This window comes from Clostridium cavendishii DSM 21758, assembly GCF_900141845.1.
GTDB classification, from domain to species: domain Bacteria; phylum Bacillota; class Clostridia; order Clostridiales; family Clostridiaceae; genus Clostridium_AG; species Clostridium_AG cavendishii.
The window spans coordinates 1-115,343 of sequence record NZ_FQZB01000015.1; the positions used below are offsets into that span (position 1 = coordinate 1).

Below are 115,343 nucleotides of genomic sequence, written 5' to 3' on the forward strand. Positions count from 1 at the left end.
CTAGTAAGATCCCTTGAAGAACACAAGGTTGATAGGTGAGGGGTGTAAGCATGGTAACATGTTCAGCTGACTCATACTAATAGATCGAGGGCTTGACCAAAATAAAAGGTAATTAACAAAAACTAAGATTTATATATGCAATTTTCAGAGAACAAACTCTGAAAAAGGAAACTCAAAAGCTTTGGCTAATGAGTATTATTTCAAAATGAAATCTAAGATTTCTGTGAAATAACATCTGGTAATGATGCGTAATTTGGTAACACCCGTACCCATTCCGAACACGACGGTTAAGCAAATTACGGCTGATGGTACTGCACGGGAGACTGTGTGGGAGAGTAAGTGGTTGCCAGGTAACCTCTATAGATATAGAGGTTTACAATATTCCGCGATAGCTCAATGGTGGAGCACTCGGCTGTTAACCGATAGGTTGAAGGTTCGAATCCTTTTCGCGGAGCCATTTGAATGAATTGCATTATGACTACTAATAAGTGGTTGTAATGCTTTTTTTATATATTGAATTTGACACTTAAATATAAGAAGGAAATTATGAAATATTTATTTTCATAATTTCCTTTTTACTATATAATGCTTTAGAAATTATATAGTAAAAGCAATATTTCTTACAAATTATCTAAAAATATTAAAGATAGTCAAAATAAATGCTTCTTAATTAGGGCTTTATTTTAACAAAATAGCAATTGTAAACGTTTGGCTAAGATTTAAAAATAATAAATGATAATTAAAAATAAAAACTATGCTTAATGATTTAATACATAGAGGTAATTTTAGAATTATGAATATAATTTTAATAAATGATGAACTATGCTAATATATAGACTCTAATAGGCAGAAAATGTGAATTGATAGATATTTTAAATATATTATAATTACATTCAGATTAAATAAGTGTTTTTGGTAGAAAGGGGAAACAGATGGGAGTACTTATTGTTATCGTAATGTTATTATTTGTTTATTTATTTTATGCGTTATTTAAGCCAGAAAAATTTTAGATTGAGAATATTTAAGGAGTAGAAATAATATGAAATACGGGGATTTTATTTTATTAATGGTGTTATTTATTTTATGTGTAATACCATTAGGTTCACACCTTCATAAAGTTATAACAAAAGAGGATGGGTTATTTGATGCTTTTTTTAATAAAGTAGATAATTTCATATACAAGATATCAGGGATTGATAAAGATGAAGAAATGCCACTTAAAGGATATATCAAGGCATTATTGATAACTAATTTAGTAATGTTTTTATTTGTATTTATAATATTGAAGGCTCAGGGAATACTTAGTGTATTTAATCCTAATGATGTTTCTGCTATGGAAACTAGCCAAGCTTTTAATACGGCATCATCTTTTATTACGAATACAAATTGGCAAAGCTATGCAGGTGAAAATACACTTTCATATTTAAGTCAAATGACATGTATAATATTTTTAATGTTTACATCAGCAGCTACAGGTTGCTCAGTTGCAGCAGCTATAATAAGAACTGTAGCTGGAAAGAAAAAATCTTTGGGTAATTTTTATGTTGATGTAGTTAGATTTACAACAAGAGTCTTTTTACCTTTAGCATTTATAGTTAGTATATTACTTATAGCTTGTGGAGTGCCTCAAAATCTTCAAGCAAATCAAATAGTAAAGACAATAGAGGGAACTTATCAAACTATAGCTATGGGACCGGTAGCGGCTCTAGAATCAATAAAACATTTAGGAACTAATGGAGGAGGTTTCTTTAATGCAAATTCATCTCATCCATTCGAAAATCCAAATGGGATAACTAATATAATAGAAATGTTATCAATGATGGTTATTCCAGGAGGTCTTATTATTTCTTTCGGATTAACACTTAAAAATAAGAAGCAAGGTTGGGTATTTTTTATATCTGCTGCAATATTATTTTTAGTTTCATTAACAGTAGTCTATTTTGCAGAGAGTAAAGGAAATCCTATATTATCAAGTTTAGGACTTGATAATAAACTAGGAAATTTAGAGGGAAAAGAAACTAGATTTGGAGTATTAGGTTCATCATTGTTTACTACAGTTACTACATCTTTTACAACAGGTAGCGTAAATAATATGCATGATTCACTTACGCCTTTAGCTGGATTTGGAGCAATGTGGGGTATGATGTTAAATGTTGTATTTGGTGGAGATGGTGTAGGATTTATGGGACTTATAATGTATGCTATCTTAACTGTATTTATTTGTGGATTAATGGTTGGTAGAACACCAGAATTCTTAGGTAAAAAGGTAGAAGGAAAAGAGATAAAATTAATAGCATTTACTATATTAGTTCATCCTATATTAATATTAATGCCATCGGCAGTATCATTAGTATCAGGTGTAGGTAAAGATTCTATATCAAATTCAGGATTTCACGGGTTATCTCAAATTTTATATGCATTTACGTCAACAGCAGCAAATAATGGTTCTGCATTTGGTGGGTTAAATGCAAATACTGCATATTATAATAGCTTTACTGGAGTTATTATGTTATTAGGTAGATATTTATCTATAATGTTATTATTAGCAGTAGCATCTTCCTTAGCAAGCAAAAGAACAGTACCTGAAACAGTTGGTACATTTAGAACTGATAATGCAATGTTTGTAATGATGCTTGTATTCATAGTGCTAGTAGTTGGTGCATTAACTTTCTTACCAGCATTAGCTTTAGGACCAATATCTGAATACTTAACATTTATATAAAGATGTAGGAGAGAATTGAATATGAGTAAAAAAGATGAAAAAAAATTAATGAATAAAGAAATGGTTATAGATGCCATAAAGGATTCGTTTAAAAAATTGAATCCAAAATATATGATGAAAAATCCAGTAATGTTTGTAGTTGAAGTTGGATTTATAATAACTTTATTTCTAAGCTTTTTTCCTACAGCATTTGGAGATAATGGAACAGGACTTAGAACCTATAATGTTATAGTTACTATAATATTATTTATAACTGTTTTATTTGCTAACTTTGCTGAGGCAATAGCTGAAGGTAGAGGTAAAGCTCAAGCAGATACTTTGAAGAAAACTAGAAAAGATACCCAAGCCAAACTTTTAGGCTCAGATGGAAAAGTTAAAGTTATTAGTGCTTCTGAATTAAAAAAAGGAGATATAGTTTTAATTGAAGTTGGAGACTTAATACCGAATGATGGTGAGGTTATAGAAGGAATAGCATCTGTAGATGAATCTGCGATAACAGGAGAATCAGCACCAGTAATAAAAGAAGCTGGTGGAGATTTTGCATCAGTTACTGGTGGTACTAAGGTTGTATCAGACTGGATTAAAGTTGAAATTACAGTAAGCCCGGGAGAATCATTCTTGGATAAGATGATAAGTATGGTTGAAGGAGCAGAAAGGCAAAAAACACCTAATGAAATAGCATTAAATACTTTACTTGTTTCTTTAACATTGATATTTCTAATAGTTATAGTTACTCTTTATCCAATGGCTCAATATACAAAGGTAGAAATCAAGGTTGCTACTTTAGTTGCATTACTTGTTTGTTTAATACCTACTACTATAGGTGGATTATTATCTGCGATAGGTATAGCAGGTATGGATAGAGTTACAAGATTTAATGTTATAGCTATGTCTGGTAAAGCTGTAGAAGCTTGTGGAGATGTAGATACTATGATATTGGATAAAACAGGGACCATAACATTTGGTAACAGAATGGCTGCAGAATTTATGCCTGTCAAAGGACAAACTGTAGAAGAACTTACTAAGTATGCATTAATGTCATCACTAAAAGATAATACTCCAGAAGGTAAGTCAATAGTTGAACTTGCTGAAAAAAGAGGAATAACAGATGATGTCAATAAATATAATTCATGTGAGTTTATGGAGTTTACTGCACAAACTAAAATGAGCGGAATGGATTTACCAGAAGGAATTAAAATAAGAAAAGGTGCAGGTCAAGCTGTTAAGAATTTTGTTACGAATCAAGGTGGAATTATTCCAGATGACCTAGATGAAATAGTTAATGGAATTTCAAAATTAGGAGGAACACCATTAGTTGTTTCAGTAGATAATGTTATATACGGAGCAATTTACTTAAAAGATACTGTAAAGCCTGGCTTAGTTGAGAGATTTGAAAGATTAAGAGAAATGGGTATAAAAACTATAATGTGTACAGGCGATAACCCACTAACTGCAGCTACAATAGCGAAAGAAGCTGGTGTAGATGGCTTCTTAGCAGAATGTAAGCCAGAAGATAAAATAGATGCTATAAAGAAAGAACAAGCAGAAGGTAAGATAGTTGCGATGACTGGTGACGGAACTAATGATGCTCCAGCATTGGCACAAGCAGATGTAGGATTAGCTATGAACTCAGGAACTACATCAGCTAAAGAAGCAGCCAATATGGTTGATTTAGATTCAGATCCAACTAAGATATTAGAAGTTGTAGAAATAGGTAAACAATTATTAATAACTAGGGGCGCATTAACAACCTTTTCAATTTGTAATGATGTAGCTAAGTATTTCGCTATAATACCAGCAATGTTTACTTTAGCTATACCTCAAATGAATAAACTTAATGTAATGGGACTTAGTTCACCAACTACAGCAATACTATCAGCATTAATATTCAATGCAATAATAATACCATTATTAATTCCTATAGCTATGAAAGGTGTTAAATATAAACCTATGAGAGCTGAATTATTATTACTTAAAAATGTAACTATATATGGGTTTGGAGGAATAATAGCTCCATTTATAGGAATAAAAATTATAGATATTATTATTACACCAATAGTAAAAGCTTTAGGAATAATGTAGGAGGGCAAAATAATGAAAGATTTAAAAAGAGCCTTAAAGGTTAGTTTGGTACTTATGGTTATATGTGGACTTATTTACCCTCTATTATTAACAGGTGTGGGTCAAACTTTATTTTCACATAAAGCCAATGGAAGTATGATAGAAGTGAATGGAAAAGTTGTTGGTTCAGAGTTAATAGGTCAAAAATTTGAAGATGATAGATTCTTTCATGGAAGGGTTTCTGCAGTAGATTATAATACTACTAAAGGGCAGAAGGATAAGAAAGATGTTAACTCTGGAGGATCTAATTTAGCTGTATCAAATGAAGAGTTAAAGAAAAGGGTTGAAAAAGATATTGAAGAATTCTTAAAAAAGAATCCTACAGTTAAGAAAGACAATCTTCCACAAGATTTATTTACTAGCTCGGCATCAGGGTTAGATCCAGACATTTCAGTGGAGTCTGCTAAAATTCAAGTAGAAAGAATAGCAAAAGTAACTGGAATTAAGAAAGATGATATAGAAACTATTATTAAGAATAATACTCAAGGAAAAGATGCTGGTATAGTTGGTGAGGAAAGAGTTAATGTTTTAAAAATGAATCTTGAAATAGCAAAGTTAATTAAAGTTATATAGGCTATAAATATATTAAAATAAATTAATAAAGGGGCTGCATAGTGTCAGCCCCTTAGTTGTATTATATGAGTCTTATGTTACCAACGTGCATGATAACCTCTTACATCAACATGAGTAAAATTGCTGTATTTACCAACTCCACCATTTGCAAATATTTCATTAGCTACGCTGTAAACTGTACTTGCAGGAACTCCAGAAACTTGTATATCTGCTGCTGTTCCATAAAGGTGTTGTGAATTTGAAGCACCATTAACTGCAGCATTATGCGCTGGACATCTGTAACCACTTGTGATAATTATAGGATGATTACCTAGTCTAGTTCTTAAAGTTTCTAATTTGTTCATAAGATCTTGACTAATTCCTCCTGGTGGTAACTTACCACAATGGGTGCATTTGAATTCACTAGACTTAAAATGTGTTGTATCCGCCTTTGCTTGTACAGGTGATAGTAATAGCCCGAATAATAAGAATGTGGCTAAAAATGATGAAAGTTTTTTCATAAAGATCCCCCCTTTTTTTAGTGTCTGTTAACAGTACAGTGTAATAATTCTTTAAAAAAATGAGGATTCCTTCCTTATTATAACAAATTAACAATAATTTAACAAAAGAGGCGATAAAAATAAATTAATTATCAATAGTAAGTTTCATAATAAAATACGAACAAACTGAATTGAGTAACCTTTATTTAATTTAAATAAAGTCCTCTAAACTAATTGTTAAAAATTTCTATTAGGGGAACTTATTAAAGAGGACCTATTTTTGAATAATTTTATAATTTAAAAATACTAAAAACATAAAAAGCTTTAAGAGTCAAGAAAAGGAACCATCGTGAACGGATTTTAAATCCGCTAATGCGACAGTTCCTTTTAATTTTTAATATTTTAGACTTTTGCAGAAAAATATAATTATACATGTTGCAATTTTAAATTTACATTTATACTAATATATAGTATCACATGGAATTATCCTAATTTCTATATCTTTTGCATCTTCAAGTATTTTATTTATAGTAGAACCTCTAAAAAAGGTTTCAATAGAACTTCGTCTACTATGCCCAAGAACTAATTGGGTTATATGTCTTTCATGACAAAATTTAAGTATTTCTGAGGAAATAGAACGTCCCTTTAAAGAAATAGTTTCTGCACCAAGTTTTTCGGCAAGTGTTTTATGTGCAGCTATAGAGTTTCTATCCTTATCAGTAAGTTTTCTTGACATTGGGTGAGTACATTCTACATCAATAACATAAAACTCACATTTATATCGTTTAGCTATTCTAGCACCATGACGAAGTAGTTTTATTGCATTTGGACTACTACTTATACAAACAAGAACCCTCTCAACTACTTTCCAATTGTCTTCAATACCCTTCTGTTTCATGTAAGATTCTAAGTCTTCATCTACTTCATCAGCCGTTTGTCTTAGTGCAAGTTCCCTAAGTGCTGTAAGATTTCCTTTTCTGAAGAAATTTTTTAATGAACGTTGAATATTTTCACGTCTGTAGATATTCCCCCTTTTTAATCTATTAATGAGAGCATCAGGAGTTATGTCTACAACGACTACTTCATCGGCATCTTCGATAATCTTATCTGGTATAGTTTCCCTTACTGTTACAGTTGTTATATGTTCAACAACATCATTTAGACTTTCAAGGTGTTGTATATTAACAGTTGTAAGAACATTAATACCATGATTAAGTATTTCTAAAACATCTTCATAACGTTTTTTATGTTTAGATCCAGGAACATTGGTATGTGCTAATTCATCTACTATAACAAGTTCAGGCTTTCTTGATATAATTGCATCTACATCCATTTCTTCAAGTGTTCTGCCTTTATAGTCTATTTTCTGTTTAGGTATGAAACTTAGATTTCCAACTTGTTCAATAGTTTCTTCACGACCATGATCTTCTAAATAGCCTATTACAACATCTTGTCCTCTTTTAAGACGTCTATTAGCTTCATTAAGCATAGAAAATGTTTTACCAACTCCAGGTGCATAGCCTAAAAAAACCTTTAATACGCCTCTATTTTGTTTATAGTATTCTTCTAAGGCTTCAGATGGGGTTTTACGTTCTTTTTCCATATAAATCTCCTTAAAATTTAAATAATTATATATATAAATTATATACTAACAATTTACAAAGTAAATTATGTACACAAGGCTTTAATATGAGGAATAGTAATAAAAAATCTATAATTTAAGAATATTTAAATTAAATGAAAGTAAATAAGTTATAAAATCATAAAAATAGTGAAATATCATTAATTTTCAAAACAAGTAGGGATAAGAAAAGCTTATTAAAACGCAAACATCTGAAAAATTTTAAAATTATAGGATATAAAAATAGATTTTATAGAGTAGATAAAATTATAATATTATTTAATTAATTTGAATAGAAATATTAATAAGAAGTTAACCTGGGGATTAAAAATTTTACTTTCTTCTTAAGGCGTAGACTGAAATATAAAGTGATATCTTAAAGAAAGGTGGGTGAATATCGCAATCTATCTTATGTAAACATTTAGATTGCGAAGAGGTATGAAAGAATATAGTATTAAAAATCTAAGAAATGTAGGTATTATAGGACATAGTGATGCTGGGAAAACTGCTCTTACAGAAGCATTGCTTTATTACACAAAAGCTATAGATAGATTAGGTTCAAATGCTGATGGAACAACAACTAGTGATTATGATTTAGAAGAAAAGAAGAGGAAAATTTCACTTTTAACATCTATAGCACCTCTTGAATGGAAAAATACTAAGATAAATATAATAGATACACCTGGATATTTTGACTTTATAGGAGAAGTAATAGAAGGAATGAGAGCTTCAGATGTAGCAATGATTGTTGTATGTGCTGTAGCAGGAGTTCAAGTAGGAACAGAAAAAGCATGGAATTATTGTAATAAAATTAAATTACCAAGATCATTTTTTATAAATAAATTAGATAGAGAGAATTCAAATTATGATAAAGTTTTAGAGGATTTGAAGAGTAAATTTGGTATTAGTGTAGTTCCGATTCAATATCCGATAGGTAGCGAAGCAGATTTTAATGGAGTTATAAATGTAATTTCTAGAAAGGCTAGAATATATAACAAAAAGACTAATTCCATGGAAAGCTGTGATATTCCAAACAGTCTAGTTGATAAGATTAATGAATGCAAACAAATGATAATGGAAGCTGTAGCGGAAACTGATGAAGTCCTTTTGGAGAAGTATTTTAATGAAGGAGAATTAAGTGATGAGGAAATATACACTGGACTCATAAAAGGTTGTGCAAGTGGAGATATAGCACCTGTTATGTGTGGTAGTGCAACATCAGTTATAGGTATGGAGAATCTTCTTGAAGATATAGTAGAATGTTTTCCAAGTCCAGAATTTTCATTACCTCAGAAAGCTCTGAATTTAGGCAATAATGAAGAGATAATGGTGGAAATAGATGATAATAAACCTTTCTCGGCATTTGTATTTAAGACTATAGCCGATCCATTTGTGGGTAAACTTTCAATGTTTAGAGTTATAACTGGAAGTGTGACCTCTGATAAGGAAGTTATAAATTCCAATAAAGAAAAAATTGAGAAATTAGGAACTCTTTATTTTATGAAGGGTAAAAATCAAATGATATCTAAAAGAATAATAGCTGGAGATATTGGAGCAGTAGCAAAATTACAATCAACGGCAACAGGAGATACATTATGCGATCCAAGTTTTAAGATTAAGTATGATAATATGAATTTCCCTAAGCCAGTTATATCTATGGCGGCCATACCAAGGACTAAGGGAGATGAAGATAAAATATCATCAGGGCTTAGTAAGCTTGTAGAAGAAGATCCTACTTTTATTATAGAAAGGGATTTAGAAAATGCAGAAACTATAATATCAGGAGTTGGAGAAACTCATTTAGAGGTAATAGCAAGTAAACTTAAGAATAAGTTTAGTATAGAGATTGCACTTCAGTCTCCTAAAATTCCTTACAGAGAAACTATTAAAGGTATTGCTGATGTTCAAGGGAAGCATAAGAAACAATCAGGAGGGCACGGACAATATGGGGATGTTAAGGTTAAATTTGAACCTAGGGATGATGGAAAGGATGAGTTAGAATTTATAGATAAGGTTGTTGGAGGTGTAGTTCCTAGAAATTTCATACCTGCAGTAGAAAAGGGATTGAAGGAGTGCACTAGACATGGAGTTTTAGCTGGATATCCAGTTATCAGATTAAGAGCGACATTGCATGATGGTTCATATCATCCAGTTGATTCATCTGAGATGGCATTTAAGATAGCATCTTCTATAGCTTATAAGAAGGGTTTAGAGCAAGCAAAACCTATAATATTAGAACCTATAGCTCATGTTGAGATTGTAGTGCCGGAGGAATATATGGGAGATATTATAGGTGATATTAACAAAAAAAGAGGCAGAGTTTTAGGTATGGAGATAGAAGAAGGTGGGCAAAGAATAGTAGCAGAAGTACCAATGGCTGAAATGTTCAAGTATGCTACTGATTTAAGAAGTATTACTCAAGCAAGAGGATGTTTTAATATGGAATTTGAAAGATATGAAGAGGCTCCATCAACAGAAATGGATAAAATTGTAAATGAGGCTAAAAAACTAAAAGAATTAAAAAATGAAGCTTAATCATTTTAATAAGTAATAACAATCAGGAATAGACAATAGTAAGTTTATTCCTGGTTTACCAAAAGTAAATTTTTTTATATTAAAAATCAGAGTATATATATTAGGCCCTTTGGAAAAATTATTTTTAGAAATATATTTAAAGTTAGAAATAATTTTAGACATTAGAGCATATAGGTAGTATTGACTAAAAATATATGCAATGTTAGGAGGTACTAAAATATGTCAGACTACAGGATGGATATTAAAGGTAATATAGGGTTAAGTGATTATAGTAATATTTATGACTATATAGGTGTGGTAGATAAACAAGATAATTTTACTATAACAATTGACGATACGAAACAAGGCAACATCAATATTATTTCATCTATGTTATCAGATAATAAATTTGTAATATGTAAGCAAGGATATGATGAGAATGGAAGATATTTTATAAATGCTCATAAAAATACATACTGATTTTTGTGTGTTATACCAATTATTTAGTGTATAATATATATGTTATAATTACTAATATAACATTAAATAATGTGGGGGAATTTTTATGAAAAATTACGTTATTGGTATAGATTTAGGCGGAACTAAAATTAGTTGTGCTATATCAGATTTAGAAGGTCAGGTTATAAGTCAAAATACAGTTCCTACAAATGCACATGAAGGTGATGTTCCTGTTTTAAATAGAATAATAGGTTCAGTGGAAACGGTTTTAAGAGATGGAAACATATCTATTGATATGGTTAAAGCTATAGGAATAGGGTCACCAGGACCATTAGATGCAAAAACAGGAATTATAATAACTACTCCAAATCTTCCTTTTAAGAATTTTGATATAGTGAAACCGTTAGAAGAAAAATTTAACGTTCCTGTATATTTAGATAATGATGCAAATGTGGCTGCTATTGGAGAATTTATGTTTGGTGCTGCAAAAGGTACAGAAAACATGGTTTATTTCACAGTAAGCACTGGCGTTGGTGGTGGAGCTGTAGTAAATGGTAAAGTATATAGAGGAAATACTTCTAACGCTTTAGAAATAGGTCATATAACAGTACTTCCAGATGGCCCAAGATGTGGGTGTGGAAACCTAGGATGTTTAGAGGCAGTAGCTTCTGGTACAGCTATAGGTAAAAGAGGTAAAGAAGCTGTAGAGAGTAAAGTAGAAACAACTCTTAAAAACTATGAAAATGTAACTTCTTATGAAGTATTTAAAGAAGCAGCGGCTGGAGATGCAGTTTCAATAGAAATAATAGATAGTTGTTTAAATTACTTAGGAATAGGAGTAGCTAATGCAATAGCTATATTCGATCCTGAAATGATAGTAATTGGTGGTGGAGTATCTAAGGCTGGAAAGGTTGTATTTGATAAAGTACAGCAAGTCATTGATAAAAGATGTTTTAAAACAATGGCTGAATCTTGTAAGGTAGTACCAGCTGGACTTGGAACGGATGCTGGAGTTATAGGTGCTGTAGCACTTGCTATACTAGAAAGTAAATAATAAATTTAAAATTCCTTCATTATATTTTATGAAGGAATTTTTTTGTTGTGTAGTAAATTGTGAAATTGTTTAAGTAAGAGGTTAATATAAGCCCACTTTTTTATATTTCATAGTATAATTAATATATAAATTATTATGAGGTGCAAGTAGATGAAAATATATTTAACAAGACACGGACAAACAGTATGGAATATAGATAAAAGATTACAAGGATGCAAGAATTCAGATTTAACAGAACTTGGAATAAAGCAAGCTAAACTTTTAAGTGAGAAAATGAAAGATGAGAAAATAGATTATATATATTCAAGTCCTATAGAACGTGCTTATAAAACTGCTGAGATAATAAAAGGAACTAGAAATTTACAAATTGAAACTATAGATGCATTAAAAGAAATTGCTTTTGGAGAATGGGAAGGATTGACGTTAGATGAAGTAGCTGCTAATCCAATCTATAATAAAGAGCTTGAAAACTTATTTCAAAATCCAGAAAAATATAGACCATTTGGAGGAGAGACTCCATTTGAACTTTTGGATAGAAGTCATAAAGCGTTAAAATCTATAATTGATAAGCATAAAAATAAAGATGAAAATATTTTAATAGTTACTCATGGTATGACATTAAAAATGATTATATCTTATTTTAAACAAAGTTTGACATCTATGGAAATTATGCAATTACCTGTTTATGGACAAACATCTATAACTGAAATAGAATTTAATGGTGATGAATTTAATATAATTAGAGAAAATGACATTAGTCATTACGAGGAAGGATTTGAAATAAAAGGTTGGTAATTTTGAAGGTTAAAATGATAAATGTAGGGTGAATTTTCTAGGCATATTTAAATTTTTATTACATACATTATTAATGTAAGATGAGTGTAATCTGCTAAAAAGAACAGGAGATGAGTATATGCCTAAAGATAGCCAAATAGATAATAAACTTAAAAGAAAATTAAAGTCAAATTGGGATACTACATTGACCAATGAAGAGGCTAAAAATAGTACTAGAAATGCTAAAAAGCAATCTATAAAGTCTCATACAGGTCAATAAATTCTTTACCTCATACATATACTTCTATACTAGTTAATTTTAATAATTTTAAATATTAAGCTTTAGTTTGTATTCCTTCCTCATATACAAATTAGGGGAAGTTAGTATAGAAAGTTGAGGATGAAGGATTTTTAACATACTGCCTACTATTAAAAAATATTAATAGTAGGCAATTTTAATTTATAATATAATTACATTATATGGTATAATTTAATTATTGTTGAAGAAAGGAAGTAATTTTATGAATGTAGAGATATTAGGTGTAGGAACTGAATTGCTTTTAGGTGATATAGCAAATACTAACGCTCAATTTTTATCTAAGGAATTAGCTAGATTAGGAATAGGTGTTTATAAACATACAGTAGTTGGAGACAATGAGGAAAGGCTAACGAAAGCTTTTGATGATGCTTTTAAAAGCTGTGATACTGTAATAACTACTGGAGGACTTGGACCTACCAATGATGATTTGACTAAGGAAGTTGCTGCTAAATATTTTAATAAAGAATTAGTAATTCATGAAGAGTCCTTAAAAGAGATAGAAAAATACTTTAATAAACAAGGAAAAGAGCTAAAAGGTAGTAATAAGAAACAAGCATATTTTCCAAAGGATGCAATAATATTTTCAAATAGTTGTGGAACTGCACCAGGAGCAGTTATAAAAGGTGATGAAAATAGAACGATAATAATATTACCCGGACCACCAAGAGAAATGCAAGTTATGTTTAAGGATCATGTTATTCCATATTTATCTCAATTCACTTCAGAAGTCCTTGTATCAAAAGTATTAAGGATCTTTGGTATAGGTGAAGGATATATGGCAGAACAAATAGGTGACATAATAGATAAACAGACAAATCCAACGGTTGCACCTTATGCCAAAGATATAGATTGCATATTAAGAATAACTGCTAAGGGAAAAGATGAAAATGAAGCCAATAGTTTAATAAAGCCAACAGAAGATGAGATAAGACAACGATTAGGTGATAATATATACGGAGAGGGTGAAACTTCTTTAGAAGAGGTTGTAGCAAAAATCCTGATAGATAAAAAGTTTACTATAGCTACAGCAGAATCTTGTACTGGAGGTTTATTAGCAGGAACACTTATAAATTATCCAGGAATATCAGAAGTGTTTTTAGAAGGAGCAGTTACGTATTCAAATGAAGCTAAAATGAGAGCTTTAGGTGTTAAAAAAGAAACATTAGATAAATATGGGGCTGTAAGTGAAGAAACTGCTAAGGAAATGGCACAGGGAATAGCACGTATAGCAGGAACTAATATAGGAATATCTACTACTGGAATAGCTGGGCCTGGAGGTGGAACAGAAGAAAAACCTGTAGGATTAGTTTATGTTGGAATTTGTATAAATGGTGAGGTAAAGGTAAAGAAATATAATTTTCAAGGAACTAGAGAAAAGGTTAGACAAAGAACTGTTATGAATGCATTAGACTGGTTAAGAAGAGAACTAAAATAAAGTATGGAGGGAAAAAAATGAGGGGGACTTTTTTAAAAAGGTTTTTGATTTTAAGTATAATATCTATTACAGCAATATCAGCAACTACATTAATTGGATGTAAAAGTAAGGATTTAGCTTTAAAAACCTTTAATGAATATAAAGATAATTGGAAGAAGAAGGACTATAAGGCTATGTATGCTTTATTAGATGATAAGTCAAAAGAGTATATTAGCGAAAAAGATTTTGTAGATAAGTATACTAAAATTTATGATAGTATAGATGCTGATAAAATAGAATTAAAAGATGTAGATGTTAAAAATGTAAAGGACAATAAAGAGGGAAATGCAAAAGGCAAAATTTCTCTGAGCATGGACTCTACTTTAGGGAAAATAGACATAGAAGGTTATGAAATAAATTTAATAGAAAGTAAGGATAAAAAAAGTTGGCAAGTTGAATGGAATGAAAAACTTATTTTTCCTCAATTAGAGAAGGGAGAAAAGATTAAATTTCAACGTGATAAAGCAGTAAGAGGAGAATTAAAGGATAGAAATGGTGTTAATTTAGCTGTGAATGGTAAAGTAGCAACTGTTGGAATACATCCTAAAAAGTTTGGAGATAATCAGCAGGGGATAGCAGATATAGCTAAAATATTAGATATAAATAGTAAAGTGATACAAGATAAATTAGCTGCAGCTAAGGATAAACCAGATGAGTTAGTGACACTAGTTGATGTTTCTTTAAATGAGCAGGCAAAGTTAGATGAACTTATAAAGATACCTGGTGTAAAGTATGTTTACAAACCTTCAAGAGTTTATAACGGCGGAGAAGCAATAGGGGCATTAGTTGGATATGTTGCACCTATAACTGCTGAAGAACTTGAAAAAAATAAAGGTAAAGGTTATGGTACAAGTAGCTTAATTGGAAAGACTGGACTAGAGTATGTATTTGAAACTAGGCTTAAGGGAGAAGATGGTGGAAAGATATTTACTACTAGAAAGGTTGAGGGAAAAGAAAAGGAAATTGTAATAGTAGATAAAAAGAGTAAAAAAGGAGAAGATATTAAGCTTACAGTTGATTTAGAGTTACAAAAGAAAATATACAGTGAAATGGCTGGTCAAAAAGGTTCAGCTACAGCTATAAATCCTAAGGATGGTCATACGTTGGCATTAGTAAGTTCACCATCTTATGATCCAAATATTTTTACTACTTATAAAACTGATACTATAAAAAGTAAGTGGGATACAGCTTGGAATGATATATCAGTAAATAGATTTAATAAGGCATCTTCACCAGGATCAACTTTTAAATTGGTAACAGCAGCAATTGGATTAGAAAATGGAATTATAAAACCTGAAGAGCAATTAGATATAAAGGGAACTGATTGGAAAAAGGATAGCTCTTGGGGAGGGCAGACTGTTACTAGAATGGTTAACTCTGATAAGCCTATAGATTTAAAAAATGCATTTATAAACTCTGATAATATATATTTTGCAATGCAAACTTTAAAGATAGGAAAGGATAAGTTTATTGAAGGCAGTAAAAAGTTTGGAATAGGAGAGGAAATGCCATATCAATATCCTATGGCGAAAACTCAAATAGCAAATAATAATACTATAGGTAGTGAAATGCTTCTAGCTGACACTGGATATGGGCAAGGAGAAGTATTAGTTACACCAATACAAATGGTATTAGCATATAGTTCAGTTGTTAATAATGGGAGTATAATGGAGCCAGTTTTAGAGATAAGTGATAATGTTAAAACCAAAGTGTGGAAAGAGAATATAATATCAAAGGATAATGTAAATATTTTAAAAGAAGATTTGTTAGCAGTAGTAAATAGTGAAACTGCTACTGCGGGGCTTGCTAAAATAAACGGAATGTCTATAGCCGGAAAGACCGGAACTGCAGAATTAAAAAAGAATAGAGAGGATAAAAATCCTGTAGAAAATGCTTGGTTCATAGGAATGAATACAGAGAATCCATCAATAGTAATAGGGATGATGATGGAGGATGCTAAGTCAATTGGTGGAACTAAATTTGTTGTGCCAAAAGCAAAAAACTGTCTAGAATATTATTTAAAGAAATAGTATGGATAAACCTCTAATATAAGTTACTTGAACTTAGTAATAATATAAATTAAAATAAATATAATTAATAAAAAACAATTCCTCTTAAAATATATATAAAATATACTTTAAGAGGAAATGTTTATATATAAATAAAATAGGGGAGAGGCGATTATATAAGGGTTAAGGTTATAACTTCATTATTAATTCTTTCCTAAAGTGAAAAATAATATACTAAAAACTTAAAAGTCTTAAGGAGAATTTTATGCAATCAAAAGAATCTATGTATAAGGCAAATTTAAAAAAGCCGAAAGGGCCTATATTTAAGGCAAATGTATATTTTTTAATTATAATACTAATTCAAGTATTCGGTGGGCAATTATTAGGTCCTATTTTAAAAAAAACAGGTTTTAATAATGGTATAAACCTTAGTATAGCGCATTTTATATTTTTTATAATACCTGCGATAATTTATATAATTGTCACTAAACAATCTGCTAAGAAAGTATTTAGATTTAATAAACCAAGAATACAAGATATATTATGGGCGTTTTTAATAGGATTAATAGCACAACCTGTTATGGTATTTTTTGCAGTATTATCTTCATTTTTCTTTAAAAATGATATAGCACAGTTTATGCAAAGCTTAGACGCATTACCATACTGGATGATGCTTCTTATAATGGCGGTCACTCCAGCTATAACAGAGGAAATAACAATTAGGGGTATAGTATTATCAGGATATAATCAAAAAAATAAGCATATAGCAGCAATAATGTCTGGAATATTATTCGGAATATTCCACTTAAATGCACAGCAGTTTTTATATGCAACTGCTCTAGGAATATTGTTTGGGTATATGGTTAGAGTGACTAATAGTATATTTGTAACTATGGTAACCCATTTTACAGTAAATGGATTGCAAGTAAGTATGCAAAAATTTTTAGTGCCTGTTATACAAAAAGTTTCACCAGAAAAAGTTGATGCTACAAAGGAATTAACTTTCAATATGAAGATAGCAGCTCTAAGTAGTTATGGTGTATTAGCTATTATATTTGGGACTTTATTAGTACTTATAATTATGAAGATGGAAAAAGAGAATAGAAAAATAGGTATTATTCAACCAAATGAAACTAAAGTTTCAAGAGGAGAATATGAGGCTTCGTTTAATGATGGAATTATTGAACTTAATGGAAATGAAAATTCATATTTAGAGTATGAGAATGAAAAAATATTAAATATACCATTAGTTTTAATAATAATAGTGTACATTATTATTATGGTTTTACTAAAATAAAAAAGTTCAAGTAACTTTACAATAAGTTACTTGAACTTTTTTTTATAAATAATATTAAAATGTAAATATTATTTAGGTTTATTATTAATAATACTATTATAAAACTAATGATAGGAGAATACTTATGAAGAACTTAAAGAACTATATTTTAGGAAAACCATTAAAATCATCAGATATACATCATGAAAAATTTAGTGTTTTTAGGGGCTTACCAGTCTTGTCATCAGATGCAATATCATCAGTAGCATATGCTTGTGAAGAAATATTGTGGGTTTTTGTACCTGTTTTAGGTATTGCATCATTTACATATTTATCTTGGGTTACATTATCAATAATAGGCTTATTAGCTATATTGATATTTTCGTATAGGCAAACAATCGATAGTTATCCTAAAGGTGGAGGGTCGTATATAGTTTCTAGGGAAAATCTAGGCGAGATACCTAGTTTAGTAGCTGGAGCATCTCTTACTATAGACTATATACTTACTGTTGCTGTTAGTACTACAGCTGGAGTTGCAGCTATAACTTCAGCTTTTGAGTTTTTGCTACCTTATAAGGTTGAAATAACTCTTTTTATAATATTAATAATAGCTATTGGAAATTTAAGAGGGATAAGTGAATCTGCAAAATTGTTTAGTTTTCCAACATATATTTTTATATTAAGCTCTGTAATTATGATAGTTTTTGGGTTAATTAAATATTTTGTATATGGTGTTGAACCTATTTCTAATCCTAATATTCCTAGACAGGTTCACGATTTAACAATTTTATTATTTCTAAAGGGTTTCTCAGCAGGATGTACAGCATTAACAGGTGTTGAAGCTATAAGTGATGGTGTAGCAAATTTTAAAGAACCTGCTACTAAAAATGCAAAGAGAGTTTTATATTTACTATTTATTATAGTAATAGTAATGTTTTCTGGTATATCATATTTAGCAACAATATATACTGCCGTTCCAACTTTGGATAGGACAGTAATATCTCAAATAGCCAGTCAAGTTTTTGGTGATAATAGTATAATGTTTTATATAATGCAATTTGCAACTACCTTAATACTTACTATGGCAGCAAATACAGCATATTCAGATTTTCCACTGTTATTATCATTCATAGCAAGAGATGGATATGCTCCAAGACAATTTGCAAAAAGAGGAGATAGATTAAGTTATTCTAATGGAATAATATTCTTGTCAGTAGCAGCAGGAATTTTAGTAGGTGTATTTAAAGGTGAAAATCATTATTTATTACCACTTTATGCGGTAGGTGTTTTTATTTCCTTTACATTATCCCAAAGTGGTATGGTCATGAGATGGTACAAAACAAAAGGAAAAGGTTGGAAACATAAAGCTTTTATAAATGGTGTAGGTGCGATTATAACATTTATTACAGCTATAATAATAGCTATAAATAAATTTATGCATGGAGCATGGCTTGTATTAGTTTTAGTACCATTAGCTATTATAGTAATGAAAAGAGTTAATAGACATTATAAACGAGTAGCGGCTCAATTGAGTTTAGAAAATAATTATTTTCCTAAATTTAGTGAAAGTCAGGCTAAAAGGTTTATAATACCTGTTGCATCTTTAAATGAATCTGTTGTTAAAACTATAAATTATGCAAAGTGCTTATCAAATGACATAACAGCATTTCATATTTCAGTGGATGATGCTGAAACAGAGAAATTAAAAATGAAGTGGAAAAAATACAGTATAGATATCCCTTTAGTAGTAAAAAAACATGAGTATAGAGAAGTTGTCAATCCATTAGTAAAATATGTTACGTCTGATGAATTTACAGGAGGCAATAAAGATGATATGATTACTGTAGTTATTCCTCAATTTATAACAAAGAAATGGTGGGGGAATATACTTCACAATCAAACAGCTTTATTTTTAAAGAGAATATTACTTCAACATAGAAATATAGCAGTAATATCAGTACCATTTATTATAGAAAAATATGAAGATTGAAATAAGGTGTTGCATATGCAACACCTTATTTATGTTAAGCTAAATTTTCTTTAAAGAATATACTATAAATTATATTTTCAATTACTGCAAAGGCTGCAGATGTAATAAGATATATACCTATTGCAATAGGTGTTTTTATAGTGAAAAGAATAGAAATAACAATAGTCACTATAACATTTGATTTTGATATAGGTTGTATTGTTGAATTCTTAATTACTTTTAAATAAGAAATTAAATTAGGCATACACATAAGTGAAGAATACACTAATGGAATGATATGGTAATTATCGGCTAGCTTTAGGCTTGTTACCCAAGGGATTATGGATGTACTTGCTTCTATAGGAAGCTTTAAAACCACATTATATAAAGTCATTATTATAGGTAACTGAATAAAGGTAATCATACAGCCAAACATATGCTTTTTATTACTATCATAATGTTTTTGCAATTCCATTTCTAACTTCTTCTTGTTATTTTTAAAAGTCTTTTTTAATTCCTCCACTTTTAAAGACAATTCTTGTTGCTTTTTAAGAGAAGATTTCTGCTTTAATGAAAATGGCATTAAAATAAGTTTTACAATTACAGTTAATAAAACTATAGCCATTCCCCAATCTCCTGTTAAATCAAATAAATATCTAAGTATATCATTGAAAATATTGAATATGATGTTCATAATTACACTCCTTTTTAATAATTTTTGAAATTAGGAAACATCATATTAATTAAAAGTGGACAGTAAATCTCCAAACTTGGAGTTTCTCATAAGAGATATAATCCTCTTTTTTTATAAGGGTTGAGAAGTTTAATGCTCTCTTACTTAAAACTTTAATAACTAAACTAGAATAATTATTATATAATGCTTTTCTATTAGAATTAATAGAATACTTTACATAATAAATTATACTAAATAAGAAGGTAGAAATAAGAAACAATTGAAACAATGTTAATGAATCAAATTGCATCTGAAAAATCTCCTTTCATATTATTGTTAATATTATATAATAAAAATAATGAGTTAATCACGAAAAATCAATATAAATTGAAATAAATAAAATAGTTTTACATAAAAGAGGCGGTGATATATTAAATGAAAATTGATAGATTGATTTCTATAATAATGATTTTAAGTAATAGAAAAAGGGTAAGTGCAAAGGAGCTAGCTGAAAAATTTGAGGTTTCTGTTAAAACAATACAAAGGGATATTGATGCTATAAATATGGCTGGAATACCTATTGTAGCTTATAAGGGTTATGATGGTGGATATGAGATAATGGAAAATTATAAGATAAATAAGAGTGTTGTTAATGAAAAAGAGCATTCTATGGTATTTAATCTATTAGAAGGCTTAAGTAAGGTCTATGAAGATAAGACTATAGAGAATTTAAAGGAAAAATTTAAGTGTGCAAATTCTTCTATGAATTTAATAGAAGAGGGAAATATAGTTTTTGATTTTTCTTCTTGGGGGAATGCAGATAATACAAGAGAAAAATTAAATATAATAAGTGAAGCTTTAAAGTTAAGAAAAACTATAGAATTCACATATATTACTTTTGATGGGAATAGTACAAAAAGGGAACTAGAACCTTTGAAAATTATATTTAAAGGGCTTAATTTTTATATTTGTGGTTTTTGTAGATTAAGAGAGGACATAAGATTATTTAAGCTTACAAGAATAAAGGGATTAAATAGATTAGATAATGATTTTGTACCTAGGATTGTAGATATAAATGAGTTTTTTAAACCTAGGGAGGATAATCTAATAACTTTAAAGTTAAAATTTAATAAGAGTGCTTTAAATAAACTTGATGATTACTTTGATGCTTATGTTATTGAGTTTAATGAAAAAGGAGATGCAATAGTTGAAGTTGAATATCCCGAGAATAGTTGGATTTACAGCATGTTATTAAGCTTTGGTTCAGATATTGAGGTAATTGAGCCAATTCATATCAGAGAGATTATAAGAAAAAATGCCGAAAAAATAATTAAATTATACAAATAGGACATATAGATGTCTTATTTGTACTCTTAAAATTTAGATATAAAGTTTTAGGAGGAATGAATATGAGTGAAAAGCTTGATTTAAAAAAGCAATTAAAGGATTTGTATGGAGTAAAACAAGGTGAGTTTAAGGCTGTAAAATTGCCAAAGATAAAGTATATAGCTATAGATGGGAAAGGTAATCCAAATGAGTCAAAAGACTACAAACTATGTTTAGAAGCACTTTACAAAATAGCATATAGTATAAAATTCACTTTTAAAAATAGAGATTTAGATTTTGTTGTACCTAGTTTAAGTGGATTATGGTATATGGAGAATAATGAATTCTTTAATGAAGAAAATAAAGATAAGTGGCAATGGACTATGATGGTTGCTATGCCTGATTATGTACAAAAAGAGGATTTTGAAGAGGCAAAGAAGGCTACAATTAATAAACACGATAATTCAAGGCTTAAAGATATAAAATTCATAGAATATGATGAAGGGCTGGTTATGGCAACTTTATATGTGGGATCATATTCGGAAGAAAGAGAAACTTTAGAAAAGATGTATGGCTTAATAGAAGAAAAAGGGTACAAGTTTAATGGAAAACATCATGAAATATACTTAAGTGACCCAAGAAGAGTAGAAGAAAGTAGACTAAAAACTATATTGATACAGCCAATAATATAATAATAGAGTATTTTTAAAATCAGAAATAGGTGATAAATTTTCATTTAATGTTGAATTTCAAAAATATTTTAAAAATAATACAAGGAAAAAAATTTGCTTAATTTTCAATAAATAAAACTTAATATTACTGTACACAATATTAAAGTAAAAACAAATAAAACCTAAAGGAAGTTCCTTTAGGTTTTATTTGTAAAGAACTTAAGAGAAGAGGTGCCTAATGAAACGATTAGTTTATGCAATTATAGCTCTAATTTTAACTAACAATATATGCGGTGCAACACCAATGGAGGCTAAAGAAGAAACTAACAATAATGCTGCTTATGAAATTACGATGAAACAAGACATTTTAGTATTTATGATGGCTTATCCAGAGTATGTTGTTAATGCTCAAAAGGGTGAAGGTGGGAAGGTTTATTTAATTATGAAGTCAGGGAAAAAGATACTTTATGACGACATGAAAAAAAAATCTCAGGATGAAAAATTCTATAATGCTGACTTACAAGATGTATTAGAACAGGTGTATCCATTAAATCATGATGGTGGACTAATGGATATAAATTATGATCCAGGTAGAGTTAGAAATTATCAACTTTTAAATGAGGTTTATGGGTATTCTAATGAAGGTATAAGTAAAAATTTAGTTAATGTAAGTGGCGGTGGAGGAAATCATAGATTTAATAAAAATAATGGAGCAGCGGATAGCCTAAAAAAAGCTTTAAAGGAGTTAGCAGCAAAAGATGTTCAAAAAAGTACAGCTCAAGGAGATTATTTGTTTCCTATAAATGGAACATTCAATTATAGACAAATATCTGGTACAGGGTTATTAAGTCCTCATGCTTATGGTATAGCTTTAGATTTAAGTAGTAACAGTAAGGATTATTGGAAATGGGCAAATAGACAAGAAGGCGAAAAAAGAATGAAAGCCTATCCAAAAGCAACAGTTAATATTTTTGAAAATAATAATTTTGTATGGGGTGGAAAATGGGGACATTTTGATATATTACATTTTGAATATAGACCAGAAATAATAATTAAAGCTAAATATTTTGGAGATAATAAGGAGCGAAAAGTCTGGTATGAGGGTGTTCCAATAGATGAAAATATAAAAGGATACATTAATAACATAGAAAATTCACTGAAATAGATTAGAAAAAGAGGTGAGGCTAGTGAAAAAACATATAACCTTTAGATTATTATGTACTTTACTGATATTTGTGTTTTTAACCCAAGGAATAAATGTTTATTCAGAAACATCAGAGAATAAGGATTCTATTGAAGGTAAAGAAGAGGTTGCCAAGGTTGTTGAAGATATTTATGTAAAGAGAAATAAAGCTATAATAAGTGGAGAAGAGGGGCTTATAAAAGAGCATTACAACCTAAAAACTAAAAATGGTCAATGGGCTTTTGAATATGAAAAAAAGAAAATGGATTATATACACAATTGGGAACAAAAACAAGGTGTAAAATTTACAGAAATAAATCCCAAAGTTATAGTAAAGTCAGTTAAAAATAAAGGTAAAACTTATTCTGTATATTTGCTTTGTTCAACTGAATATAAATATTCTTATGAAAATGAACCAGAAGTAATAAATAAATCTAGAATAGGTACATATCATATATTGCAATTACAAGAGGAAGATGATAATAAGTTTATAATAATAAAAGAATGGTATAAAGATCCTTTTGGAGATTCTTTAAACTTAGAAAAACTTAAGGTAGATTCAATAAAGCAACACATATTAGAACAAAATCCAAGAGATTTTTCTAATATAAATGAAAGAAGACTTGGTACCAAACAATATGCAGAAATGTATTGTGGTGCTGCGACTGAAGAACAGTATGAATTTAAATATAATAAAAAGTATAGAGATTATAATCCAGAAGGCGGAGATTGTGCAAATTTTGCATCTCAAACATTACATGAAGGTGGTAAATTTAGAAAGAATGGTGCATGGAATCCAGATGGTGCAGGTTCATGGCTTAATGCAGATAAATTTAAAAATTATTGGGTTGGTAGTGGTAGAGCATCGGTTATAGCCCATGGGAGTTATGAAAAAGTATATAAAGCATCTTACAAGTTATTACCAGGAGATTTTGTAGCTTATGAGAAAAAGGGAGATATAAATCATATATCTATGGTGACAGGAGCAGATTCAAAGGGATATACATTAGTAACTTGTCATAATAGTGATAGAAATAATGTTCCATGGGATTTAGGGTGGAATGACAAGAATATAAAATTTTGGCTAGTGAGGGTTCATTTTTAGTTTTAGGAATGTATTAAAATTTGCAAACCGATTTTGGTATACCAAAATCGGTTTTTTGTTTTTTATATAAAAACCAAAGTTAAATAAATATACAAATAAGTATTAAAAGAATATCAGACAGTATAGTGCTTATTTATTATATTTTATTTTTAATTATATATAGTAATACAAGTACTTTAGAATATTATAAAGTTATATCAATGCTTTAGATTATTAGAAATAAATTTAACATTAATTAATGATATGGAATAGATTAATAGTAGAGTAAATTACAAAAAGGAGATATTTATGAAGGGTAAGATACTTAATTATTATGCAGGAGGAAATACTGCAAGAGGTTTTGTAAGCTTTTATTCATCAATATTACAAAATGTGAATAATGTGTATGTATTAAATGGATATGGGGATAGATTTAGTACTAAAGTATTAAAAATAATAGGAAATGAATATTTGGCTAAAGGGTATGATATTGAAGTAATAAATAGTACAGTTGACATTGAAGCCCTTGAAGGGATAGTTATTCCAGAGAAAAGTGTTGCTGTGGTGGTAGAGAAGGGAATTCACGGAGAGAATTTAGCTTCAGCACATCCAAATGTAAAATATATAGATTTAAAAGGAGCTTTTGATTTAAAGGCAATAAACGCGAAGCATTCTGTTGTTACAGAAAAAACTAATAAAATATTAGCTAAATTTAAAGAAGCCCATAATTGCTTTGATATAGCTCTTAAGATTCATGATGAATGGGAAAAAATATATATTTCCAATATGGATTTTTCAAAGGCAAACACTTTAACAAATGAAATAATTGATATGTTATTAGGAAATGCACCAAATAAGTTATCAAAGAGTAATTGTGTTGTAGATAAATATTTAGGTGGTTCAACATCTATAGGGTCTCATGATTATGTTCCTAATATTACAGATGGATTGAAGAGGTACTTTATAAAGGGTAGACCTGGTACAGGTAAGTCTACAATTTTAAAGAAAATAGGTAAAAGAGCATTTGAAAAGGGGTATGATGTTGAGATTTATCATTGTGGTTTTGATCCATATAGTCTTGATATGATTATAGTTAGAGAATTAAAATTTGCTATATTTGATAGCACAGCTCCACATGAATATTTTCCAAGTGAACCATCAGACGAAGTAATAGATGTATATGAAAAACTTATTGTAGCTGGGACAGATGAGAAATATGAGGTTGAATTAAATGATATTGTAAAGAGATATAAAGAACAAGTTGGATATGGGGTGAAGAAATTAGAGGATGCAAAAATATTGAAGGATGAGATTGAAGATATTTATGAAAATGCTTTTAATGAAGTCAAAGGAGACAAAATAATAAAACAAATTAAAGACATATTATAAGTTTAATAATTTTGCAATAAGTTTAAAAATTTTCTCAAAAAGAGTGTGGTAATTTTATTTTAGCACTCTTTTTAATTTGTATATAATAATTAATATATTTTGTAATAATATTATATACAAATTAAAAATAATGAAAAATTAAGTATAAGTTTATCATATAAATTTAAATTTCCTAAATAAAATTTTAATTTTAGGATAACCTACAGTTGTGACTAAAATGTACAACAGGAGGTAACAGATGAAAAAACATATTATTAAGATTTTAGTAGGAATTACTATATCTACATCTTTGATTTCAATAGGAAATGGAGCATTTGTTAATGCAGATATAAAAGGTGATAATTGGTATATTCAATGTGCTAGTGATAGTACTGAAACAAAGATACCTAAACTTTTAAGTGGTAAGCAACTTTCAGCAAATCAGTTAGAGATAACATATGATAAAGATGTAGATCCAGCTTTAGCAACTAAAGCTAGTAATTATTGGATTCAGAGTACAAAACAGGATAAACCAGAAGGTATAGCTACTTTAGGAAAAGATGAAAAAGTAAGTGATAAGAATTCACTAACAGATAAAATGGTTAAGATAGTACCTAAAGATGGTTCATCAAAAACCTTTATATTAACATTCAAAGATAAAATAAAAACTGGTCAAGAATATAAATTAATAATTTGTTATGTCACAGTTAAAGGTGCTCCGCCTTATAAAGGAGATAATGGAAAAGCGTTATTTGTTGGAAAATACTAAAATAAATGATAAAAAATTAAGCAGACTTATAATCTGCTTAATTTTTTATAATATTATTAAAGTTCAAAAGTATTTTCTATAACTCCAGGAAGAAGGGTATATATAGATTTACCTATCATTTTTTCAAAATATTCTTTAAGCTTAAACGTAGCCTTCCATTTTTCAAGAGCATATTTATGAATACCATGTCTTAAAGCAACATCCATAAGCCTTTTTTCAATAAGGCAAAAACCACTTGGAAGAGCTAGGGCGTCACAAAGCTGTATTAGTTTATCATAATCATCATATTTTGTTGATTTTAAGAAGTCTTCAACAAATTTATATTCTTCAGTAGAACAATCCCAAACACCAAATGCTTCATCAATTAATTTAAGTGGATGAGAATGTGTTAGACAGATTTGAGCTAATAAGGGGTATCCCTTGGACATAGCAAAATTATATCCATCTATACTGTGTCTCATACTTGTAACGCCGAAGCGCCTACCTATATCATGAAGTAGACCTAAAATATAAGCCGTTTCGGGGTTAAGGGTTGGACAATTACTAGCTATTAACTTAGATGCTTCAGCAGTATAAATAGAATGTTGAATCCAATCTCCTGGGTTAAGATTTTCAGCTTCACGTAGTAAGTTCTCAGCTTCATTTAAAGTTGGAACACAAAAACCTATCATAATTTAAACTCCTTTTTACGTTCTTTTATACCATCAATTAAACAAAAAATTGATACAATAAAGCCACATATGAAAGAACCAAGAAGCACAAAAAATATAGGATCATTTATATTGGTAATTGCTAAATAAGCTATTATAGTTAAAAGAATCAAAAAGTATATTGAGAGTTTTAGATAAGAATTTTTCATTATAATCACCTACCCTTAATGATTAAACATATTGAATTAATAAAATTAAATATATTATATACTTATATTATAATACAAATTTTAGAAAATATGAATATGTTTACAAGAAGGATTGAAATTATAAAAAGCTATTATCTAAATTAATTAAATAATAGCTTAAATGCTCTTATAATTTTGTGACTATGAGAGAGATTTATTTTTTCAAAAAAGGATGAGCTATTTTATATAAGGTGATGTTATCATTTATAGATTTTGCAGTAAGTTTAATATCTTTATCAGAAAATTTATTACTAGTATCTTCTTTAACATTTCTATTAACCCAGCTAGTAGCTTTATCACCATTTGCCTTAGATAAATACCAACAAGCCATATTTATACTAACATCTGTTTTAGCTATATCTTTAGGTTCAAAGTTTTTTAATCCCATTTCATTAGCCCATTTTACAGCAACAAATTCTCTAACTTGAATAATACCGTTCTTATCTTGTGAATCATAGTTAGTTATTTCTTTAAATCTACTTTCGTTATTTATAACACTTGCAACTAAGTAAGGATCGACATTATATTGAGTTGAATACTTTTTTATTGAATCTTCAAATTTTAAAGGGCAAATTACTTTGTTAAGTAAAACGTAACCTCCAGCAATTACAACTATTAAAGAACCGCTTAATATTTTAACTGATTTTTTCATGATTAATTCCTCCAAAAAAAATAATTTTTAAATCTTATGAGATAATTATAATTTACTAAAGAGTAATCAACCATTGAACAAGCTTACGAAATGAAATTTAAACTTACAATTTTGAAAGGTATTATGTTTCATAAAAATATAAATAAATTTATAAATTAAAAAGAAATCCTATTAAAAGTCATATTGTAGGATTTCATTTTTATAGTTAAAAAGCAAGGCTTTTAATTTATATATAGCTCTAATATTTATATTTGATGAATTACAGGAATTAAATCATCATTGGTAAAAGTGTTACATTCTATAAAATCACTAAACTTTAAAGGATCGGATGCTTTTTGAATTCTTGTAGCAGTGAAGAGAAAGACATCATTTGGAATTTTGTCAAATATTATTTCATAAATAGGATATGGTTTTGGTAATTTGATTAGTTTTCTATCTTTAGAATTTGTGAATATATTATTATAGTGAAATCCTCCAGTATTGCCTCTTACATCTTTAATAAATATATCTATATATATTGAAGCTTTATTATCATTTTTTATAATAATAATCAAACTATTAGCAGCATGATGTGCAAATACGGGGTATGTGGTTAGTTTAACTATTGATGTAATACTATCATTTGAGTTGTTATCTAATGAATCAGCTTTATTAATTTGGGCATTAGAATTTACATTAAGTGAAATAGTATCATCTGAATTCTCAGTGTTTTTAACCATAGCTTGAGAAGTCTTTATATCATTAATGGAGATAAGCTCATTATAAAGATTAGTATTGGTAGTTATTTCATTCGTAACAATGTAGTTAGAAGATACAAGCTTATTATTGTCATAGGTTGCATATGAATAATATCCATTCGTTGAATTTTGGATAATAATATGACCATTTTTATCATGAAGGTAATTAGAATAGTCATTACCACTTGCATAACAATTTATTACTTCACCATTTGGTTGAACAATAGTTTGTGGTACATTTGTTAATATCATAAGATTCCCTCCATTTAAAGTTTATTTTTTTCTAAGGTTTTGATAAGTATATAATTATGTTATGTAATATACATAATTTTTGTGACGTTATAGTGTAGTTTGGTGAAGTTATATTGTCATATATAGAAGAGTTTACTCAAATTCAACGATTTACTTTTTATCATAAATTAATAATGGTGTAAAATCTAAAAAATTCAACTAGAATAGAATGAAGTTATATTGTATAATTTTTATTGTGTTATTTAAAAGCTTTTTCAGTTTTGGTGTAAGCGACTATAAATAAAGAGAGCTCTTATTCATGTATAATTTTGAGAGTACCTTTAATAAACAGGTTCTATTAGGTAAATCAAAGATTTAGAATGTGACTTAATTTCGCTAAATTGAAATTTGAAGGTTTAATTATAGTGGTTAACACAAGAACGTTGAGAAAAAATATTATTTAATAAGGAGAGTTTAAATGAGTATTTTAACAGTTAAAAATATAAATCACGGTTTTGGTGATAGAGCTATATTTGAAGATGTGTCTTTTAGATTATTAAAGGGGGAACACATTGGTCTTATAGGAGCTAATGGTGAAGGTAAGTCAACTTTCATGAATATAATAACAGGAAAACTTATGCCAGATGAAGGTAAGGTTGAATGGAGCAATAGAGTTAGAGTTGGTTATATGGATCAACATGCTGAACTTGAAAAAGGAAAGACTATAAGAGAAGTTTTGAGAGGAGCTTTTCAGTATTTATTTGACTTAGAAGCAGAAATGTTATCTATGTATGATAAAATGGCTGAAGCAACTCCAGAAGAAATAGATAAAATGATGAATGAAATAGGAACTATTCAAGATATGTTAGATCATAATGGTTTCTATATGATAGATGCAAAGGTTGAAGAAACTGCCGGTGGTTTAGGGTTAAGAGATGTAGGTCTTGATAAAGATGTTACAGAATTAAGTGGTGGACAAAGAACTAAGGTGCTTTTAGCAAAACTATTACTTGAAACTCCAGATATATTACTTTTAGATGAGCCTACTAACTATTTAGATGAAGTTCATATTGAATGGCTTAGGGGATATCTTCAAAGATATGAAAATGCATTTATCTTAATATCACATGATATTCCATTCTTAAACAGTGTTATAAATATAATTTATCATGTTGAAAATAGAGCACTTACTAGATATGTTGGAGATTATGATAATTTTAGAAGAGTACATGAAGCTAATAAGAAACAATTAGAAGCAGCATATGAAAGACAACAAGCAGAAATAGCAAAGCTTGAAGACTTTGTTGCTAGAAACAAAGCTAGAGTTGCAACAACAGGTATGGCAAAGGCTAGACAAAAGAAGCTTGATAAAATGGAAATAATAGAACTTGCAGCTGAAAAACCAAAACCAGAATTTAACTTTAAACAAGCTAGAACATCAGGAAAACTTATATTTGAAACTAGAGATTTAGTTATAGGATATGATGCTCCACTTTCAAAGCCACTTAATTTAAAGCTTGAAAGAGGACAAAAAATAGCTATGGTTGGAGCAAATGGTCTTGGTAAGACAACTCTTTTAAATAGCTTACTTGGAAAAATAAAACCTATATCAGGAGAAGTTGAACTTGGAGACTATCAAGAAATAGGCTACTTTGAACAAGAAATAAAAGAAGCAAACTATAATTCATGTATAGATGAAGTGTGGCAAGAATTCACAGGTTTTACTCAATATCAAGTAAGAGCAGCGCTTGCTAAATGTGGATTAACTACAAAACATATAGAAAGTAAAGTTTGTGTATTAAGTGGGGGAGAACAAGCTAAGGTAAGATTATGTAAGCTTATAAATAGAGAAACTAACATACTTATCCTTGATGAGCCTACAAACCACTTAGATGTAGAAGCTAAGGATGAATTAAAGAGAGCATTAAAAGAATATAAAGGAACCATACTTTTAGTATGCCATGAGCCTGAGTTCTATAGAGATGTAGTAACTGATATATGGAATTGTGAGGATTGGACAACTAAGATAGTTTAAAAGATTTATATATAGAAGACTTAAAGGGGTATAAGAAGTATACCCCTTTTATTTAATGATATTCAGAGGTAAATAAGGAGAAGTTTATGGATGTATTTGATAAATTAATGCAGTTATTTTGCAATATTAGCGAAATAAAAGATAGTATTCAACAATTTAGAAATACAGATAAAAAAAGACGATTAATATCAGTATTTATTACGACTTTGGTAATATTAATTTTCTTAGGGTTAGTGCTTATTGGATAAATATATTGATTATCATTCAAGAAAAGGTGAGGCTATATAATTTTAAGGTTTAGTAATTGAAAAAAATATGTTTTATATTTTAAAAGAATGTTTGATATAATATAAGTAATAAAAGACTTGATAATAGTAACACTAAGTACTTCTAGAATGTTTTTTAGTTTTAGGGCTATTGGATTTATATAAAAGAATATAATTAAGAAAGTAGTGCTTACGTTTGGTGGACGGGCACTTTTTTTCATTTGTCTTAAATTTAATAGTAAGACTTTTAATACTAAAATTAAAAATAAATTTATAAGTCTAAGATTTAGTGAAATACACTTCCTTTTATTGTATAATTATTAATGAGATAAAATGAGGGGCGTGAAGTTAAATGGTGGACTTAAATTTTAATGTAGGAGATACAAATTTCTTAGCAATTGTTAATACAAATAAATATTTTTCATATGTTGATGAAGAGTGGGATTTAAAAATGTTGAAAAATCACTTTATTAAGCAAACAGAGCAAGGAAATCTTTTAGTGATGCAGATGACTAATGAAGGTATAGAAGATGATTGGAAAATACGTGTTGAGTTTGGTGATTCTATTTTAGAAAGTGAGTGTTTCAGAAAAGATACTGGATATATAAAAGTTGATAATAGTGAATTGTGTTTTGTTGAGTATACATGTTTAACAATGGCAGCACAATTTAAAGATGAAAAAGTTCCAGATAACTATTGTGATAGGTTTAGATTTAAGATAGATAATGGAGTATATAAAGTTAATATAATTCAATTTTATGATGTAGATAATGGATTACATATTGGAAGAAGTGATATTGATATATTGTTTCAATTTATTAAAGTTGAGAGTAATTTGGAATGGGCTCCTAAAGTATTTTGGTATGATTGCTAAATAGGGTTTTATAGGTAAATAAGTTAAGTATATAATTAATATAGAATTGAATATACTTATTTAAAATACAATTAATACCACATTAGACTATATGACCAACAATGGTTTAAGTTACCTTATAAATAAAAACATATTTTATGTTGTGAGGATTGGACAACTAAGATAATATAACGACAACCAAATTGATAGTTAATATAAATAGCTTAGACAGAAATGTTCAGGCTATTTTTTATTATAAAATACATATTTTATAATAAAAATGGATAAGAGACTTAAAAAGTATGATGTAAATTTATGAATATAATTATAGTTATATACTTTAAGTATAGTTATTTGCTATTTTTCTAGTAATTGATATAATCTATAAAAAGGTATTAATAAAATAAAGCAATAGAGAAATGAGGAGAATACAAATGAATAATTTTTGCTATCAAGGTGCTGATTTTGCAATTCATCTTAATTTATCAGTAGAAGAAGGTCAAGAGAGTGCAAATCTAGTCTTTCCTGAAACAAGATCAACTTTAGAGTATGGACATTGGCAAGAGTTCCTGTCTAACCAATCTGAATTAATAAATGATTTACTAAATTCATTAGTTGGAGATATGGGGAAATGTTTAGACCAAGGTTTAACTGATTTTCTTGAAGCAGGAGACAATGTTATCCTTGAAATTAATATGGTTGATTGGAATACACTAACATTTGAACGAACAATGTGGAAATATATATCAGAAGAATCTTTAAATAAAGCAATGATGATAATAAATTTTTATTTCTATTTTGTTGGATTAGTAAATTAATATTGTGATAAATTTGGTAGATAATATGTGTAATTTCGTTTAAACATGCATATTTAAAATTGAAAACTACTACTTGGATATGAATTTCAGTAGTAGTTTTCTTTATTACTTTGCTTTTTACACAAAACTATCTACATTCTTTTTTAACTTTTGAAAAATCCATTCCAAAATAGTCAAACACTACCCTTTATTAATATCTTAAATAGAAATAAATACTTTTTTCAATTATTTGTTTTTAAAAAATATCTTTGTTTTATAATTGATTTGTAAAGCAATAAAGTTTAACTAAGAAGAGGAGATTTGAAATGATTGATTTAACGTTTTATGCAGAAAATGTATACGATGAAATAATAGCTAATGAATTATATGAAATGAGTCCAGAACAATTAGTTGATAAGTTAATTGATATGCTAAAGGTTATCTTATTAGATGAATCAGACTTAGCTGCTCCTAATGATGAATATGTAATTCAAGTATTTTCAAAATTTATGAGCATTCCAGATGACAATTTATTTAAAGATGTAATATTATATATCTATATGTATCGTTGGATTTTTAGATTGGCTTATGAAGGTAATATTACTATTTCTGATAAAGATAGACGAAATCTTGATATTCTAAAAGTTCAATTCAATAATTTGGTGCCAAATTTTGATACTGATATTGGAAAAGAACTGCTAGCAGATTTGTTGAAGAGGATGCAAACAATGATAGGAATGTCTGATAGATTTTATTGTAATATAAGACAAGCATTTGCAAGAAATAAATAATTGTGTTAGTAAATTAAGATTAAATTCTATGATATAAACAAAATAGTATAATAAAAGGTCTACATAAACTTGTTTGAAATCAAGTATATATAGACCTTTTGGTTGCAATTATTATTTTTGTTTTATATGAATACATATCTGAAAGTTACTAATTTATTATTTTTAGTTATGTTTACTACTTTTTTTAGGAATATATAAATATAGGGTTAAAATTGAAATAGACACTAATGACGATAATGCCAAAATGCCATAATAGTAAAGAGCTTTTAAAAATATAGATAATATAAAAGTAATCAAATGGAGACCTCCTAAAAGTTATATCAAATAGTATTTGCAGTAAAATTGATTTTTATACTATATTAATATATATAAATAAAATAGAAATTATAGATTTATTTTTAGAGAATATTTGATATGGATAGTTTAATTTCATTTACATTGTAGTATGTGAAAGACAGCTGTCTCTTTTTTAAAAATTTTATTTATTATATAATAGCAAGTAAGTAAAAAAATGAATTTAAGATATGTTTTTTGCTAGCTATCTAACACCGGTTTATGAAAAATTTCCTGTTGAGTATAACAATAGTGATTCCAAAGTTTATTTAGATAATGATGGTAAAAGTATTGATAGATACAGTGAGTTTAAAAATTGTGAACAGGTATTTCAATCAAGTGATAGAAAAAAGTTATATGTTGAAGAATATAATAGGTTAATGAAATATAAATAATATACGATATAATTATATAAAATATGTTAATGAAGATAGTGTAAGGAGAAAAAGGATGGGGTTATTTAATAGAAAAAAGAAGGAAGAAGATAAAAAAAGTGCAGTATTGACTTTATATTCAGTTACATTAGATAGTAAAAATATTTATGAAGTAGCTAAAGAAGAATTTTTAGAAGTGACAAAATCAATCAAAGAAATAGAAGGTGGTTTAGAGTTTATATTTAAAGATGAGACAAGCTTGAATTTACATTTAAAAGATGATTTAAGTTTTGTAAGTAATCATACAAATGGAATGGCAAATTTCTTTTCACAAGCGCCATTGGAGAATAAAGAAGTATTAGACAAAGCTATATTACAGATTAAAATGTTTACTTGTACTGTAGGAATTACATTTGAAATTAATGAAGATGAAAGAAGAACAAACTATATTACAAATACCATTTATGAAATAGCTGAAAGAACTCAAAGTTTTGTACTTTATCCTAGTATGGAACTATATACATCTAAAGGTGAACTACTTATATCTATAAATGGAGAAACGGACTTTGAAAAATATTATCCAATTGCTAGCTCAGATATATTAAAAAGAGATGTAGAAATGACAGCTAAGGATGAAGAAAGGTATAAAAAAATTATTAAGGAATGTGATGAGAAGAAAATACCACACACAAGCTTTATGTTAGGCACACAAATTATGGAGCAAGAAGTAGTTGTTCCGAGTATAGAAGAAATAGCTAAAAGAGCTGTGACTATATTTTCTTGTGCTGTATATTCGGAAGGGCTTTTGATGGAAAATGGGTCTATAGACATTGCAAAATATGAATTTGAAGAAATGAATAAGAGATATGGAATTATAGATTATATTAGTAAAAAGGAAAAAGAATATATAGAAATGGAAGAACCAGATGAAATTACAGCTATACAATTTGCATGGCAATATGAAAGATGTGCAGTATTACTTTGGGCTCTTGGATTTATAGAATTAAATCCGTGTACTGAAATTTGCAATGTTCGTGAAATTGCTAAAATATTAAGAAGTTATGATTCTTTAGATGAGTTAATGAAAGCTTCTAATCCTAGAAATAATGAAGAATTACTGGACATGCATACAAGGGTTTTATATTATCATTGGGCCTGTGTAGATGCAAGAATAAACAATAAAGAGGTTCCAGGAGGATTAGATTCAGGAGTAGTGCAAGAACAACATTATGCTTTGAATTGGCTTATTAGTGCTAATGGAGAATGTGATTGGGATGATATTAGTCCTAATACATAATATAAAATAAGAATGTTAAATAGAAAATCAGTAAGAAAAGTTAAATTTTTTTACTGATTTTTTGTATTATTATAAAATATATGTATACATATTTATAATTCAAACGTCATAATAACAGAAGTACTTCAAAGTGAGAACTTGATTTTAGGAAAGGGGATAAGATGGAAAGTGGACTGATAGAAAAATAATAGACGGACTTATTTAAATATTGATGAGGATATATTTAAAGAGAGTCTTACAACTAGAGAATTAGTAGAAGATTATTTATTAAATCTAGATATATTAATTCTATTGGGGTGTGGAATTTTGAAAAGACTGAGAAATAAATTCACTATAAATCAGTGTATATAAACCAAAATTTTCATAGCATTATAAATTTAATATTGAAAATAATAGTATGTGGATACAGATATTAAATTTTACTACAGGAGGTACAGTGCTATGAGTGAAAAACAGGATTGTTCTTGTTCAAGTCAACAACAAAAAGAAAAGAAAGCAAATAATTCTGGAACTAAACATAAGAAAAAAGTCAACAAAAAGGATTAATAAAAAAATATTTAATATAATGAGAATAATTTTAATGTAGTGGGCTAGTATTAAATTTAAATACTGGCTTATTACATTTTTTCAGTTTCTAAAGTTAAGGTAATATTATATAATTAAATTAAAGAGATAAAAACACAGTTTCTGTTGGTAGTCAGAACCTATAATTAAATATAGCAGTAACCTGCCCTCCTGGGGTTGTCCGTTCTCTTAAGATTAGTTAATAAACAGGAGGAATTACTAATGATATCAGTAATTAAATTAACAGTTCTTTTTGAGAATCCTTTTTGGATTGGAGTATTTGAAGCTTATGAAGATGAAATTTACAAGGTATGCAAAGTAACTTTTGGACCAGAACCAAAAGATGAAGATGTGATTGAACTTGTATTAAGAAATTTTTACTCTTTAAGTTTTAGTAGTGGAACGAAAGCAGAGGATAAAGATATCCTTGAAAAACATGAAAATCCCAAAAGGCTACAAAGAAGATTAAAAAGAGAAGCAACTGTTAGCGGTATTGGAACTAAGGCACAAATAGCATTAAAACAGCAGCATGAAGAGAAAAAAATAGAATGTAAGAAAAATTCTAAACTTAGAAAAGAAGAAGAGCTTGAAAGAAAGTTCCAAATTAAACATATGAAGAGACGTGAAAAACATAAAGGTCATTAGAACATTAAATTGTTTCTTACGTGAAGATTCATATTATAATTATTAAGGAGAGAGTATATCTCTCCTTTTTATGTTTGAATTAAATCTTTTAAAAAATTAATGTTTTTTATAATGATTAGTTTATTATCATAGATTTCAATTATGTTTTCATTTTGAAAATGTGAAAGCTTTCTACTTATAGTTTCACGAGTTATTCCTATAAAACTAGCCATTTCTTCACGTGTTAATGGAAGGTTGATTTCAATGCCGTTAGCTGTCTTAACACCAAAGGTTTTAGAAAGATTTAAAAGAAGCGATGCAATTCTTACTTCAACGTCCTTAGTTGTAAGTGTTTGAACTAAATTTTCCAGTGTGGATATTCTATCATGAGCATATTCTAAAACCTTTATACTTATTTCAGGATTAGTTTTAATAAGTGTATCAAAATCATTTTTATGTATAATGCACATATTTGTATCTTCAAGAGCTGTGGCATTAAATTTAAAAATATCTTTTTTAAGTAAGTTCATATCACCTAAAAATTCGCCTTCTTTTAATAAGTATAATATTTGTTCTTTACCTTCTTTAGTATAACTGTAAACTTTTATACTTCCACCATTTATAATAAATAATTTATCAAATATTTCGCCTTCAGAAAAAATAATATCTCCTTTTTGAAAAGATTTTTTTGTGATTAATTTTATTATTTTATTAAGATCTGTATCATTAAGAGAGGCAAATAAAGAAACTTTCTTAGCACAATATTTATGGTTACAGGAACAACATGTATTACAGGATGTCATAAGATACCTCCATAATTTTTTTATTTAAATTATATAATATTTAGGATGTGTTTTAAATCACATACTATAAATTTAATATCATTATAATTAAAGTATAGATAAAAACAAAGAAGTAATAACAATATAAATATGGAGGAAATGTAATATGGCAAATATAAATAATTTAGAAAGACAACATACAGAAATAAAGGATTTATTTTTAAAAATAAAGCAAGGTATAAATTCACAAGACATAGAAGCAAATCTAGATATGTTAGTAATGAGTTTAAATACAGTTGCAGGTAAGTTAAATATGCATATGAATTCAGAGGATAAATTTTTATATCCAGAACTTATTAATAGTAGAAATGAAGAATTAAAAGACATGGCTAAACAATATAGTGATGAGATGGGGAATATTAATATAGAATTTAATAATTATAAAAATAAGTTTAATACAAAGAGAAAAATTTTAAATGATTTAGATGGATTTTTAAAAGAGAGTAAAGAAATATTTAAAATATTAGAGGACAGAATATATAAAGAAGACATGTATTTATATCCTAAAATGAAATCTTTATAAATAATAAAAAACATGGTAGTTTTGGAATATAAAATTTTAAAAAATTGAAAATAATAAATTATTAGGAGGCAATATTATGAATAAGGTTTTTAATATATCAGATAAGATAGGACAAATTGTTGCTATTTTTCCAGGAGCAAGTAATTTATTTTTAGAGTATAGAATAGATTTTTGTTGTGGCGGAGACAGACCATTAGAAGAGGCAATAAAAGAGCAAAATCTTGATTCAAATAAAATATTAACTTTATTAAATGATAGATATAAAGTGTTTAAGGAAAGGAATGAAGAATTTACAGATTGGGCAAAGGAAAGACCAAGCAGACTTGTAGATTATGTTATAGAAACTCATCATCAATATTTAAATGAAGAGCTACCTAAAATAAGTGAACTTACATTAAAAATATTAAAGGTGCATGGTAAAACTCATGAAGAACTTTTTAAGGTTCATAAATTGTTTAATGCTTTAAGAACAGAACTTGAGGAACATTTAGTAAAGGAAGAATCATTAGTATTTCCAATGATAAAAAGATACGAATTAGAAAAAAATAATGATAATAGAGATAAGCTATTAAAGCTTTTAAATGAACTTGAAGGTGAGCATACAGGAGCTGGAGATATAATTAAAGAATTAAGAGAAGTAACAGATCATTATATTGTGCCAAAGGATGCATGTAAAACATTTGAAGTAACCTATAGAAAGTTAAGAGAGTTAGAAGAAGACACTTTTCAGCATATTCATCTTGAAAATAATATCTTATTTAAAAATATATAAAAATAAGTGGATTCAATACGAATCCACTTATTTTGCTACAACTTTATGCTGATAATGTCCATAAATTTCACCAGTTTTAGTATTTAGATAATAACATATAGCATTTTGAGTTGGTTCCTCTATGCTTATACCATAAGCTTTATCATCGCTTAGAGGAAATTTTTCTATAGTTAAGAAACTTCCTATCTTTTGGTCGGGTCTTAAAACTGAGCTTAATTTACTTTCTACAGTGGCATATAGCTCTTTTTCTTTTTTCGAATAATCTATATCAGTACTATCATTAGTATTTTCAGCAAAATTTAAAAATGAATCTTCAAAGCATTTAGTATTTAATTTAAGCTCGTTATCTTTAATTTTAAAATCTACAGTCTTTGTACTTCTTTTAACGCCTTTAAAGCCTTCTACAGGGTCAATGCTGAATGTAACCCTTAAAATATCACTATGTTCTTCCCTATTTATTACATTTTTAAAGTAATAGGTGTAAGAAAAATTTTGATTATTTAATTCTTCTACGTAGGTAATGCCATCTTTATCAATGTAATTTTCTTTAAATACATCAGGCATAAAATATTTATCTATAACAGCTTTTCTTTTAGGTATAGTTTCGTAGGGAGCAGGTAAAGGATATAATTTTCTATCCTTTTCTTCAATTTTGGTAAATAGACGTTTCCCTTTCATATCTGTTAAAATAGTAGTAGTTTCAGTAACAAAATTGACTAAGTATTCATTAGAAAAATCGTTAAAAGTTTTGGTAGAGATAGTAGTTGCTTTTGTGGATTCGGATTCAATTTCAGCGTTTTTAATTTTATCATCAGTAATCACAGGGAGTTCGCCTTTTTTTGAAGTAATATTAATTGAACCATTGATATTTTTTACAATTATATAAGCAACAAAAATACATGCAACTACTAGTATAACAGTTATAGGAATAGAATATTTATATTTTAGTTTATTATTATTTGAAGTATTCATAAAGGCTCCTTTCAAATTTGTATACTTAGTATAATATATTACTATATTATAACTCATTAAGATATAATATTATAGGATTAAATTAAGTGGAAAGTATGAGAGAAAAGGATAATAGTTTATATTAATAAATTTCTGCGGAGGGATAGAATTTGAACTATATAACATACTCATTAATTAGTAAAGATATAAATTCAAATCAATATTATATGAGAGTAGAAAAGCTAAGTGGCAAGATAATAAAGAGTGTTTTAAGCTCAAGTGAAGAATATTTAAATGAGTTTATTACTTTTATTGAGAAATATGAATTAGAAAAAGTAAGATCTAAGGAAGAGTATGGAATAGAAGTACTTTTAATAGGAGTGTTAATAAAAGAGTATTTACAAAATGGTTTTGCATTCAGGTATAGTTCAAAGAATGTATTTAAAGTATTAAATACACTTAGAAAAAATAATTTTTTAAAAGTAAAGATAGATAATATAAGAGGGAAATTAGCAACTAATATATTGATGAGAAGAGAAAGTGGGAATATAGATATAGATTTTAAAACTTTTAAGTTACTTATAAGGTGGTTAGAAGCTACTGGAGATTTTAATGAAGAGGTTTATAGGTTAAATAATTGGGTAAATTTTTTAGATAATAAAGATAAGAAATATATAGATAACTTTCTCAATATTTCAATTAGTAATAGCGATCACTTATATAATCAAGGGAAAAAGTATTTATGTGAATATACTATAAATGTTGAAGAGTATTTAAACTCTTATATAAATAATCATATTAATAAAGAGGATATAATTTATTGTGGCAAAGGTGAAATTCAGTATTTTTTTAATATGATAGCTGCAGAGATAATGAATAAGACCTATAGGAATGATTTTTTAACTTGTGAGATAAAGAAAGTGTTTTTGCCAGCTTGTATGAGACAAGTAAAGAAAAATTGTTTGAGTGAGAGATCTAATAGTGGTTATGTGTGTAAAAGTTGCAGTAAAGATTGTAATGTAAGAAAGTTAAAAGAAATTGGATTAAAGAATAATTTTGAAGTTTATATTATTCCACATGAGACAATGTTATTTAATTCAAGTCAGAGTGAGAATAGTAACATTGGCATAGTAGGAGTAGCTTGTGTATTAAATTTAGTATCAGGAGGTTGGAAAGCCTTAAGATTAGGTTTTAAACCTCAATGCGTAGTACTAGATTATTGTGGTTGTGATAAACACTGGTTAGAGAACTCTGTTATGACATCAATTAATTTAGATAGAGTTAAGAGCATAATTAACATTAAGTAATTTGCTTATTATTTAAGGGATTAAATATTGGTGGTTATAGCTTAGGTTGGAATGCTGATATTGATATTAGTGAGTCAGAACTGTGGAATGTTGGAGCTGAAAAATAATTTAAGTTAGTATTGGATTATATAGGTGTAGCGATAGAGCGTGAGATTTTCTTAAGCACTATTGCTACATTATTTTTTTGATGTTTTAAAGGGAAAATTATAAGAGAATTATAGGAATTAGTTGACAATATCGAGTGTCGATAATACAATGAAAATATAAACATCGATACTCGATATTAGAGAGGTGATAACTTTTGGCTAGGGAGCAATTTCAAACACTAACTGAGCCTATGTATTATATATTAATGTCCTTATTACAGGAAAGATGTGGTGTAGACATAATGCAAGCTGTAGAAGAAATTTCAAAAGGACGTGTACGGGTAGGGCCAGGGACTTTATATGCACTTTTAGGTAAGTTTGAAACAGAAGGTATGATAAAAGAAACAGCGGTTCAGGGAAGAAAGAGAAGTTATATAATAACCGAAAAAGGTAGAGAGATACTCTTAGGAGAGTATAAGAGATTAATTACTATGGTTAGGGATGGAGAATTTTATATGGAGGTAGAAGAATGAGGTTAGTGAATACTAAAATAAAGCTTTGTATGTTTTTGCCTTATCAATGTACAGCATTAGAAGAATATTTAGAGGGTATGGCTAGTAAAGGATGGCTCTTAAAGTCTATAAAGAATAACTATTATATTTTTAAAAAATGTGAACCTAAAAAACTAAAATATTCAATAGATTTTTTTGATAAGTTATCAATATTTGATAAAAAAAATAGTAGAGTAGCTTTAGAGTATAGAGAATATTGTGAAGTTGCTGGCTGGAGATATGTTTGTGAAAGTGGTAAGCTTCAAGTATTTTGTTCGGATAAAAATAAAGAACCAATAGCAATACAAACAGATGAAACAGAAAAGTTTAAGGTTGTAAGAAAAACATCTATCTATGCTTTAGGCTTTCAGCTAATAAACGTATTACTTTTTATATTTATTTTATTAATGCAATGGATATTTCAAGTACCAGAGTTTATTTTAACTAATAATATAGGTATATTTTCAAGTTTAGTAATGTTTATATTTATACTTATTAATCTTACAACTATAATTCATTTTATAATTTGGAGCATTATGGCTAAAAGAAAGCTTAAAACAAATAATAAACTTATTTATAGTAATTATAAGCAACTTATTATAAAAAATATATTTCAAAAAGCATATTGTATAATAAGTTTAGTTGGACTTATATGGTTTTGCATAATTGAGGATAGTAATATGTCAGGTGGTTTAAGCATAGGTTTTATAATTGGAATAGCTCTTTGTATATTGGTTGATATGTTAGCACAAAGGTGGATAGATAAAAAGAATTACTCAAGAGAAACTAATATTTTTATAAGAATTGGAGGAATGGCATTAGCAACAATTGTAATGATTATGATTATAAATGTCTCTGTTATTCATAGTGTATTTAGTGGAGCTTATAATAATCAGCAAGAAGCTAAAGCTAAGAATCCAAGCTTAACATTGATGGATTTTGGATTTAATAAGAATGATAAAGATGAGTATAAGAGATATAATAAAAGTATATTAGCTTCAAGAGAGTTATATTGGTTAAACAACGGAGTTTATTCTTTAGATACTACTATATTTGAAAGTAAATATGGGGTGATTACAAGATTTTATGGTGATAGATTGGTTGAGTGGCTTAATAGTATAAGATTTGATTATAAGCTCCAAGAAAGTAAGCTACCTAAAAATATTAAGGTATATTATTGTAATGATAAAAAGAATAATGAAGATAGATTTGTATTAGTATCTGATAATAAGGTTGTAGAACTTAGAAAGGGATTTGATACTATAAGCAATGATGAATTTTTAAATAAGGTATACGAAAAAGTTTTAAAGTAAAACTAAGAAATTAGGGTTAATGCTTAGATGTTTAATTATTTTATCTTAATTATTTTTGTAAGTTTTTATACTATAAAATATTAGAATTATATACTAACCTTATTTTAATTTGTGGAAAACTATGAGAAAATATAATAAAAATATAAAAATTATGAGAAGGGTATAGATGAAATGAAAATTGAAACAGAGAGACTTCTAATGATACCAATGACTTATGAATTTATAGTAGACAAGTTAGAAGGCAAACAAAGTAGCATAGAAGAAAATGGTGTTAAGATAATAAAAGAATATTGGCAGGAATCCGATATTATAGACATTCTTCCTATGATTAAGGATTACTTAAAGGATAAGGAACCTGATGGATTCACACCATGGTTAATTATATTAAAGAAATGTAATAGAGTTATTGGTAGTTGTGGATGTCATGGGGAACCTAATCAGAATAATGAAGTTGAAATAGGCTATGGAATAGATTCTGATTGTAGGAGAAATGGTTATGCAACTGAGGCTGTTAAAGGATTGGTTTCATGGCTGTTTGAAAAAAAGAAAGTAAATAATATAACTGCAGAATGTAATATAGATAACATGGGATCAATAAAAGTGTTAAAAAATATTGGAATGATAGAAATAAAGAGAGATGAAGAATTGATTTATTGGAATATAAATTAATCAGGTTTTAAATAAAGAAGAAGGTATGGTAGTTTCACATTATCATACCTTTTATCTATTCTTATTTAATTTTATAGCTAACGTAGATATAAAATATTGTATGAACTAGAATATTTATATCCAAGTTTTTCAGCTAATTTTAAGGACTTATGGTTTGCAGCATCCCAATGCGGAATTAATCCATGTTCTAAACAATGAAGTATAAACTTTGCACAAACTATAGTTGCTAATCCTTTTTTCCTAAAGTTATTTTTGGTTGCGATAGAAACCTCTACAGCCTTTTTAGATACGAGAGCTGCTGAACAGGCAACTACAATATCTCCATCAAGTTCTATGTAGTAACCAAATACAAATATATTTATTTTGTTTTTAAAACATTAACATAAACGCCTTTTTTAGATTTTTCTAAAGCCTTTTTATTTAGTATTTTAATTAGTTTAGATTTTTCAGAGGATTTATATAAACAATTATCTATAAAGATATTTGGATCAATAATTCTCACTTTATTTTTTTGATGTATTTGATAATTATTAGAATCCTCAACAACCTTAACATTATAATTTAAGTCATTCATTAAACTTTTTATATCTTTAAAATTAGAGTTTTTTAATTGACTTAATACATAAGAATCATCTTTTGATAAATCAGTTAAAGTAATTTCATTTAATTCTAAGGCAATTTTTATTGCTTCAGATAGCTTATTATAAGCATAAGCATTTAATGGATGCATGAAAAAATCTATTACTTCTTTATAATAAACCTGGGTGAACCATTCTGCTTTTTCAATAGAAGTTATAACAATCTCTCCGTTCACTACTTTTAAATATGGTAAAAACTCTTTAACTTCTTCATTAGATATAGTACCGTAATTAAGCATATCTCTTAATGTATAATCTATTCTATCAGCACATAATGCAGGTGCTGACTTCTCTAGAATAGTCCATTTAGATTCATTATAAAGTATTTCTTTATGATTATAGCCGTGGTTTTCTAATATTTTGGGAATAGCTGAATTTTCAATAACATTTATAAATATATTTTCATGATAATCTTCAGCTTTATTATTAAGAGCAAAATCAACGACATGTGAAAAAGCTGTGTGAGATATATCGTGTAGTAGGCCAGCTATTTGTTCCTCAAGACTACCGCCAAGGAGTTTTATTAGTAGCATTGTACCAATAGAATGTTCATATCTAGTTACATTCCATTTGGAATTTACAAGATAGCTTGCACCACCTTGATGTATGTTTTTTAAGCGCTGAAGTTCAGGGGTATTAATTAGATTTTCTAAGAGTGGCTCTATAAAAAATTCTCCATATACTAAATCATTTATTTTCATATAATCCTCCTTGTTTTAGTGAATTATTAGATTATAATAAAAATATTACCATAATAAAACTAAATAAAAAATATGTATTACTTAAAGAGAGGCTAATTAATGACATAAAAGTCAATTGTTATAGTGTATACAAATAACAGAAGAGTTGAAAAATAATTTAAGACAATACAAACAGATGTCAGCATTGCCTTAAATTAAAATAAAAAATATTTATTTTTAACCATTACTAATTAATCTCACTTTGCAGCTGTTTTTGCTTGGACTATATTAGTATTGGCTTTTAAAAAGTTCTTTTCTGAACATAATGTATCAACTTCACTTAATAAGGAATCAATTCTTTTCTTTTTATCTTCAGGTAAATTTGATATATCTATTGATTTAACTTCTTGTAAGCCTGAATTTATAAGATCAGTATCTTCTGCTATAACTTTTTTTTCTAATTCTTTTAGTTTGGGCTTTAATTCTAGTATCTTTTTATCATCTTTATTACTTATGGCTTCTTCGCTTTCTGCAATTAAATCCTTATAAGTATCTTCATTTTTGTCAAGAATATAATGTTCAAAGTTTATTTTGTAGTTTCTCACATATTCTTTAAAATCATTTAGGTTATTAGGTTTTAATAATACAATTGAAGCAGTAGCAGTTATGGTGATACTTAAAATACAAGTTATTATAAGTGCTATCTTTTGTTTTTTAGTAAACATAATACCTCCATTATTTTCATTAATTTTTATAGTACTTTAGTAAAATCTATTATATTATGTTAATTTTAAGAACCTATATAAAGATTTTCGTATATAAGATAAGGAAGTTTACTAAAATTAGATTGTAAAAACAAAAGAGCTTTAATAATAGCTTTAATTTAATTTAAAAAAACAGTATAATAAAATTTGAGATTAAGGAAAAAAATATTTAGAGATGTTTTGAATGCGAAAATAATTGTTACTTTGGGAGGGGCTAGTTGTTATATGTTCATATCAATTGATAAAAACAAAAGAATATATTTTCTGTTACTAATAATAATATCTTTATTAGCAATAGTATGTAATATACATAGTATTAACTTTATATTAGGATTAAATGTATCATTAACAACAATATTTTTATTTATAATCTTACGTATGTACGGATTAAAAAAAGCAGTACCAGTAGCGATTATTGCACACATAATAGCTATATTAAATGAAAAAGTATATGCTTGGGATGCTGTATTTATTATAGAAATAATTTTTATTGGCTTGTGGTTTAAATATAAATCAAATAAACAACTTATTTTTAGTGATAGTATGTTTTGGGTTTTTATTGGCTTGCCAGTTCAATTTTTGCTGTATAAAGTATTTTTAAATAATATAGATAATAAATTATTATATTTTAACCTTTTTTTTTATTTTATTAATTCATTAATGAATGCTTTCATTTCAGACATAATTTATACATATATTCCTCTTAAAAATTTTATGAGTAGAGAAAAAAACTATTATATAGAATTTAAACAATTTATAACACATATTTTAATTTTGGCAGTAATAGTCCCATTTTTAATTAATGGTGCCAGTACCTTGGAAGGGACTAATAACAATATTAATAGTGATGTATATAGGATTTCAGAAAATATAAGTACAGAATTAGAAGCTGATTTAAAGCTTTGGAGTAGTGAGAAGATTGATAAATTAATATTGCTAGGAACTGTTGAAACTGGTTATTTAGACAATTTAATTTATAAGAATATTAAAAATGAAGAATGTGAGGTTACAGTCCTAAATAAATCTAATATAATTATATCAACCAATTCCAAAGTTATGAATAAAAGGCAAAAGATAAATAAGTATGATCGGAATAATACAACTAAAGAATCTATAAGTGATAATTTTTATAGAGTAATTCCTAATAAGCTAGGTAAAAGTATAGCTATACAAAAATGGTTAAGTGGTTACTATGTATATGAAGAGTTTAATAAAGAATTGGGGATAAAGATAATAGTTAGGTTTCCTATAAATAAATTTCAAGATGAATTTTGGGAGGATATAGTATATCAATTTGAGCTATTAATGATATTTTCTATATGCTTGATTACTTCTGGTATAGCAATAAATAGAGTAGTAATAAAGACGCTAGCAAATCTTGCGCAAAATACTACCGATTTACCTAATAAAATATTAAATAATCAAGATATTAAGTTACCTCAAAGTAATATCTTAGAATTGAGATCACTTATTGATAATTTTAATCATATGTCAAAAAAACTTAATGAGATGTTCAAGAAAAGTTATGAATTAAACATTAAGTTAGAAGAAAAAACAGATATGTTAACTAAATCTCATGAAACACTTGAAAAGTTAGCTTATTATGATATTTTAACTGGACTACCTAATAGATTAAGTTTCCAAATGTTTTTGGAGGAAAATACAAGAAAGAATAAAGAAAAACAAATAGCCGTTATTTTTATGGATATTGATAGTTTCAAGAATATTAATGATAACCTTGGACATAGCTCTGGAGATGAATTATTAGAGCAAATCGCAAAAAGGCTAAAGAAGACTGTAGATGAAAAAAAACAAGTCTTTAGATTAGGTGGAGATGAATTTGTTATTGTTTTACTAGAAACTGATTTTGAAGAAGCAACTATAAAAGCTAATGAAATAATGGGTATTTTTGAAGAAGATTTTATTTTAGATGGAACAAGGTTTAATGTTACAGGAAGTGCTGGGGTCAGTTATTATCCGCATGATGGAAATGATGTAGAAGAAATAACTAAAAAAGCAGATTTAGCAATGTATGAAGCTAAAGCTAGTGGAAAGAATAAGTTGAAATTTTTTAATGATGATATTAATAAAAAATTTATAGATCACATATCAATCAAAAATAACATTGGATTAGCTGTAGAAAGAAATGAATTTCAATTATATTACCAACCAAAGATAAATACTAAGACTTTAAAGATCACAGGGGCAGAGGCATTAATAAGATGGTTTAGCAAAGACTTAGGCTTTGTGGCTCCAGATAAATTTATTCCTATATTGGAGGAGTCAGGAGAAATATTCGAGATTGATAGATGGGTACTAAGGGAGGCTTGTAGGCAAAATAAACTTTGGCAAGAAAGTAATATTGCTATAGTTCCAATATCAATAAATATTTCAGCAAAACATTTTTATAAAGAAAATCTTTTTAAACTAGTGAAAGAAGTACTTGAAGAAACAAAACTAGAATCTAAGTATTTAAAACTAGAAATAACTGAAAGTGTTTTAATAGAAAATGTAGATACAGTTATATCTGTTATAAATCAGCTTAGGAGTATTGGCGTTTTAGTATCTATTGATGATTTTGGGAAAGGGTTTTCATCATTAAATCAACTTTTAAAATTGCCAGTTAATGAGGTGAAAATAGATAAAGAATTTATTACAGATATTACCGTTAATAAAAAAAGGCAAAATGTTATTAGTTTAATAATAGGCCTAGCCCATAGTCTAGATTTAAATGTAGTAGCTGAAGGAATAGAAACAAGAGAGGAATTTGAGTATTTACTAAAGATTGCTTGTGATGATATACAAGGATATTATTTTAGCAAGCCTTTACCTAAAAATGATTTTGAAAGATATTTAGAAAAATAGTTTTTAGGTCTTGCTTAGGAGGACGTTTTTGATGAAAAAGTTATGTTATATACTAATGATAAGTTTTTTGTTTACTTTTGTTGGTTGTGAGAAAAATGATATGAATAGTACTACGGCATATTCTAATAATAATGGTAATGAAATAAAAAAAGAAAAAACAACAACATTGAAGTTATGGACTCATTATGGGGGATGGGAAAGGTCGATAAATGAATTTAAAAAAGATCATCCAGATATAAATATTGAAGTTGAAACTTTTAAATTTGATGACTATGTTAAAAAATATTTGAAGGCATTGTCTACAGGTGAAGTGCCAGATCTTATGGTAATAGATAGTACTAGTTGGGGAAATTTTAATAGTATTTATGGACTAGAAGATTTAAAGAAAGAACAGTATGGTATAGCTAAATATGAAAATGATTTTGATAAGGAGCTTTGGAATTTAGGACATAGATTTGATTCTAAAGAATTAATAGGGATACCATTTGCAACAGCTCCATTAGTTTTATATTATAGGGCAGACATAATGAGTAAGTATGGATTTCCATCAGAGCCGGAAGAGTTGGGCAAATATATAGAAAATCCTGAAAATTGGTTCAAAATAGCTAGAACATTAAAGAAAGATAATATATATATATCAGAAAAGGTAACTGATCCAATGAAAATGGCTATTAGTCAATATGGATATTATGATAATAACTTGAATTTTTTAGGTAATATTTCTGAATTTAAAGAACTATTAAACATATCAAAAAAAATGAAACAAGAATCGTTAGTTTCATATTTAGATTTATGGAAAGAAGAGGGAGTTCAGGCATTAAAAGAAGGTAAATTAGCTATGATAAGTACATTTGGATCTTGGGGCTCAGGACAGATTGAAAACTGGGTACCAGAACAAGCTGGAAAATGGCGAGTAACTAGGTTACCTTTTAATATTTATGGATGGAATAATAGTTCAATATTATCAATGCCAACAGGAAGTAAGCATAAAGAAGCTGCAGCTAAATTCATAGAATTTTACTGTTTTAAATTCAAACAAAATGATTTAGTTGGAAGTGTTCCAGGATATATACCATCTAGGAATAATTTGAAAAGATTAGAATATAGTAATAAATTTTTAGGTGGACAAAAAGAACAAAAATTTTATGAATATTTAATGAGTAAAACTAATGAACATATAGTAACGCCTTTGGATGAGAAAACGCTAGGAATATGGGAAAAAGATATAAATGATGGAATAGCTGATAATAAAGGGGCAGATGCTATAATGGATTCAATTAGGAGTGATATAGATAAGACCTTAGGTGAGGAAAGAAAAATATTGCTAGAGAATAAAAATAAATCGCAATAAAATATTGACTATGGTTTATTTTGGGGTTAAAATATCAATAACTTAAATTTAGGAGGAATACTATGAAAATAAATTGTTTATCAAATGTACAATTACATCATCATCACTAGCAGACTTGTGTCGCTTTTTTATTAGCAGGTACAAGTCTAGGTTTATTGTAGGCTTGTATCTCTGCTAGGTGATGATAAACAATTATTTTCTTAGTTTATTGTTTACCCTGTAGGTGTGGCCTACAGGGTTTTTTGTATTAAGTTATTTATAAATTTAGAAATTTATTTAAAGGAGAGTTTTAAAATGAAAAACAAAATTAGACCATCAATATTACCAGGTTTTATGGAGTTATTACCAAGAGAGCAGCGTATTTTTAATGATATTGTACGAAAAATAACTAATGTTTATGAAAAAAATGGTTTAATACCAATGGATACACCTATTATTGAAAAACAAGAAATCCTAATGGCTAAATCTGGTGGAGAAACTGAGAAGCAAGTATATAATTTTAAAAGAGGTGATAATAATTTAGCTTTAAGATTTGATCTAACAGTACCATTAGCTAGATATGTAGCTCAATATTTTAACGATTTAACTTTTCCGTTTAAAAGATATCAGATAGGTAAGGTTTATAGAGGGGAAAGAAATCAAAGGGGGAGATATAGAGAATTTTATCAATGTGATGTGGACATAATAGGGAATGGAAAGTTAGATATAAGAAATGATGCCTTTGTAATTAGTATAGTTTCTCAGGCTTTTAAAAGTATAGGATTAAAAGAGTATAAATTTCAAATAAATAATAGAAAAATATTATTAGGATTGTTCCAAGAGTTAGAAATTACAGATAATGGTTCAATAATTACATTAATAGATAAGTACGATAAGATGGATAAAAAAGAATTTTATAAGGATTTAGAGGGGGTAGTTGGAGATAGTAAAGCTAAATTTATTAATGATTTTATAAATATAAAAGGTACAGGAGTTGGCATTATTGATAATATAAAAAAATTAAATATATCTAATGATACATTTAATAATGGACTTAAAGAACTTGAAGAAGTAATTAAATGTCTTAAAATATTCGGAGTTTGTGAAAATGAATATCTTGTAGATTTTAAAATAATAAGGGGATTAGATTATTATACCGGAACTGTATTTGAGACTATTTTAATAGGAAATGAAAACTTTGGGTCTATATGTTCTGGAGGAAGATATGATAATCTAGCTCAAAACTACACAGATAATATAATGCCAGGTATAGGAATATCTATAGGGTTAACAAGGTTATTCTATGTGTTAAAGGAAATAGGATTTGTAGATAATTATAATTTAGAGGAAGGATTAGAATATTTAATACTTCCAATAGGAGAAACTTTAGAATATTGTTTTAAAGTAAAAGAATATTTTAAAAAATTAGGTTTTAGTGTAGATGTATATTTAGAGGAAGACAAATTTAAAAAGAAATTAAATTACGCAAATAAAATTGGGGTTAAAAATGTAGTTATAGTTGGAGAAGATGAAGTTAAGTCAGGTAATGTTTTAATAAAAAATATGTTTACAGGAAGCCAAATAATTAAAAAAGTAATTGAAAATGATTTTTAATTACTTTACGTATCTTTTGTTACCGATAATTTTTAAAATATCTTTTATAATAATAAATGAAAGAATTGATAATTAAATAAAACACAAATTGAAATATTTAATTAATTTAAAGTATGGAGGTAACAAAATGAGTTTATTTTTAGGAAAGATACATTATTTATTATATAACAAGATTCAAGCTAATGAGGATTTATTAGAGGAAATATTAGATTATGCAGAAACAAAAAATCTTCCTACTCAAGACATTAAGAAAAAGCTTTATGAAAGCTATGGTTATCCAGAAAGAAGTGCATTAGAAACTGTTATAGATGAAGGAAATATTCATGGATGGTTACAAAACAAAATAGAAAGTGTTGAGGATAGAACTGCAAGCTTAATAACTTCACTTATAAATGATTATGGCATAGAGCTTAGTGAAATAGAGAATATATATTTTGAAAATGGTAAAAATACAATGAAAAATATAGAAAAAGTAGACTTTGCACCAAGTGATTTATTTGGATTAATTTTTAGTTATCTATTAGAAGGAATGCCATGTGATAGGATAAATAGATTAGTTTCAAATTCAGAAACAGAAATTGTGTGGGAAACTACTGAATGTATCCACAGAAAACATTGGGATAAAGTTTCAGGAGATGTGGAAAACTTTTATGTTTTAAGAGAAGAGTGGATAAAAGGTTTTATAAATGAAGCGGGTAATAGATATACTTATGATAAAACCGAAGATGGCTATAATAGGATAAGAAAGGAAGAATAGATATGAACAGCATTGATTTAATGATAGAAGAACACAAGAATATAAAAAGAATGCTAATTGTTGTGAGAAAAGCTTGCTTTAGGGTTTTAGAGGGTGAAGAAATATGTTACGAAGATTTTACTAATTTTATTGCATTTATAAGAAATTATGCAGATGCTCATCACCATGGAAAAGAAGAGAAAATGCTTTTCAATAGAATGGTTGAAGAACTAGGAGGACCAGCTGAAAAAGTAGTTAAATTCGGCATGTTAGTTGAGCATGATCAAGGTAGGTTATTCGTAAAAGAGTTAGAAGAGGCAATTAATAAGGTTAAAGCTGGAGATAAAGAAGCTAAAATTGATGTAATAGCAAATGCTGTATCATATACTAACCTTTTGCAAAGACATATAGATAAAGAAGATAATGTAGTATATACTTTTGCAAATAGATCTTTAAATAAAGAAACTATAAAGAGAATTAATGAGGATTGTATAGTTTTTGAAAATGAAGCTGAAAAAAATAAAGTACAAGAAACTTATATAAAATTATTAGAAGAATTAGAAGCTAAATATATAAAATAAGGAGAGAAAAAAGATGATAAATAAAGATATGACAATTGGAGAATTAATAAGAGTAAAACCAGAGGCTGTTGAAACTTTAATGGAATTTGGTATGGGCTGTGTAGGATGTCCATCAGCACAAGCCGAAACATTAGAAGAAGCTGCTATAGTTCACGGATTAAATATAGATAAGTTATTAGAAGCATTAAATAAATAGAAATCATATAAGTAAAATTGGGTGGTAGGTTCAGTGCTTACCACCCAATTTATATTGTAATAGCTTTAAAGTATACTTTAATAGATAGAAAAAAATATTGACTTTAAAGAAAAATATGGTATAAAATGGATTATAAGGGCGTAAAAAAACACAATATCCAATAAATATTATGGGGGGAGTAATATGTTTAGTAGTGCTAGTAGGGGCAGAAGATTTCTAGCTTATCTTATTGATGCAATAATAGTTGGCTTAGTAGTAGGAGGAATATTCTGGCTTATAGGATTTGATAAAGTTTTTAGTGATTATGTTTCAAATTCAAGAGATATAAGTGGGAAAATTGAATTCTTGGGATGGAAAAATAAACTTAATTGGTCTTCATTTTTAGTATATTGTATATATTGTAGTGTAATGGAGGGAAGTAAACTTCAAGCTACACTTGGTAAAAGAATAATGGGGATAAGAGTTATTAAAGATGATGGTGAAGATCTTACCATGGCTACATCATTAATAAGAAATATGTTTAAAATAATATCATATATACCTTGTTCATTAGGATTTATATGGATATTGTTTAGTAGTGAAAAAAAAGGGTGGCATGATTACATTGCAAAGACCGTTGTAATTGATGATTAATATAAGTAATTTTAAAATCAGTTAGTAAGTAGGATACTTATTAACTGATTTTTTATATAAAAGATAATATATGCTATGAAATGTAATCTAACCTAATGATATAATTAGATATACTATTAATAAGGAAAATTCATTTTAGGGTTTTAGTGGAAGGGACAAAAAATGCAAAAAGAAATATTAACTATGAAATTATTGGAAGAGAAATATGGGGTTTGTAGATTAGAGAAAGAAGCGATAATTCCTGAATGGGCAAGTAGAGACGAATTTTTTTCAATAACAAAAACAAGTGATGAGTTATCAATTGTATGTCTTGAAAGAGATATACCAATGGATACTGTATGTGAAAGAGGTTGGAGGATTTTAAAAATAGAAGGACCATTAGATTTTTCCTTAATAGGAATTATGGCCTCAATAAGCTCTATACTAGCTCAAAAGGGAATAAGTATATTTGCTATTTCCACTTATGATACGGATTATATTCTTGTTAAAAATACGGACGTAGATAATGCAGTAGAGACATTAGTAAGTGAAAGGTATAAGGTAATTTAATTGTAGATTATATGTAGTCTATATATAGAATACATATAATCCATCAGTGTACAAGTATGTACACTAGATATAATAAGGAGAGTAGAAAATGAGAAAAAGAGCACTTTTAGTTGTAGATGTTCAGAATGCATTAGTATCAGGAAATCCATTTGCAAGAGAGGAAATTATAAGTAATATAGAGACACTAATTAAAGTTTGTAGAGATAATGGTATAGAAGTAATATATATTCAGCATGGTGATGCAGTAGGTGGAGAGTTAGAACCTAAAACTGATGGTTGGAAGATTTATGATAAGGTAGCACCTAAAGTAAATGAAACAGTTATAAATAAAAATTATAATTCTGCTTTTAAAGAAACAAGCTTAAAGAACTATTTAGATGATAAGGGAATAAGTGAATTAATCATTACAGGTATGCAAACTGAGTATTGTATTGATACTACTTGTAAAGTGGCTTTTGAGTATGGGTTTAAGTTAATAATACCTGAAAAAACAAATACGACCTTTGATAATGGAAAGATAAAAGCAAAGGATGTATATGAACATTATAACTTTAATATATTTAAGGATAGGTTTGGTATGGTAGAAAGCTTAGAGGATACAATAAAAAGGCTATCAATTAAATAATAAAAAACCAGCAAGTTTATGCTGGTTTTAATATTTTAAGTAATTTTAGAGCATTTATGACCGCAAAAATCACATTTATAGGCTATTTTATCATATTGTCTATTATCATAAGCATATGGATTTTCCTTCATAGTTTCACCACATATAGGACAAATTATAGTTTTTGAATTTTCTTTTTGTTTATTTTTTTTAATCATTTAATAACCTCATTCTATAAGAATTCATAGCAGTTTCACCAAGTTTATCTAGAAGTTTAGAGTTTGCATAAGCACCTACAAATGCCCCTATTAAAGGGACTAATTGGAGCATTTTGGCTATATCAATATAATCTCTATATTCTTGCTGAAAATCACGCCAGTTAAACTGATTAATATCTTCAGGAAAGTTTTCAGCAGTATGATTCCAATCTTCCATTTCAGCAAAAACTTTATTTGTTTTACCTTGGCTAGAGAAGGCTAACTGAAATATATAAAGTATATATAAACGCTCTTTATAATTTTTAACATCAAAACCATAAATAGCAGCAGCTTCAAAAAGAAACTTGATTTTTATACCTAGTAATAAAGGAAAATCTGTAAGTCCAACAAAAAAACCAGCAGCTCCAGTTGAAGCACCCTCTACAACGGCTGTTTTTCTATAAAAATCTAGCTTTTCTCTAAATAGTCTTTCTCTAAGTTCAAGAGGCATATCTTTAATGGGCTCTTTTGTTAGATATTCAGAACCGACTAAAACACTTTTAACTAAATTCTTTATAGTAGAAGTCATTACATCGTGATATTTTTCTGGCAAAACACTATTAAATTTATTTTGAGCACCTTTAGCCATTTTGTTTAAAAGTGAAGGCCTTTTTTTCATTTCAAATTTCCATGCTTGAAATTCAGGCATTATTGAGTCTATATAATCATACATATAAAAACCTCTTTCAAAATTTAATTATTTTTAATTATAACATTATTATTATTTATAATTAGATTTTTAAGTTTTTAATATCGTTGGATAATGAGAAATATTGGGCTTCTAATTGGAGTTTTTTTTCATCATCTTTTTCAATAGATATTAAAGATATTAGTTCAGAACGCTTATTTTCTAAAACTAAAAGTTTATCTTTTGCTTCATGTTGTTTATTACTAATTTTAGGTGTATTTTTAAATTCTATATAATCTTTATAATTACCGTTAAACTCCTTAACGGTATTGTTTTCTATTTCAATTATATAATCACATACATTTGAAATAAATTTTCTATCATGAGAAACTATAATTAAGGTTTTATTAGTATTCATAAGAGCAGTTTCTAAAGCTTGCATGGATTTAATATCTAAATAATTAGTGGGTTCATCTAAAATTAAGATATTATTGTCGGAAAGTAGTGTTTTACAAAGAGCAACCTTTACTTTCTCTCCTCCGCTTAATTTTGAAACAAATTTAAATACAGTATCACCTTTAAAGCCAAATCCGTCTAACTTTATTCTAACAAAACTTTCAGTAAAGGAGCAATTTTCTCGTACGTTTTCTAATATTGATTTATTTTCATCTAATATAGTTTGAGATTGATCAAAGTATCCAATTACAGCATTCTTAGAAATTTTTATATTTTCATTGTTGTTATTAATAATCTCATTTAATAGAGTACTTTTACCGCAACCATTGTTGCCAATTAAAGCAACTTTTTTACCATTTTTTACTTTAAAGCAAATATCTTTTAGTAATAATTTATTACTAACAAATAGATTGAGATGTTTAACTTCAATAGGATTCTTTGCTGTAATTTCTAAACCTTCTTTTATTGTTATTTTAATTTCCTTTATTTCCTTTGGTTTTTCTTTCACATCTAAGTGTTCAATTCTACTTTGTATTGCTTTTACACTATTATCTATTTTTGCTTTTGATTTTTGTCCTCCCATTCTGTGAAGTCTAGCTTCTGAGTTACCCATTCTCTTAGGAGTTCTTCTTATTCCATCTCCTAAATTACGTTTTATTAGTATAGCATTTTGGAGCCTTCTTTTTTCTTCTACATATTCATTATATTCTGTTTTAGCTCTTTCTATTTCTAGTTGTTTAAGTTCTAAATATTTTGAGTAGTTACCATTGTAGATCTTTATTTTACTGTCTTTAATCTCAATAATGATATTACATAAGGCATCCAAAAAATTTCTGTCATGTGATACTAAAAGTAATGAACCATTATAGCTCTTAAGCATTTCTTCAAGTACTTGAACACTATTATTATCTAAGTTTGAAGTAGGTTCATCTGCAATTATAAGGCTTTTATTTTCACTCAAAGCTCTAGCAATTTTAAGTTTAATTTTTTCTCCACCAGATAAAAATTCTTCATATTCATCTGGTGCATTGAATAAGCTTTTAACTTTAGTAGCATCAAGTGTACCTAAATAATCATCTTTTTGACTAATATAAGCATAGCTCTTAGTAAGGTAAATGTTTCCCTCTTGGATATCTTCTTCACCAATTAGAGTTTTTATAAGCGTAGTTTTTCCCTCGCCATTTTCTCCAACTAAGCCTATTTTGTGGCCTTCTAATATTTCTAATTTGTCTATATCTAAAATTAATCTATCTCCATAGTATTTTTTTATTTTATTTAATATTGCTAATTGCATAAAAAAATCCCTCCTTAAAATATAGGAGAGAGTATATAGCTATCCTAGTTAAAGGTAAAAATGCATATAACTATCCTATAATCTACTCTCCTTAAAATTAAGCACAACAAAAAAGCCTTCTATATTAGATATAATAAATCTAATAGGTATAATAAATTTAAATTTTTTTGTTATACTTTAAAAGTTTTAAAAGTAGATTATATTCTCATGTTTGAAATTACCTTAACCTTTCTTTAAAATATATAATATTCATTTTTATTATAGCATTTCGAATATATATTTCAAGAATAAAATATAATCATTATGAATTTAAATTTTGGTAAAGAATTTGGTTTGATAAGTCACTATGGAATCTAGTAAGTGTGTTGGGAAAATTAAAAAAATATATTCAAGAGAAAATCTCTTGAATATATTTTTTATGTACAAAGTTATCTATCTTTTAAGTTCTTTAATAAAGCTTCTGCTGAACCTAAGTTGGTAGCAAGAGGTATGTAATGTACATCGCATAATCTAATTAGAGCACTTACATCTGGTTCATGAGGTTGAGCTGTAAGAGGATCTCTTAAAAAGAATACAATATCCATTTGCTTTTCTGCTATCATAGCTCCAATTTGTTGATCACCACCAAGTGGTCCTGATAGAAATCTATGAACATTTAGACCAGTTGCCTCTGATATAAGTTTACCAGTAGTACCTGTTGCAAAAAGTTCATGGCATTCAAGTATGTGCTTGTACCTTTTTGCGAAATCAATCATTTCACTTTTTTTATTATCATGTGCTATTAAAGATATTCTCATAGTACTCCCCCTAAATTTATTTAAAATTAAAGTGTTATATTTAATCATAGTAAATTTATACTATATTATTTAATTTTATAATAGTACATTTTTTATATAAATGTAAAGAAAGAAAATCAGAGGGATGTTATATTGTTAAAGTTTATTTGAATTTTGATTAATAAATATATCAATTATACAAATGATAATTTGTATCTAATAACATTTCTATGGTAATGATATAGACTACTTAAACTTTGTTATTATAGTCATTGTTATACCCATGAGTGTAAAGCAGATACCTACAATCTTTTGTAATGTTTTTTCATTTACTTTATTAGCATATTTAGAACCTATAATTCCTCCAAGAATAGCTCCAATACTTATTAGAATACTTAATTCAATGTCTATATTTCCTCTTGATGCATATCCAATAGTAGAAGAAAGAGCAGTTATAGCCATTATAAGAGTAGAAGTACCTATAGCTTTATGAAGAGGGAAGGACATTATTGCTATTAAAGTTATGAGTATCATAACTCCACCACCTGCTCCAAAAATGCCGCTTAATATTCCTATTCCAAAGCCTATAATCAAAGATGCTAATATTTTTTGCCATTCTTTTTTAAAGTTAAAAACCTTATTTTTAGTTTTTGAATTATTTTTTTCTTTATAACTCTTACGAAAAGTTGATAAGCCTGCAAGTACTAGTACAATTCCGAATCCAGAAGAAAGGTTACCTTCACCCATATTGCTTGCAAATAACGCACCTACTTGAGCACCTATTATAGATGTTAATGCTATCCAAATACCTGATTTTAAATCTATATTTTTATTTTTATAGTAGGAATAAGATACAGTTAAAGAGGCAATAACATCAATTAAAAGACTTGTACCTATTGCGTTATGAACACTAACATTAAAAAACATAGTTAAAATAGGAACTACAATCATAACTCCGCTCGCGCCTATAAGACTTGTTATAGATCCAGTTATAAGCCCAATGATTATCAATAATAAATAAAAACTTAAATTCATAAAATTTAGCCTCCTTATTTTATAGATAAATTAATAAATTCAACTAGAAATTTAATGTTATATGCTTTTTCATCCGCATGAAATTCAAACATTGTTAATATTGAAGTTAATAGACATTCTGCAAGCCTAGTTTTATTATTAAGGTACTTGTTAGATTCATCTACTGTATTAAGTGAATTAAGAAAACTTTCTACTCTTAGAAGTAAATTGTTCTTTAGCTTAATAGCTCTTTCATCCTTCATTAATTCATCAGATGAAGGGGCTATCAAGGCTTTTCCTAAGCCGTTTCGTTCTTCAATGTCTTCGTAAAGTGCTTCAATAAATAGCTCGCTTTTTTCTCTTTTTGATAAAGTAAGAGTGGAGATTTTATCAAGTTTATCAAAGGTACTTTGCCAACTCTCTTCAAGTATGTTTAAGTAAAGTTCTTTTTTATTTTCATAATAATTATAAATAGTTCCAACAGCTATTTTAGAATTTTTGGATATCATTCTCATATCAACGGCATTATAACCAAAATCGATAAAAAGCTTGATAGAGCATTGTTTAATAGTATTTTCAATATCTTTTATTATTTTAGGCATATTAATATCTCCTTTTTTATGAACGACTGTTCATTTTAAGTTTAATAAAATTATATATCTTTTTATTTATATTGTAAAGATGTATATAAATAGTAGGTTTATTAACTTATTAAAGATTTATATGAATTAATAAAGGATATAGAGGAGATAATATTTTACATGATAAAAATAATAAAGTTATGCTTAATTTTTAATATATAGTAGGAGAGAAAAATGTATGAAAAGTGAATTTGATATTGAAACTGCTACAGGAGAACAAGCAATTTTTCTTTGTGTAAAAATAAAAGAGACAAATGAAAAGAATGTTCCTCTTAAGCATGGTGAAATAATTGAAACTATTTGCAAAGTTATAAGAAACTCACAAGGTGATATTATGGCAGGGATAGTTGGTTATATGTATTATAATTTTAAGTATGTATATATTAAGTCGCTTTGGGTTAATACAGCAGTTAGAAATCGTGGGTATGGAACTATGCTACTTGAAAGCTTAGAAAGTGAAGCTTTTAAGGAAGGGATTAAACTTATTCATGTAGGTACGTTTGAGTTTAATGCTAAGGATTTCTATATAAAAAGAGGATACGAGGTGTTCTATGTATTAGATGAGGCAGCTTTAAATAATAAAAGTTATAATATGAAAAAGATTTTAAAAAGTAGTGATAATTTTAATATAGATTATTTAGTTAAAAATGGTGATGAACATGAAGTAAAATATATTAATGATAGAGTAGATGAATACAATTGTAGTAAAGTACCATTTACCAATAAAGAAGTTTTTGATTATATAGACAAAGTTATTAAAGATGAAGAAGGATTTATTATAGCGGGAATAGTAGCTACACTATCACCATGGGTTGATTTGATAATAGAAGGTATATGGGTTAAAGATGAATATGAAGATAAAGGACTTAAAACTAAACTTTTAAAAGAAACTGAGAGAGAATTAAAGGCAAAGGGAGGACATTTAGCTATTGTTGAAACTTTTGATGACAAGGAAAAGGATTTTTTTGCAAGTAATGGATATGAAGTGTGTGCAATATTAGATGAGTATCCAGAAAACTATAAAGCCTACTATATGAAAAAACTTTTTTAGTTAATTTAAGTAGAAGAAAAAAATAATTAAAATCCAAAGTATAGAGAACACTAGGAAAGGCTAGGTTAGATTAATGCTTCGAAGATCCACTTACATTATATAGATATAGGGAAAAGATTATAATAAGTATTTAAGTTTTGGATAAACTATCATTTGTATGAGAATAAAGCATCTAGAAATGAGGTAATATCCTTGAATAAAATGATTTTGAAAGATCTACTTTCTGATAAAACCGTTTTTAGTATAATAGAAAGTTCTATAAATGAACTTAACGTAATTATCCGAATAGAAGATAATAGTGGTAGCTTATTATTTGGAGAACAAGATGATAGTCTTTTATTAGAAACCTGTGATATTAGAGTAGCCAATGATACTATTGGAAGAGTAAAAGGAGATAAAAATGTATATGAGATAGCTTCTTTAATTGGTAGGGTAGCACAAAATCAGGTAGTTAAAGAAGGCTTGTTAAAAAATATTGGAGATAAGAATAAAATAATTAATGTGTTATATAGGCTCTCAGAAATAACTTCTACATCACCTATAAATGAATCAAAATATTTAGTATTAGAAGAAATTATGAATTATTTTGAATCTAATATTGTTTTTATAGCATTAATAGATAAAAATACTAATGAATTAAGTATTGAGTTCCAATTATTTAAAAAGTTTGGAAAAGTTTTATCGAAGAATTTAAGTAAAAATTTTATAAATATTAATAATCCTATAATTAAAAATGTTATAAATACTAATCAAGGTATTATAGTAACAGAAGCTGAAAAGCACCCTGAATTAAGTAAAATGAGTTTATTAATTGCATCATTTATATGTGTGCCAATAGTATATAAAAATAATTCGATGGGGATTATTGTAGTAGCTAATGATAGTGTTTTAGATTACAAACTATCAGATTTAAAAGTGTTTAGTATAATTGCTATGCAAATGGGTATTTATTTGGAGAATTTGAGGCTTTATAGCAATGTAAAAGAAACATTTTTTGATACAGTAAAAGTTATTGCAAAAATAAGTGAAATTAGAAAGAGTTCTCTAGGCAAAACAAATAAAAGACTTTTGAAATTCAGTGTAGATATAGCTAAAAAGATGATGTTATCTGAAGTTGAACAAGGACAGGTTAGACTTGCAGCTATGATTTGCGATATAGGTGAGGTAAGCATAAAAGATGAAATCTTGAGTAAGGAAGGTTCATTTTCAAGAGAAGAGTTTAAAAAATTAAAAGTACATCCTGTTATAGCGGCAGAAATTATACAAGATATATCAACACTTAATCATCTAGTACCAATTATTAGAGGACACCATGAAAGATTTGATGGAACTGGGTATCCCGATAAATTAAAAGGTGAACATATTCCGCTTATATCCAGGATTATTGCTATAGCATCAGAATTTGATGCAATAATTAGTAAGGAAGATTTTAAGATAAATACGGATTTAGATAATGCTATTGAGCAATTGAAAAGTGGTAAAGAAACTAAGTTTGATCCTGAAATAGTAGATGAATTTTTAAGAGTATTAAGAGATAAATCTAAGGAAGAAATTTCAGATTATATTTATAAAGATTAAATATTTATACAGTAAGCTGTTAAGGTAATACTTAATAGCTTTTGTATTATTAAAATTAGATAATCGATGCATTTATAAATCTTATTAATATAGAATTTTATATGTGCTAGATGATAATGTTACAAATTATATTTTTTAGATATACAGATTGAAGATGTTAAGATGACATGCTTTAATAATTATAACAATTTTATTTGCGAGCTAATAAATTCAAGGAATGAGCAAAAAAGGTGTATGTGCAAATAATGGGCCAATAAATTGAATTTTGTGCAAACAATTGGTATTGTGGTTGCTAAAAATAAAAAGGATAATAAAGTCATGGAGGAGCTATGAAGGAAAGAGAAAAACAAATTTTAGAATTTATAATTGAAAATGAAGGAATTGAACTTTGTAAAATACTTGAACACTTCAGCATTTCAAAGAGAACTTTATATTATGATATACAGTCTATTAATTATTATATAAAATCTGCAGGAATAATAAAAAATATAAAACATGGTTTCTTTTTTGTTGGAGATTATACAAAACTATATTCTAAAATAAATTTCAATGACAATAAATATTTAAACTTAGATTGTCGAAAAAATTATATTTTATACAAAATTTTAAACGATGAAAAAGTAACTATTGATATGCTAACAGGAGAAATGATGTTAGCCAAAAATACAATAGTACAAACTATGGATGAAATAAAGGAAGATTTAAAGAAAATTCAACTTAAACTGGTTTATAGAAAAAAATATGAAATAATAGGCAATGAATATAAAATAAGAGAACTATTTTTACTTTTAATGCAAGAAGACGAATCTTTATTAAGGAATATTAGCGAAGAGGTATTAAATTTTGATAGATATTTTTCAATGGGTTTAACAGATTATTCGTTAGGCAATTTGAGTAAATTTGTAAAGTTTATTCATAAAAGAATTAGTGAAAACTTTAGTTTAACCACATATAAGTATAAATGTGACTCAATTAAATTTAAGTATTATACTTTTGTAAAATATTTATTGCCTTTGGATGCAAATGAGGATGAGAAGGCTTATTTAACTGCTTATATAAGTACATTGTCAAGTTTAAATAGTAAAGTTGATGAAATCTTAATAGATAAGTATGTAGATAAGCTTATTAAAAAATTTGAAGTTAGGACAACAATAGTATTAGAAAGTAAAGAAGAATTTAAAAAAAATATAAAAAGACACTTATTATCGTCATATTACAGAATAAAATTTAGCTTTCCTATTAGTAACCCTTCATTGGAAGATATAAAGTTTAAATATGAATCTTTGTATAAGATTATAAAATCAATTATTGAAGATGAAAAGGATTTCTCTGATTTTATTGGTATAAGAGAAGAAGAAATTGGATTTATAGCAGCTTATTTTGCAGGATATTTAAGAGGTGCGAGAGATAAGGGAATAATACAAAATAAGGTTTTAGTGGTATGCCCAAATGGTCTTATGGTTTCTAAAACTTTAGAAATTCAGTTATATAAATATATTCCAACTATTGATATTGTAGGAATAATGTCATTAAAAGAGTTATCAGAATCCGAGATTTATTATGATTACATAATATCAACAATAGAGATTCCAGATAAAGAAAATATAATTGTAGTAAACCCTCTTTTATCTAAGCTAGATATTCAGCTATTAATGAGTAAATTAATTAATTTCAGTGATAGTAATGTTAATTTTGATTTAGAGTTAATAATGCAGGTTATAAAAAAACATACAAAAATTATAAATGAGAAAAAACTTAAGGATGATTTATTCAAAATAATATATAAGTCTGAAGAAAAGGAGATATATCAACCTATGCTAAAAGAATTAGTGACAGCAGAAAGAATTAAAAAAATTAAAGGAGTAAATAGTTGGGAAGAAGCTATAAAGATAGCATCTAAGCCTCTTCTAAAAGATGGTTCAATTGAACAAATTTATGTAGATGAAATGATTCAAAGTATAACAAAACATGGTCCGTATATAGTACTAGCAGATAGATTTGCATTACCTCATGCTAGTTCAAAAAATGGAGTAAATAAATTAGCGATGTCCTTACTAGTTGTAGATGATGAAGTAGACCTTTTGGGGAAACCAGTGAATATATTCATGGTTTTGGCAGCGGTGGATAATAATTCTCATATTAGAGCTTTAGCTTCTTTGTCAGAGATGTTATATGATGAAAAAAATATCAAAAAATTAATTAATGGTAATGAAAGCGAAATATTAGAAATTATAAATAAGCAAAATTAGGAGGAGATAATTATGAAATTTTTAGCCGTTTGTGGATTTGGAGTAGGGTCATCAATGGTATTAAAGATGTCAATTGAAAAGGTTTTAAGGGAATTAGGGGTTGATGCAGAAGTAGAAAATACAGATTTGAATTCTGCAAGAGGTGCAGATTGTGATGTTATATTTACAAGTGCAGAGTTACAAGAAGAGCTAAAGGGAACTTGCAATGTACCAGTATATCCAGTAAAGAAGTATATGGATTTAGCTGAAGTTAAAGATGTTGTTAATAAATATTTAAATGAAAAATAATAAAAAAATTTAAGGGGGAAGAACAAATGATGGATTTTATTACTAACAATATTTTACGTAATCCACCAATGTTACTTGGAATTATTGCGGCTATAGGGTTATTATTACAAAAGAAAAAGATAGCTGATGTTATAAAAGGTTCTTTGTTAGCATCTTTTGGAATGGTTATTCTTGAACAAGGAACAGGAATGTTAGTTGGAGCTATTGCACCGATTAACGGTGCGTTTCAATCATTAAGTGGAAGTGTTAAGTCTGAAGGATTAAATGATGTTACTTTTACAACAACTTATGGTGGGGCTATTGGAATGGCAATGTTTATAGCTTTAGTAATTCATTTATTGATAGCTAGATTTACACCTATTAAGACCATATTTCTAACAGGACACATGTTGTGGTGGTTTCCATTTATTTTTGTTGCAGCTGGGGTTGAAGGAGGATTAAGAGGTGGAGCACTAATTGCTTTTGCTGCCATTTCATCAGCATTATATTGGTCGATAATGCCTTGGATATTAAGAAAATATGTAAGTGCAGTAACTAATGATGACTCATTTACATTGGGGCATCCGTCAGGGTGTTTAACATTAATCTCAGGGTTTGTTGCTAGTAAAGTTGGAAACAAGGAAAAATCTTGTGAAGATTTAAAATTACCAGCAGGATTATCATTTTTTAGAGAAATTTCCATTAGTGGAGGTATAGTAATTTTTATAATGTTCCTTTTAGTAGGTATATTTATACCAGGTGCCTTTGCTAAAACAAATGAAAACATAGTTATATATGCAATTAAGCAAGGCTTTATGTTTGGTGCAGGACTTATTGTAATGTTGCAAGGTGTTAGAATGTTAATTAATCAAATTATTCCAGCATTTAAAGGAATTTCTGAAAAGGTTGTACCAAATGCTATACCAGCTTTTGACTGCCCAATTTTATTTAACTATAAGCCAAATGCAGTTTTAATAGGATTTTTAACAGCAATGATTACTTCAACTGTTATTATACTATTATGTAATTATTTTAATATATTTAATATATTATTAATTCCTCTTGTTATAACTTCATTCTTTGAATGTGGGACAGCTGCAGTAATTGGTGAAGGTCAAGGTGGATTAAAAGGAGCTTTAGTTGGAACATCAGTAGCATCTATATTTATGGTTTGTTTGGTAGGCATATCAGCTTGTGTTTTCTCAAGTACTATTCAAAACTGGATATTAATCTTTGGAGGAAATGACTTATCTTTATTTGGTGTAATTGGTAAGTTTATAGCATCCATATTTGGAGGTTTTTAGTTTATGGATTTTAAGTATATAGATAAAATAAAAGAGCTTATTCAGGTAGTAGAAGTAGAGGAAAGGGAGTCTATGGGAAAAGCTACTGAAATACTTGTACAAGCTATAATGAGTAAAAATTCAATATTTTCATTTGGTGCATCTCACGCAGGAATATTAAGTGAAGAACTTTACTATAGAGCAGGAGGGTTAGTGGTTATTAATCCGGTATTTGCAAGATCATTGATGCTTGATACAACGCCTATAACATATACAAGTCAAATGGAGAGATTGGTTGGGTATGGTACAACTTTAGCTAAGAAAACCTTAATTAAACAGGGAGATGTTGTTATAGTACATTCTGTTTCTGGAAGAAATCCTGTAAGCATTGAATTTGCAATAGAGTCTAAGAAAAAGGGAGCTACTATAATTTGTATAACAAACTTAAGTTACTCTAAAACTGTATCTTCAAGACATCCATCAGGAAAAAATTTATATGAAGTAAGTGATTTAGTTATAGATAATCATGGAGAAAAAGGAGATGCTTGTGTTGAGATAGATGGAGTTGATCAAAAGGTTAGCCCAACATCAACAGTTATAGCAGCAACGATTATGAATTCTATAGTTGCAGAAACAGTACAGGAGTTGACTAATAAGGGAATGAATCCACCACCAATTTTTTATAGTGCGAATATAGATGGTGGAGATGAACTAAATAGGGAAGTATTTAATGAATATAAAGATGTTATTCATTATCAATATTAAGTAATATAAAAAAATTCCTTCACAAAAATTGTGGTAGGAATTTTTTATTTATAAATTAAATTTTTTAAATTGGGAATAATAAAATTTTGAAAATTATTTTATAAAGAAGGTAATATTTGTGATAGATTACTTTAAAAAAATAGATATGAAATTTAGTAAGTATATAAATGAAAATTTGAGAAGTTATTTATTAGATAAGATTATGAGAATAATAACAAGGTTAGGGGATTTAGGTTTTGTGTGGATAATAATAGGAACTATATGTATTTTAAAAAAGACATATAAAGTGGAAGGGAATATGATATTGTCTGCATTAGTGGTAAGTACAATTTTAGGTGAAGGAATAATTAAACATACTGTAAAAAGAGAGAGGCCATCTGCAGTTGAGGAAGAAGAATTAATTATATCAAAGCCTAAAACATATTCCTTCCCATCAGGTCATACTGCCTCTTCATTTGCGGTAGTCGGGATATTAATAGCTACAGGGAGTAGGCTTAAAATTTATGCATTAATTTTAGCTATATTAATAGCTTTTTCAAGAATATATTTAAATGTACATTATTTATCTGATGTACTTAGTGGAGTATTATTAGGTCTTATTTGTTCATCTATTGTATTTTGTTATATTCAGTTGTAGTTTTAAAATAGATGCTTTGCTATAATAATTAGTAGAATTAGCATAGGCAGAGGAGATAATAATGAACATTACAATAATATCAGTAGGAAAACTTAAAGAAAAATACTTAAAGCAGGCTATAGAAGAATATTCAAAAAGGCTTTCAAGATACTGTAAGTTAGAGATAATAGAACTTCCAGATGAAAAAACACCAGATAATGCATCTGAAAAAGAAGAACTTCAAATAAAAGAAAAAGAAGGTACTGCTATATTAAATAAAATAAAAGATAATATGTATGTAGTAGCAATGGATCTAAGAGGAACACAAATGACATCAGAAGAATTATCAAGCTTTATGCATGACTTAGGTGTTAGAGGAGAAAGCAACCTTTGCTTTATAATAGGGGGAAGCCTAGGGCTTTCAAAACAGGTAATAACAAGAGCTAATCATAAACTATGTTTTTCCAAGATGACATTTCCACATCAATTATTTAGGGTAATGCTATTGGAGCAAATTTATAGGGGATTTAGGATAATGAAGAATGAACCGTACCATAAGTAAGCCTCCAAATTTTATATTTGGTCAGGCGAACTTACTCCTATGAGCGTAGGCGAGTAGGAGTTTCATATAAATAAATGAGGTTTTCACTAAATTTAGATATTAATATTGAGTTATGTCATTTTGAAAGACATAACTCAATATTTCTTGTAACCTTTTTAGTTATTTATCATTTGTTTAAGTCTTCGAGCTAACCAATAGCAAGCAAATCCAATGCCACAGCCAATTGTATTTAAAATAAGGTCATCAACATCTGATACTCTACTAAGAAACGGAAGTTGGACAATTTCAATAGTTAATGAAGCAAAAAAAAACTACCATTATATAAATAATTTCTTTATCACATTTATTTTACCTGAAATGAGAAATAATAAAGACTTAATACTTGGGGAGTTTTTTAATTGAAACAATAATCTAAAACATTAATATCTTTTATGTATTTACTTAGTGTATAAGCGATACCATCTTCTTCATTAGATAAAGTCACTTCATCAGCAATAGCTTTTAAATCATCTACGGCATTACCCATAGCTACTCCAATACCAGCATATTTAAGCATTGAGGCATCATTATGCCCATCTCCAAAAGCAATCATTTCTTCTCTTTTATACCCCATAGGAATTAGCACACTATCTAAAGCTTTAGCTTTATCAATTCCATTAGCAGTAAATTCAAAGTAGAAGGGAGCTGTAAACATACAACTTAAAGTGTCTTTAAATGGTGCCATCATTTCTTTGTAATTCTCCTGTAGGTATTCAGGTTCCCCCGCAGTTAAAATTTTATTTAGTGGGTAGTCAAGAAAGGCTGCTAAATCATCCTTTTCACATAATTTAAATTTACCACCACGAGATTCATATTGAACTATGTTCCAAGTTTGTCCATTGAAATGTATCTCATTGTTAAAAACGTCAGTAACATACATATAGTCATCTTTATCAATCATAGGTATAACATCAAATTTCTTCATATGTTCAAGAATTGCTCGTCCATCTTCAACGCTCATTGTTTCATTAAATAAAACTTCGTTAGTTTCACAATCGAAAACCTTAGAGCCATTAAAAGAAACTAAGAGTCCATGATTTTTATCCATTTTTAATTCTCTAGATAAATCCATTAATCCGGATATAGGTCTTCCAGAGGCTAAAACTAAGATGATTCCTAATTCCTGTGCTTTAATTAAAGCATCCTTAGTCTTTTCACTAACTATATTTTTGCTAGTAGTTAATGTTCTGTCCACATCAAGAATAATTACTTTTATATTCGTCATATATCTTACCCCCACCATAGCTTTTTATTTAATTATACTACTATTATTTTTATAAGAAAATCCTGCCCATGAATAATTTTTAGGTAAGATTTTACTATTCTAATACATAGCAACATTGAAAATAAATGAATTAAATGGTAAAATTTAAGTTAGAAATACACTATTATGAAGTTTTATGACAAACAAAGGTGATAAAATGATATATTTATTAATAGTAGGAATAGTTTTATTTGTAGTTTCAACTGGGATTCTTACATTTTTTTATATTAAAAAAAGAAAACGTTCAATAATATGTATAGGTTTTCTACTGATAGGATTAATATTTATTTCAGCATATTGGGGTTCTTTTTTTGCACAAAAGTTTACAACTAATAAAGTAGCAAAAGTAGACACTGATAAAGATAAAAAGGATAACAAAGAAAGTAATAAAGACAATACTAACATAACTACAAATATTGAAGTAAATAAAGGAAATGATACTACTAATAAAGCTAGTGATAAATCAGCTGTTAATAAACTTGACCCATATGAAGCAGAACATCAACCAGATATAGAACATTCCAATGTTAATGATACAGCAAGAGCTTTTTTATATTTATATTATAATTTAAATCCTAATAATGTATATGAGCATAAAGCTGAACTTAAAGAAGCTACAATTATATCTGGTGCTATAATAGATTATTTTAAAAAAGAGAATCACTCAACAGAATTAAAAAAAATAAATAGTACTATATTTTTAACTTTCGGTGACAAGATGAGGATTAATGGACTAGATCGTAATATTTACACTTTATATTTTAGCGTTGATTGCAAAAAAGATGGAAAAGATACTACTGAAAGTGGGGTTGTATACTTGGGTGAAGATGGAAAGGATACTTACAAGGTTTTTGAATGTGAGCAATTTCCTGATGGTTATTTAACTGAAACAAGGGTAGCAGAATTAAAAAAGAATATGTCAAACTATAAAGATAAGGTTTTTGATGTATGTAAAAAAGCTTTGAAAATAAGATACAGTACATCAACCGATAACATTGATCAAAAATCTAATGCACTTAAAAATATTATGACTCCAAAAGAAATTAAATCAACTATAGATTATATAAAAGAAAGTAATAATCAATTTAAAATTACAGAAGTAAAGGATTTATCAATAGACAGGTATAGGTTCGGAGCTCTTAATAGAGAGTTTTCTTTAAATTTTGATATAGATGGATATATAGAAGGGACTAATAATGGCGAAGTGCAGTATAGCACTGTAAAATTAAATGTATCAATAACTAAAGACTCTACAAATATAACTTATATTAAATAGTGTTTTATATATTGATATGACAGTATAAAATTTTTCTGTGAAGGTTTAATGAGAGTGTGAAGACACTATATTAAGAGACTTTCTATGAGTGCTATGATAATAACATAGAGGTACAAATAGTTTTTAAAGTAATAAGGAAAATTTGATAGACAAGCAAACTATTAACTTTTAAACCCCATGAGTAAGCACTCTGCTTTACTACTGGGGTATTATTATATTTGAAATTCATAAATTATATATGTCGAATCTTTGAAGTTTTCTTTTTTTAGATTATATGTAATAATGTGTAAAATAGAGCTGACTATATTCTTAAAAAATTAATTAAACTATGAGATACTTTAGGTCAGATAAAATCTATATAAGGGGAGTTGTAGATGGATACTGTTAATATTAAAAGAAATATAAGAACTGCATTTAAGAATAAAGATAACGCTAAAATAAAGATGCTTATTGGCGATGATAAGGAAATATTAAATATGGTTACTGCTTTTGGTACATGGTTACATGTTGCAGCGGATTTTGGAAATCTTGAGATGGTTGAGTATCTTCTTAACTTAGGGCTAGATATCAATACTGAAGGTGGAACTTTCGAATGCGGAGCTATTGGCTATGCAGCAAGTGCTGGTCATATTGATATAGTAAAATATTTGTTAGATAAAGGCGCTATAATTGATACTAGTACTGCATATAGGAATCCAATTTTTGGAGCGATTTATAATGGACATAAGGATGTAGTAGAGTTGTTGGTTGAGGTGGGGACTGATATATCTATTAGATATACCGGAGAGAATATTAAAAATATGAATGCATATGAATATGCAAGAGTCTTTGGACAAACTGAAATTGCGGAGTATTTGAGAAAAATAACTAATGAAAAATAACTAGGTGAAGGTTATTTATTAATATCATATTAAGTAACTAGATTCTTATTAGGAGTGATTAGCATGAGGAGGATAATGCAACTTAAAGTTGCAAAGAATGATAAAAAAGAAGTTAAAGGTTGGTGTAAGAATAAGGTTAAATCCGATTATAATAAGTTTATTATAATGTAAAGGAGATTCTAAAATATGAGCTTTGGACAAAATATTCAATTTTTAAGAAAAATGCATAAAGGAATGACTCAAGAAGAGTTGGCAGAAAAAATGGGAGTTTCTCGTCAAACAGTTTCAAAGTGGGAACTCGATGCTACCTATCCTGAGATGGATAAGGTAGTAGAACTATGTAAACTTTTTTCATGCTCTATGGATAAGCTAGTGAGGGAAGATATAAGCATGATTAATGAAGCCTATTCAAATATTAGAGTGAAGGAAGTAGAGTCATTTTCTTTTATATTATAATGGCATCTTTTATGATAATATACGTGGAGTTTTTACAGATTATGATTTCACCAGATTAGTAGCATATTTAGAAATAAATATTGTAAAATAAGCAGAGTATGTAGTACAATCTGTTCAAAATTTATTTGAGTTCTAAATATAAAAAATTATTTGTGTTTATTTTTTATAAAAATTTGATATAATATAAATAAGAAAAGCTTAGTGCGCTAACACTAAGCTAATCCTTAGAACATTTATTTTGTTTTAGGGTTATTAGATGAATTAAATAGATATTTAATTAAGAGTTAAAGCACTAATCATTGGAGGATGGGTGCTTTTTCTCTTTGCCATTAAGTTCTATATGAATACCAAGAAATTTAATCTTGATAACTAACTTAGAAATAAAAAGATTATGTTTTAGAACTAATTTAATAATATAAATAGTGACAAAGCTTTTTATATTATTATAATCCAGATGTTTATTAACTTCTATTTTTAAAATTAAACTATTTATAAAGATGATAAAATATATCAAGTATTTGTTATTTTTGTAATGTATTATCTAGATATAAGCTAAAAGTGAGGTATGTTTATGGGGTACTATATCAATATTCAAAAGGCAATAGATTATATTGAGAATAATTTAGATGAAAATATTAGGATTGAAGATATAGCTAAGGTTGCAGGTTACTCTGTTCCACATTTTTACAGAGTATTTGCACCACTTGTTGGTTGTTCAGTAAAAGAATATGTTCGAAAAAGAAAGTTAAGTAATGCAATGTATGATTTAGCAACTTCAACACGGAGTGTTACAGAAATAGCTTTTGAATATGGTTATGGCTCACATGAAGCATTTACAAGAACTTTTAAATTAGCTTATGGTGAATCGCCAAGTAGTTTTAGGAAGAGTCAAGCAGAGCAATACTTATTTGAAAGAATTAATTTACTTTCAAGCAATAATAAAAATGGAAGAGTAATATTGAAACCAGAGATTATATGTAAAGGTGAGAAGTTACTTTTAGGTATAGAAAGAAAAATAAATCAGGGTGACAATATAAAATTGGGGCTTTTATCAAAAGTAAAAAATGAGTTTATGGAAATGATAGGTGGGATTGAGAACAGAGTAAATACTGAGTTGTATTATTCAGCTTATGATTATAATGTGAAAGATATAAACAAAGGTAATAATGAAATTAAGTACACTTATTTTTATGGGGTTGAAGTATCAGAATATAATGATATTTCGAAAGGTATGGTTAAGAAGGTTATACCAAAAGCTAAATATGCTATTTTCAATTATGATATTACGAATAATACTTTAAATGGTGAAATCCTAAATAGACCTGTATATGATTATATTGATGGTGTCTGGCTTCCTAATTCCGGTTTAGAACTTTCCGAACTTTCTGATTATGAGGTTGTCAATCAAAATGAAAATTTTATTGATTATTATATCTCAATAAAATAACACTAAGTTACAAGTGACTAAAAATAGTTGAGCTATAATATGATGGAATGAATAGGATTTTTAATGAAGGGAATGATTTTGCAAAAATAAAAAGTTGAAATATGAATAAATATTTTTGTGAAATCAATATAAGGGGGAGAAGATGTTTTTTTATGATATAGAAACTGAAAGGTTATTTCTTAAAAACATATCAATGGATGACAGAGAGTTTATATTTAGACAATTTTCAGATGATGTAGTCAATAGATATCTCTTTGATACAGAGCCATTAACAGATGTTGAAGGTGCAGATGAAATTATTGGTTTTTATATACAACCTGAACCACGATTGCAACATCGTTGGATTATTGTGAGAAAAGCAGATGGGATTAAAATGGGTACATGTGGGTTTCATTGCTGGAATCATGAAGAGGGTAAAGTTGAAATTGGTTACGACCTTAAGGAAGAATTTTGGGGAAATGGTTATATGCAAGAAGCGATGAAGGAAGTTATAACGTTTGCAATAAAAAATATGAGTATAAAAGAGATAAATGCATGTATTTTTATCGATAATAAAAGGTCAAGCCATCTTGTCGAAAATCTTGGATTTGTTTTATCTGGTTCAAGATATGAATTGTTTAGATGTAAAGAATATTTACATAATATATATTCACTTAAGCTAACCTATTTAGCATAATTTACAGTTTAATAGTATAAAAAATAATGTATTGATATTATGTTTAACAATAATATTGTGAAAACTTTGTTTACTTACTCAAATACTAGGATGTGTTATCAGAATATGAAAAATAAAATTAAAAACCTCATTTACTATTGATGCGGAGAAACGTATCATAAGTAAATGAGGTTCTTAGTCTTAGGCATTGATATAACTTGCCTAAGACTATTTTCACAAGTGAAAATATTGTATAATAAGTAATAATATATTTACATAATATTACATAACAAAATATGGGTGTAAAATCAATGTGTTAGATTGTTAAGGTATATAGTAGATTATTTATATACCATTTACTACCTAATATTTATACATTAGAAATTGCAACTTAAAGTTGCAAAGAATGATAAAAAAGAAGTTAAAAGTTGGTGTAAGAATAAGGTTAAATCCAAGTATAATAAATTTATTATAATGTAAAGGAGATTCTAAAATATGAGCTTTGGACAAAATATTCAGTTTTTAAGAAAAATGCATAAAGGAATGACTCAAGAAGAGTTGGCAGAAAAAATGGGGGTTTCTCGTCAAACAGTTTCAAAGTGGGAACTCGATGCTACTTATCCAGAGATGGATAAGGTAGTAGAATTATGTAAACTTTTCTCATGCTCTATGGATAAGCTAGTTAGGGAAGATATAAGCATGATTAATGAAGCCTATTCAAATATTAGAGTAAAAGAAGTAGGGGCATTTTCTTTTGTTAAATATGCAGTTATAAGTATGGAACCAGAAGAAGATGCCATAAAACATATAAAAGATTGGGCTAATAGTAATAGAATTAATTCCCCACAAATAATAGGGTGGGATTTTCCAAATGTATCACAGGAGCAAATCAATGTATATCATATGCATGGATATGCTGCAGCCTGTATTTTACCTTCTAATTTTAAAGTAGAGTGTGATAATTTGGAGATTGTCACTCAAAAAGAACAACAATATGCAGTTATTACAATCAAAGAACCTTTTATTGACCCATTTACTCTTATTCCTAATGCATACAAGACACTTATGATATATATAGAAGTGAATTGTTACAAATATAAGCAGACTAAAGATATTATAGCTTGTTTTGAAAAGGTGTATGAGAAAGATAGTGTTTGTTATATGGATGTATATATTGCTATTGAGCGTTGATTTTCTTTAAATGAAAAGAGCGTTTTAGGGTATTTATTATAATAACTATACAGAATTTATTTTGTAGGTAGGAGGATTTATGGATATCAAAATATTATCACAACCTTTAGAGGGGCTTTGTGGACAAACTTGTATAGCTTTGCTTAAAAACATATCTGTTGAAGATGTTGTTAAGCATACAAAGTGTGGAAAAAATAAAATGTCAGGCAAAAAGTTATTCCAAGCATTAGATTTATATGATATAAAACGTGCAGACAAAATGAAGTACACAAGAGGAAAAGTTGTAGAATTACCAACATGCTGTATTCTAAGTGAACATGGGCATTTTCTTTTATATTATAATGGCGTCTTTTATGATAATATACGTGGAGTTTTTACAGAGTATGATTTCTCCAGATTAGTAGCATATTTAGAAATAAATACTGTAAAATAAGCAGAGTATGTAGTATAATCTGTTCAAAATTTATTTGAGTTTTAAATATAAAAAATATATATGTTTATTTTTTATAAAAAAATGATAGGCAAATAGTAATTTGTAATGCACATTATATACAATGAGGAGGTTAGTAAAATGAAAGATTTTCCTAAGTTTATGAAAAACGAGTTAAATCATATTGATAGTAGTCAGCAAAATACAAAAGATATTGATGGATACTATTTTGAAGGTAAAGATGGTAGTCAAATGGCTTATTGGACTTATTATGCTGATAGAGATTCTAAAGAGCAGGTACATGAATTTGATGAATATACGGTATGTGTAGAAGGAGAATATATTGAAATATTTGAAGGAATTGAGCATATTCTGCATCCTGGAGATGAAGTTCTTGTTCCTAAAGGGACACCACATTATGGAAGAGTAAAAGCAGGAACAAGAACGATTCATTGCTTTGGTGGTAAAAGAATTAAATGTAAATAGCAAAGTCTAATTTATATTATTGAGGTTAAAATTTTTAAAATAAAAAGATTATGTTTTAAAACTAATTTAATAATGTAAATAGTAACAAAGCTTTTTATAATTAACTCTAGCATATCCAATACCACTCCCTAACTATGATGAGTACAATGGGGACGTAAAGATTAATAATCTTTATGTTCAGTATAAGGAATACCAAGGGGAAAAACCACGTAGCCATCATACTACGGAATCTTCAGTTTGTACTTTAGAATTATGCAATACTTATGTAGATATATATATGAGAATAAAACGGAGAAACCTCATTTGTAGTAGTTACGGAGAACCGTATTATAAGTAAATGAGGTTTTTGTTAAAATTAAGAGTTAAGAATAGTAGCTATCTAATTGTGTCTGAAGCTACTATTTTTATATTTTAAAATAACCTATATATCAAAATTTGCTGAATGTTATTTACCAATTTATTCATACACTTAGATATATATCTATATAATTTACTGTAATAGTATTTATATCAGAAAGGATAATATTATGTCAGAATCAAAGTGTCCCATGACAGGAAGAACAAATAAAGCAGTGGTGGGAGAGGGAACCACTAATGAGTATTGGTGGCCAAATCAACTTAAGCTTAATGTTCTTCGTCAAAACTGCCCCAAAAGCAATCCTATGTCTACTGATTTTAACTACGCTGAAGAATTTAAGAAATTAGATTACTATGAATTAAAGAATGATTTATATAAGTTAATGACAGATTCTAAGGAATGGTGGCCAGCTGACTATGGTCACTATGGACCATTTTTTATTCGTATGGCTTGGCACAGTGCAGGAACATACAGAATTGGTGATGGTAGAGGAGGTGGAGGACAAGGACTTCAACGTTTTCCACCTCTTAATAGTTGGCCAGATAATATAAACTTAGATAAAGCACGTCGTTTACTTTGGCCAATTAAAATGAAATATGGAAATAAAATATCCTGGGCTGATCTTATGATATTAACAGGTAATTGTGCATTTGAATCTATGGGACTAAAGACAATTGGGTTTGGTGGTGGAAGAGAAGACGTTTGGGAACCACAGGAGGATATTTACTGGGGTAGCGAAAAAAAGTGGCTTGGTAAGGAGCGTAATAGAAATCAAAAAGAGCTTGAAAATCCTCTAGCAGCTGTACAGATGGGATTAATCTATGTAAACCCAGAGGGGCCAAATGGAAATCCAGATCCTAAGGAATCAGTAAAAGAAGTAAGGGAAACATTCACTCGTATGGCAATGAATGATCAAGAAACAGTTGCACTTATAGCAGGTGGGCATACCTTTGGTAAATGTCATGGTGCTGTATCACCTACCTATGTTGGACCAGAGCCAGAAGCTGCACCTATAGAACAGCAAGGTTTGGGGTGGAAAAATAGCTATAAAATTGGTAAAGGACCAGATACCATAAGTAGTGGACTTGAGGGTGCATGGAAGGCAGAGCCAACAAAGTGGTCAATGGGTTATTTAAAAACATTATTTAAATATGAGTGGGAATTAGTTAAAAGTCCAGCAGGAGCATACCAATGGCTTGCTAAGGATGTGGATGAAGAGGACATGGTAGTTGATGCATATGATCCATTAAAAAAGCATAGACCTATGATGACTACAGCAGATTTAGCATTAAGGTATGACCCTATTTATAAAGCTATAGCAAAGGATTATCTAGAAAATCCTAAAAAGTTTGAGGTGGATTTTGCTCGTGCATGGTTCAAATTAACTCATAGAGATATGGGACCAATATCAAGATATCTTGGACCAGAAGTTCCAAAAGAAAATTTCATTTGGCAAGACCCAGTTCCAAAAGCTAACTATAAATTAATTAATAAAAAGAATATTTCAGAGCTTAAGAGAAAAATTTTAGATTCAGATCTTTCAATATCAGACCTTGTAACAACAGCTTGGAAATCTGCATCAACATTCCGTATATCAGATAAGCGTGGAGGAGCAAATGGGGCAAGAATACGCCTAAAGCCACAAAGAGAATGGGAAGTTAATGAGCCAGAAAGACTTAACAAGGTGTTAGAAGTACTAGAAAAAATTCAAATGAGTTTTAATAGTTCACACTCAAAGGACAGGAAAGTTTCTTTAGCTGATATTATTGTATTAGGTGGGTGCTTAGGCATAGAGCAAGCAGCAAAAAATGCAGGGTACAACATAACTGTTCCTTTTACTCCAGGACGTACAGATGCAACTCAAGAGGATACTGATATAAAGTCATTTAATGTACTTGAACCTAGGGCAGATGGATTTAGAAATTATATGAAAGACAACTATGAAGTAAAATCAGATGAAATGTTAATAGATAGAGCACAACTATTATCACTAACGATTCCAGAGATGACAGTATTAATTGGTGGTATGCGTGTGTTAAACACTAATTATAAGGAATCACAGGAAGGGGTATTTACCCATAGAGATGAATGTCTTACAAATGATTTCTTTGTAAATCTTCTTGATATTAATACTGTGTGGAAGGCTATACCTGATATTAAGGAAATGTTTGTAGGTTATGATAGGCAAACAGGGAGTGTGAAGTGGACAGCGACAAGAGTTGACCTTATATTTGGTTCAAATTCACAGCTTCGTGCAGTCGCAGAGGTTTATGCATCTAATGGCAATGAAGAAAAGTTTATACAAGATTTTATAGCAGCATGGAATAAAGTAATGAATGCAGACCGTTTTGATGTTGAACAATATTATTAAATAAAAAACCTCATTTGCAGTGATTACGATGAAACTTATCATAAGTGACACTCCAAATCTTAAATTTGGCTAGTGGAACTTACTCATTCGAATGTGTGTGAGAAGGAGTTTCCTTTGGAATAAGTAGCCTTAACCATTGAATTTACTTGGTTAAGGCTGTTTTTGTAGGTGAAAATACCGTATCATAAGTTAAAGCATAATAAGTTTGGTAGTGAAAACTTACAAAATATGATTTGATTAAAAAGTTAAGAGTGATTATAAAACCCTAAATTATAGCACAATAAATTGGGGGAATTATTGTTAGTTAAATAAAGTATTTGAAATTAGTTGCATATTTAGTAGGTATGAATTCAATTACTTCATATTTAGCAATGTTTTTTTTATAAAAAGGGTCTTCAGTTATTATAGTATTAACTTCATTAATGTCTTGCGCATTACAAAGAATGATCCCACCTGTACGTGGATTTTTTCTTCCAGAACAAATAAATTTTTTAGTCTTATAATATTTTTCAAGAAATGATATATGGCTAAGTAAATAATGTTCTACTTCATCAATAGGTTTAATATAGGTAAGATTTAATATAAACATGTTGATTTTCTCCTTTAAATAGTTTATTATAATAATGACCATGGTCACTGACTATGGTCATTATTATATGCTTATTAATGTAAAAAATCAAGAAGGGAATAGATATGTTAAGAAAAGAAAAAGCTATTTTTACAAAGAATAAAGTATTTGAGACTGCTATTGAATTAATTAGAGAAAAAGGGTATGAAAATGTTACTATAAGTGAGATATGTGAAAAAGCTGGTGTAGCAAAAGGGACTTTTTATGTTCATTACAAATCCAAAGAAGATATTGTAAAACAAAGTTACTATTCTGATATGAGTGAATATGTTATAAATAAATATAATAATTTAGTTTCAGAACATAAAAATATGAGCATTAAAGAGAAAATAGAGAAATTTCTTATAGCAGAGCTTATGTTTACTAATTATGTTGGATATACAATGACATGTCGTGCCTATGTAACTAATTTAACTGAATGTATATATGAGAATAGTAAACATTTTGAAAGACGAAAATTTGTTAAAGAATTAAAGATGTTAATTTTAGAAGGCATTAATCAAAAGGTGTTTGAGACAAATCAAACTGATGAAGAAATATTTTTATATCTAGAAAGTTTAGTAAGAGGGCTCATGGCTTCATGGTGTTTTTCAAATGGAGAATTTGATATTGTTAAAAAAGGAGAAAAATATATTAATGAAATTTTAAAAGGATTATAATTTAATGGGCATTAAGTTGGCTAAAGATGTGAAAATAAATGATACCTTAACAAATAATGATATTTTCAGTAAAAAAATTTACCTAATTTCCAAATGAGAGTAATTTTATAAAGTAGGTTTATTTTTTATAAAAGTTTAATATAATATAAATAAGAAAAGCTTAGTGCGTCAACACTAAGCTAAGTCTTAGAACATTTATTTTGTTTTAGGGCTATTGGATGAATTAAATAGAGATTTAATTAATAGTTAAAGCACTAATCATTGCAGGATGGGTGCTTTTTCTCTTTGTCATTAAGTTCTATATGAATACCAAGAAATTTAATATTGTTGGATATTACATCATAATTATGTAAAATAAACATAGCGGTATTAAATGGGAAAACCTAACTTGGAGTAGTTATGGAGAACCGAACCATAAGTGACACTTCAAATCTTAAATTTGGCTAATGGAACTTACTCATTCGAATGTATGTGAGAAGGAATTTCCTTTGGAACAAGTAGTCTTAGGTGTTGATATGACTTGATTAAGGTTGATTTTATAGGTAAAAACACCGTATGGTAAGTAATGATAAATTAACAAAATATATTATAATAAAAGAGGGAAATAATTCTTTAGTGATAGACAAATAGGAATTTGTCATTGAGACTATTTTATTAATAATAAAGGAGTAATTGTTTTGAAGACAAATAGATGCATAGTAGAAAATTTAAAGCACGATGATTATGATGATGTAAAACTATTATATTTAGATAATGAGGTTAGAGAATTCCTAGGTGGAGCTATTTCAGATGAAAGATATAATAGTAGTTTTAAACAAATGATAAATAATAATGAAGATTCATTATATTGGGTTGTACGTTTAAAAAATACCAATGATTTTATTGGATTAGTTTCTATAGATACACACCATGATGGAGTTTCCAAGGAACTTTCTTATCAATTTTTACCAAGTTATTGGGGGAACGGTTATGCTTTAGAAGTTATAAGAGAAATTCTAAAATTTATATCTACAGAGTTGAATATTAAAAGTATTATATCTGAAACTCAAGTAGCAAACAAGGCATCATGCCGCCTTTTAAATAACTTAGGGATGAAAGTAGTAGATAAAGTATATAGATTTAATGCAGAGCAACATATATTTTCACTAAAGTTGTGATTGGGTATGTTGATTGATAAATTCCAATTTATAAGATGAATTTTAAATTTAATTACTGTATATAAGGCAATACCTAAAATAAATTGAGAATAGAGATATAAGTGTATAAGCTATAATAATACAAGGTATTTAAAAAGTAAGGAGGCAAATATTAATGGTAAAAGTAACTGAAAAAGCAATGGCTGAAATATGCCAGAAGATTTCTATTGATGAAAAAGAATTGGAGTTTCTTGGGGGAGGTCGTGAAGATTCAGATGGAAGTGTGTATACATATAATTCAAGCAGTGGTAAGATGGCATTAAAAATTCTTGCAATATCTGAAGATCAAGCTAATTGAAAATATTAAAAATCCACCTCAAATATTACTTTAACGAGTTTATTTTATGGGTGCAAAACTGATTGTAAATCATTAGACAGATATGCTATTAGTGCAATAAAATGACATGTAAAAACCATTTTACATGCTAAAAAGTAGTGATGTAAAATAGGTTTGATAGCATGAACATGCTCCAAATTATAGAATGTAAGCAGGAGGAATATCAAAGTGGACATTAGTAAACAAATAAAAAAATACAGACTTGATTCAAAGTTATCGCAGGAAGATTTGGCTGAAAAAATATTTGTAACACGCCAGACAATTTCAAACTGGGAAAACGGTAAGAACTATCCTGATATAAATAGCTTGGTACTATTAAGTAATCTCTTTGACGTTTCTCTTGATATTCTAGTTAAAGGAGATTTGGAGGAAATGAAAGAAGAAATTAAAAAAGAAGAAATTAAAACAGATGACATTAAAAAGTTTAACCGTGACGGAGAAATCTTTACTTTATTACTTATTGCAACAGGAGTATTGGTCTTACCACTATTTCTTTTCTTAGAATTTATTGGAGTTGTAATTTGGTTGGTAATATTTGGTGCTACAATGTATTATGCAAGACGCGTTGAAAAACAAAAGAAAACTTATGATGTTCAAACATTCAGAGAAATCATAGCTTTTACCGAGGGAAAAAAACTTGATGAAATTGAAAAGAAGTGTGAGATTGCAAAACGCCCATACCAAGACGTGATCTCAGTAATTTGTTCGGGATTGATTGCAGCAGTTGTCACTATAGGAATGTATTTTTTATTTAGATTAGTTGGGTATATCAAATAGTTACTGATTTAAAAATTTTAATTTATCTATTAGTTAAAGATTTTTAAATGGAAAAGATTAATATATGTTTATTAGGATATTTTACTAAGAATGAAATAGGAACAATATGTCCAGATGTAGGCGAAGCTACTATAGATTGATTATTTTTTCTTAAGTATAAGTTTTAAATTATTTATAATACTGCCGATATAGGTATAAAAAACAGGACTTACTGTAATAAAGTAAGTCCTTGGTACATTTTTTATAAAAAATATGATGCAAATATAATATAGATTAGGCATTAATCATTCAGATGAATATTTTCATCTAAAAAATTAATCCAAGCATTTTTAGTAAAGTTAGAACATATACCATAGGTTTGAAGTTTAATAATCCAGTTTTTAAATCTTAAATAATCTAGTTCAATTTTTTTCTGCTTAATATTTGTCATAATATTAATAGTTTTTTCAACATCATTAGATTTTATATAAGCATAAACACATTCCAGTATCAAACGTTCTTCAGTTTTAGATGCATCTTCTAAATATTCACCCCATTCGTGCCATTCAGATTCAGATAAATCCTTTAAATTTTCAATTGGAGGATAAGAACTGAAAGAATAATATTGATTAATAATTTTAAATCCTAATTTTTCCGCAGTCGCAATTGAACCTTTGTTAGAATCTACACAAAGCCAATCAATTTTTTCATATCCCTTTGTAAAACAATCTCTAATAGTTGCAGCAGCAGCTATTTTCGCAAAACCATTTTTTCTATATCTTTCATCTGTGTATATCCCAATTGCAATTGTCTTTTTAAAACTACAATCACTTAATGACCAACTCACAATTATCTTGTCATTACGTATTAAATACCCTGTGCCATATTTTTTGAACTTTTCATCGTCACTCCAATTTTCAGCCAATATTTCTAGTATTCTTTCTGAATTTTCAAAGGAGTTTTTTCTTAAGAAAGATATATCGACTTTTTCTAATATATAACCTTCTTTCAAAGGGGCATTACAATCCACAAATTTATCATTAAATAACACATAATGCCTTCTTTTATATTTTCTAATGAAATGATTTTTATGAATAGTTGGTATTTTATCCATCCATTCACAAGAATCAGGAACTAATTGATCCCAAAAATCTAGTTCTGAAGACACCTCAGAATTAAACACTTCATCATTTGAATTACCAGCAATTAAATTACACTCACTAGTCTTTATCAATGCTGAAGTTGGATTATCAATGTTGTTTACATATATCTCACCAGGATTTTCACAATTGATAACAGAAAATACTGATAATTCATCTTGAGATTTAACTAAATGGGTTATTTTCTTAAATTCTTTACTATCTAATTTAATCACTCTATCTCTCCTACATCTATCATTTATTATGAATGATTTACTTTAAATTGCCGAATTCTCAGGTTAATAGTAAATATTATACCTATATTATACTGTATTTACAATATTTGAATTAAAAAGTATTTTTATAATAAAACTTTATTTTTTTACTAAGTGTTTCTGTAAGTGGAATAAATTCTGAAACATATTTTTTTGAAAAATACTGTCATAATCGATAATATGGTGGTGACGATATTTTCAGTTATAAAAGCTGTAATATTAATAAAAAAAGAAATGATAGATTAATCTAATGATAGAAACAAGGCATACTAACATCCTTAAGCCTTGGAGTTAAATAATGTAAAAGTCTCACTTGCAAGTGAAACAGAGAAGAGTACCATAAGTAAATGAGGTTTTTATTATTAGATGTGTTGAAGGACTTACTGGTCATCAGTAAGTCCTTGGTATTGGTTGTTAGACAGTTGTGATACATTATGAATAATGTAAAATAACTCAACTGCATCTTATATTTATTAGTGGAGGCTAATCTCCCTCCAGGTATTAGTTACCAGATCAACAATATTATTGGCTGCATTTTCTCTAAATGGCATTACATGCCCATGATATGGAAAATAGATTAAATAACTATAAAGTGTCTCAAAACCACCTTTTTTCCATTCTTCTTTAGTTGGAAGATAACCTGTACAACCATTTGTATATCCGTTTAAGAATAAAAATGGATTATGAGTTATTGCAGCAGCATCAAGTGAGATTTCGCAGAAAATTTCTTCAGGTACACCACATAAGCAACCATTATTTATTTTAAGAAATTGCACTTCGCTTTGTTGGAATTGCTCTCTTACGTGTGAGTTTCTCAGCCTTTCACATTCTGAAAGCCAGTTTGAAGCATCCATTCCTGAATCTGTGGAGATTTTTAACGCTTCTGTCTCTGTAGGCACATCAGAATAGTGTTTAACTTCCTTTGATAACATCTGAATATCTACTATATCTTGTATATCAAAGCATAGTTTAGTCGCAGAATTTTTCAGTATATCAACTATTCTATTTATATCTGAAATATTGCCTCCATGCATTTTATCTACTCCAGCTGGCTTGATGTTTCCGGCAGCCCCTTGAATCATCATTACCGGACAAGAAAAGTAGTTTTCTAATGCTTGTCGTGCTACACCAAAGTAATCGCTAGAAATTAATTCATTGTCACCCATCAGAATATTTGCATGAGCTGTAATTCGTAAAATAACTGCGATGGAGTTTCCACTTTTTGAATCTACTAATTTTAATGCTCCCAACCTGTTATCAACTATAGTACAACCGTCTCGGCGATTATCCCCGATATTTGTAGTTGTAAGCGACCAGCCACCTTTGCATGGAATAAGTCTTGTTTTTGCATTTTCAACACATTGCATTATTTGTTCACACATAAAATGAAAATATAACTCTCCATTCAATGCGCTCGAATCTGGACAAGGGGCAGCATGCGTATGAGAAAAATTAAGCATTATATGTGAAATTTCAGTATTAAGTTGACTTGCCACTTTGGTACGCAAAGTATTCGCAAGTTGAGTAGTCAGTCCTAAATTATCAATAGTAATAAGGCAAAAAAAATTATTATCATTTTGAAATAATAATATTTGAGCAAATAATTTATCTAAAATTCCTTGTGATTTGCAACTATTACCACCTACCAGTTCAACTTGAAAATTAGGAGTAATATCAACTTGAGAAAATGATGCTTTATATATTTTTTTATTGTTCATAGACTTTCTCCTTCATAATTTATTTTTATTTATAAAAGACAAAGTCTTTATAGGCATGAAATTTACTTCATACAAGTTTCAGCCTAAAAAGACATTGTATGAAGCATAAACAATCATTAGTTTCATTTTACCACCTCTTACGGAAATATAAATTTTGAACTTCTCATTTAACTACAGTTGTGTCATTTGATTTTACTTTACTAAATTAATATAATAAGCTAATTATAGCATAATATGTAAGTGTAATAAAGATGTTAATAGTATCAATAAAATATGTAAATATATACTATTACTCTTAAATAAAGCTCTTATTTTAGTGAATTAAATGATTTGAAAAGCAAATGAAAAATTACTATATCAACTCATCTAAAAAGATTAGGAGAAACCTATAATACTGTACCATCAATAATGATATATTTGTAAAATATGTTATAATTGATAAAAATGATGTTGCAATGTAATATAAGTAATAATTTAATAATCTTTAAAACAGGACAAAATATAACACAAAAAGTCGGGAGTAACCGCTTGAAGAGAGATAAGATATATTTACAGACAGGGGGAATGATTATGGGATGGATTGAAGGAATTGGTGAAGCTATTAATTATATTGAGGAAAATATCACTGAGGAAATTACAATAGAAGATGTTGCAAAAAAAGCATTTATGTCTCCGTTTTATTTTCAAAAAGGTTTTGCAATGCTTTGTGATTTTACAGTAGGAGAGTACATTAGACAACGCAGGCTTACACTTGCCGGCAGTGAGCTTGTTTCTACTGATAAAAAAATTATTGATATTGCTCTGAAGTATGGCTATAGCTCACCAGATAGTTTCACAAAAGCTTTCACTAGATTTCATGGTTTCACACCTACTGCTGTTCGAAAAGATGGTGCAATGATTAAATCGTTTGCTCCACTTAAAATCAAATTTTCATTGGAAGGTGGTTATATTATGGATTACAAGATTATTGAAAAAGATTCGTTTACTGTGATTGGGGTGTCAAGGATGTTTAAATATGATGGCTCAGGGGCAGAAATTCCACAGTTTTGGACAGAGCATTATGAAACAGGAAAAGGGAAATTTATATGTGGAATGTATGGAGTATGTATAGATGAAAATACGAGTTCAGATGAGTTTGAATATTTAATTGCAGACAATTATGATCCATCTAGAGAAATGTCTAACGGATTTGTTACAAAGATTATTCCTAAGCACACATGGGCTGTTTTTGCTTGTAAGGGAGCAATGCCGAAAGCTCTACAAGATGTGAATAGAAAAATCTTCTCAGAATGGCTACCTAATTGCAAAGATTATGAAATCGCAGCAGGTTACAATATTGAGATGTACACAGATGTAGCTGATTATCCTCAAGGTAATCAAAGTGAAAATTACTACAGCGAAATTTGGATTCCTGTTAAGAAAAAATAACTGTAGGATTTAGAGTTAGATGTATATAATTTTTTATAATGAAGAGGAGGTATAAATAAGAAATCCAGAAAATGAAAATAGTAGCTTTCAATTACGAGTAAGGACTACTATTTTTTGATATTTTATCTATAAATAATTATACAAAGTTTGGTTAGTAGAAAGTATAACTTTGATTTTAGGAAAAGGTGCTTCATTTATTGGTAATAGTATTAATAAAATGATGACATTTTAATTAGATTAGATGAAAAATGGATAATGGAATTGAAAAACAATTAGATGAATTAAATAAAGATTTAATTAAGAGTGAAGCACTATTCTTTGTAGGATGAGTGCTTTTTCTCTTTGCTATTAAATTCTATATGAATACCAAAAAATTTAATCTTAATTTTTAAGTGATGTATAAAAAGATTATCTTTTAGAATTAATGTAATTACAAAAATAACTGATTTATAATTCAATTCATATGGGAGCTTTTCTATATTTTTTAGAAGTAACTTTAACCCATAAAATATTTTCCCAAAGAGTTTCAATTAAGTAAAAGGAAAAGTAAGTATGGTTTTGTAGTAAAACTATTCTTAAATATAATATTATTGTTAACGAATATAGAATGTAGTATAGTAATTATTAAAAAGTAAATGTATACATAGTCATTTGGAAAATTGAGCTTATAGAGGAGAGAAACAAATGATGGGGATAACTAAAAGGCAAAAACAAATTCTGACTAGAATAATAGATAGCGCAGGCTATGTTAGTCCTAAAGAATTATCTAATAAGTTAGAAGTGTCCACAAGAACTTTAAGAAATGATATTTCAGAAATTAATAGTTATAATAATATACAAGTTGTATCTATGGCAAAAGCTAAGGGATATTATATTAAAGAACATGAACTTGCCAAAAAAATGATAGAAGAATATGGTGATGATATTCCTAGTACGGTTGAAGAAAGAACAACCTATATTATAAATAAGCTCCTATATAGAATGGATAGTATAGATATATTTGATTTGGCAGATGAATTAATGGTAAGTGAATATACAATAGAGAAAGATTTAAATAGGGTTAAGATTTTATTTAATGATGAAAATAGTAATATAGAGATGAAAAGGGTTAGTAATAAAATATTCCTAGAGGCAAGTGAAAGAGAGAAAAGAAGTCTATTGTGCAAATTAATATTAAAAGAGCAAAAAGATAATGTTTTTGATATAGATAGGTATGAAAAAAACTTTAAGAATATTGATATTAGGGAAATAAATAATATCTTAAGAAGCTACTTTTCTGAAAATGACATAAGAATGAACGATTTAGCTGTAATTAATTTAGTGGTACATATACTTATTGTTTTGGAAAAGGTAAGGAACAATTTTAATATTAAGGATGATAATAATTATTTAAAAATATTAAACGATGAAGATATTAAGATAAGCAATGATATATGTGAAAGAATAGAGAGGTTAGTAAATATTAGCATTCCTAAAAAAGAAAAAGAGTATATTGCATTACTTATATCAGGAAAGAGAATGTTCATACATGATAGAAGTGAACAACAAAAAGGTAATGAGAGGGTTACTAGTTTTATTAGTTATATAGTTGATAAATTACAAAAAGAATACTTATTGAATCTTAGAGAAGATATTGAATTTATATCTGCTTTAAAACTTCATATGGAAAACTTATTAATTAGAAGTAAAAAGGGAATATTTATCCAAAACCCTTTGATTTATACAATAAAAAAGGTTTATCCTTTAATTTATGATATGGGAGTATCTATAGCATTAGAATATGAAGAGACTTTTGGTTACACACTAAATGATGATGAAATAGGGTTAATTGTATTACATTTAGCGTCTTCTATAGAAAAGTTAAATGAAAAAAATTGTAAGGTTAGATGTTTTGTTATTTGCCCTACAGGAATATCTTCAAGTAATTTATTGAAAAGTAGATTGATTAAAATGTATTCTGATAAAATTAATGTTATAGGATGCCTATCAATACAGCAATTAAAGGATGTAAGAGAGGAGTCTGTAGATTTAATAATATCAACAGTTCCAATTGAAGAAACTTTGAGAATTAAGACCATTGAATGTTCTCCATTCTTATTAAAGGATGATATTAATAAATTAAATAAAACTTTAAATTTATTAATGAATAAAGAAGAGAGTAATGAAATTTCTAAGTTATTTGATAAAGAGCTATTCTATAGAGATATAAATCTAGAAGATAGGATGGAGGTAATTGAATATTTAGTTGAAAAACTTTATAGAAAAGGCCATTGTCCTAAAGATTATGTAGAATATGTACTAAAAAGAGAAAAGGTATCTTCTACAGCTTATGGTGGGTTAATAGCTATTCCCCATCCTTTAGAAAAGGTAGCATATAATAACAAAATAGAAATTGGAGTATTAAAAGAACCAATTATGTGGGGCAAATATAAGGTACAATTAGTATTTTTATTTTGTTTAAATAGTGATAAAAATCTGAATTTAGATGCTTTTTTTGAAAAATTAATTTCCCTTGTTGAGAATCAAGATGTAATGAAAAAACTTATAAATTCTAAGAGTTATGAGGAATTTGTAGATGTATTTATTGCTGATTATACCTAGAATGAAATCGTTATATACTTTTTCCGTTTGAAGTGGAAAAAGTATATTTTTTTATGGAGAATTTCTTAGTTATAATATGATTATAAGATATCTTATTAGAAAAGAAGTTTGGAGTGTGACTTTAATGGATGAAATGAACGAAGTAGAATTTAATTTAATAATGCATAGTGGAAATGCAAGAAGTTATGCTATGGAAGCAATAAAAGAAGCAGATAAGGGTAATTTTGAAAAAGCTAATGAATTAATTATAGAAGCTAAAAAAGAACTAGTAAATGCGCAAAGAAGTCATAGTGGGATTATTCAAGATGAAGCGGCAGGAAAAAAAGTTGAAATAACTTTATTATTAATGCACAGTGAAGACCATTTAGCCTCTTCTACCATAGTAGTAGATCTAGCGAAAGAAATAATTAATCTTCATTGTAAGTATAGTAAGGAGGAAAACTAATATGGAGAAGTTTTTATGGGGAACAGCTACAGCATCATATCAATGTGAGGGTGCATGGGATGAAGATGGAAGAGTAGAATCAATGTGGGATAATTACTTGCACAATAATAATTTAGAGGATGGAGATGTAGCTTCAGATCACTATCATAGATTTAAAGAAGATATTAAGTATATGAAAGATGGTGGCCATAATACGTATAGATTCTCATTAGCATGGCCAAGAATTATAAAAAATATAAATGGAGATGTAAATCCAAAAGGAATAGAGTTTTATCATAAAGTTATTGATGAATGTATAGCTAATGGTATTACTCCATTTGTAACAATATATCATTGGGATCTACCACAATTCCTAGAAGAAAAGGGTGGTTGGATTAATAAAGAAACAGTTGAAGCATATATACATTATGTAAATGTAGTTTTTAGAGAGTTTGGTAAAAAGGTAAAACATTTTGTTACATTTAATGAGCCAAGATATTTTATTTTTTCAGGATATAAAATAGGAAATTATCCACCTGCATTACAAAATACTGAACTTACTATAAAAGGATCATACTATGTTATGTTAGCTAATGCTAGAGCAATTTCAGAATATAAAAAACTTAATTTAGATGGAAAGATAGGAATAGTTCATAGTTTTGCTCCTGTTTTTGGAGTTGATGACACTTTAGAGACAAAGATAGCTATGAGAAATGCTGATAATTTTATGAACAATTGGATATTAGATACTGCTGCAAAAGGAGAAATACCTATAGACTTATTAACTAGATTAAGTACAAAATATAACCTTTCATATATTACACCAGAAGATATGAAAATAATTAAAGAAAATACTGTTGATTTCATAGGACTTAATTACTATGCTAGAGCACTGGTAAAACCATATACAGAAGGTGAAACAACTCTAATAGTTAATAATGCAGGAAGTAGTGCAAAGGGAAGTTCTAAAGTAATAATAAAAGAATGGTTTGAGCAAGTATTTGATCCAGCATCAAAATATACAGAATGGGATACGGAAGTTTATCCAAGAGGACTTTATGAAGGTATAATGATGGTTCATAACAAGTATAACTTACCAATTTATATTACTGAAAATGGAGTAGCTTCATATGAGGATGTATCAGGTAATGAACTAATAAATGATGATTATAGGATTGAGTTTTTAAACGATCATATCGCTGCAATTTTAAATGCTAAAGATGAAGGAGCAGATGTAAAAGGTTATTATATATGGTCTACAATGGATTTATATTCATGGAAAAATGGATGTAAAAAAAGATATGGATTAATTGCAGTAGATTGGGAAAATGGATTAGTAAGAAAACCTAAAAAGTCTTATTTTTGGTTTAAAAAAGTATGTGAAAGTAATGGAAAAATCATTGATAGGAGGAATGTATAATGAATATTATGTTGGTTTGTAATGCAGGGATGTCAACAGGTATGCTTGCAAAGAAGATGGAGAAGTTTTCAGAAGGTAAATGTACTGTAAAAGCATATGGAATAGCAGAATATATGGATCATTTAGAAAATGTAGATATTATATTAGTAGGTCCACAAATAAGGTTTCAATATGAAGAAATAAAAGACGCAGTAGCTAACATACCAGTTTTAAGTATTGATCCTATTAAATATGGAAGTATGAATGCAGAAGCGATTTTAAACACGGTTTATGATGAATTAGGAGGGGAAAATAATGAGTAGCCTATCGCAATTTAATTCATTTTGTGAAAGAAAGGTTATGCCATTTGCTAATAAAATGGCTAAACAAAGACATTTAGCTGCAATGAGAGATGCTTTTATGAGTTTACTTCCAATTACATTAATGGGAGGAGTAGCAGCTATATTAAAGTCTCCTCCAATTACAGGGAATACTACGAATGTATTTCTATTAAAATGGGCTGAATTTGCTACAAATAATAGTGAAATCTTAGATTGGTTATTTACATTTACACTAGGAGGAATGTCATTATACATTTCTATTGGGATTACACATTTCTTATGTAAACATTACAAAATAGAGTCATTTTTGCCAAGTTTGTTTGTTATAGTAGGATTCTTTTTATTAGTAACAAATCCAATTAAACTAGGTTATGAATCAAAGTCTATTGAGATAGCTTATATAGATGGGAAGGGATTAATTCCAGCTATTCTTATTAGTATACTAACAGTAGAACTCTATAGATTTATGAAGGTAAGAGATTTTGGAAGAATAAAAATGCCAGAAAGTGTTCCAGCTAGTTTAAGTGACGTATTTGCAGCTTTTGTACCTGGATTTATAATAATAATAATATATATTAGTATATTTACTATTTTCAATAAAATGGGTGCAACTTTACCTAAGTTCTTATTTAGTTTATTAACACCAACTTTTAAGGCTGCTGATAGTATTTTCTTTGTAGTAATTATAACATTATTAACTCATTTATTATGGTTCTTTGGAATACATGATGCAGCATTAGCAGGTATAATGGGACCAATTAGAGATGGTAATCTATCAATCAACGCAGCAGCTCAAGTTTCAGGACAGCAACTTCCTAATGTATTTACAACACCATTTTGGGTATACTTTGTAGCTATTGGAGGCTGTGGAGCGGTTTTAGGATTAGCAATATTGCTTACAACTGCTAAATCAAAACAGTTAAAAACAATCGGTAAAATGGGAATTGTTCCTGCAATATTCGGTATTTCTGAACCATTAATATTTGGTGTACCATTAATGTTAAATCCAGTTTTCTTGATACCATTTATTTTTGCAGCAACAATTAATGCTATAGTTGCCTTTCTGGCAATGTCACAAGGCATGGTAGAGAAAACGTTCTCTATGTTATCATGGAATATGCCATCTGTAGTGGGTGCATTTTTCTCTACATTGGATTGGAAAGCAGTTGTACTTGTAATAGGATTAATTATAGTTGATATGATTATATATTATCCTTTCTTTAAAATTTATGATAAGCAACTTTTAGCTCAAGAAGAATAAAAAGATTAAACATTTATATATATAAATAAAAAAAGATTGTATCTTATTTAGGTACAATCTTTTTATGTAGGTATTAAAATAAAGATAATTATTAAATAAAATTTATAAACTAAATTTTTTAATTATTGTCTCATAAATTTTATTAATATTTAAAGAAGCTATTATATCAGTTACGCTAAAATCATCTTCATTGAAGGAGATAATGCATTCATTTTTTTGTGTATTAAGTACTATTTTCACATCTGCAATTATCTCCGTGCTGTAGTTATCATCAGTCCCATAAATTAGTATGTCTGCATTATAAGTATCTTCAATCAAATTTAGAAGGTTCAAATCTTCCTTTGGTACATATTCTACATTATATAAAATACTATAAGCTAAGGAATCTGCTGCAATAGCGCAATATCCATCATTTTTAAATAACTTTTGAAGTTCTAAAACAAAGCTTAGATGCATTGAATCATTATAATCATGAATAAAAATTACAGGTATAGTTATTGTTCTATTTTTTTTTAAAATACTTGTATAATTGCTTTTATATAAGGATGAGGACCACAGAGTAAATCTTTTAGAGGGAACAACCCATTTTTCAATTATTGAGTCATCAAATAAAATTAAATTCTTTCCATGATGTTCTATAAAAGATATTAGATCATTTAATGCATTTTTACAGTTTTCAATCTTGAAATAATCCATATTAATAATTATTGTATCTACTTCAGTTATTCTATCTAGTTGTCCTGAAAGTATTTCTATAACTTCATTAATTCCCTCTTCTAGGGTAAAATTTTTTATTATAAATTCTTCTATAATCGCAGTAGATGGAAAGTTATTAATAAAATTTTTGGAGCTAAAAATAATAGCTTTTTCTATCCAATCAATTCTAGGATAAAAAGGTATAAGTTCTTGCTTGATATCAAAATTAATTGACCTCTTATATAATTCCCTCTTAATATTAAAAAGCTCTAAATCTTTATTTTCTTCAATTATTTTGGCTACTTCTGCTGTAATTAAGGGGGCTGCAAAACTATTGCAACAGCTACTTTCTCTAACTTCTCCAGAAATTGTTTTTAATGAATGTACTCCATTTGCGACAATTTCAATTCCATCAAAGCTATAAGGCATATAGTAATATTTATGAGGTTGTATATTGATATCATAATAGCACCTTACCCCTAGTACCATTGAAAGGGAAGCTGGATAAGTAAAAACATTCATGTTGTTGCAGGCAGCAACTATAATAACTCCATGCTTATAAGCTTTCATAACAGTCTTCTTAATTAGATCAAAGTCTCTAAAATTGATAGTTCCCAAGCTAAGATTTATAAGTCTAATATTATTATCTATGCAATAATCTATAGCTTTTATTAATTGAGCTTTATTACCTAGCTTTGTAGCCTCATTTAATATCTTTATACTCGAAATAGTAGAGTTAGGAGCATATTTTTTAATTATTGCTGCGCAGGTAGAGCCATGACTATATGCATACTTATCATATTGGATTCTTTCAATAACCTTTAATTCTGAATTAATCTCTATATTTTTTTCTAAAATTATTTCCTCATAAAAGGTTTCGTTAACTCCATCATCGATTATAGCTATGTGCACTTTATTATTTTTCATTTTAATTTTCATTCCACCTTTTTAAGCCAATATTATTATTTTTAGATTGTAGTTAGAGTATATAGGTGAGTTTTAAACTATTTTTTTTATTTCACCTTCTGATTTTATTATCTTGGATATTACCATATTAATCATTTTTATACAAGTATTTGCTTTAGGTTCGTTGCAATTTACATATTATGTGATATAATTTAGTTATTATACAATAATGTATAATATTAACAATAGGAGTTCGCTTTTTAAAAAGTGAATATGTTAATATTTTAAATACCAATAAAATTTTATTACTTCTACTTAAACAATGAATAATATTTGAATATATTCAGTAATCATATCAATAACTTGTAACTTATTTACACTACAATAGTTTCAATTTTCTCTGTAATCTTACACCCCCTACAAAACGTGTCAGGCTATCAATCATAAATCTACAATTTGCCATTTGAAATAATATTAGATTTGCTTTCTTATTAGTTCAGCGCGCGTAATATTAATAAGAATTCAAATAAATAAACCATTATTCAAAAGAATTTCGCGAATTTTTGAGTATTGGAAAAATTAATGAAAGTGAGTGAAAAAATATGAAAAAGTTAGGTAAAAAGTTAACTAATTCACACGAAACAATAGAGGCATACTATTGCGCTTATTGTAATGAATGTAGCACTTGTGGTTGTCCTACATGTTTTGGTAACATGACTCCAGCATCCGCTTCTAGTCAAGTAGCTGCTGGCAACAGTAACAGGTATAATTTAGCTAATAATATGCAGTTCTAAGATTATTCTATAAAGGTTGTTACAAGCTCATTTTATTTTGAGTTTGTAACAATACTACTCATTTTAAATATTAAGGGATGGTGAAAAATGAATAATAGACCATTTATTAATCTATTCAAAACTAGAGGAGCTTACTATGTTTATGATGTAAATAGAAACTCTATTCTAAGAACTGAAAAAAAAGTCTGGGAATCATTGAATCAAGATTGCAATGATGAAAAAACATATGAAAATAACACTATTAAAAATTTGAAAGAAAGAGGGTTTTTGTCTCCGAATAAAGTTGAAGGAATTGTACATCCGACCAATGAAATTATAGAAGATTACTTAAATAGCAAAATTTCAATGTTAGATTTTCAGGTTACACAACAATGTAATTTTAGATGTGAATATTGTTCATACTCTGGTGCCTATGAGAATAGAGTTCACTCAAATAAAAGAATGACTTTCGAATTAGCTAAAAAGGGTGTAGATTTTTTAATTGAACATTCTGTAGAGCAAAAACATGTTTATGTTGGTTTTTATGGAGGAGAACCACTAATTGAATTTGAATTAATTAAGAAAATAATTGAGTACATTAAGAAAAATGCTTATGGCAAGGATGTAAGATATACTCTCACTACCAATGCTACTTTACTTAATGAAGAAATAATAGATTTTTTATATAAAAATGACTTTACTATGACAATAAGCCTTGATGGACCGAAGGAGGTACATGATAAAAGTAGAAAGTTTGCCTTAAATAGTTGTGGAACCTTCGATAAGGTAATAGAAAAAATAAAATTAATAAAACAAGTTCATCCAGAATTTATGGAAAAGATTAGTTTTAATGCTGTTGTTGACCCAATGAAGGATATAAGCTGCGTTTGTAAATTTTTCGACAATTATGAAACAGTTAAGGAAGCAATGGTTATATACTCCGAAATATCTGAAAATTACACCAAAAAAGAGACAAGCGTGGATGAAAAATATTATCAGAATATTAATTATGAGTATTTTAAGCTGTTACTTTCAAAGCTTAATAAGTTTGATGAAAAGCGCACATCAAAGCTTGTTAGAAAAAGATTTCTTGATTTAGAGACCACATATAGATACTTACGTCCTACTGAAAAATTGCTAAAGTATATGCATCATGCTGGACCGTGTATTCCTGGTGCCCAGAGATTGTTTCTGAATGCAGATGGAGATTTTTACCCATGTGAAAGAGTAAGTGAGACCTCGGAGGCTGTAAAAATTGGTAATATTGAAAATGGACTTGATACGAATAAGGTATTAAATATATTAAATATTGGTAAAATTTCTGAAGAAAATTGCAAAAATTGTTGGGCAATTAGATTCTGCAGTCTTTGCATTGCAGCAATAGACGATGGAAATGGGGCTTCAAAGGAACTTAAGTTAAAAAGATGCCAGGTTGCTCGTAAAACGGCAGAAAATAAATTTATGGACATTTGTGCTTTAAAAGAGTTTGGTTATAAATTTACAAAAGGAAAGAATACAAACATAATATATCGATAGAATGTGAGGTGAAAAATATGCAAAAGGAAAAAGTAATGGTATATCCTTTTGATTTAGAATTTAGCCCTGTAATTCGACATGAAAATTTTTTGGATAGTTTTGAAATAGTTGAATTAGTGTCGCCTAAAGGCTGGGGTCTAGTTGGTAAAGATGCCTCTTTTGCGGATGGTGGAGATTTGCTTGAAATGATTGTAAAAGATGATTTCATGAAAGGCCTTGAAAAGTGTGATACTGTAATCTTTTCAGACTCTGAATACTATGAGGATATGGAAAATGATATTTATCTTAAAATGCAACAAGCAGCGCAAAGTAAAAAAAATATAGTAAGTTTTTTGAATCTTGAGGGGACTGAAAAAAAACATATATTGGAGTTAAGTAAAACTAATAATATCTATGCAAAATTTGTATGTAATATTGAGGATACAGAGAATAATTATTTAAGCGGTAGACAAATTTCAGAAATGAGTGAAGTAAAGTATAAAAATAATTCCTTTAATTTTGAATATATTCATAAAATTGAAACTCCTATAATTTTTGTAATGGGGCTTTTAGAAAGAATCAGTAAGTTTGAAATACAATTAAGCTTAAGAGATAAATTTCAGAAGATGGGATACAAGGTTTGCCAAATTGGTTCTAGAAACTATTGTGAGCTTCTAGGATTTCACTCATTTCCACATTTTATGCAAGTGAATTATCTATCAGAGGTTGATAAAATTACAATGTTCAATCATTATGTAAAGAAAATAGAAGATGAAGAAAGACCAGATGTAATAATCATTGGAATTCCAGGCGGAACAATGAAAGTAAATAATGAATTCACAAATAAGTTTGGTACTTATGCCTATGAGATTTCTCAAGCAGTAGAGCCTGATTATTTTATTATGAGTACTTCTTATGAAAAATTTAAGCCAGAGTATTTTGCAAATTTAAGTTTATCAGCAAAATATAAGTTTGGACATGAAATCGATTGCTTTAATATGGCAAATGTTCAAATAGACTGGAATAAGACCATTGAATTACTATATGATATTTACATTAAACTCGACAGTAATTTTGTAAGTAACAAGGTAGAAGAGTATTTGAACGAAAATATACCTGTATTTAACATATTTGATGCTAAGCATGTTGACGAAATTGTTAATAATATTATAGATAAATTAAGCAGTTATGCAGAAACTGAAATAATTTAACTACAAGGAGGGAAAGTCGTGGAAGAAAAAAATATAGAGTTTCATCGAGATAGGGTTTACGACACTCTAAAAAATATTTTCATGCAGAGATTTAGCATAGATATAGTGCAGCAAGAAGGTAAATTTTTAGATAAGCATCTTTTAGGTTGGGACATTGGATTGTCTGCTAGAGATTTACTTTATCTTTACTTTGATATTGAAAAAGAATTTGGTGTAACTATACCTGAAGATGATATTGCAGAAGGGAAGTTTACTACTTTCAATAACATAGTAGAAATGTTATGTAACATATTTGAAAAAAGTAGCAAGGAAGCAGTCTAAAGCTTATAGGATTACATTAATTTGAACATGAAATTTATGAAAAATACAAATAGGGTAACTTAAAAGTATTATTATTAGTCATATTGAAGTTTAAATTTTATTCTAAATTAAAGCACTAGTCTTTGATGGATTGGTGCTTATTTTGGTTTAGGACTATTGGCTTATGTTAAATTTTTCTTTTTAGAGTTATACTTAAATAAGTATATAAATCTTAATTAATGGGAGGGAAATTACAATGGATTATATTTTTGAATGGTTTATAGATATAAATCTGGTATTTTGAATTTAGGATAACTTCGGTGTTTGGTACTTATTTTTAAAGAGCAATAATTAACAGTATGAAAATAACTTTTTGTTTGTGATATAATTAATGGAGGGGAAGCATTGGCTTCTTTTTTATTTGTGATGAGGAGTTAGGTAGAAATAACAACTAAGGACTTTTGTAACTAAATTGTTAATTTTGTAATTGACAAGCATTTAGATTATTTAACTAAGGAGGAATCTAGATTTGAAATACATATTACGTCTTACTATTTATTTTGCGGGTTTATTTTTTCTCGCTATAGGAATAAATCTTGCTATAAAATCTAATTTGGGGGTATCACCAGTTTCAGCTCTTCCCCTAGCTATAAGTAATGTCGTGAGGGTTAGTCTTGGAACAGTGACGATTGCCGTTTACGCTTTCTATATTCTAGTACAGGTTCTCATTTTACGCAGAAAATTTAAATTAAAAAGCTTATTTCAAATATTTTTTAGTTTTGTATTTGGCTTTTTTGTAGATTTTGCGGCTGTCTTATTACATGGTATAGAAGTGAACAATTATTTGGGACAGGTATTATTGATGATTATAAGTATTACTACTGTTTCAATAGGAGTTGTAATGTTCATTACCATGGATATTGTACCAAATGCACCAGATGGACTTGTACTTGCCATATGTGATAAAACTGGAACTGATTTTGGCAAGATCAAGGTACTGTTTGACTGTGCCTCTGTAATTGCAGCCGCAGGGATATCCTTGGTGTTTATAGGTAATATTTCTACAATGCGTGAAGGAACTATAATTTCAGCTTTGCTAACTGGTAAAGTTATAGGTATAATTTCAAGACATTGTGCACCATGTCTTAAGAGAGCAGTATTTAATAACTTTAGTGAGTTACCCGAGGATATTGCGGCATAGCTGTGAGAGAAGTATTTATCTCTTATTTTTGTAGAAGTTATATTGACAAAAATGTGTGAAAACATTATTGAAAAACATTACAAGGATTGAATTATTATTTAATAAATTATAAAAAGAGGAGTGAAGGTTATGTTTAAAATAAATGATTACGTAGTTTACGGTGGAAATGGTGTATGTAAAGTATTAGGTATAGGAACTCCAAGTATAAATGGAGCTGATAAAGAAAGACAATATTACAGATTAAAACCTATATATGAAAATGGAAGTATTATATATACTCCCGTGGATAATGAAAAAGTTGTTATGAGAAGAATAATATCAAAGGAAGAAGCAAAGGCGTTGATAAATAATATTACTTCAATGGAAGTATTATACTTTGAAGATGATAAAATGCGTCAAGAAAAGTATAAAGAAGTTATGCATACATATGATTGTATGGAATTAATTAAAATAATTAAAACTTCTTATTTAAGAAAAGAAGAACGTTTGGCAGAAGGAAAGAGAAATACAGCAACAGATGATAAGTATCTAAAAATGGCAGAAGAATGTTTGTATGGAGAATTTGCAATTGCTCTTGATATGCCAAAAGATCAGGTTAAAGATTTCATAATACAAACAGTAGAAAATATGGGTAGTTAAAAAAAGTGAAGCTTATTACAATTTAATAATAAATAGAACTATCCATTATATCACCAGACTTTCCATAGATGTTATGATAATAATATGGAGGTGCAAATAGTATGGATAAGATATATAAAACATCAGAAGTAGCTAAAAAAATTGGGGTACATTCCAATACTGTACGTTTGTACGAAGATCTTGAATTAATACCAAAAGTAAATAGATTAGCAAATGGATATAGAGTATTTAATGATTATCATATTGAGCAGTTTAAACTTGCTAGAACTGCTTTTAAAGTAGAAGTTTTACAAAATGGACTTAGAAAGAAGATAATAAATGTTGTTAAACTATCTGCAAAGGGGCAGTTTCAAGAAGCAATTAACTGTACAAATGATTATATAAATCAGATAAAGCAAGAGCAAAAAAATGCGGAGGAAGCCATAGAAATTTCAAAAAAGCTTTTAGTAGGAATGGATGCTAAAGATAATAGTATATTTTTTACAAGAAAGGAGACTTCAGGCTATCTTCAAATCACAATGGATACATTAAGAAATTGGGAGATGAATGGGTTACTTAATGTTAAGAGAAGGCAGAATGGGTATCGAGTCTATACTGAAAGTGATATTAATAGACTTAAGATAATACGTACCTTACGTTGTGCTAATTATTCCCTTTCAGCAATTTTAAGAATGATTAATGCTATGTCAGAAAGTAAAGAAATTGATATTAGAGAGGTAATAAATAAACCAAAAGAGAATGAGGATATTGTTACGGCATGTGATAAGCTTATTACGTCCTTAAATGATGCAGAAAAAAATGCAAATATTATATTAGGGCAATTAGAAGCTATGAAAAACCAATTTAATATAAACTCTACACTTTAACACCAGACTTTGTGCTGGTGTTATTCTTTTATCAAAAGGAGGTAATAACATATGGAAGTAATAAAAGTTCAAAATCTTTATAAATCTTATGGGGAGGTTCAAGTGCTAAAGGATGTTAGTTTAACAGTAAAGAAAGGAGAGGTATTTGGATTACTTGGGGCTAATGGTGCAGGGAAGAGTACTACCATAGAGTGTGTTTTAGGTACAAAGAGTTTTGATGATGGACAGGTATCTGTCCTAGGTATGAATCCTCAAAAAGAAAGAAAACAGTTATTTCAGAAGGTTGGAGTTCAGTTTCAGGAATCCAATTATCAAGATAAGATTACAGTAAAAGAGTTGTGTGAAGTAACGGAAGTTCTTTATAAAAATCCATTGGAGCACAATAAATTATTAGAGCAGTTTGGTCTTCAAGATAAGGTTGAAAATTTAGTAAGTGAGTTATCTGGGGGTGAAAAGCAACGATTATTTATTGTTTTAGCATTAATATCCAACCCAGAGGTAGTATTTTTAGATGAGCTTACAACAGGATTAGATGTAAAGGCAAGGAGAGATGTGTGGAAGTGCTTATTAAATTTAAAGAAGCAAGGACTTACAATCTTTTTAACATCTCATTTCATGGATGAGGTTGAAGTTCTATGCGATAAAATATGTATTTTAAAAAATGGAGTGATAGATTTTTCTGGAACAGTTGAAGAAGCAGTGGCACTGAGTCCATATGAAAAATTTGAGGATGCTTATTTATGGGTTATAGGGGAGGAAGTGGATGATGAAGATATTTAAAACAATGTTAAAAACTGAATTAAAGTTATCACTAAGAGGCATGGATATGTTCATTTTTGCAATCTGTATGCCAGTGATAGTAACTGTTATTTTAGGTGTTATTTATGGCAATAAACCAGCATTTTCTGGAGCAAATTTTACATTCATGGAACAATCCTTTGCTGCTGTATCAACTATTGCAATATGTGCAGGTGGTGTCATGGGTTTACCATTAGTATTATCTGAGTATCGGCACAGAAAGATATTAAAAAGATTTAGAGTAACACCAGTTAGTCCATCTATGATTTTAGTAGTTCAAGGAGCAATCTATGCTTTATACGCTATTGTTTCATTAATTCTTGTTTATTTGACAGCAAAAATATTTTTCAAGTTTGAATTTAGAGGTTCATGGATAAACTTTTTAGGAGCATATACACTAGTAATGCTATCAATGTTTAGCATTGGATTTATGGTTGGAGGAATAGCGAAAAATATTAAAATGGCAAGTGTTATTGCAAGTATTTTATACTTTCCTATGCTTATATTCTCAGGAGCAACACTACCATATGAGGTTATGCCAACAGCACTTCAAAAAGTAGCAGATGTATTACCGTTAACTCAGGGAATAAAACTTTTAAAAAGTGCAGCACTTAATTCAAACATGAATAACGTAACATCACCAATTTTAGTTGTAAGTATACTTGCTGTAATATGTATTGGGGTATCAATTAAGTTTTTTAGGTGGGAGTAATTTTAAATTAATAAGGAATCGTATAAAGAACTGGTGACTGAGGATAGTGAAATAAATGATTAAAATGAGTTAAGAACATTTTTTAAATAATGATATATAGGGCAAAATAAGTTTTAACTTGATTTAATAAAGTAAGAACTTAGCTAGTTAATACTAAGTTCTTATTTTAAAGATATAAATAAGCATTTGTGCTACTCTTCCTGAATACAAAAAAGGTTAAGCATAATAGTGGTTACTTAATATGATAAGGATTGTCTCCTTTAAAAATGTTATAAATTGCTACTTATTAAGCATAGTTCAGTGTATCAAAATAATTAGAAATAGTTGATAAGAATACCTTCATAGCTGGAGACATCCATCTGTTTTTGTTGAAGATTACCTGTGTGTATAAAAGAATATTACAGTCAGTTACTAAAATTTCATTAATAGTATGATTTTTTAGATTTTCCTTCAAGTTGAATTCTGGCAGTAGTGAAATGCCAAGCCCATTTTTTACATAGTCAATGATTGTATTAGTGCTACCAATATCTAGTAAGCAGTTTGCAGTTAACCTTTGAGCTGCAAGAAACTCTTCAAACACTTGACGATAATTACATCCCTTCTCTGTTAGTATAAACTTTTCTTTAGCTAGGTCTGATAGATAAACATGCTCATTTGACATAGGATGTTTAGGTGAGCAGAAAAAAAGAATTCTTTCTTCTTTTTCAAAGGGAACTTCCCAATTAGAATTAAATACTTTCTGATCTAGTAGAATAATAATATCTAATAATCCTTTCTCTAGCATTTTCATCAATTCTAAAGTCGTGGCAATTTTTACAATAAGACTAACATCGGGATAGGTTTCCATATATTCCTTAATTATATTTATGTATTCTGAAACACTTAGTGATTCTAAAATTCCAATGTGTAGTTCACCACTAGGCTCATTCATATGACTAATAGATTGTATAGCTTCCGCTTCATACTTTACCAATTTATTTGCATAAGTAAGAAATTCATGTCCCTTTTGGGATAAACTAATTCTTTTACCTTTACGTTCAAAAAGAGGAACTCCAAGTTCTTCTTCCAACTGTTTCATTTGAAGAGTTACTGTAGACTGTGCATATCCTAAACTTTCGCCAGCTTTTGAAAAACTATTCATTTCAGCAACCTTAATAAAGGTTTTCACATTTCTAAGTTCCATTTCATCACTCCAATATCAGTTTTTTTAATATAAGAATTCATATATTTCAATTTTACTAATAATTAAACCTATGATAATATGAAATCTCTATGAATGCAAGTGCTAATTCTATGTTTTATTCATGAAAATAATATAATTTCAATACATAGAATCCACAACATTTAAACTACTTAAAATGGAGTTGACTTAATTATGAAACAAAAATTTAAAATGAACACAATGGCTTTATTTACGATATTACTTTGGGCATCTGCTTTCCCAATGACCAAAGTAGCTATGACACACTATACACCCAATTTATTGAGTTTTATTAGGTGTACTGTAGCATCTATTCTACTGCTAATTATTGGATTATCTAACCGCATCAGAAAACCGCGAAAGAAGGACATGTTCTGGTTTTTACTGTCTGGTGGTTTTGGATTTACTATGTACATGATTTTATTTAATAACGGTATCCAGACCCTGACTTCTGCGACTTCCAGTATAATTATCACAACTACTCCAATTATGACTACAGTGGTTGCGTCCAAGCTCTATGGAGAAAAGATTAAGAAGGTAGGGTGGTTAGCCATAGCGTTGGCCTTTTTAGGAGTTCTGATTCTTATGTTATGGGATGGTGTAGTATCTATTAATATCGGTCTAATCTGGACTGTTGGTGCTGCAATTGTTTTTTGTTGTTACAATATTTTAAACAGAAAACTTTCGTATATAGGGTATACGGCTTTAGAGATTGTTACATATAGCATGATTTCTGGTGCGATTTTACTTGCACTGTTCTCTATCCAAGAAGTGGGGCAGATAATGACTTCCGAACCAAGTCATGTTTTATCTGTTATATATCTTGGAATAATGCCTAGTGCAATTGCTTACCTTTTTTGGGGGAAAGCTATGTCCTTGGCAGATAAAACAAGTGAAGTAACTAATTTTATGTTTTTTATCCCATTATTTTCTACCATGTTGGGATTTGTTTTATTGAAAGAAATTCCTAATATGGGTACTTTCATAGGAGGAGCTGTTATAATTTTAAGTGTCTTAATATTTAATCTAAAAGGCAAATAAGAAATATATAAGGGTTATTTATTAAACAATTATAAAAGAAGAAATATAATAGTTGCAAAGTAATTTATATTAGGATTTAGGATAATTTCTTTTTAAAGTGTTGACCCTGACATCACGTCATAGTGTAATATAAAGATAGAGCTTGAATATATTAACAAAATCTATAGCCGGCAAGATTCTTAAAAAATATTTTAAAGCTCTAAAATTAAGCTTTGAGGTGTAAATAGTGAAAACAGTAAAACAAATTTCGGATTTGACAGGAGTAAGTGTACGTGCGCTACATTATTACGATCAAATAGGGTTATTAAAACCAAGTGAAATTACAGAGTCAGGATATAGACTTTATGATGATGAAGCTCTTAAAACTCTGCAACAAATTCTATTTTTTAAAGAGCTTGACATACCTTTAAAAGATGTTAAAGAGATAATGCTAAGTCCTTATTTTGATAAGATGCAAGCATTAAAAAATCAGCAAAAACTACTCAAGTTAAAAAGAAAAAGATTGGATGGATTAATTGAGCTTATAAATAAAACATTAAAAGGGGAGGGGACGATGAATTTTAGAGAATTTGATATGAGTGAGTATTATAATGTGTTGGAAGAATTTAAAACAGAACATGAGGATAAGGTGATTAAAGTTTATGGTAGTTTAGATAAATATAATGAACTTATTGAAAAATGCAAATCTAAGGAAGATGAAATCGCTAAAATAGCTATAAAGAAATATGGAAGCATTGAAAAATATGCTGAAGCTGTAAAGAAAAATCTTAATAGTGGTGTTATAACCTTAGAAGAAAAGTTTGGTAAGTTTAAAAAAGATTTCTTAGAAGATAAGCATCCTAAATTAAAAGAATTGTATAGAAAGCTCACATCTGATTTAAGTAAAGATCCTTCTTCAAAGGAGATTCAACAAATTTCTAAAGAGATAACAAATATAGCTAAAAAAGATTATGAAGTTTTCCGAATGGAGAATGGAGATGATCATTGGTACTATATGGTGAAGATTTACTTAATATTTCCAGATTGGATAGAAAAAGTTGATGAGAAATATGGGGAAGGTGTATCTAAATTTATTGGAGAGTCTTTAAAAAGTTATTTGGGAGATAAGCAACCTAAATTAGAAGAACTATATAAAAAGCTTACATCTGATTTAAGTAAAGATACTCATTCAAGGGAGATTCAACAAATCGTTGAACAAATATCATGTGAAACTGAAAAGAATCACGAATTTTATAAAGTGGATATGGGAGAAAATTATTGGGAGTATACAGCAGAGCTTTATTTAAAAGAACCTATTTATATAGAAGTAAACGATAAGAAATATGGAAGTGGTGCATCCAAATTTATTGGAGAAGCTTTTAAAATTTATTCTGAGAATAGAAAATCTTGAATTTAGAACTATGAATGATTTGACATAGAGGTAGATATTTTTTTATTAACTAAAGAGAGAAAGTTAGCTAAAGTTATTGGTGGGTAAATAACTGATTACTAAAGTATAATTAAAAAAGTTAATGAAAAGTATAATTAAAATAAGTTAAAAAAATTTTGAGAGATAATGCTGTATAGAGTAAAATAAACTTTCAACTGATTTAATACAATAAGAACTTAGTTAATAAACACTAAGTTCTTATTACAAAAAAATAAGCAATTAATTTAGTTTTTCTAAGTTATAATAAATTTTAATTATTAAATAGTTCATCACCACTCTTGAAATCAAAGCCAGGATGATGATCAAATTTGACTGCTCCAACGGATGCTTTACCTTTTACTGCCTTACTAACAAGTGCTATTCCTTCATTTCCGAATCCAGCACAAAGTTCTATTGCCTTAACTCCTTGATTAACTAGTTCTTTAGCAACATGAACAGCTTCATTATAATTTTTTACACCAATTACGGTTAGATTTACAACAGGAGTTTCAATTAGAGATTTGTGAGTTGTGTAATCAACCTCTGGCGCTACAAAAATAAATGCTGCATTAACTTTCATAGATAACTACCACCTTTCTTATATACTTTAAATAAGTTTTATTTATTTTTAAGCACAAATATATGGTAGCATATTATAAAAAAAAATAATTGTAAGATATTGCTCATTTTCTTACAAGATTTTTTTTATAATCTTGAATAGATATGCCCATCTGTCTTTTGAATATTTTACATAAATGACTTGAATCTGATAAATTTAAGTTAACAGCTAAATCAGTTTCAGATTTAACATCAAAAACTTCTTTTCTTATAACTCTCATTTTTGACTGAATATAATACTGATAAGGAGTCACACCCATTTCTTTTTTAAAGATCCGAATTAAATGGAACTTTGATAAATAAAATGATTTTGCTAGAGTGTCTAAATCAAAGTTTTCTGTTGCATTCTTTTTTATATATTCGCAAATTGATAATACAGTTTCATTTGGTTGATTTTTTTCTATCAAAGAGTTGTTAGTTATAGTATTATTAATTAATTTGAGAATGGAAGTCAAAAGTTGAATTTCATCATTATTTTCTCTAAAAGTATCACATAAAGTCAATATTTCATCATTAGATTGTAGTGTAAGAAAATATTTATTAAAATGAAGATTTTCTATTTGTTTTTTTAACTCATTTTTAAAACATATAGTTATGTAATTATATTGGGAATTTGTAGTTATAGAGATCCCAGTATTGGATGGAAGAATAAAAAGCATAGGTTCCTTTAATAAACATTTGCTATTATTTATAGTAAATAGTGCGGACCCTTTAGTAATAGCTCCGACACAAAAACACTCATGACTATGAAGAGGAAAACAGTGGCTACTTTCTCCATATAATATTTCTACTGAACCTTTCTCATAAAATTTAATAATATTTTTCATACTATATTTCTCCTAATTTAAAATGGTGTACATTACAATAATAGAAAAATATAAAAAATAATACAATACATAATTAATAATGTAAATATATAAAGTAGGATTTATTAATACTAGAATTTCTAGGTTTAATTACAATAAAAAACATTTGGCATATATGTACATAAAGTTAATAATTTTAGTTATTGGTGATACTTAGTTAATGTTATTTATATATGCTGAAATAGTATTCCGAAATAATAAAAGATTAGATGATTAATAGGAAAAGAATCCTAGGTGTATTATAATAATACATATTTAAGAAATTTATATTTGTAATTTATTCTGGAGGTATATTAGTGTTTAAAATTGGGGAGTTTTCAAAGTTAACTCAAGTGTCTATTAGAATGTTAAGATATTATGATGAGATTGGATTATTAAAACCAGCAAAAGTTGACTTATTTACAGGATATAGAATGTATTCTGCAGAACAGATACCAATATTACAAAAAATTATTTTATTAAGAGATACTAAATTCACTACGGTAGAAATAAAAGATATAATACAAAGATGTAATGAGGTAAGCATATTAGACGAATTAAAAGAAAAGAAAATACAGATTAATAATGAAATAGCTAAAGAAAAACAACGGATAGATAAGATAGATAGTGCAATAAAAGAAATTGAAGAGGAAAAATTCAAAATACATTGTAATATAAACTTTAAAAAGGTAGATAGTACTTTAATTCTATCTACAAGAGATATAATACCAACATATTTTCATGAAGGAATTTTGTGGGAGAGGTTATGTGATTTTATTAGAAGAGAAAACATTTCTATAAAGCAGGATATGTATGATAATATTGCTTTATATCATGATATAGAGCATAAGGATGAAAATGTGGATGTTGAAGTTGGAGTGGTTGTGAATAAAATCGGAGAAAATAAGGACGGATTTATATATAGAGAAGTTGAACCTGTTACTAAGATTGCTTATGCAATGGTATATGGTCCTTATAATAATTTAGCAAGAGCATATGAAGATTTAGCATATTGGATTGAAAGTCATAATGAGCATATGGCGAATAAACCTTCTAGGCAGATATGTCATATATCTGGTGAGGATGTAGATGATCCAGAAGAATATCTTACTGAAATACAAATTCCATTAGAATAATTATATTGACTCTCACATCATGTGAGGGTCTATTATCTATTTATAATATAAATAGGAGGTATTCATTATGGAATTAAAAGAAATTGGTAAAATCAAAACTGAAGAAGAAAATATGTTTATTCAAATTAATAAGGAGTATATAAAAGGCTTGCAAGGATTAGAAGGCTTTAGTCATATTGATGTACTATGGTGGTTTGATAAATGTGATAATAGTAATAGTAGAAGTGTTTTAGAAGTTAAGAAGCCATATAAGAATTCACCTGAAAAGTTAGGGGTTTTTTCAACTAGATCTCCTGAAAGACCTAATCCAATAGCGTTGTCTGTCACTCAGGTAACACATATCGATTATGAAAAAGGGATAATTTATATTACTTATATTGATGCAATGAATGATAGTAGTATTTTAGACTTGAAACCTTATACTCCAAGCTTAGACAAAGTAGAGAAACCTTATGTTCCACAATGGTGTAGTCATTGGCCTTTGTGTTATGAAAAGTCTGGAGATTTTGATTGGCAAAATGAGTTTTTATTTTAATAAAGATTAAATATATTATATAAATTTATTTTTGTAAAATATTCAATAAGAATGAGGAGTACGAGAAATCAATACTCCTTATTTTTAAAATTTTATAATATAAATATCACACTTTATATAAAGGCAACATATATTCTTAGCACAGGGAAGGAGTGAAAAAATATTGGAAAACTATTTAGAATATTAATTTACAATATTTATTACTTAAGAATATTTAAGTATGCTGATAATTTATTTTATAGGTGCCTTTTATATAACTTAAATCAAATCATCTAAACCATTAACGGTAGCTTGTTCATCTTCATCAATAGGAATGATTATACATTTTTGACCGTCAATTATTTGAGATTTTATTTTAGGTATCTTTTCAGGCTTCACTTGAAGTATAACATCATAATTAGGAGTAAGGTTATTACCATCCTCATTAATAGTTTGAGACTCTTCAAGGTTATGTTCTAAAGTGTCAGTTAAAATCATATTATCATTATTAGTTTCTGTAGAAAATTGAGCTTCATTATCCACAGCAGTCTCTTGTTTAACTTCCTCAAGCCTAGCTTGAAGTACTTGTACTTGTTTCTCAAGTTGTTCTTCCCTTCTTCTTTGGGCGTTTGCCTTAAGTGCTTTGGAATCAATTAAATGTTCTGCTAAAGGTATATCCTCACCAAAACTTTCTACATAAGATTTTTCAATTTTAGTAGTAGCTTCTTCAGGAACACCACTTTCTACTAAAAGATTTTGTATATCTTTTTGTGTTAAGGTTATAGGTTCACTATCTGGATCATCATATATTTCGTTATATTCATCTATCATTGTATTAAGGTTTTCTTGCACTTCCATGAAAATTTTCTCAGCTTTTTCTTCATCAGCACTAATAGAATCTTTGATAATTGATTGGAAGGTTTCCTTTTGGATAGTGGCAGTTTGTTTTGCAGAGCAACCTAAAGCAGCTTCCATTAATTCAGGATGAGGATCTTTTGCATTTTTAGTGTAATACATAACTGAGTTAACATCCGAACTACGGTTAATAAAAGCAGGGAATACAAAGCCAAGAGTTGGGGTTTCTACTACCCAATCTCTAATACGGGCCTTTATTTTCTGTTCTTCTTCGAAGTATCTAAGTCCAGGATCTGAAAGGGAAACAGGACATATTGCACACAGAATATATTCATATACTTCTTCAGATTCATCTATCTTAGCGTTATCAGTAGTCTTAGTAATAACATCATAAGCATCATGAAAAACTAGTATTAAAAAATTACCAGTATAGTCATAACTATTTATAATGGATTCGTAAAAATCTTCAAGCAGATTATCATCCTTTAGTTGGCTCTTTTTTAGCTGCATAAGAGAAATCTGTTTTTCATTTTCAAGATTTTCATTAAGTGGAAAGTTAAGTTCTAAAATATTATTACCAATAGTTCCAGATAGGATTTTTTTAGCAATTTCTAAGTACTTAAAGTACTCATCTTCATCTAAGTTTAAAAAGGTTTCTCTAAAAGTTAAAATAATATTTTTTTCACCATTAACATAGCAACCACACATTTTAGTGAAGGTGCAATGATCTTTCTTAAAACGTTTTTTTAACTCAAGTATATCTTTTTTTCTCATATATAAACCCCCATCTAGTTTTTTCAATTTTATAGACATTAATTAATACATTATTAAGTATAATATTTTTTTTATATTAATTAAAGATTTTATTAAGTAAATTTAAATTAGATTATGTGTTTATATATTCTTTAGAAAGTCATATTTTAACTGCAGTATAATATTTGTTATAATATAGAGAGATTATAGAATATAATAGATGAGGAACGAAAAGATATGACAATGGAATTAGAAAGATACTATAATAAGTTTTGTGAGGACAAAAGGTTAATAAGAAAATATGGACAAGTTGAGTACATAACTTCTATGAAATACATTCATGAGTATTTAGATAATAATGAGAATGCAAAAATCTTAGATGTTGGTGCAGGGACTGGAAGATATTCTGTGCAATTAGCAAATGAAGGATATGATGTTACTGCAATTGAACTTGTGAAGCATAATTTAGGTGTTTTAAGGTCAAAAGGAAGTACAGTAAAAGCAATGCATGGAACAGCGTTAGATTTATCAAGATTTTCAGATAATACTTTTGATATGACATTGGTGTTTGGACCAATGTATCATTTATATAAATTTGAGGATAAAGTAAAAGCGCTACAAGAGGCGAAAAGAGTAACGAAGGTTGGCGGTTTTATATTAGTAGCATATTGTATGAATGAATATAGTGTATTAACATATGGATTTAAGGAAAATAATATTCGTGCATCTATTGATAATGGTAAACTTGATGATGAATTTCATATTATATCAGAACCTAAGGATCTATATGATTATGTAAGGACTGAGGATATTAATAAGTTGAATGATGAAGTTGGTATTCAAAGAATAAAATTAATTGCGGCAGATGGACCAGCCAATTATATGAGACCTGTTTTAAATGCTATGGATGATGATACGTTTCAACTATTTCTTGACTATCATTTTGCAACATGCGAAAGAGCAGACTTGTTGGGAGCAAGTGGACATACATTAGATATTTTAAGAAAAGAATAAAGAAAAACATAATAAAAATTTATAATGATTATAGGAAAAGATTTTAGTAAATGGATTATTGCCTAGTGCTTATTCTTATAAATTTGCTAAAGTATTAGTAAAAGAAGAAGACCTCAAAAGGAGTTCCAATTATTTTTGAGGTCTTTTTTTATATATAATATTTTTTAATTATATAATTTAATAAAATTTATTATTAATAGGAAATATTTATAAAGAATTATATAATTTTATAGTTCAGCTATGACTCTAGATGTAAGACCTGTTGTACCCTTTATATTAAGAGGAAAAGTATACATAGTAAAAGAGTTATCCTTAGCATTTGACCATAATAGATCAAGATTATTTATGTTTTCAACAATAAAAACATTTCTATCTGCGCAATACTGATCAACATATCTGTGTTTGGAACCTTTTTTAATTCCAGGTGAATCTATTCCTATTAAACTGACTTTTTTATCTATTAAATAATCAATTAGTTCTATTGAAAGTTCTGGATGATTGTTTAAGTATTCGGTTGTTCCATAACCTTTCTCTTTTAAGTAGCCAGTATAAAAAATAATAAAGTGATTTTCTTTAATCTCGTTTAGATTAATATCATTTAACGAAATTTCACTATTTCTTATGTGAGATACATTGAATATTTTTCCACTCCTATTTATATAATCAAGAGGGAAATTTTTATCCATAATATCAAAATGGGTTCCTATATGACCTAAAGCTCCAAAAGCTTTGTCCTCATTTATTGCTTTCTTAAGACTTGAAGAAAGTATTTCCTTACTAATTTCTAATGTTAAATCAATTTTCATTTTTAAAACCTCCATTAAATTTATCATGGTTTCCTAGGAAACTATACAAATAATATCATAGAATGGTTTCCTTGTAAACTAAAATGATGATATTGAATAAAAATTTTTTTAAACTATAATATATATTGTTAACTAAGAAACTAAAAGGGAGGTAGATTTATGACAATGGATTATAAAGTTGATAACTCAGAAGAATTGTTTGAAAAAGTTATTTCTTTTATAAATCATGTAACTGATTCAGAGAAAAATAAAGAGAGTAATTTAATTCAAGCAATTTTAAATATAAAAGAGGATGAAGAAGAAGTTAAAAAGGAATTTAATAAAATATCAAAAGATGATATAAGGGACATATCATTATCAGAGTTTCATGTTATTGAGTGTATAGGTAAAAATAATATGCCTAATAATATATTTATAGCAAGAGAGCTTGATATGACTAAAGGTGGTATATCAAAAATAAATTCCAAGCTTCTTACTAAGGAAATTATTAAAGCAAAGAGGGTAGAAAATAATAAAAAAGAAATTTATTATAGCTTAACAGACAAAGGTATAGCATTGTTTAAATTACATGAATATTTTCACAAAAAAGAACGTCAAAAGTTAATTGAAATTTTTAATACGTATAAAGAAGAAGAAGTGACTGCTATTTTCAAATTTATAGATGATTTAAAAAAGGTTATATAGAAAATAGATTCTAGATATTGTAGAAAATGAGGAAAACTTTAGTGATAGATTTAAAGGAATAATTATTGAACCCAACAAAGGAAATAAATCTAGAGCATTAAAAATATCACAGGTGATGAAATTTCGATTTCAAATTTAGCACACTAAGGAGAAAAATAAAATTAAAAAATTAAAGAGAAAGGAAAGTTATATGAGTATATATAAGACTGATTACTTAAAGAGTGTTTCAAGCTTCTAGCAAAAACTGCGGTAGATAAGACTGTTTTGTTAGAAGCTATTTAATGAATTAGAAAATTTAATAGAATGGGGTTGTGCAGTTTTTGCTTCATTATTTACGTTGATTATATAGTAGATAGGAGCAAATAATATGAAATATAAGAAAGCACAAGATATATTACCACAAGATTTAGTAAATAGACTTCAGGATTTTGCTGATGGAGTATATTTATATATACCTAGGAAAGAGGGGAATAAGAAATCTTGGGGAGAAGATAGTGGTACTAAAAACCTTTTATATGAAAGAAACGAAAGAATTTACCAGGATTTTAAAAATGGGTTAACGATAAAACAATTAGCTCATAAATATTATTTAGTTGATAATAGCATAAGAAGAATAATAAAAGAATATACAAGAAATATATAATTTAAAGGGAAAAGATATTTGTTTTAATGCAAATATCTTTTTTATATTAAACATAAATAGTACAGGTTTATTTGTGAGTTATGTATAGATGTATAGATAATGATAAAATTTATATATAGCAAATTATATAAGGAGGTCTAGTTAATGAGAACAAATAAATATGATGATAAAGATTTTTTTGATGAATATAAGAAGATGAATCGTTCAGTAAATGGTCTTAAAGGTGCTGGAGAGTGGCAAATGTTTAGGAAAATGATTCCAGAATTAGAAGATAAAAAAGTTCTAGATTTAGGATGCGGATTTGGATGGCATTGTAAGTATTGTATTGAAAATAAAGCTAAATTAGTTGTAGGAGTTGACTCATCAGAAAGAATGCTAGAAGAGGCCAAGAAAACTAATACAGATGTATCAATAGATTATATAAAAAGTGAAATAGAACACATAGAGTTTCCAAGAAATTATTTTGATGTTGTAATAAGTTCGTTGGTGTTTCATTATATAGAAAACTTTAATGACATTTGTAAAAAGGTATATGAATGTATGGTGCCAGGTGGAGATTTTATATTTTCTGTAGAACATCCTATATTTACAGCTTATGGAAATCAAGAGTGGTATTGCGACGAATTAGGAAATAGGGTACATTGGCCAGTAGATAGATACT

General features: G+C 28.1%; 114 protein-coding genes, 1 tRNA gene, 2 rRNA genes and 1 pseudogene (1 of these 118 running past the window's edge). 90 read left to right on the forward strand and 28 right to left on the reverse strand.

What is annotated here, in order from left to right:
- From BUB01_RS16880 to kdpC, 7 genes are all read left to right on the forward strand, one after another.
- Window positions 1-100: ribosomal RNA gene (locus tag BUB01_RS16880) — 23S ribosomal RNA — on the forward strand; the annotation flags it as partial.
- A gap of 134 nt (window positions 101-234) precedes the next feature.
- Window positions 235-352: ribosomal RNA gene (gene rrf / locus BUB01_RS16885) — 5S ribosomal RNA — on the forward strand.
- 30 nt (window positions 353-382) lie between these two features.
- Window positions 383-457 (forward strand) — tRNA-Asn (locus BUB01_RS16890).
- A gap of 475 nt (window positions 458-932) precedes the next feature.
- The gene (kdpF, locus tag BUB01_RS24000) at window positions 933-1,010 is read left to right on the forward strand and encodes a K(+)-transporting ATPase subunit F (protein WP_072991162.1); all 78 of its coding nucleotides are present in this window, start codon (window positions 933-935) and stop codon (window positions 1,008-1,010) included.
- A gap of 29 nt (window positions 1,011-1,039) precedes the next feature.
- Entirely contained in the window at window positions 1,040-2,722 is a 1,683-nt protein-coding gene (kdpA, locus tag BUB01_RS16900; protein WP_072990776.1) for a potassium-transporting ATPase subunit KdpA, read from the forward strand.
- A 21-nt stretch (window positions 2,723-2,743) separates the two neighbouring features.
- Entirely contained in the window at window positions 2,744-4,804 is a 2,061-nt protein-coding gene (gene kdpB / locus BUB01_RS16905) for a potassium-transporting ATPase subunit KdpB (RefSeq protein WP_072990780.1), read from the forward strand.
- Between the two features lie 12 nt (window positions 4,805-4,816).
- The gene (gene kdpC / locus BUB01_RS16910) at window positions 4,817-5,416 is read left to right on the forward strand and encodes a potassium-transporting ATPase subunit KdpC (RefSeq protein WP_072990784.1); all 600 of its coding nucleotides are present in this window, start codon (window positions 4,817-4,819) and stop codon (window positions 5,414-5,416) included.
- Window positions 5,417-5,493: 77 nt separating this feature from the next.
- Here kdpC and BUB01_RS16915 read toward each other — a convergent pair whose 3' ends face one another.
- Window positions 5,494-5,916 carry a YcbK family protein gene (locus BUB01_RS16915; protein WP_072990786.1) on the reverse strand — a complete coding sequence of 141 codons (423 nt, stop codon included), beginning with the start codon at window positions 5,914-5,916 and terminating at the stop codon, window positions 5,494-5,496.
- A gap of 439 nt (window positions 5,917-6,355) precedes the next feature.
- On the reverse strand, window positions 6,356-7,498 hold the full coding sequence (locus BUB01_RS16920; RefSeq protein WP_072990789.1) for a universal stress protein: 1,143 nt from the start codon (window positions 7,496-7,498) through the stop codon (window positions 6,356-6,358).
- Between the two features lie 456 nt (window positions 7,499-7,954).
- Between BUB01_RS16920 and fusA the strand changes: the two genes are divergently transcribed.
- The 9 genes from fusA to BUB01_RS16960 all read left to right on the forward strand — a co-directional run bounded on the left by fusA (window position 7,955) and on the right by BUB01_RS16960 (window position 19,385).
- On the forward strand, window positions 7,955-10,051 hold the full coding sequence (fusA, locus tag BUB01_RS16925) for an elongation factor G (RefSeq protein WP_072990792.1): 2,097 nt from the start codon (window positions 7,955-7,957) through the stop codon (window positions 10,049-10,051).
- A 219-nt stretch (window positions 10,052-10,270) separates the two neighbouring features.
- The gene (locus BUB01_RS16930; RefSeq protein ID WP_072990794.1) at window positions 10,271-10,510 is read left to right on the forward strand and encodes a hypothetical protein; all 240 of its coding nucleotides are present in this window, start codon (window positions 10,271-10,273) and stop codon (window positions 10,508-10,510) included.
- A gap of 85 nt (window positions 10,511-10,595) precedes the next feature.
- Window positions 10,596-11,543: an ROK family protein gene (locus tag BUB01_RS16935; RefSeq protein WP_072990796.1), complete on the forward strand. Its 948-nt coding sequence runs from the start codon at window positions 10,596-10,598 to the stop codon at window positions 11,541-11,543.
- 150 nt (window positions 11,544-11,693) lie between these two features.
- Window positions 11,694-12,338: a histidine phosphatase family protein gene (locus BUB01_RS16940; protein ID WP_072990798.1), complete on the forward strand. Its 645-nt coding sequence runs from the start codon at window positions 11,694-11,696 to the stop codon at window positions 12,336-12,338.
- A gap of 118 nt (window positions 12,339-12,456) precedes the next feature.
- Window positions 12,457-12,597: a hypothetical protein gene (locus BUB01_RS23515; protein ID WP_200802904.1), complete on the forward strand. Its 141-nt coding sequence runs from the start codon at window positions 12,457-12,459 to the stop codon at window positions 12,595-12,597.
- 241 nt (window positions 12,598-12,838) lie between these two features.
- Complete coding sequence (locus BUB01_RS16945; RefSeq protein WP_072990800.1) at window positions 12,839-14,071, forward strand: competence/damage-inducible protein A; 1,233 nt, start codon at window positions 12,839-12,841, stop codon at window positions 14,069-14,071.
- Between the two features lie 17 nt (window positions 14,072-14,088).
- Window positions 14,089-16,140 carry a penicillin-binding transpeptidase domain-containing protein gene (locus BUB01_RS16950; RefSeq protein ID WP_072990802.1) on the forward strand — a complete coding sequence of 684 codons (2,052 nt, stop codon included), beginning with the start codon at window positions 14,089-14,091 and terminating at the stop codon, window positions 16,138-16,140.
- 244 nt (window positions 16,141-16,384) lie between these two features.
- Window positions 16,385-17,416, forward strand: a complete 1,032-nt coding sequence (locus BUB01_RS16955) for a CPBP family intramembrane glutamic endopeptidase (RefSeq protein WP_084108934.1) — start codon at window positions 16,385-16,387, stop codon at window positions 17,414-17,416.
- Between the two features lie 124 nt (window positions 17,417-17,540).
- Window positions 17,541-19,385 carry an APC family permease gene (locus tag BUB01_RS16960; RefSeq protein WP_072990804.1) on the forward strand — a complete coding sequence of 615 codons (1,845 nt, stop codon included), beginning with the start codon at window positions 17,541-17,543 and terminating at the stop codon, window positions 19,383-19,385.
- Window positions 19,386-19,419: 34 nt separating this feature from the next.
- Here BUB01_RS16960 and yidC read toward each other — a convergent pair whose 3' ends face one another.
- Complete coding sequence (yidC, locus tag BUB01_RS16965) at window positions 19,420-20,058, reverse strand: membrane protein insertase YidC (RefSeq protein ID WP_072990806.1); 639 nt, start codon at window positions 20,056-20,058, stop codon at window positions 19,420-19,422.
- A 414-nt stretch (window positions 20,059-20,472) separates the two neighbouring features.
- Here yidC and BUB01_RS16975 point away from each other — a divergent pair, with 414 nt between their 5' ends.
- From BUB01_RS16975 to BUB01_RS17000, 7 genes and pseudogenes are all read left to right on the forward strand, one after another.
- The gene (locus tag BUB01_RS16975; RefSeq protein ID WP_072990811.1) at window positions 20,473-21,384 is read left to right on the forward strand and encodes a helix-turn-helix transcriptional regulator; all 912 of its coding nucleotides are present in this window, start codon (window positions 20,473-20,475) and stop codon (window positions 21,382-21,384) included.
- 62 nt (window positions 21,385-21,446) lie between these two features.
- The gene (locus BUB01_RS16980; protein WP_072990814.1) at window positions 21,447-22,055 is read left to right on the forward strand and encodes a GyrI-like domain-containing protein; all 609 of its coding nucleotides are present in this window, start codon (window positions 21,447-21,449) and stop codon (window positions 22,053-22,055) included.
- A gap of 10 nt (window positions 22,056-22,065) precedes the next feature.
- Window positions 22,066-22,170, forward strand: a pseudogene (locus BUB01_RS24005) (hypothetical protein); the annotation flags it as partial.
- Window positions 22,171-22,272: 102 nt separating this feature from the next.
- A complete protein-coding gene (locus BUB01_RS16985; RefSeq protein ID WP_072990818.1) occupies window positions 22,273-23,199 on the forward strand; it encodes a M15 family metallopeptidase in 927 nt (308 codons plus the stop codon).
- Window positions 23,200-23,212: 13 nt separating this feature from the next.
- On the forward strand, window positions 23,213-24,322 hold the full coding sequence (locus BUB01_RS16990) for an amidase domain-containing protein (protein ID WP_072990820.1): 1,110 nt from the start codon (window positions 23,213-23,215) through the stop codon (window positions 24,320-24,322).
- A 288-nt stretch (window positions 24,323-24,610) separates the two neighbouring features.
- Complete coding sequence (locus tag BUB01_RS16995) at window positions 24,611-25,690, forward strand: hypothetical protein (protein WP_072990823.1); 1,080 nt, start codon at window positions 24,611-24,613, stop codon at window positions 25,688-25,690.
- A 238-nt stretch (window positions 25,691-25,928) separates the two neighbouring features.
- Entirely contained in the window at window positions 25,929-26,438 is a 510-nt protein-coding gene (locus tag BUB01_RS17000; protein ID WP_072990825.1) for a hypothetical protein, read from the forward strand.
- A 56-nt stretch (window positions 26,439-26,494) separates the two neighbouring features.
- Here the strand turns inward: BUB01_RS17000 and BUB01_RS17005 are convergent, their stop codons facing one another.
- The 3 genes from BUB01_RS17005 to BUB01_RS17020 all read right to left on the reverse strand — a co-directional run bounded on the left by BUB01_RS17005 (window position 26,495) and on the right by BUB01_RS17020 (window position 28,977).
- Entirely contained in the window at window positions 26,495-27,109 is a 615-nt protein-coding gene (locus BUB01_RS17005) for an HD domain-containing protein (RefSeq protein ID WP_072990828.1), read from the reverse strand.
- Window positions 27,110-27,490: 381 nt separating this feature from the next.
- The gene (locus BUB01_RS17015; protein ID WP_072990834.1) at window positions 27,491-27,988 is read right to left on the reverse strand and encodes a transglycosylase SLT domain-containing protein; all 498 of its coding nucleotides are present in this window, start codon (window positions 27,986-27,988) and stop codon (window positions 27,491-27,493) included.
- A 245-nt stretch (window positions 27,989-28,233) separates the two neighbouring features.
- Entirely contained in the window at window positions 28,234-28,977 is a 744-nt protein-coding gene (locus tag BUB01_RS17020; RefSeq protein ID WP_072990837.1) for a hypothetical protein, read from the reverse strand.
- A gap of 457 nt (window positions 28,978-29,434) precedes the next feature.
- On the opposite strand from BUB01_RS17020, the gene BUB01_RS17025 reads away from it, so the two are divergent.
- From BUB01_RS17025 to BUB01_RS17055, 8 genes are all read left to right on the forward strand, one after another.
- Window positions 29,435-30,991 carry an ABC-F family ATP-binding cassette domain-containing protein gene (locus BUB01_RS17025; protein WP_072990839.1) on the forward strand — a complete coding sequence of 519 codons (1,557 nt, stop codon included), beginning with the start codon at window positions 29,435-29,437 and terminating at the stop codon, window positions 30,989-30,991.
- Window positions 30,992-31,077: 86 nt separating this feature from the next.
- Entirely contained in the window at window positions 31,078-31,239 is a 162-nt protein-coding gene (locus BUB01_RS23295; RefSeq protein WP_159433271.1) for a hypothetical protein, read from the forward strand.
- A 370-nt stretch (window positions 31,240-31,609) separates the two neighbouring features.
- Entirely contained in the window at window positions 31,610-32,131 is a 522-nt protein-coding gene (locus BUB01_RS17030; protein ID WP_072990842.1) for a hypothetical protein, read from the forward strand.
- Between the two features lie 413 nt (window positions 32,132-32,544).
- The gene (locus tag BUB01_RS17035) at window positions 32,545-32,928 is read left to right on the forward strand and encodes a hypothetical protein (protein WP_072990844.1); all 384 of its coding nucleotides are present in this window, start codon (window positions 32,545-32,547) and stop codon (window positions 32,926-32,928) included.
- A 305-nt stretch (window positions 32,929-33,233) separates the two neighbouring features.
- Window positions 33,234-33,698: a hypothetical protein gene (locus BUB01_RS17040; protein WP_072990846.1), complete on the forward strand. Its 465-nt coding sequence runs from the start codon at window positions 33,234-33,236 to the stop codon at window positions 33,696-33,698.
- Between the two features lie 524 nt (window positions 33,699-34,222).
- Window positions 34,223-34,426 (forward strand): hypothetical protein, encoded by a 204-nt coding sequence (locus BUB01_RS17045; RefSeq protein ID WP_072990849.1) that lies wholly within the window; start codon window positions 34,223-34,225, stop codon window positions 34,424-34,426.
- Window positions 34,427-34,481: 55 nt separating this feature from the next.
- The gene (locus BUB01_RS17050) at window positions 34,482-35,702 is read left to right on the forward strand and encodes a DUF4272 domain-containing protein (protein ID WP_072990852.1); all 1,221 of its coding nucleotides are present in this window, start codon (window positions 34,482-34,484) and stop codon (window positions 35,700-35,702) included.
- Between the two features lie 786 nt (window positions 35,703-36,488).
- Window positions 36,489-36,911, forward strand: coding sequence for a YjdF family protein (locus tag BUB01_RS17055; RefSeq protein WP_072990855.1), 423 nt, complete (start codon window positions 36,489-36,491; stop codon window positions 36,909-36,911).
- A gap of 68 nt (window positions 36,912-36,979) precedes the next feature.
- Here the strand turns inward: BUB01_RS17055 and BUB01_RS17060 are convergent, their stop codons facing one another.
- A complete protein-coding gene (locus BUB01_RS17060; protein WP_072990858.1) occupies window positions 36,980-37,693 on the reverse strand; it encodes a Crp/Fnr family transcriptional regulator in 714 nt (237 codons plus the stop codon).
- Between the two features lie 145 nt (window positions 37,694-37,838).
- Here BUB01_RS17060 and BUB01_RS17065 point away from each other — a divergent pair, with 145 nt between their 5' ends.
- Together BUB01_RS17065 and ric are read left to right on the forward strand one after the other, a co-directional pair.
- Window positions 37,839-38,255, forward strand: a complete 417-nt coding sequence (locus BUB01_RS17065) for a hemerythrin domain-containing protein (protein ID WP_072990861.1) — start codon at window positions 37,839-37,841, stop codon at window positions 38,253-38,255.
- A 76-nt stretch (window positions 38,256-38,331) separates the two neighbouring features.
- The gene (ric, locus tag BUB01_RS17070) at window positions 38,332-39,027 is read left to right on the forward strand and encodes an iron-sulfur cluster repair di-iron protein (RefSeq protein WP_072990864.1); all 696 of its coding nucleotides are present in this window, start codon (window positions 38,332-38,334) and stop codon (window positions 39,025-39,027) included.
- 27 nt (window positions 39,028-39,054) lie between these two features.
- On the opposite strand, the gene BUB01_RS17075 is transcribed toward ric, so the two are convergent.
- Window positions 39,055-39,999 carry a hypothetical protein gene (locus BUB01_RS17075; protein WP_072990867.1) on the reverse strand — a complete coding sequence of 315 codons (945 nt, stop codon included), beginning with the start codon at window positions 39,997-39,999 and terminating at the stop codon, window positions 39,055-39,057.
- A gap of 149 nt (window positions 40,000-40,148) precedes the next feature.
- Between BUB01_RS17075 and BUB01_RS17080 the strand changes: the two genes are divergently transcribed.
- The 4 genes from BUB01_RS17080 to BUB01_RS17095 all read left to right on the forward strand — a co-directional run bounded on the left by BUB01_RS17080 (window position 40,149) and on the right by BUB01_RS17095 (window position 43,904).
- Window positions 40,149-41,285, forward strand: a complete 1,137-nt coding sequence (locus BUB01_RS17080) for a DUF116 domain-containing protein (protein WP_084108940.1) — start codon at window positions 40,149-40,151, stop codon at window positions 41,283-41,285.
- A 301-nt stretch (window positions 41,286-41,586) separates the two neighbouring features.
- The gene (locus tag BUB01_RS17085) at window positions 41,587-41,904 is read left to right on the forward strand and encodes a PadR family transcriptional regulator (RefSeq protein WP_072990870.1); all 318 of its coding nucleotides are present in this window, start codon (window positions 41,587-41,589) and stop codon (window positions 41,902-41,904) included.
- Window positions 41,901-43,235: a DUF2812 domain-containing protein gene (locus BUB01_RS17090; protein ID WP_072990873.1), complete on the forward strand. Its 1,335-nt coding sequence runs from the start codon at window positions 41,901-41,903 to the stop codon at window positions 43,233-43,235. Before BUB01_RS17085 ends, BUB01_RS17090 begins: the two co-directional genes overlap by 4 nt.
- 171 nt (window positions 43,236-43,406) lie before the next feature.
- Entirely contained in the window at window positions 43,407-43,904 is a 498-nt protein-coding gene (locus BUB01_RS17095; RefSeq protein ID WP_072990876.1) for a GNAT family N-acetyltransferase, read from the forward strand.
- A 77-nt stretch (window positions 43,905-43,981) separates the two neighbouring features.
- On the opposite strand, the gene BUB01_RS24010 is transcribed toward BUB01_RS17095, so the two are convergent.
- From BUB01_RS24010 to BUB01_RS17110, 3 genes are all read right to left on the reverse strand, one after another.
- Entirely contained in the window at window positions 43,982-44,266 is a 285-nt protein-coding gene (locus tag BUB01_RS24010) for a GNAT family N-acetyltransferase (RefSeq protein ID WP_084108962.1), read from the reverse strand.
- Entirely contained in the window at window positions 44,263-45,243 is a 981-nt protein-coding gene (locus tag BUB01_RS17105; protein ID WP_072990879.1) for an HD domain-containing protein, read from the reverse strand. The genes BUB01_RS24010 and BUB01_RS17105 overlap by 4 nt, the downstream gene beginning before the upstream one ends.
- 236 nt (window positions 45,244-45,479) lie before the next feature.
- The gene (locus BUB01_RS17110; protein WP_072990884.1) at window positions 45,480-45,947 is read right to left on the reverse strand and encodes a hypothetical protein; all 468 of its coding nucleotides are present in this window, start codon (window positions 45,945-45,947) and stop codon (window positions 45,480-45,482) included.
- A 264-nt stretch (window positions 45,948-46,211) separates the two neighbouring features.
- On the opposite strand from BUB01_RS17110, the gene BUB01_RS17115 reads away from it, so the two are divergent.
- The 9 genes from BUB01_RS17115 to BUB01_RS17155 all read left to right on the forward strand — a co-directional run bounded on the left by BUB01_RS17115 (window position 46,212) and on the right by BUB01_RS17155 (window position 55,115).
- On the forward strand, window positions 46,212-48,851 hold the full coding sequence (locus tag BUB01_RS17115) for an EAL domain-containing protein (RefSeq protein WP_072990887.1): 2,640 nt from the start codon (window positions 46,212-46,214) through the stop codon (window positions 48,849-48,851).
- 31 nt (window positions 48,852-48,882) lie between these two features.
- Window positions 48,883-50,202 (forward strand): ABC transporter substrate-binding protein, encoded by a 1,320-nt coding sequence (locus BUB01_RS17120; RefSeq protein WP_072990890.1) that lies wholly within the window; start codon window positions 48,883-48,885, stop codon window positions 50,200-50,202.
- A gap of 294 nt (window positions 50,203-50,496) precedes the next feature.
- Window positions 50,497-51,795, forward strand: a complete 1,299-nt coding sequence (gene hisS, locus BUB01_RS17125) for a histidine--tRNA ligase (RefSeq protein WP_072990892.1) — start codon at window positions 50,497-50,499, stop codon at window positions 51,793-51,795.
- Between the two features lie 127 nt (window positions 51,796-51,922).
- Window positions 51,923-52,552 (forward strand): hypothetical protein, encoded by a 630-nt coding sequence (locus BUB01_RS17130; protein WP_072990895.1) that lies wholly within the window; start codon window positions 51,923-51,925, stop codon window positions 52,550-52,552.
- A 2-nt stretch (window positions 52,553-52,554) separates the two neighbouring features.
- Window positions 52,555-53,112 carry a hemerythrin domain-containing protein gene (locus tag BUB01_RS17135; RefSeq protein ID WP_072990898.1) on the forward strand — a complete coding sequence of 186 codons (558 nt, stop codon included), beginning with the start codon at window positions 52,555-52,557 and terminating at the stop codon, window positions 53,110-53,112.
- Between the two features lie 13 nt (window positions 53,113-53,125).
- Window positions 53,126-53,308, forward strand: coding sequence for a DUF1858 domain-containing protein (locus BUB01_RS17140; protein ID WP_072990901.1), 183 nt, complete (start codon window positions 53,126-53,128; stop codon window positions 53,306-53,308).
- Window positions 53,309-53,491: 183 nt separating this feature from the next.
- The gene (locus tag BUB01_RS17145) at window positions 53,492-53,941 is read left to right on the forward strand and encodes an RDD family protein (protein WP_072990903.1); all 450 of its coding nucleotides are present in this window, start codon (window positions 53,492-53,494) and stop codon (window positions 53,939-53,941) included.
- Between the two features lie 162 nt (window positions 53,942-54,103).
- Window positions 54,104-54,490: an ACT domain-containing protein gene (locus BUB01_RS17150; protein ID WP_072990907.1), complete on the forward strand. Its 387-nt coding sequence runs from the start codon at window positions 54,104-54,106 to the stop codon at window positions 54,488-54,490.
- Window positions 54,491-54,578: 88 nt separating this feature from the next.
- Window positions 54,579-55,115, forward strand: coding sequence for a cysteine hydrolase family protein (locus BUB01_RS17155; RefSeq protein WP_072990910.1), 537 nt, complete (start codon window positions 54,579-54,581; stop codon window positions 55,113-55,115).
- 35 nt (window positions 55,116-55,150) lie between these two features.
- Here BUB01_RS17155 and BUB01_RS23520 read toward each other — a convergent pair whose 3' ends face one another.
- From BUB01_RS23520 to BUB01_RS17180, 6 genes are all read right to left on the reverse strand, one after another.
- Window positions 55,151-55,312: a hypothetical protein gene (locus BUB01_RS23520; RefSeq protein WP_200802905.1), complete on the reverse strand. Its 162-nt coding sequence runs from the start codon at window positions 55,310-55,312 to the stop codon at window positions 55,151-55,153.
- Window positions 55,305-56,024 (reverse strand): EcsC family protein, encoded by a 720-nt coding sequence (locus tag BUB01_RS17160; RefSeq protein WP_072990913.1) that lies wholly within the window; start codon window positions 56,022-56,024, stop codon window positions 55,305-55,307. The genes BUB01_RS23520 and BUB01_RS17160 overlap by 8 nt, the downstream gene beginning before the upstream one ends.
- A gap of 58 nt (window positions 56,025-56,082) precedes the next feature.
- The gene (gene cplR, locus BUB01_RS17165; RefSeq protein ID WP_072990916.1) at window positions 56,083-57,729 is read right to left on the reverse strand and encodes an ABC-F type ribosomal protection protein CplR; all 1,647 of its coding nucleotides are present in this window, start codon (window positions 57,727-57,729) and stop codon (window positions 56,083-56,085) included.
- Between the two features lie 428 nt (window positions 57,730-58,157).
- Complete coding sequence (mgsA, locus tag BUB01_RS17170; protein WP_072990919.1) at window positions 58,158-58,526, reverse strand: methylglyoxal synthase; 369 nt, start codon at window positions 58,524-58,526, stop codon at window positions 58,158-58,160.
- Between the two features lie 225 nt (window positions 58,527-58,751).
- Window positions 58,752-59,540 (reverse strand): sulfite exporter TauE/SafE family protein, encoded by a 789-nt coding sequence (locus BUB01_RS17175; protein ID WP_072990922.1) that lies wholly within the window; start codon window positions 59,538-59,540, stop codon window positions 58,752-58,754.
- 14 nt (window positions 59,541-59,554) lie between these two features.
- Window positions 59,555-60,121 carry a TetR/AcrR family transcriptional regulator gene (locus BUB01_RS17180; protein WP_072990925.1) on the reverse strand — a complete coding sequence of 189 codons (567 nt, stop codon included), beginning with the start codon at window positions 60,119-60,121 and terminating at the stop codon, window positions 59,555-59,557.
- Window positions 60,122-60,338: 217 nt separating this feature from the next.
- Between BUB01_RS17180 and BUB01_RS22770 the strand changes: the two genes are divergently transcribed.
- The 8 genes from BUB01_RS22770 to rlmH all read left to right on the forward strand — a co-directional run bounded on the left by BUB01_RS22770 (window position 60,339) and on the right by rlmH (window position 68,531).
- Window positions 60,339-61,211 carry a GNAT family N-acetyltransferase gene (locus BUB01_RS22770; protein ID WP_084108943.1) on the forward strand — a complete coding sequence of 291 codons (873 nt, stop codon included), beginning with the start codon at window positions 60,339-60,341 and terminating at the stop codon, window positions 61,209-61,211.
- Window positions 61,212-61,412: 201 nt separating this feature from the next.
- Window positions 61,413-62,789, forward strand: coding sequence for an HD domain-containing phosphohydrolase (locus BUB01_RS17195; protein ID WP_242958434.1), 1,377 nt, complete (start codon window positions 61,413-61,415; stop codon window positions 62,787-62,789).
- Window positions 62,790-63,118: 329 nt separating this feature from the next.
- Window positions 63,119-65,038: a BglG family transcription antiterminator gene (locus BUB01_RS17200; protein ID WP_072990931.1), complete on the forward strand. Its 1,920-nt coding sequence runs from the start codon at window positions 63,119-63,121 to the stop codon at window positions 65,036-65,038.
- Between the two features lie 12 nt (window positions 65,039-65,050).
- Window positions 65,051-65,326 (forward strand): PTS sugar transporter subunit IIB, encoded by a 276-nt coding sequence (locus BUB01_RS17205; protein WP_072990934.1) that lies wholly within the window; start codon window positions 65,051-65,053, stop codon window positions 65,324-65,326.
- A gap of 26 nt (window positions 65,327-65,352) precedes the next feature.
- On the forward strand, window positions 65,353-66,609 hold the full coding sequence (locus tag BUB01_RS17210) for a PTS ascorbate transporter subunit IIC (protein WP_143152525.1): 1,257 nt from the start codon (window positions 65,353-65,355) through the stop codon (window positions 66,607-66,609).
- A 3-nt stretch (window positions 66,610-66,612) separates the two neighbouring features.
- Window positions 66,613-67,353, forward strand: a complete 741-nt coding sequence (locus BUB01_RS17215; protein WP_072990937.1) for an SIS domain-containing protein — start codon at window positions 66,613-66,615, stop codon at window positions 67,351-67,353.
- Window positions 67,354-67,471: 118 nt separating this feature from the next.
- Window positions 67,472-67,990: a phosphatase PAP2 family protein gene (locus BUB01_RS17220; protein ID WP_200802906.1), complete on the forward strand. Its 519-nt coding sequence runs from the start codon at window positions 67,472-67,474 to the stop codon at window positions 67,988-67,990.
- Between the two features lie 61 nt (window positions 67,991-68,051).
- A complete protein-coding gene (gene rlmH, locus BUB01_RS17225) occupies window positions 68,052-68,531 on the forward strand; it encodes a 23S rRNA (pseudouridine(1915)-N(3))-methyltransferase RlmH (RefSeq protein WP_072990940.1) in 480 nt (159 codons plus the stop codon).
- Window positions 68,532-68,686: 155 nt separating this feature from the next.
- On the opposite strand, the gene BUB01_RS24015 is transcribed toward rlmH, so the two are convergent.
- Together BUB01_RS24015 and BUB01_RS17235 are read right to left on the reverse strand one after the other, a co-directional pair.
- A complete protein-coding gene (locus BUB01_RS24015) occupies window positions 68,687-68,821 on the reverse strand; it encodes a VanZ family protein (RefSeq protein WP_084108967.1) in 135 nt (44 codons plus the stop codon).
- Between the two features lie 104 nt (window positions 68,822-68,925).
- On the reverse strand, window positions 68,926-69,795 hold the full coding sequence (locus tag BUB01_RS17235) for a Cof-type HAD-IIB family hydrolase (protein WP_072990943.1): 870 nt from the start codon (window positions 69,793-69,795) through the stop codon (window positions 68,926-68,928).
- 175 nt (window positions 69,796-69,970) lie between these two features.
- On the opposite strand from BUB01_RS17235, the gene BUB01_RS17240 reads away from it, so the two are divergent.
- The 9 genes from BUB01_RS17240 (at window position 69,971) to katG (ending at window position 79,385) form a co-directional block, all read left to right on the forward strand.
- Window positions 69,971-71,110 carry a hypothetical protein gene (locus tag BUB01_RS17240; protein ID WP_207650001.1) on the forward strand — a complete coding sequence of 380 codons (1,140 nt, stop codon included), beginning with the start codon at window positions 69,971-69,973 and terminating at the stop codon, window positions 71,108-71,110.
- Window positions 71,111-71,484: 374 nt separating this feature from the next.
- The gene (locus BUB01_RS17245; protein WP_072990948.1) at window positions 71,485-71,991 is read left to right on the forward strand and encodes an ankyrin repeat domain-containing protein; all 507 of its coding nucleotides are present in this window, start codon (window positions 71,485-71,487) and stop codon (window positions 71,989-71,991) included.
- 186 nt (window positions 71,992-72,177) lie between these two features.
- Window positions 72,178-72,447, forward strand: coding sequence for a helix-turn-helix domain-containing protein (locus tag BUB01_RS17250; protein ID WP_084108946.1), 270 nt, complete (start codon window positions 72,178-72,180; stop codon window positions 72,445-72,447).
- Window positions 72,448-73,018: 571 nt separating this feature from the next.
- Window positions 73,019-73,894: an AraC family transcriptional regulator gene (locus BUB01_RS17260; RefSeq protein WP_072990952.1), complete on the forward strand. Its 876-nt coding sequence runs from the start codon at window positions 73,019-73,021 to the stop codon at window positions 73,892-73,894.
- A 142-nt stretch (window positions 73,895-74,036) separates the two neighbouring features.
- Entirely contained in the window at window positions 74,037-74,570 is a 534-nt protein-coding gene (locus BUB01_RS17265) for a GNAT family N-acetyltransferase (RefSeq protein ID WP_072990954.1), read from the forward strand.
- 474 nt (window positions 74,571-75,044) lie between these two features.
- Window positions 75,045-75,740: a helix-turn-helix domain-containing protein gene (locus BUB01_RS17270; protein WP_072990956.1), complete on the forward strand. Its 696-nt coding sequence runs from the start codon at window positions 75,045-75,047 to the stop codon at window positions 75,738-75,740.
- Window positions 75,741-75,819: 79 nt separating this feature from the next.
- Window positions 75,820-76,173: a hypothetical protein gene (locus BUB01_RS17275; protein ID WP_072990958.1), complete on the forward strand. Its 354-nt coding sequence runs from the start codon at window positions 75,820-75,822 to the stop codon at window positions 76,171-76,173.
- 138 nt (window positions 76,174-76,311) lie between these two features.
- On the forward strand, window positions 76,312-76,656 hold the full coding sequence (locus BUB01_RS17280) for a cupin domain-containing protein (protein WP_072990960.1): 345 nt from the start codon (window positions 76,312-76,314) through the stop codon (window positions 76,654-76,656).
- Between the two features lie 527 nt (window positions 76,657-77,183).
- On the forward strand, window positions 77,184-79,385 hold the full coding sequence (katG, locus tag BUB01_RS17285; RefSeq protein ID WP_072990962.1) for a catalase/peroxidase HPI: 2,202 nt from the start codon (window positions 77,184-77,186) through the stop codon (window positions 79,383-79,385).
- 304 nt (window positions 79,386-79,689) lie between these two features.
- On the opposite strand, the gene BUB01_RS17290 is transcribed toward katG, so the two are convergent.
- Complete coding sequence (locus BUB01_RS17290; protein WP_072990964.1) at window positions 79,690-79,974, reverse strand: YciI family protein; 285 nt, start codon at window positions 79,972-79,974, stop codon at window positions 79,690-79,692.
- A gap of 104 nt (window positions 79,975-80,078) precedes the next feature.
- Between BUB01_RS17290 and BUB01_RS17295 the strand changes: the two genes are divergently transcribed.
- The 4 genes from BUB01_RS17295 (at window position 80,079) to BUB01_RS17310 (ending at window position 82,982) form a co-directional block, all read left to right on the forward strand.
- The gene (locus BUB01_RS17295; protein WP_072990966.1) at window positions 80,079-80,672 is read left to right on the forward strand and encodes a TetR/AcrR family transcriptional regulator; all 594 of its coding nucleotides are present in this window, start codon (window positions 80,079-80,081) and stop codon (window positions 80,670-80,672) included.
- A gap of 677 nt (window positions 80,673-81,349) precedes the next feature.
- Window positions 81,350-81,829 (forward strand): GNAT family N-acetyltransferase, encoded by a 480-nt coding sequence (locus tag BUB01_RS17300; protein WP_242958429.1) that lies wholly within the window; start codon window positions 81,350-81,352, stop codon window positions 81,827-81,829.
- Between the two features lie 154 nt (window positions 81,830-81,983).
- On the forward strand, window positions 81,984-82,166 hold the full coding sequence (locus BUB01_RS17305) for a hypothetical protein (RefSeq protein ID WP_072990971.1): 183 nt from the start codon (window positions 81,984-81,986) through the stop codon (window positions 82,164-82,166).
- Between the two features lie 207 nt (window positions 82,167-82,373).
- Window positions 82,374-82,982 (forward strand): helix-turn-helix domain-containing protein, encoded by a 609-nt coding sequence (locus BUB01_RS17310; RefSeq protein ID WP_072990974.1) that lies wholly within the window; start codon window positions 82,374-82,376, stop codon window positions 82,980-82,982.
- Window positions 82,983-83,262: 280 nt separating this feature from the next.
- On the opposite strand, the gene BUB01_RS17315 is transcribed toward BUB01_RS17310, so the two are convergent.
- Both BUB01_RS17315 and BUB01_RS17320 read right to left on the reverse strand, forming a co-directional pair.
- On the reverse strand, window positions 83,263-84,336 hold the full coding sequence (locus BUB01_RS17315) for a GNAT family N-acetyltransferase (protein WP_072990977.1): 1,074 nt from the start codon (window positions 84,334-84,336) through the stop codon (window positions 83,263-83,265).
- A 512-nt stretch (window positions 84,337-84,848) separates the two neighbouring features.
- Window positions 84,849-86,093 (reverse strand): hypothetical protein, encoded by a 1,245-nt coding sequence (locus BUB01_RS17320; protein ID WP_072990980.1) that lies wholly within the window; start codon window positions 86,091-86,093, stop codon window positions 84,849-84,851.
- Between the two features lie 570 nt (window positions 86,094-86,663).
- Between BUB01_RS17320 and BUB01_RS17325 the strand changes: the two genes are divergently transcribed.
- The 6 genes from BUB01_RS17325 (at window position 86,664) to BUB01_RS17355 (ending at window position 93,547) form a co-directional block, all read left to right on the forward strand.
- The gene (locus BUB01_RS17325; protein WP_072990983.1) at window positions 86,664-87,521 is read left to right on the forward strand and encodes an AraC family transcriptional regulator; all 858 of its coding nucleotides are present in this window, start codon (window positions 86,664-86,666) and stop codon (window positions 87,519-87,521) included.
- Between the two features lie 684 nt (window positions 87,522-88,205).
- Window positions 88,206-90,122, forward strand: coding sequence for a BglG family transcription antiterminator (locus BUB01_RS17335; protein WP_072990989.1), 1,917 nt, complete (start codon window positions 88,206-88,208; stop codon window positions 90,120-90,122).
- Window positions 90,123-90,246: 124 nt separating this feature from the next.
- Entirely contained in the window at window positions 90,247-90,567 is a 321-nt protein-coding gene (locus BUB01_RS17340; protein ID WP_242958430.1) for a PTS sugar transporter subunit IIA, read from the forward strand.
- Between the two features lies 1 nt (window position 90,568).
- On the forward strand, window positions 90,569-91,966 hold the full coding sequence (locus tag BUB01_RS17345) for a glycoside hydrolase family 1 protein (protein WP_072990991.1): 1,398 nt from the start codon (window positions 90,569-90,571) through the stop codon (window positions 91,964-91,966).
- Window positions 91,966-92,268, forward strand: coding sequence for a PTS sugar transporter subunit IIB (locus BUB01_RS17350; RefSeq protein WP_072990994.1), 303 nt, complete (start codon window positions 91,966-91,968; stop codon window positions 92,266-92,268). The genes BUB01_RS17345 and BUB01_RS17350 overlap by 1 nt, the downstream gene beginning before the upstream one ends.
- Entirely contained in the window at window positions 92,261-93,547 is a 1,287-nt protein-coding gene (locus tag BUB01_RS17355) for a PTS sugar transporter subunit IIC (RefSeq protein ID WP_072990997.1), read from the forward strand. The genes BUB01_RS17350 and BUB01_RS17355 overlap by 8 nt, the downstream gene beginning before the upstream one ends.
- Before the next feature lie 102 nt (window positions 93,548-93,649).
- Here BUB01_RS17355 and BUB01_RS17360 read toward each other — a convergent pair whose 3' ends face one another.
- Window positions 93,650-95,170, reverse strand: a complete 1,521-nt coding sequence (locus BUB01_RS17360; protein WP_072991000.1) for a S8 family serine peptidase — start codon at window positions 95,168-95,170, stop codon at window positions 93,650-93,652.
- Window positions 95,171-95,751: 581 nt separating this feature from the next.
- Here BUB01_RS17360 and BUB01_RS17365 point away from each other — a divergent pair.
- The 9 genes from BUB01_RS17365 (at window position 95,752) to BUB01_RS17405 (ending at window position 103,164) form a co-directional block, all read left to right on the forward strand.
- A complete protein-coding gene (locus tag BUB01_RS17365) occupies window positions 95,752-95,943 on the forward strand; it encodes a CLI_3235 family bacteriocin precursor (RefSeq protein ID WP_072991003.1) in 192 nt (63 codons plus the stop codon).
- An 87-nt stretch (window positions 95,944-96,030) separates the two neighbouring features.
- The gene (ccpM, locus tag BUB01_RS17370) at window positions 96,031-97,458 is read left to right on the forward strand and encodes a Cys-rich peptide radical SAM maturase CcpM (protein WP_072991006.1); all 1,428 of its coding nucleotides are present in this window, start codon (window positions 96,031-96,033) and stop codon (window positions 97,456-97,458) included.
- Window positions 97,459-97,475: 17 nt separating this feature from the next.
- Complete coding sequence (locus BUB01_RS17375) at window positions 97,476-98,648, forward strand: TIGR04066 family peptide maturation system protein (protein ID WP_072991011.1); 1,173 nt, start codon at window positions 97,476-97,478, stop codon at window positions 98,646-98,648.
- An 18-nt stretch (window positions 98,649-98,666) separates the two neighbouring features.
- The gene (locus BUB01_RS17380; RefSeq protein ID WP_278337150.1) at window positions 98,667-98,969 is read left to right on the forward strand and encodes a peptide maturation system acyl carrier-related protein; all 303 of its coding nucleotides are present in this window, start codon (window positions 98,667-98,669) and stop codon (window positions 98,967-98,969) included.
- Between the two features lie 508 nt (window positions 98,970-99,477).
- Window positions 99,478-100,149 carry a YczE/YyaS/YitT family protein gene (locus BUB01_RS17385; RefSeq protein WP_072991014.1) on the forward strand — a complete coding sequence of 224 codons (672 nt, stop codon included), beginning with the start codon at window positions 99,478-99,480 and terminating at the stop codon, window positions 100,147-100,149.
- 129 nt (window positions 100,150-100,278) lie between these two features.
- Window positions 100,279-100,788, forward strand: a complete 510-nt coding sequence (locus BUB01_RS17390; protein ID WP_072991017.1) for a CarD family transcriptional regulator — start codon at window positions 100,279-100,281, stop codon at window positions 100,786-100,788.
- Window positions 100,789-100,889: 101 nt separating this feature from the next.
- A complete protein-coding gene (locus tag BUB01_RS17395; protein WP_072991020.1) occupies window positions 100,890-101,654 on the forward strand; it encodes a MerR family transcriptional regulator in 765 nt (254 codons plus the stop codon).
- 51 nt (window positions 101,655-101,705) lie between these two features.
- A complete protein-coding gene (locus tag BUB01_RS17400) occupies window positions 101,706-102,434 on the forward strand; it encodes an ABC transporter ATP-binding protein (RefSeq protein ID WP_072991024.1) in 729 nt (242 codons plus the stop codon).
- A complete protein-coding gene (locus tag BUB01_RS17405) occupies window positions 102,421-103,164 on the forward strand; it encodes an ABC transporter permease (protein ID WP_072991188.1) in 744 nt (247 codons plus the stop codon). The genes BUB01_RS17400 and BUB01_RS17405 overlap by 14 nt, the downstream gene beginning before the upstream one ends.
- A 286-nt stretch (window positions 103,165-103,450) precedes the next feature.
- On the opposite strand, the gene BUB01_RS17410 is transcribed toward BUB01_RS17405, so the two are convergent.
- Window positions 103,451-104,347, reverse strand: coding sequence for a LysR family transcriptional regulator (locus tag BUB01_RS17410; protein ID WP_072991027.1), 897 nt, complete (start codon window positions 104,345-104,347; stop codon window positions 103,451-103,453).
- 192 nt (window positions 104,348-104,539) lie between these two features.
- On the opposite strand from BUB01_RS17410, the gene BUB01_RS17415 reads away from it, so the two are divergent.
- Window positions 104,540-105,406: a DMT family transporter gene (locus BUB01_RS17415; protein WP_072991030.1), complete on the forward strand. Its 867-nt coding sequence runs from the start codon at window positions 104,540-104,542 to the stop codon at window positions 105,404-105,406.
- Between the two features lie 226 nt (window positions 105,407-105,632).
- The gene (locus BUB01_RS17420; RefSeq protein WP_072991033.1) at window positions 105,633-106,796 is read left to right on the forward strand and encodes a MerR family transcriptional regulator; all 1,164 of its coding nucleotides are present in this window, start codon (window positions 105,633-105,635) and stop codon (window positions 106,794-106,796) included.
- Window positions 106,797-107,085: 289 nt separating this feature from the next.
- Here BUB01_RS17420 and BUB01_RS17425 read toward each other — a convergent pair whose 3' ends face one another.
- Entirely contained in the window at window positions 107,086-107,394 is a 309-nt protein-coding gene (locus BUB01_RS17425; RefSeq protein ID WP_072991036.1) for a DUF6506 family protein, read from the reverse strand.
- A gap of 103 nt (window positions 107,395-107,497) precedes the next feature.
- Window positions 107,498-108,259 carry an AraC family transcriptional regulator gene (locus tag BUB01_RS17430; protein ID WP_072991039.1) on the reverse strand — a complete coding sequence of 254 codons (762 nt, stop codon included), beginning with the start codon at window positions 108,257-108,259 and terminating at the stop codon, window positions 107,498-107,500.
- 335 nt (window positions 108,260-108,594) lie between these two features.
- On the opposite strand from BUB01_RS17430, the gene BUB01_RS17435 reads away from it, so the two are divergent.
- Both BUB01_RS17435 and tsaA read left to right on the forward strand, forming a co-directional pair.
- Window positions 108,595-109,413, forward strand: coding sequence for a MerR family transcriptional regulator (locus BUB01_RS17435; protein ID WP_072991042.1), 819 nt, complete (start codon window positions 108,595-108,597; stop codon window positions 109,411-109,413).
- Window positions 109,414-109,480: 67 nt separating this feature from the next.
- On the forward strand, window positions 109,481-109,948 hold the full coding sequence (gene tsaA, locus BUB01_RS17440; RefSeq protein ID WP_072991046.1) for a tRNA (N6-threonylcarbamoyladenosine(37)-N6)-methyltransferase TrmO: 468 nt from the start codon (window positions 109,481-109,483) through the stop codon (window positions 109,946-109,948).
- A 258-nt stretch (window positions 109,949-110,206) separates the two neighbouring features.
- Here the strand turns inward: tsaA and BUB01_RS17445 are convergent, their stop codons facing one another.
- Complete coding sequence (locus BUB01_RS17445; RefSeq protein ID WP_072991049.1) at window positions 110,207-111,556, reverse strand: DUF4317 domain-containing protein; 1,350 nt, start codon at window positions 111,554-111,556, stop codon at window positions 110,207-110,209.
- Window positions 111,557-111,772: 216 nt separating this feature from the next.
- On the opposite strand from BUB01_RS17445, the gene BUB01_RS17450 reads away from it, so the two are divergent.
- A complete protein-coding gene (locus BUB01_RS17450) occupies window positions 111,773-112,549 on the forward strand; it encodes a class I SAM-dependent methyltransferase (protein ID WP_072991052.1) in 777 nt (258 codons plus the stop codon).
- A gap of 227 nt (window positions 112,550-112,776) precedes the next feature.
- On the opposite strand, the gene BUB01_RS17455 is transcribed toward BUB01_RS17450, so the two are convergent.
- Complete coding sequence (locus BUB01_RS17455; protein WP_072991055.1) at window positions 112,777-113,355, reverse strand: cyclase family protein; 579 nt, start codon at window positions 113,353-113,355, stop codon at window positions 112,777-112,779.
- Between the two features lie 159 nt (window positions 113,356-113,514).
- On the opposite strand from BUB01_RS17455, the gene BUB01_RS17460 reads away from it, so the two are divergent.
- The 3 genes from BUB01_RS17460 to BUB01_RS17470 all read left to right on the forward strand — a co-directional run.
- Window positions 113,515-114,039 carry a helix-turn-helix domain-containing protein gene (locus BUB01_RS17460; protein ID WP_072991058.1) on the forward strand — a complete coding sequence of 175 codons (525 nt, stop codon included), beginning with the start codon at window positions 113,515-113,517 and terminating at the stop codon, window positions 114,037-114,039.
- Between the two features lie 367 nt (window positions 114,040-114,406).
- Window positions 114,407-114,682, forward strand: coding sequence for a CD3324 family protein (locus tag BUB01_RS17465; protein ID WP_072991060.1), 276 nt, complete (start codon window positions 114,407-114,409; stop codon window positions 114,680-114,682).
- A gap of 144 nt (window positions 114,683-114,826) precedes the next feature.
- Window positions 114,827-115,343: the 5' portion of a class I SAM-dependent methyltransferase gene (locus BUB01_RS17470; RefSeq protein ID WP_072991062.1), read on the forward strand. The gene runs 221 nt beyond the window's last position; the window shows 517 of its 738 coding nt (coding positions 1-517); its start codon is at window positions 114,827-114,829; its stop codon lies off the right edge, out of view.

Coding starts and splice junctions, on each gene's coding strand:
- BUB01_RS17040 (WP_072990846.1), top strand. CDS start 33,234: ATGATTGATTTAACGTTTTATGCAGAAAATGTATACGATGAAATAATA.
- BUB01_RS17215 (WP_072990937.1), top strand. CDS start 66,613: ATGGATTTTAAGTATATAGATAAAATAAAAGAGCTTATTCAGGTAGTA.
- BUB01_RS23520 (WP_200802905.1), bottom strand. CDS start 55,312: ATGATTAAAAAAAATAAACAAAAAGAAAATTCAAAAACTATAATTTGT.
- kdpF (WP_072991162.1), top strand. CDS start 933: ATGGGAGTACTTATTGTTATCGTAATGTTATTATTTGTTTATTTATTT.
- BUB01_RS17195 (WP_242958434.1), top strand. CDS start 61,413: ATGATTTTGAAAGATCTACTTTCTGATAAAACCGTTTTTAGTATAATA.
- yidC (WP_072990806.1), bottom strand. CDS start 20,058: ATGAACATCATATTCAATATTTTCAATGATATACTTAGATATTTATTT.
- BUB01_RS16975 (WP_072990811.1), top strand. CDS start 20,473: ATGAAAATTGATAGATTGATTTCTATAATAATGATTTTAAGTAATAGA.
- BUB01_RS17340 (WP_242958430.1), top strand. CDS start 90,247: ATGGATGAAATGAACGAAGTAGAATTTAATTTAATAATGCATAGTGGA.
- kdpA (WP_072990776.1), top strand. CDS start 1,040: ATGAAATACGGGGATTTTATTTTATTAATGGTGTTATTTATTTTATGT.
- BUB01_RS17410 (WP_072991027.1), bottom strand. CDS start 104,347: ATGGAACTTAGAAATGTGAAAACCTTTATTAAGGTTGCTGAAATGAAT.
- BUB01_RS17200 (WP_072990931.1), top strand. CDS start 63,119: ATGAAGGAAAGAGAAAAACAAATTTTAGAATTTATAATTGAAAATGAA.
- BUB01_RS17205 (WP_072990934.1), top strand. CDS start 65,051: ATGAAATTTTTAGCCGTTTGTGGATTTGGAGTAGGGTCATCAATGGTA.
- BUB01_RS17325 (WP_072990983.1), top strand. CDS start 86,664: ATGGGATGGATTGAAGGAATTGGTGAAGCTATTAATTATATTGAGGAA.
- BUB01_RS16920 (WP_072990789.1), bottom strand. CDS start 7,498: ATGGAAAAAGAACGTAAAACCCCATCTGAAGCCTTAGAAGAATACTAT.
- BUB01_RS17375 (WP_072991011.1), top strand. CDS start 97,476: ATGCAAAAGGAAAAAGTAATGGTATATCCTTTTGATTTAGAATTTAGC.
- BUB01_RS17150 (WP_072990907.1), top strand. CDS start 54,104: ATGCAAAAAGAAATATTAACTATGAAATTATTGGAAGAGAAATATGGG.
- BUB01_RS17045 (WP_072990849.1), top strand. CDS start 34,223: ATGTTTTTTGCTAGCTATCTAACACCGGTTTATGAAAAATTTCCTGTT.
- BUB01_RS17250 (WP_084108946.1), top strand. CDS start 72,178: ATGAGCTTTGGACAAAATATTCAATTTTTAAGAAAAATGCATAAAGGA.
- BUB01_RS16930 (WP_072990794.1), top strand. CDS start 10,271: ATGTCAGACTACAGGATGGATATTAAAGGTAATATAGGGTTAAGTGAT.
- BUB01_RS16980 (WP_072990814.1), top strand. CDS start 21,447: ATGAGTGAAAAGCTTGATTTAAAAAAGCAATTAAAGGATTTGTATGGA.
- BUB01_RS17020 (WP_072990837.1), bottom strand. CDS start 28,977: ATGATATTAACAAATGTACCACAAACTATTGTTCAACCAAATGGTGAA.
- BUB01_RS17305 (WP_072990971.1), top strand. CDS start 81,984: ATGGTAAAAGTAACTGAAAAAGCAATGGCTGAAATATGCCAGAAGATT.
- BUB01_RS17430 (WP_072991039.1), bottom strand. CDS start 108,259: ATGAAAAATATTATTAAATTTTATGAGAAAGGTTCAGTAGAAATATTA.
- BUB01_RS17115 (WP_072990887.1), top strand. CDS start 46,212: ATGTTCATATCAATTGATAAAAACAAAAGAATATATTTTCTGTTACTA.
- BUB01_RS17350 (WP_072990994.1), top strand. CDS start 91,966: ATGAATATTATGTTGGTTTGTAATGCAGGGATGTCAACAGGTATGCTT.
- ccpM (WP_072991006.1), top strand. CDS start 96,031: ATGAATAATAGACCATTTATTAATCTATTCAAAACTAGAGGAGCTTAC.
- BUB01_RS17235 (WP_072990943.1), bottom strand. CDS start 69,795: ATGACGAATATAAAAGTAATTATTCTTGATGTGGACAGAACATTAACT.
- BUB01_RS17355 (WP_072990997.1), top strand. CDS start 92,261: ATGAGTAGCCTATCGCAATTTAATTCATTTTGTGAAAGAAAGGTTATG.
- BUB01_RS17425 (WP_072991036.1), bottom strand. CDS start 107,394: ATGAAAGTTAATGCAGCATTTATTTTTGTAGCGCCAGAGGTTGATTAC.
- BUB01_RS17210 (WP_143152525.1), top strand. CDS start 65,353: ATGATGGATTTTATTACTAACAATATTTTACGTAATCCACCAATGTTA.
- BUB01_RS17120 (WP_072990890.1), top strand. CDS start 48,883: ATGAAAAAGTTATGTTATATACTAATGATAAGTTTTTTGTTTACTTTT.
- BUB01_RS17245 (WP_072990948.1), top strand. CDS start 71,485: ATGGATACTGTTAATATTAAAAGAAATATAAGAACTGCATTTAAGAAT.
- BUB01_RS17260 (WP_072990952.1), top strand. CDS start 73,019: ATGGGGTACTATATCAATATTCAAAAGGCAATAGATTATATTGAGAAT.
- BUB01_RS17460 (WP_072991058.1), top strand. CDS start 113,515: ATGACAATGGATTATAAAGTTGATAACTCAGAAGAATTGTTTGAAAAA.
- BUB01_RS16960 (WP_072990804.1), top strand. CDS start 17,541: ATGAAGAACTTAAAGAACTATATTTTAGGAAAACCATTAAAATCATCA.
- BUB01_RS17275 (WP_072990958.1), top strand. CDS start 75,820: ATGGATATCAAAATATTATCACAACCTTTAGAGGGGCTTTGTGGACAA.
- kdpC (WP_072990784.1), top strand. CDS start 4,817: ATGAAAGATTTAAAAAGAGCCTTAAAGGTTAGTTTGGTACTTATGGTT.
- BUB01_RS17455 (WP_072991055.1), bottom strand. CDS start 113,355: ATGAAAATTGATTTAACATTAGAAATTAGTAAGGAAATACTTTCTTCA.
- ric (WP_072990864.1), top strand. CDS start 38,332: ATGAATAAGGTTTTTAATATATCAGATAAGATAGGACAAATTGTTGCT.
- BUB01_RS17280 (WP_072990960.1), top strand. CDS start 76,312: ATGAAAGATTTTCCTAAGTTTATGAAAAACGAGTTAAATCATATTGAT.
- BUB01_RS17145 (WP_072990903.1), top strand. CDS start 53,492: ATGTTTAGTAGTGCTAGTAGGGGCAGAAGATTTCTAGCTTATCTTATT.
- BUB01_RS17060 (WP_072990858.1), bottom strand. CDS start 37,693: ATGACATCCTGTAATACATGTTGTTCCTGTAACCATAAATATTGTGCT.
- BUB01_RS17055 (WP_072990855.1), top strand. CDS start 36,489: ATGATATCAGTAATTAAATTAACAGTTCTTTTTGAGAATCCTTTTTGG.
- BUB01_RS17140 (WP_072990901.1), top strand. CDS start 53,126: ATGATAAATAAAGATATGACAATTGGAGAATTAATAAGAGTAAAACCA.
- BUB01_RS17050 (WP_072990852.1), top strand. CDS start 34,482: ATGGGGTTATTTAATAGAAAAAAGAAGGAAGAAGATAAAAAAAGTGCA.
- BUB01_RS17335 (WP_072990989.1), top strand. CDS start 88,206: ATGATGGGGATAACTAAAAGGCAAAAACAAATTCTGACTAGAATAATA.
- BUB01_RS17265 (WP_072990954.1), top strand. CDS start 74,037: ATGTTTTTTTATGATATAGAAACTGAAAGGTTATTTCTTAAAAACATA.
- hisS (WP_072990892.1), top strand. CDS start 50,497: ATGAAAAACAAAATTAGACCATCAATATTACCAGGTTTTATGGAGTTA.
- BUB01_RS16945 (WP_072990800.1), top strand. CDS start 12,839: ATGAATGTAGAGATATTAGGTGTAGGAACTGAATTGCTTTTAGGTGAT.
- BUB01_RS16995 (WP_072990823.1), top strand. CDS start 24,611: ATGAAGGGTAAGATACTTAATTATTATGCAGGAGGAAATACTGCAAGA.
- BUB01_RS17030 (WP_072990842.1), top strand. CDS start 31,610: ATGGTGGACTTAAATTTTAATGTAGGAGATACAAATTTCTTAGCAATT.
- BUB01_RS16940 (WP_072990798.1), top strand. CDS start 11,694: ATGAAAATATATTTAACAAGACACGGACAAACAGTATGGAATATAGAT.
- BUB01_RS17105 (WP_072990879.1), bottom strand. CDS start 45,243: ATGAAAATAAATGATTTAGTATATGGAGAATTTTTTATAGAGCCACTC.
- BUB01_RS17395 (WP_072991020.1), top strand. CDS start 100,890: ATGGATAAGATATATAAAACATCAGAAGTAGCTAAAAAAATTGGGGTA.
- BUB01_RS17445 (WP_072991049.1), bottom strand. CDS start 111,556: ATGAGAAAAAAAGATATACTTGAGTTAAAAAAACGTTTTAAGAAAGAT.
- BUB01_RS17135 (WP_072990898.1), top strand. CDS start 52,555: ATGAACAGCATTGATTTAATGATAGAAGAACACAAGAATATAAAAAGA.
- mgsA (WP_072990919.1), bottom strand. CDS start 58,526: ATGAGAATATCTTTAATAGCACATGATAATAAAAAAAGTGAAATGATT.
- BUB01_RS17175 (WP_072990922.1), bottom strand. CDS start 59,540: ATGAATTTAAGTTTTTATTTATTATTGATAATCATTGGGCTTATAACT.
- BUB01_RS17035 (WP_072990844.1), top strand. CDS start 32,545: ATGAATAATTTTTGCTATCAAGGTGCTGATTTTGCAATTCATCTTAAT.
- BUB01_RS17465 (WP_072991060.1), top strand. CDS start 114,407: ATGAAATATAAGAAAGCACAAGATATATTACCACAAGATTTAGTAAAT.
- rlmH (WP_072990940.1), top strand. CDS start 68,052: ATGAACATTACAATAATATCAGTAGGAAAACTTAAAGAAAAATACTTA.
- BUB01_RS17090 (WP_072990873.1), top strand. CDS start 41,901: ATGAGGTTAGTGAATACTAAAATAAAGCTTTGTATGTTTTTGCCTTAT.
- kdpB (WP_072990780.1), top strand. CDS start 2,744: ATGAGTAAAAAAGATGAAAAAAAATTAATGAATAAAGAAATGGTTATA.
- tsaA (WP_072991046.1), top strand. CDS start 109,481: ATGGAATTAAAAGAAATTGGTAAAATCAAAACTGAAGAAGAAAATATG.
- BUB01_RS16935 (WP_072990796.1), top strand. CDS start 10,596: ATGAAAAATTACGTTATTGGTATAGATTTAGGCGGAACTAAAATTAGT.
- BUB01_RS17405 (WP_072991188.1), top strand. CDS start 102,421: ATGAAGATATTTAAAACAATGTTAAAAACTGAATTAAAGTTATCACTA.
- fusA (WP_072990792.1), top strand. CDS start 7,955: ATGAAAGAATATAGTATTAAAAATCTAAGAAATGTAGGTATTATAGGA.
- BUB01_RS17390 (WP_072991017.1), top strand. CDS start 100,279: ATGTTTAAAATAAATGATTACGTAGTTTACGGTGGAAATGGTGTATGT.
- BUB01_RS17415 (WP_072991030.1), top strand. CDS start 104,540: ATGAAACAAAAATTTAAAATGAACACAATGGCTTTATTTACGATATTA.
- BUB01_RS17015 (WP_072990834.1), bottom strand. CDS start 27,988: ATGAAAAAATCAGTTAAAATATTAAGCGGTTCTTTAATAGTTGTAATT.
- BUB01_RS17270 (WP_072990956.1), top strand. CDS start 75,045: ATGAGCTTTGGACAAAATATTCAGTTTTTAAGAAAAATGCATAAAGGA.
- BUB01_RS17295 (WP_072990966.1), top strand. CDS start 80,079: ATGTTAAGAAAAGAAAAAGCTATTTTTACAAAGAATAAAGTATTTGAG.
- BUB01_RS23515 (WP_200802904.1), top strand. CDS start 12,457: ATGCCTAAAGATAGCCAAATAGATAATAAACTTAAAAGAAAATTAAAG.
- BUB01_RS17075 (WP_072990867.1), bottom strand. CDS start 39,999: ATGAATACTTCAAATAATAATAAACTAAAATATAAATATTCTATTCCT.
- BUB01_RS17065 (WP_072990861.1), top strand. CDS start 37,839: ATGGCAAATATAAATAATTTAGAAAGACAACATACAGAAATAAAGGAT.
- BUB01_RS17025 (WP_072990839.1), top strand. CDS start 29,435: ATGAGTATTTTAACAGTTAAAAATATAAATCACGGTTTTGGTGATAGA.
- BUB01_RS16985 (WP_072990818.1), top strand. CDS start 22,273: ATGAAACGATTAGTTTATGCAATTATAGCTCTAATTTTAACTAACAAT.
- BUB01_RS22770 (WP_084108943.1), top strand. CDS start 60,339: ATGAAAAGTGAATTTGATATTGAAACTGCTACAGGAGAACAAGCAATT.
- BUB01_RS17320 (WP_072990980.1), bottom strand. CDS start 86,093: ATGAACAATAAAAAAATATATAAAGCATCATTTTCTCAAGTTGATATT.
- BUB01_RS17365 (WP_072991003.1), top strand. CDS start 95,752: ATGAAAAAGTTAGGTAAAAAGTTAACTAATTCACACGAAACAATAGAG.
- cplR (WP_072990916.1), bottom strand. CDS start 57,729: ATGCAATTAGCAATATTAAATAAAATAAAAAAATACTATGGAGATAGA.
- BUB01_RS17290 (WP_072990964.1), bottom strand. CDS start 79,974: ATGTTTATATTAAATCTTACCTATATTAAACCTATTGATGAAGTAGAA.
- BUB01_RS17400 (WP_072991024.1), top strand. CDS start 101,706: ATGGAAGTAATAAAAGTTCAAAATCTTTATAAATCTTATGGGGAGGTT.
- BUB01_RS16950 (WP_072990802.1), top strand. CDS start 14,089: ATGAGGGGGACTTTTTTAAAAAGGTTTTTGATTTTAAGTATAATATCT.
- BUB01_RS17095 (WP_072990876.1), top strand. CDS start 43,407: ATGAAAATTGAAACAGAGAGACTTCTAATGATACCAATGACTTATGAA.
- BUB01_RS17110 (WP_072990884.1), bottom strand. CDS start 45,947: ATGTTTACTAAAAAACAAAAGATAGCACTTATAATAACTTGTATTTTA.
- BUB01_RS16915 (WP_072990786.1), bottom strand. CDS start 5,916: ATGAAAAAACTTTCATCATTTTTAGCCACATTCTTATTATTCGGGCTA.
- BUB01_RS17180 (WP_072990925.1), bottom strand. CDS start 60,121: ATGCCTAAAATAATAAAAGATATTGAAAATACTATTAAACAATGCTCT.
- BUB01_RS17160 (WP_072990913.1), bottom strand. CDS start 56,024: ATGTATGATTATATAGACTCAATAATGCCTGAATTTCAAGCATGGAAA.
- BUB01_RS17005 (WP_072990828.1), bottom strand. CDS start 27,109: ATGATAGGTTTTTGTGTTCCAACTTTAAATGAAGCTGAGAACTTACTA.
- katG (WP_072990962.1), top strand. CDS start 77,184: ATGTCAGAATCAAAGTGTCCCATGACAGGAAGAACAAATAAAGCAGTG.
- BUB01_RS17130 (WP_072990895.1), top strand. CDS start 51,923: ATGAGTTTATTTTTAGGAAAGATACATTATTTATTATATAACAAGATT.
- BUB01_RS17345 (WP_072990991.1), top strand. CDS start 90,569: ATGGAGAAGTTTTTATGGGGAACAGCTACAGCATCATATCAATGTGAG.
- BUB01_RS16955 (WP_084108934.1), top strand. CDS start 16,385: ATGCAATCAAAAGAATCTATGTATAAGGCAAATTTAAAAAAGCCGAAA.
- BUB01_RS17000 (WP_072990825.1), top strand. CDS start 25,929: ATGAAAAAACATATTATTAAGATTTTAGTAGGAATTACTATATCTACA.
- BUB01_RS17240 (WP_207650001.1), top strand. CDS start 69,971: ATGACAAACAAAGGTGATAAAATGATATATTTATTAATAGTAGGAATA.
- BUB01_RS23295 (WP_159433271.1), top strand. CDS start 31,078: ATGGATGTATTTGATAAATTAATGCAGTTATTTTGCAATATTAGCGAA.
- BUB01_RS17450 (WP_072991052.1), top strand. CDS start 111,773: ATGACAATGGAATTAGAAAGATACTATAATAAGTTTTGTGAGGACAAA.
- BUB01_RS17155 (WP_072990910.1), top strand. CDS start 54,579: ATGAGAAAAAGAGCACTTTTAGTTGTAGATGTTCAGAATGCATTAGTA.
- BUB01_RS17360 (WP_072991000.1), bottom strand. CDS start 95,170: ATGAAAAATAATAAAGTGCACATAGCTATAATCGATGATGGAGTTAAC.